This is a genomic window from Methanolobus chelungpuianus (genome assembly GCF_024500045.1).
Lineage (GTDB): Archaea > Halobacteriota > Methanosarcinia > Methanosarcinales > Methanosarcinaceae > Methanolobus > Methanolobus chelungpuianus.
On the sequence record NZ_JTEO01000006.1, the window covers coordinates 57672 to 173014 of the forward strand.

At 45.4% G+C, this 115343-nt stretch carries 112 protein-coding genes, 1 tRNA gene and 1 pseudogene (1 of these 114 only partly in view); 65 read left to right on the forward strand and 49 right to left on the reverse strand.

The features are described 5' to 3' along the window. The first annotated feature begins 38 nt into the window (after nt 1–38). From PV02_RS10550 to PV02_RS10580, 7 genes are all read left to right on the forward strand, one after another. Nucleotides 39–1499 (forward strand): alkaline phosphatase family protein, encoded by a 1461-nt coding sequence (locus tag PV02_RS10550; RefSeq protein WP_256623378.1) that lies wholly within the window; start codon nt 39–41, stop codon nt 1497–1499. Between the two features lie 315 nt (nt 1500–1814). Next, entirely contained in the window at nt 1815–2036 is a 222-nt protein-coding gene (locus tag PV02_RS10555; protein ID WP_256623379.1) for a sulfurtransferase TusA family protein, read from the forward strand. Between the two features lie 12 nt (nt 2037–2048). Further along, nucleotides 2049–2468 carry a DsrE/DsrF/DrsH-like family protein gene (locus PV02_RS10560; RefSeq protein WP_256623380.1) on the forward strand — a complete coding sequence of 140 codons (420 nt, stop codon included), beginning with the start codon at nt 2049–2051 and terminating at the stop codon, nt 2466–2468. A 35-nt stretch (nt 2469–2503) separates the two neighbouring features. Then, nucleotides 2504–3676 carry a cysteine desulfurase family protein gene (locus tag PV02_RS10565; protein ID WP_256623381.1) on the forward strand — a complete coding sequence of 391 codons (1173 nt, stop codon included), beginning with the start codon at nt 2504–2506 and terminating at the stop codon, nt 3674–3676. A 59-nt stretch (nt 3677–3735) separates the two neighbouring features. After that, complete coding sequence (locus PV02_RS10570; protein ID WP_256623382.1) at nt 3736–4371, forward strand: iron-sulfur cluster assembly scaffold protein; 636 nt, start codon at nt 3736–3738, stop codon at nt 4369–4371. Between the two features lie 233 nt (nt 4372–4604). Beyond that, the gene (locus tag PV02_RS10575; RefSeq protein ID WP_256623383.1) at nt 4605–4802 is read left to right on the forward strand and encodes a DUF2683 family protein; all 198 of its coding nucleotides are present in this window, start codon (nt 4605–4607) and stop codon (nt 4800–4802) included. Then, nucleotides 4799–5062: a type II toxin-antitoxin system RelE family toxin gene (locus PV02_RS10580; protein WP_256623384.1), complete on the forward strand. Its 264-nt coding sequence runs from the start codon at nt 4799–4801 to the stop codon at nt 5060–5062. The genes PV02_RS10575 and PV02_RS10580 overlap by 4 nt, the downstream gene beginning before the upstream one ends. Nucleotides 5063–5284: 222 nt before the next feature. On the opposite strand, the gene PV02_RS10585 is transcribed toward PV02_RS10580, so the two are convergent. Together PV02_RS10585 and PV02_RS10590 are read right to left on the reverse strand one after the other, a co-directional pair. After that, complete coding sequence (locus tag PV02_RS10585; RefSeq protein ID WP_256623385.1) at nt 5285–7411, reverse strand: catalase; 2127 nt, start codon at nt 7409–7411, stop codon at nt 5285–5287. Nucleotides 7412–7775: 364 nt separating this feature from the next. Next, complete coding sequence (locus PV02_RS10590; RefSeq protein ID WP_256623386.1) at nt 7776–10298, reverse strand: U32 family peptidase; 2523 nt, start codon at nt 10296–10298, stop codon at nt 7776–7778. A 242-nt stretch (nt 10299–10540) separates the two neighbouring features. On the opposite strand from PV02_RS10590, the gene PV02_RS10595 reads away from it, so the two are divergent. The 5 genes from PV02_RS10595 (at nt 10541) to mtaA (ending at nt 14105) form a co-directional block, all read left to right on the forward strand. After that, nucleotides 10541–10744, forward strand: coding sequence for a hypothetical protein (locus PV02_RS10595; RefSeq protein ID WP_256623387.1), 204 nt, complete (start codon nt 10541–10543; stop codon nt 10742–10744). 90 nt (nt 10745–10834) lie between these two features. Beyond that, a complete protein-coding gene (locus PV02_RS10600) occupies nt 10835–11152 on the forward strand; it encodes a cobalamin B12-binding domain-containing protein (protein ID WP_256623388.1) in 318 nt (105 codons plus the stop codon). Between the two features lie 133 nt (nt 11153–11285). Beyond that, nucleotides 11286–12344 (forward strand): DUF7544 domain-containing protein, encoded by a 1059-nt coding sequence (locus PV02_RS10605; RefSeq protein ID WP_256623389.1) that lies wholly within the window; start codon nt 11286–11288, stop codon nt 12342–12344. A 59-nt stretch (nt 12345–12403) separates the two neighbouring features. Then, nucleotides 12404–12994 (forward strand): Maf family nucleotide pyrophosphatase, encoded by a 591-nt coding sequence (locus PV02_RS10610; protein WP_256623390.1) that lies wholly within the window; start codon nt 12404–12406, stop codon nt 12992–12994. Between the two features lie 73 nt (nt 12995–13067). Next, nucleotides 13068–14105, forward strand: a complete 1038-nt coding sequence (gene mtaA / locus PV02_RS10615; RefSeq protein ID WP_256623391.1) for a methylcobamide:CoM methyltransferase MtaA — start codon at nt 13068–13070, stop codon at nt 14103–14105. A gap of 60 nt (nt 14106–14165) precedes the next feature. Here the strand turns inward: mtaA and PV02_RS10620 are convergent, their stop codons facing one another. Continuing rightward, the gene (locus tag PV02_RS10620) at nt 14166–14468 is read right to left on the reverse strand and encodes a carboxymuconolactone decarboxylase family protein (protein WP_256623392.1); all 303 of its coding nucleotides are present in this window, start codon (nt 14466–14468) and stop codon (nt 14166–14168) included. 58 nt (nt 14469–14526) lie between these two features. Then, the gene (locus PV02_RS10625; protein ID WP_256623393.1) at nt 14527–14976 is read right to left on the reverse strand and encodes a potassium channel family protein; all 450 of its coding nucleotides are present in this window, start codon (nt 14974–14976) and stop codon (nt 14527–14529) included. A gap of 187 nt (nt 14977–15163) precedes the next feature. Here PV02_RS10625 and PV02_RS10630 point away from each other — a divergent pair, with 187 nt between their 5' ends. The 4 genes from PV02_RS10630 to PV02_RS10645 all read left to right on the forward strand — a co-directional run bounded on the left by PV02_RS10630 (nt 15164) and on the right by PV02_RS10645 (nt 19240). Further along, entirely contained in the window at nt 15164–15562 is a 399-nt protein-coding gene (locus PV02_RS10630; RefSeq protein WP_256623394.1) for a DUF5658 family protein, read from the forward strand. 151 nt (nt 15563–15713) lie between these two features. Further along, nucleotides 15714–17069 carry a dicarboxylate/amino acid:cation symporter gene (locus PV02_RS10635; RefSeq protein ID WP_256623395.1) on the forward strand — a complete coding sequence of 452 codons (1356 nt, stop codon included), beginning with the start codon at nt 15714–15716 and terminating at the stop codon, nt 17067–17069. Nucleotides 17070–17525: 456 nt separating this feature from the next. After that, on the forward strand, nt 17526–18398 hold the full coding sequence (hisG, locus tag PV02_RS10640; protein WP_256623396.1) for an ATP phosphoribosyltransferase: 873 nt from the start codon (nt 17526–17528) through the stop codon (nt 18396–18398). 173 nt (nt 18399–18571) lie between these two features. After that, entirely contained in the window at nt 18572–19240 is a 669-nt protein-coding gene (locus tag PV02_RS10645; protein ID WP_256623397.1) for a LysE family transporter, read from the forward strand. Nucleotides 19241–19527: 287 nt separating this feature from the next. Here the strand turns inward: PV02_RS10645 and thrC are convergent, their stop codons facing one another. After that, the gene (thrC, locus tag PV02_RS10650) at nt 19528–20871 is read right to left on the reverse strand and encodes a threonine synthase (RefSeq protein WP_256623398.1); all 1344 of its coding nucleotides are present in this window, start codon (nt 20869–20871) and stop codon (nt 19528–19530) included. Between the two features lie 179 nt (nt 20872–21050). Then, complete coding sequence (locus PV02_RS10655) at nt 21051–21797, reverse strand: endonuclease NucS domain-containing protein (RefSeq protein WP_256623399.1); 747 nt, start codon at nt 21795–21797, stop codon at nt 21051–21053. A gap of 544 nt (nt 21798–22341) precedes the next feature. Between PV02_RS10655 and PV02_RS10660 the strand changes: the two genes are divergently transcribed. Then, nucleotides 22342–23514 (forward strand): type III PLP-dependent enzyme, encoded by a 1173-nt coding sequence (locus PV02_RS10660; RefSeq protein ID WP_256623400.1) that lies wholly within the window; start codon nt 22342–22344, stop codon nt 23512–23514. A 51-nt stretch (nt 23515–23565) separates the two neighbouring features. On the opposite strand, the gene PV02_RS10665 is transcribed toward PV02_RS10660, so the two are convergent. Beyond that, nucleotides 23566–24936 carry an MBL fold metallo-hydrolase gene (locus PV02_RS10665; RefSeq protein ID WP_256623401.1) on the reverse strand — a complete coding sequence of 457 codons (1371 nt, stop codon included), beginning with the start codon at nt 24934–24936 and terminating at the stop codon, nt 23566–23568. A gap of 637 nt (nt 24937–25573) precedes the next feature. On the opposite strand from PV02_RS10665, the gene PV02_RS10670 reads away from it, so the two are divergent. Together PV02_RS10670 and PV02_RS10675 are read left to right on the forward strand one after the other, a co-directional pair. After that, nucleotides 25574–26278, forward strand: coding sequence for a helix-turn-helix transcriptional regulator (locus tag PV02_RS10670; RefSeq protein WP_256623402.1), 705 nt, complete (start codon nt 25574–25576; stop codon nt 26276–26278). A gap of 333 nt (nt 26279–26611) precedes the next feature. Then, nucleotides 26612–28051, forward strand: coding sequence for a ribulose-bisphosphate carboxylase (locus PV02_RS10675; RefSeq protein WP_256623403.1), 1440 nt, complete (start codon nt 26612–26614; stop codon nt 28049–28051). 92 nt (nt 28052–28143) lie between these two features. Here PV02_RS10675 and PV02_RS10680 read toward each other — a convergent pair whose 3' ends face one another. Further along, nucleotides 28144–28884, reverse strand: coding sequence for an endonuclease NucS domain-containing protein (locus PV02_RS10680; RefSeq protein ID WP_256623404.1), 741 nt, complete (start codon nt 28882–28884; stop codon nt 28144–28146). 525 nt (nt 28885–29409) lie between these two features. Here PV02_RS10680 and PV02_RS10685 point away from each other — a divergent pair. From PV02_RS10685 to PV02_RS10700, 4 genes are all read left to right on the forward strand, one after another. Further along, the gene (locus PV02_RS10685) at nt 29410–30150 is read left to right on the forward strand and encodes an AzlC family ABC transporter permease (RefSeq protein ID WP_256623405.1); all 741 of its coding nucleotides are present in this window, start codon (nt 29410–29412) and stop codon (nt 30148–30150) included. Next, complete coding sequence (locus PV02_RS10690) at nt 30147–30473, forward strand: branched-chain amino acid transporter permease (protein WP_256623406.1); 327 nt, start codon at nt 30147–30149, stop codon at nt 30471–30473. The genes PV02_RS10685 and PV02_RS10690 overlap by 4 nt, the downstream gene beginning before the upstream one ends. Nucleotides 30474–30545: 72 nt before the next feature. Further along, nucleotides 30546–31352: a helix-turn-helix transcriptional regulator gene (locus PV02_RS10695; protein WP_256623407.1), complete on the forward strand. Its 807-nt coding sequence runs from the start codon at nt 30546–30548 to the stop codon at nt 31350–31352. Between the two features lie 537 nt (nt 31353–31889). Further along, on the forward strand, nt 31890–32360 hold the full coding sequence (locus tag PV02_RS10700) for a metal-binding protein (protein ID WP_256623408.1): 471 nt from the start codon (nt 31890–31892) through the stop codon (nt 32358–32360). A 42-nt stretch (nt 32361–32402) separates the two neighbouring features. Here PV02_RS10700 and PV02_RS10705 read toward each other — a convergent pair whose 3' ends face one another. Both PV02_RS10705 and PV02_RS10710 read right to left on the reverse strand, forming a co-directional pair. Next, on the reverse strand, nt 32403–33188 hold the full coding sequence (locus PV02_RS10705) for a helix-turn-helix transcriptional regulator (RefSeq protein ID WP_256623409.1): 786 nt from the start codon (nt 33186–33188) through the stop codon (nt 32403–32405). A gap of 165 nt (nt 33189–33353) precedes the next feature. After that, nucleotides 33354–34181, reverse strand: coding sequence for a helix-turn-helix transcriptional regulator (locus PV02_RS10710; RefSeq protein ID WP_256623410.1), 828 nt, complete (start codon nt 34179–34181; stop codon nt 33354–33356). A gap of 517 nt (nt 34182–34698) precedes the next feature. Between PV02_RS10710 and PV02_RS10715 the strand changes: the two genes are divergently transcribed. The 6 genes from PV02_RS10715 to PV02_RS13305 all read left to right on the forward strand — a co-directional run bounded on the left by PV02_RS10715 (nt 34699) and on the right by PV02_RS13305 (nt 42905). Then, entirely contained in the window at nt 34699–35118 is a 420-nt protein-coding gene (locus PV02_RS10715) for a MarR family winged helix-turn-helix transcriptional regulator (RefSeq protein ID WP_256623411.1), read from the forward strand. 66 nt (nt 35119–35184) lie between these two features. After that, nucleotides 35185–37563: an endopeptidase La gene (lon, locus tag PV02_RS10720; RefSeq protein WP_256623412.1), complete on the forward strand. Its 2379-nt coding sequence runs from the start codon at nt 35185–35187 to the stop codon at nt 37561–37563. 148 nt (nt 37564–37711) lie between these two features. Further along, nucleotides 37712–39205, forward strand: coding sequence for an MFS transporter (locus PV02_RS10725; protein WP_256623413.1), 1494 nt, complete (start codon nt 37712–37714; stop codon nt 39203–39205). Nucleotides 39206–39844: 639 nt separating this feature from the next. Next, the gene (locus PV02_RS10730) at nt 39845–40630 is read left to right on the forward strand and encodes a helix-turn-helix transcriptional regulator (protein ID WP_256623414.1); all 786 of its coding nucleotides are present in this window, start codon (nt 39845–39847) and stop codon (nt 40628–40630) included. A gap of 255 nt (nt 40631–40885) precedes the next feature. Continuing rightward, nucleotides 40886–41671 (forward strand): helix-turn-helix transcriptional regulator, encoded by a 786-nt coding sequence (locus tag PV02_RS10735; RefSeq protein WP_483869625.1) that lies wholly within the window; start codon nt 40886–40888, stop codon nt 41669–41671. Between the two features lie 415 nt (nt 41672–42086). Then, nucleotides 42087–42905, forward strand: coding sequence for a helix-turn-helix transcriptional regulator (locus PV02_RS13305; protein WP_256623416.1), 819 nt, complete (start codon nt 42087–42089; stop codon nt 42903–42905). A 31-nt stretch (nt 42906–42936) separates the two neighbouring features. Here the strand turns inward: PV02_RS13305 and PV02_RS10745 are convergent, their stop codons facing one another. Together PV02_RS10745 and PV02_RS10750 are read right to left on the reverse strand one after the other, a co-directional pair. After that, entirely contained in the window at nt 42937–43593 is a 657-nt protein-coding gene (locus PV02_RS10745) for a YggS family pyridoxal phosphate-dependent enzyme (RefSeq protein ID WP_256623417.1), read from the reverse strand. 152 nt (nt 43594–43745) lie between these two features. After that, entirely contained in the window at nt 43746–44339 is a 594-nt protein-coding gene (locus PV02_RS10750; RefSeq protein WP_256623418.1) for a methyltransferase family protein, read from the reverse strand. A 194-nt stretch (nt 44340–44533) separates the two neighbouring features. Between PV02_RS10750 and PV02_RS10755 the strand changes: the two genes are divergently transcribed. From PV02_RS10755 to PV02_RS10770, 4 genes are all read left to right on the forward strand, one after another. Beyond that, nucleotides 44534–44683: a hypothetical protein gene (locus tag PV02_RS10755; RefSeq protein WP_256623419.1), complete on the forward strand. Its 150-nt coding sequence runs from the start codon at nt 44534–44536 to the stop codon at nt 44681–44683. 214 nt (nt 44684–44897) lie between these two features. Next, entirely contained in the window at nt 44898–45329 is a 432-nt protein-coding gene (locus PV02_RS10760) for a VOC family protein (RefSeq protein WP_256623420.1), read from the forward strand. A gap of 397 nt (nt 45330–45726) precedes the next feature. Beyond that, nucleotides 45727–46509 carry a helix-turn-helix transcriptional regulator gene (locus PV02_RS10765; protein ID WP_256623421.1) on the forward strand — a complete coding sequence of 261 codons (783 nt, stop codon included), beginning with the start codon at nt 45727–45729 and terminating at the stop codon, nt 46507–46509. 122 nt (nt 46510–46631) lie between these two features. Beyond that, entirely contained in the window at nt 46632–47129 is a 498-nt protein-coding gene (locus tag PV02_RS10770) for a PGF-CTERM sorting domain-containing protein (RefSeq protein ID WP_256623422.1), read from the forward strand. A 68-nt stretch (nt 47130–47197) separates the two neighbouring features. Here the strand turns inward: PV02_RS10770 and PV02_RS10775 are convergent, their stop codons facing one another. The 4 genes from PV02_RS10775 to PV02_RS10790 all read right to left on the reverse strand — a co-directional run bounded on the left by PV02_RS10775 (nt 47198) and on the right by PV02_RS10790 (nt 49453). Then, nucleotides 47198–47806: a hypothetical protein gene (locus tag PV02_RS10775; protein WP_256623423.1), complete on the reverse strand. Its 609-nt coding sequence runs from the start codon at nt 47804–47806 to the stop codon at nt 47198–47200. A 91-nt stretch (nt 47807–47897) separates the two neighbouring features. Next, nucleotides 47898–48032 (reverse strand): hypothetical protein, encoded by a 135-nt coding sequence (locus tag PV02_RS10780; RefSeq protein WP_256623424.1) that lies wholly within the window; start codon nt 48030–48032, stop codon nt 47898–47900. 257 nt (nt 48033–48289) lie between these two features. After that, nucleotides 48290–49000 (reverse strand): hypothetical protein, encoded by a 711-nt coding sequence (locus PV02_RS10785; protein WP_256623425.1) that lies wholly within the window; start codon nt 48998–49000, stop codon nt 48290–48292. Nucleotides 49001–49084: 84 nt separating this feature from the next. Beyond that, nucleotides 49085–49453 carry a pyrimidine dimer DNA glycosylase/endonuclease V gene (locus PV02_RS10790; protein WP_256623426.1) on the reverse strand — a complete coding sequence of 123 codons (369 nt, stop codon included), beginning with the start codon at nt 49451–49453 and terminating at the stop codon, nt 49085–49087. Between the two features lie 193 nt (nt 49454–49646). Here PV02_RS10790 and PV02_RS10795 point away from each other — a divergent pair, with 193 nt between their 5' ends. The 3 genes from PV02_RS10795 (at nt 49647) to PV02_RS10805 (ending at nt 51447) form a co-directional block, all read left to right on the forward strand. Further along, nucleotides 49647–50048 carry a RidA family protein gene (locus tag PV02_RS10795; protein ID WP_256623427.1) on the forward strand — a complete coding sequence of 134 codons (402 nt, stop codon included), beginning with the start codon at nt 49647–49649 and terminating at the stop codon, nt 50046–50048. Between the two features lie 118 nt (nt 50049–50166). Further along, nucleotides 50167–50895, forward strand: a complete 729-nt coding sequence (locus PV02_RS10800) for a DUF72 domain-containing protein (RefSeq protein WP_256623428.1) — start codon at nt 50167–50169, stop codon at nt 50893–50895. Nucleotides 50896–51186: 291 nt separating this feature from the next. Then, nucleotides 51187–51447, forward strand: a complete 261-nt coding sequence (locus tag PV02_RS10805) for a hypothetical protein (RefSeq protein WP_256623429.1) — start codon at nt 51187–51189, stop codon at nt 51445–51447. Between the two features lie 68 nt (nt 51448–51515). Here PV02_RS10805 and PV02_RS10810 read toward each other — a convergent pair whose 3' ends face one another. Then, the gene (locus tag PV02_RS10810) at nt 51516–52319 is read right to left on the reverse strand and encodes a helix-turn-helix transcriptional regulator (protein WP_256623430.1); all 804 of its coding nucleotides are present in this window, start codon (nt 52317–52319) and stop codon (nt 51516–51518) included. Between the two features lie 518 nt (nt 52320–52837). Here PV02_RS10810 and PV02_RS10815 point away from each other — a divergent pair. The 3 genes from PV02_RS10815 (at nt 52838) to PV02_RS10825 (ending at nt 55502) form a co-directional block, all read left to right on the forward strand. Continuing rightward, nucleotides 52838–53962 carry a serine hydrolase domain-containing protein gene (locus PV02_RS10815; protein WP_256623431.1) on the forward strand — a complete coding sequence of 375 codons (1125 nt, stop codon included), beginning with the start codon at nt 52838–52840 and terminating at the stop codon, nt 53960–53962. A gap of 242 nt (nt 53963–54204) precedes the next feature. Further along, complete coding sequence (locus PV02_RS10820; RefSeq protein WP_256623432.1) at nt 54205–54990, forward strand: helix-turn-helix transcriptional regulator; 786 nt, start codon at nt 54205–54207, stop codon at nt 54988–54990. Between the two features lie 122 nt (nt 54991–55112). Beyond that, nucleotides 55113–55502, forward strand: coding sequence for a DUF6326 family protein (locus PV02_RS10825; protein WP_256623433.1), 390 nt, complete (start codon nt 55113–55115; stop codon nt 55500–55502). 129 nt (nt 55503–55631) lie between these two features. Here PV02_RS10825 and PV02_RS10830 read toward each other — a convergent pair whose 3' ends face one another. Further along, the gene (locus tag PV02_RS10830; RefSeq protein ID WP_256623434.1) at nt 55632–55766 is read right to left on the reverse strand and encodes a hypothetical protein; all 135 of its coding nucleotides are present in this window, start codon (nt 55764–55766) and stop codon (nt 55632–55634) included. Between the two features lie 306 nt (nt 55767–56072). Between PV02_RS10830 and PV02_RS10835 the strand changes: the two genes are divergently transcribed. After that, the gene (locus tag PV02_RS10835; protein ID WP_256623435.1) at nt 56073–56402 is read left to right on the forward strand and encodes a GYD domain-containing protein; all 330 of its coding nucleotides are present in this window, start codon (nt 56073–56075) and stop codon (nt 56400–56402) included. Nucleotides 56403–56754: 352 nt separating this feature from the next. Then, on the forward strand, nt 56755–57540 hold the full coding sequence (locus PV02_RS10840) for a helix-turn-helix transcriptional regulator (RefSeq protein ID WP_256623436.1): 786 nt from the start codon (nt 56755–56757) through the stop codon (nt 57538–57540). Nucleotides 57541–58081: 541 nt separating this feature from the next. On the opposite strand, the gene PV02_RS10845 is transcribed toward PV02_RS10840, so the two are convergent. From PV02_RS10845 to PV02_RS10870, 6 genes are all read right to left on the reverse strand, one after another. Continuing rightward, nucleotides 58082–58741 (reverse strand): DUF2238 domain-containing protein, encoded by a 660-nt coding sequence (locus PV02_RS10845; RefSeq protein WP_256623437.1) that lies wholly within the window; start codon nt 58739–58741, stop codon nt 58082–58084. Between the two features lie 28 nt (nt 58742–58769). Then, nucleotides 58770–59150 (reverse strand): hypothetical protein, encoded by a 381-nt coding sequence (locus tag PV02_RS10850; RefSeq protein ID WP_256623438.1) that lies wholly within the window; start codon nt 59148–59150, stop codon nt 58770–58772. A 345-nt stretch (nt 59151–59495) separates the two neighbouring features. Then, nucleotides 59496–60500, reverse strand: coding sequence for a glycoside hydrolase family 16 protein (locus tag PV02_RS10855; protein WP_256623439.1), 1005 nt, complete (start codon nt 60498–60500; stop codon nt 59496–59498). Nucleotides 60501–60547: 47 nt separating this feature from the next. Further along, nucleotides 60548–61744 carry a glycosyltransferase family 2 protein gene (locus PV02_RS10860; protein WP_342765641.1) on the reverse strand — a complete coding sequence of 399 codons (1197 nt, stop codon included), beginning with the start codon at nt 61742–61744 and terminating at the stop codon, nt 60548–60550. Between the two features lie 2 nt (nt 61745–61746). Then, on the reverse strand, nt 61747–62241 hold the full coding sequence (locus PV02_RS10865) for an archaeosortase/exosortase family protein (protein ID WP_256623440.1): 495 nt from the start codon (nt 62239–62241) through the stop codon (nt 61747–61749). A gap of 7 nt (nt 62242–62248) precedes the next feature. Further along, nucleotides 62249–62647: a hypothetical protein gene (locus tag PV02_RS10870; RefSeq protein WP_256623441.1), complete on the reverse strand. Its 399-nt coding sequence runs from the start codon at nt 62645–62647 to the stop codon at nt 62249–62251. A 613-nt stretch (nt 62648–63260) separates the two neighbouring features. Here PV02_RS10870 and PV02_RS10875 point away from each other — a divergent pair. Next, the gene (locus PV02_RS10875; protein WP_256623442.1) at nt 63261–63944 is read left to right on the forward strand and encodes a DUF5661 family protein; all 684 of its coding nucleotides are present in this window, start codon (nt 63261–63263) and stop codon (nt 63942–63944) included. Between the two features lie 132 nt (nt 63945–64076). After that, complete coding sequence (cas1, locus tag PV02_RS10880; protein ID WP_256623443.1) at nt 64077–64724, forward strand: CRISPR-associated endonuclease Cas1; 648 nt, start codon at nt 64077–64079, stop codon at nt 64722–64724. A 10-nt stretch (nt 64725–64734) separates the two neighbouring features. Here cas1 (PV02_RS10880) and PV02_RS10885 read toward each other — a convergent pair whose 3' ends face one another. Further along, nucleotides 64735–65331 carry a hypothetical protein gene (locus PV02_RS10885; protein WP_256623444.1) on the reverse strand — a complete coding sequence of 199 codons (597 nt, stop codon included), beginning with the start codon at nt 65329–65331 and terminating at the stop codon, nt 64735–64737. A gap of 16 nt (nt 65332–65347) precedes the next feature. Next, the gene (locus tag PV02_RS10890) at nt 65348–66055 is read right to left on the reverse strand and encodes a hypothetical protein (protein ID WP_256623445.1); all 708 of its coding nucleotides are present in this window, start codon (nt 66053–66055) and stop codon (nt 65348–65350) included. A gap of 421 nt (nt 66056–66476) precedes the next feature. On the opposite strand from PV02_RS10890, the gene PV02_RS10895 reads away from it, so the two are divergent. Further along, the gene (locus tag PV02_RS10895; RefSeq protein ID WP_256623446.1) at nt 66477–67295 is read left to right on the forward strand and encodes a hypothetical protein; all 819 of its coding nucleotides are present in this window, start codon (nt 66477–66479) and stop codon (nt 67293–67295) included. Nucleotides 67296–67503: 208 nt separating this feature from the next. On the opposite strand, the gene PV02_RS10900 is transcribed toward PV02_RS10895, so the two are convergent. From PV02_RS10900 to PV02_RS10920, 5 genes are all read right to left on the reverse strand, one after another. Further along, nucleotides 67504–68367 carry a hypothetical protein gene (locus tag PV02_RS10900; RefSeq protein ID WP_256623447.1) on the reverse strand — a complete coding sequence of 288 codons (864 nt, stop codon included), beginning with the start codon at nt 68365–68367 and terminating at the stop codon, nt 67504–67506. Between the two features lie 259 nt (nt 68368–68626). Further along, nucleotides 68627–71323 (reverse strand): DNA polymerase, encoded by a 2697-nt coding sequence (locus tag PV02_RS10905; protein WP_256623448.1) that lies wholly within the window; start codon nt 71321–71323, stop codon nt 68627–68629. Next, nucleotides 71320–71670 (reverse strand): hypothetical protein, encoded by a 351-nt coding sequence (locus PV02_RS10910; protein WP_256623449.1) that lies wholly within the window; start codon nt 71668–71670, stop codon nt 71320–71322. Before PV02_RS10910 ends, PV02_RS10905 begins: the two co-directional genes overlap by 4 nt. Nucleotides 71671–71695: 25 nt before the next feature. Next, entirely contained in the window at nt 71696–72340 is a 645-nt protein-coding gene (locus PV02_RS10915) for a ubiquitin-like domain-containing protein (protein WP_256623450.1), read from the reverse strand. Continuing rightward, nucleotides 72337–72477, reverse strand: coding sequence for a hypothetical protein (locus tag PV02_RS10920; RefSeq protein WP_256623451.1), 141 nt, complete (start codon nt 72475–72477; stop codon nt 72337–72339). Before PV02_RS10920 ends, PV02_RS10915 begins: the two co-directional genes overlap by 4 nt. 182 nt (nt 72478–72659) lie before the next feature. Here PV02_RS10920 and PV02_RS10925 point away from each other — a divergent pair, with 182 nt between their 5' ends. Together PV02_RS10925 and cas1 (PV02_RS10930) are read left to right on the forward strand one after the other, a co-directional pair. After that, entirely contained in the window at nt 72660–73532 is an 873-nt protein-coding gene (locus PV02_RS10925; protein ID WP_256623452.1) for a hypothetical protein, read from the forward strand. Further along, a complete protein-coding gene (gene cas1, locus PV02_RS10930) occupies nt 73529–74743 on the forward strand; it encodes a CRISPR-associated endonuclease Cas1 (protein WP_256623453.1) in 1215 nt (404 codons plus the stop codon). The genes PV02_RS10925 and cas1 (PV02_RS10930) overlap by 4 nt, the downstream gene beginning before the upstream one ends. Before the next feature lie 127 nt (nt 74744–74870). Here cas1 (PV02_RS10930) and PV02_RS10935 read toward each other — a convergent pair whose 3' ends face one another. The 3 genes from PV02_RS10935 to PV02_RS10945 are packed head-to-tail and all read right to left on the reverse strand — an operon-like array spanning nt 74871 to nt 80432. Next, nucleotides 74871–76349: a restriction endonuclease subunit S gene (locus PV02_RS10935; RefSeq protein ID WP_256623454.1), complete on the reverse strand. Its 1479-nt coding sequence runs from the start codon at nt 76347–76349 to the stop codon at nt 74871–74873. Then, entirely contained in the window at nt 76333–77757 is a 1425-nt protein-coding gene (locus tag PV02_RS10940) for a class I SAM-dependent DNA methyltransferase (protein WP_256623455.1), read from the reverse strand. Before PV02_RS10940 ends, PV02_RS10935 begins: the two co-directional genes overlap by 17 nt. Then, on the reverse strand, nt 77754–80432 hold the full coding sequence (locus tag PV02_RS10945) for a type I restriction endonuclease subunit R (RefSeq protein ID WP_256623456.1): 2679 nt from the start codon (nt 80430–80432) through the stop codon (nt 77754–77756). Before PV02_RS10945 ends, PV02_RS10940 begins: the two co-directional genes overlap by 4 nt. Nucleotides 80433–80599: 167 nt before the next feature. Here PV02_RS10945 and PV02_RS10950 point away from each other — a divergent pair, with 167 nt between their 5' ends. Further along, a complete protein-coding gene (locus PV02_RS10950; protein ID WP_256623457.1) occupies nt 80600–81448 on the forward strand; it encodes a hypothetical protein in 849 nt (282 codons plus the stop codon). Beyond that, nucleotides 81441–81944 carry a hypothetical protein gene (locus PV02_RS10955; RefSeq protein ID WP_256623458.1) on the forward strand — a complete coding sequence of 168 codons (504 nt, stop codon included), beginning with the start codon at nt 81441–81443 and terminating at the stop codon, nt 81942–81944. The genes PV02_RS10950 and PV02_RS10955 overlap by 8 nt, the downstream gene beginning before the upstream one ends. A gap of 83 nt (nt 81945–82027) precedes the next feature. Here the strand turns inward: PV02_RS10955 and PV02_RS10960 are convergent. Next, nucleotides 82028–82111: transfer RNA gene (locus PV02_RS10960), tRNA-Leu, on the reverse strand. Between the two features lie 83 nt (nt 82112–82194). Between PV02_RS10960 and PV02_RS10965 the strand changes: the two genes are divergently transcribed. Continuing rightward, a complete protein-coding gene (locus tag PV02_RS10965) occupies nt 82195–82989 on the forward strand; it encodes an MBL fold metallo-hydrolase (protein WP_256623459.1) in 795 nt (264 codons plus the stop codon). A gap of 144 nt (nt 82990–83133) precedes the next feature. Here the strand turns inward: PV02_RS10965 and PV02_RS10970 are convergent, their stop codons facing one another. Then, the gene (locus tag PV02_RS10970; RefSeq protein ID WP_256623460.1) at nt 83134–83676 is read right to left on the reverse strand and encodes a DJ-1/PfpI/YhbO family deglycase/protease; all 543 of its coding nucleotides are present in this window, start codon (nt 83674–83676) and stop codon (nt 83134–83136) included. A gap of 263 nt (nt 83677–83939) precedes the next feature. On the opposite strand from PV02_RS10970, the gene PV02_RS10975 reads away from it, so the two are divergent. The 3 genes from PV02_RS10975 to PV02_RS10985 all read left to right on the forward strand — a co-directional run bounded on the left by PV02_RS10975 (nt 83940) and on the right by PV02_RS10985 (nt 86628). Next, complete coding sequence (locus tag PV02_RS10975; protein ID WP_256623461.1) at nt 83940–85184, forward strand: hypothetical protein; 1245 nt, start codon at nt 83940–83942, stop codon at nt 85182–85184. A 522-nt stretch (nt 85185–85706) separates the two neighbouring features. Further along, a complete protein-coding gene (locus tag PV02_RS10980; protein ID WP_256623462.1) occupies nt 85707–86270 on the forward strand; it encodes a toll/interleukin-1 receptor domain-containing protein in 564 nt (187 codons plus the stop codon). 73 nt (nt 86271–86343) lie between these two features. Further along, nucleotides 86344–86628, forward strand: coding sequence for a winged helix-turn-helix domain-containing protein (locus tag PV02_RS10985; protein ID WP_256623463.1), 285 nt, complete (start codon nt 86344–86346; stop codon nt 86626–86628). Between the two features lie 3 nt (nt 86629–86631). Here the strand turns inward: PV02_RS10985 and PV02_RS13310 are convergent, their stop codons facing one another. Then, the gene (locus PV02_RS13310; protein ID WP_256623464.1) at nt 86632–87177 is read right to left on the reverse strand and encodes an LbetaH domain-containing protein; all 546 of its coding nucleotides are present in this window, start codon (nt 87175–87177) and stop codon (nt 86632–86634) included. A gap of 322 nt (nt 87178–87499) precedes the next feature. Between PV02_RS13310 and msrA the strand changes: the two genes are divergently transcribed. Both msrA and PV02_RS11000 read left to right on the forward strand, forming a co-directional pair. Continuing rightward, nucleotides 87500–88105 (forward strand): peptide-methionine (S)-S-oxide reductase MsrA, encoded by a 606-nt coding sequence (gene msrA / locus PV02_RS10995; RefSeq protein WP_342765642.1) that lies wholly within the window; start codon nt 87500–87502, stop codon nt 88103–88105. Between the two features lie 176 nt (nt 88106–88281). Next, a complete protein-coding gene (locus PV02_RS11000; protein WP_256623465.1) occupies nt 88282–88470 on the forward strand; it encodes a hypothetical protein in 189 nt (62 codons plus the stop codon). A 68-nt stretch (nt 88471–88538) separates the two neighbouring features. Here the strand turns inward: PV02_RS11000 and PV02_RS11005 are convergent, their stop codons facing one another. The 3 genes from PV02_RS11005 to PV02_RS11015 all read right to left on the reverse strand — a co-directional run bounded on the left by PV02_RS11005 (nt 88539) and on the right by PV02_RS11015 (nt 93399). Continuing rightward, nucleotides 88539–90350: a KUP/HAK/KT family potassium transporter gene (locus PV02_RS11005; protein ID WP_256623466.1), complete on the reverse strand. Its 1812-nt coding sequence runs from the start codon at nt 90348–90350 to the stop codon at nt 88539–88541. Nucleotides 90351–90729: 379 nt separating this feature from the next. Then, nucleotides 90730–91887 carry a PAS domain-containing sensor histidine kinase gene (locus tag PV02_RS11010; protein WP_256623467.1) on the reverse strand — a complete coding sequence of 386 codons (1158 nt, stop codon included), beginning with the start codon at nt 91885–91887 and terminating at the stop codon, nt 90730–90732. Nucleotides 91888–92118: 231 nt separating this feature from the next. Then, complete coding sequence (locus tag PV02_RS11015) at nt 92119–93399, reverse strand: gluzincin family metallopeptidase (protein WP_256623468.1); 1281 nt, start codon at nt 93397–93399, stop codon at nt 92119–92121. A gap of 255 nt (nt 93400–93654) precedes the next feature. Between PV02_RS11015 and PV02_RS11020 the strand changes: the two genes are divergently transcribed. Together PV02_RS11020 and PV02_RS11025 are read left to right on the forward strand one after the other, a co-directional pair. After that, on the forward strand, nt 93655–94956 hold the full coding sequence (locus tag PV02_RS11020; RefSeq protein ID WP_256623469.1) for a phenylacetate--CoA ligase family protein: 1302 nt from the start codon (nt 93655–93657) through the stop codon (nt 94954–94956). 38 nt (nt 94957–94994) lie between these two features. Continuing rightward, nucleotides 94995–95843, forward strand: coding sequence for a methanogenesis marker 8 protein (locus PV02_RS11025; protein ID WP_256623470.1), 849 nt, complete (start codon nt 94995–94997; stop codon nt 95841–95843). Nucleotides 95844–95877: 34 nt separating this feature from the next. On the opposite strand, the gene PV02_RS11030 is transcribed toward PV02_RS11025, so the two are convergent. Further along, on the reverse strand, nt 95878–96282 hold the full coding sequence (locus tag PV02_RS11030) for a PaaI family thioesterase (protein ID WP_256623471.1): 405 nt from the start codon (nt 96280–96282) through the stop codon (nt 95878–95880). Nucleotides 96283–97400: 1118 nt separating this feature from the next. Here PV02_RS11030 and PV02_RS11035 point away from each other — a divergent pair. After that, nucleotides 97401–98171: a hypothetical protein gene (locus PV02_RS11035; RefSeq protein WP_256623472.1), complete on the forward strand. Its 771-nt coding sequence runs from the start codon at nt 97401–97403 to the stop codon at nt 98169–98171. A gap of 97 nt (nt 98172–98268) precedes the next feature. On the opposite strand, the gene PV02_RS11040 is transcribed toward PV02_RS11035, so the two are convergent. From PV02_RS11040 to PV02_RS11055, 4 genes are all read right to left on the reverse strand, one after another. Continuing rightward, nucleotides 98269–98709: a pyridoxamine 5'-phosphate oxidase family protein gene (locus PV02_RS11040; RefSeq protein WP_256623473.1), complete on the reverse strand. Its 441-nt coding sequence runs from the start codon at nt 98707–98709 to the stop codon at nt 98269–98271. Between the two features lie 56 nt (nt 98710–98765). Continuing rightward, nucleotides 98766–99647, reverse strand: coding sequence for a YihY/virulence factor BrkB family protein (locus tag PV02_RS11045; protein ID WP_256623474.1), 882 nt, complete (start codon nt 99645–99647; stop codon nt 98766–98768). A gap of 141 nt (nt 99648–99788) precedes the next feature. Then, nucleotides 99789–100205: a Mov34/MPN/PAD-1 family protein gene (locus tag PV02_RS11050; RefSeq protein ID WP_256623475.1), complete on the reverse strand. Its 417-nt coding sequence runs from the start codon at nt 100203–100205 to the stop codon at nt 99789–99791. Between the two features lie 81 nt (nt 100206–100286). After that, a complete protein-coding gene (locus tag PV02_RS11055) occupies nt 100287–101738 on the reverse strand; it encodes a TIGR00297 family protein (RefSeq protein ID WP_256623476.1) in 1452 nt (483 codons plus the stop codon). A 337-nt stretch (nt 101739–102075) separates the two neighbouring features. Between PV02_RS11055 and PV02_RS11060 the strand changes: the two genes are divergently transcribed. From PV02_RS11060 to PV02_RS11085, 6 genes are all read left to right on the forward strand, one after another. Beyond that, nucleotides 102076–102630, forward strand: a complete 555-nt coding sequence (locus PV02_RS11060; RefSeq protein ID WP_256623477.1) for a helix-turn-helix domain-containing protein — start codon at nt 102076–102078, stop codon at nt 102628–102630. Between the two features lie 12 nt (nt 102631–102642). Next, nucleotides 102643–104316, forward strand: a complete 1674-nt coding sequence (locus PV02_RS11065; protein WP_256623478.1) for an AMP-binding protein — start codon at nt 102643–102645, stop codon at nt 104314–104316. Nucleotides 104317–104442: 126 nt separating this feature from the next. Beyond that, nucleotides 104443–104688: a 4Fe-4S dicluster domain-containing protein gene (locus tag PV02_RS11070; protein ID WP_256623479.1), complete on the forward strand. Its 246-nt coding sequence runs from the start codon at nt 104443–104445 to the stop codon at nt 104686–104688. Between the two features lie 15 nt (nt 104689–104703). Then, nucleotides 104704–105765: a 3-methyl-2-oxobutanoate dehydrogenase subunit VorB gene (locus PV02_RS11075; protein ID WP_256623480.1), complete on the forward strand. Its 1062-nt coding sequence runs from the start codon at nt 104704–104706 to the stop codon at nt 105763–105765. A 2-nt stretch (nt 105766–105767) separates the two neighbouring features. Next, nucleotides 105768–107213: a 2-oxoacid:acceptor oxidoreductase family protein gene (locus tag PV02_RS11080; protein ID WP_256623481.1), complete on the forward strand. Its 1446-nt coding sequence runs from the start codon at nt 105768–105770 to the stop codon at nt 107211–107213. A gap of 96 nt (nt 107214–107309) precedes the next feature. Beyond that, nucleotides 107310–107705, forward strand: a complete 396-nt coding sequence (locus tag PV02_RS11085) for a thioredoxin family protein (RefSeq protein WP_256623482.1) — start codon at nt 107310–107312, stop codon at nt 107703–107705. A 41-nt stretch (nt 107706–107746) separates the two neighbouring features. Here PV02_RS11085 and PV02_RS11090 read toward each other — a convergent pair whose 3' ends face one another. Continuing rightward, nucleotides 107747–108298: a LemA family protein gene (locus tag PV02_RS11090; protein ID WP_256623483.1), complete on the reverse strand. Its 552-nt coding sequence runs from the start codon at nt 108296–108298 to the stop codon at nt 107747–107749. 46 nt (nt 108299–108344) lie between these two features. Continuing rightward, the gene (locus PV02_RS11095; protein ID WP_256623484.1) at nt 108345–110195 is read right to left on the reverse strand and encodes a DUF2207 domain-containing protein; all 1851 of its coding nucleotides are present in this window, start codon (nt 110193–110195) and stop codon (nt 108345–108347) included. Between the two features lie 149 nt (nt 110196–110344). Here PV02_RS11095 and nudC point away from each other — a divergent pair, with 149 nt between their 5' ends. Beyond that, complete coding sequence (nudC, locus tag PV02_RS11100) at nt 110345–111199, forward strand: NAD(+) diphosphatase (protein ID WP_256623485.1); 855 nt, start codon at nt 110345–110347, stop codon at nt 111197–111199. Between the two features lie 250 nt (nt 111200–111449). Continuing rightward, a pseudogene (locus PV02_RS13360) lies at nt 111450–111782 on the forward strand (DUF2341 domain-containing protein); the annotation flags it as partial. Between the two features lie 1543 nt (nt 111783–113325). Here PV02_RS13360 and PV02_RS11110 read toward each other — a convergent pair. Then, nucleotides 113326–114966: an AMP-binding protein gene (locus tag PV02_RS11110; RefSeq protein WP_256623487.1), complete on the reverse strand. Its 1641-nt coding sequence runs from the start codon at nt 114964–114966 to the stop codon at nt 113326–113328. Between the two features lie 21 nt (nt 114967–114987). Beyond that, nucleotides 114988–115343: the 3' portion of an acyl-CoA thioesterase gene (locus tag PV02_RS11115; RefSeq protein WP_256623488.1), read on the reverse strand. It continues 64 nt past the right edge of the window; 356 of the gene's 420 nt are visible here — the last part of the coding sequence; its start codon lies beyond the right edge, outside the window — the gene reads right to left on this strand; it ends in the stop codon at nt 114988–114990.

Sequence of the window (115343 nt, forward strand, 5' to 3'; positions counted from 1 at the left end):
TAGAAACTTTATTATAGGGATTCTTCCTCACAGGAAACATGCAAAAAAATGAGAGAGAACTTACATCCCTTACATCCTTATACTTCAGGCTTCTGATGGCAATTGTCTTCCTGCCGTTCTTTTTCCAGCTGGCGGCAGCTGCAACAGACATCCTTGAAGTGAGTTCAGTGGACGTCCCGCAAGGGGCAGTCATCCTGATAGTTGACGGCCTTAGTTCATCATATCTCTATCCCGAGCTGGTCCCCTACTCGCTGGATGGCAGAGTGCTTCCGAAAGTCAAGTCAGACAATCTCTCGTTTATCATGGAGCAGAGCTGCAGGGTGCTCGATGTGCGGGCTCCCCAGACATATACAGAAGCGGGTCATTCGGTCCTTGTCACAGGGTACACAAAAGCACTTTCAGACTCGGTTAGCGGTTCCGGCACTACCATATATGATATAGCCCACGAATACGGATACTACACGTTTGCTGTCATGCAGAAAGGCGATTCTTCGGCTATCTGCTCCAAGCAGGACGTGATCATACACGATGCCACCAATTCTATAAACGAGCCTGAGATGCTGGTCATTACAAATATCCGCGACTCGGGGCAGAAACAGATCCCACTGAAAGTTGCCGCTCTCATGCAGGACAGCCTGCCGTCGCTTAATGAGCATCTGAGTGGATTTCCTGAAGGATCACAGCAGCGTTATGACATATATGATAACTGGGCGATCGACACTGCAATGGATGTGATGGACCATATGCAGGCCAATTATCCAGAGCAGCATTATCTGTTGACTGTAAATGTAGGAGGAGTCGATTCTGCGGGTCACTACAAAAAAGATAAGGGATACATAGATTCTATCGAAGGCATTGATGCCGCATGTATGGACCTGTACCGGAAGTGCGAAGAGAATAATCTTGCCTTCATCTTCGTATCCGATCATGGGATGGCTTTCCCGAGCCCGGATTCGCGGGGCGGGCATCAGGCTGCCAAGTATTCAGGCACCAATGAAGCACAGAAGGTGCCCTTTGTGATCTCTGCAAGTGGTATTAAAGACGGCGTTATTGAAGGCAGCTATGGGCAGGAGGATATTGCGCCGACAATACTTGAAGTGCTCTACCTGCCGGATGAGCTCCGCCTTTCTGACGGGAAGGCTATTCCTTTCAGGGACCACACGGTGCTGAAAGTATCCGTGCCCCAGAAAGGGAGGCTGGAACTGATCAGCAACGGAGAGACTGCTTATGAGACCATGGCCAACGACGATATATTGCTAAGAGGAGTCGCAACAGGTTCCAGTTATATCATACGCTATACTTCAGAGGATGGCGCCATTAAGTATCTGGAAAAAGAGTTCTTCCTTGAAGGGAGCCAGCACATCGATCTAAGGACCCCTCAGGATGCTTCCAAAAGCGATTTATTTCTTCGCAACCCACGTTACATTATAGGCAGCCTCCTGATAATAGCTGTCAATATTACAGGCTTGCTGCTGATCAGGAAGATAATGAAAGAATAGTTTTGCCTGTGGGCAGGCAAGGTTTCCGCGATGACCGGAGAACACAGCACATCCGAAAGCAGCCGTAAATAAGGTTTCACAGGGCTGCATTTGCTGGTTTGTGCTTCCGGAGAGTGGAGTGCTACAACGTCTCCTGGCTGCACGGTTAAATAGTGTAAAGAATATAGTAATAGATATCAGTGATATTTACTGTGTATCTGCCTGCTCAGGAAGACGCCCATCAGGGTAAAAAATATATTATTGCAGGTAGTAGTAGGAGTTAACGGCGTTAACTCGCTGTTGAGTCATACTAATTGGATCGTAGGGGACCAGAATATGGCAAAGGTGGAAATCGACGTAAGGGGTCAGACATGTCCTGTCCCGCTTGTAGAGTGTCGAAAAGCACTCAGAAAGGCATCGCCAGGTGATGAGGTAGTAGTCATGGGGACACATCCGGCTTCCAAGAAAGAGATACCGATGGCCTGCCAGGCCATGGGACTTGAGGTTCTTGATATAGAGGAAAAAGACAACGAATGGAAGATCCGGATAAAAAGGTAGGCGGCGCCAAAAATGACAGGAAAGGCAGTTATCGTGGTCCATAGTGGTGACCTGGACAAGATATACAGCGCACTAATCATCGGCAACGGAGCCCTGTCCATGGGGATGGAGGCTTCCCTTTACTTTACTTTCTGGGGACTGCAGCGTCTTAAGAAAGGCGGTCTGGACAAAGGACCCCTATCTAAGATGCACATGCTGGGGCTTGGCAGGTGGATGGTTGGCAAAAGGATGAAAAAAGCCAATGTAGCACCGCTTGAGAAGCTCATGGAGGATTACAAGGAGCTCGGTGGCAGGATTATCGCCTGCGAGATGACGATGGAAATAATGGGTATCAAACCCGATGAGCTGCGCAGGGACTGGATAGATGAGTACGGAGCCGTGGGTACTTACATCCACGAGGCAAAAGATGCCAGTATCACACTTTTCATTTAAAGTTCTCATTAAATTCTATCAGATATGGAGGTTAAATGTTAGATAAGACAGTTTATCTTGATAATGCTGCCAGTACACGCCTTGATGAAAGGGTGCTGGAAGCCATGAAGCCATACTACTTTGATACGTATGCTGTGGCTACTTCCGAATTTGGGTATTCCATGGGTATCGATGCCAAGGAAGGGCTTGAGAATGCACGTGCAGGTATTGCTTCATCACTGGGCGCATCCCCTGAGGAGATCGTGTTCACTTCCGGTGAAACGGAATCAAGCAACATGGCCATAAAGGGCGTTGTTTCTGCGCTCATGAAGAAGAAAGGCAACCACATAATAGTCTCGAAGATCGAGGATTTCCCGGTGCTCAACACCGCGAGAGCCCTGGAAAAACAGGGCTGCAGGGCTGACTACATCAGTGTGAGCCCTGAAGGTATCCTCAATCTTGAGGAGCTGGAGAATGCCATTACCGGGAATACGGCGCTGGTTTCCATCCAGCACGCCAACCAGGAGATAGGAACACTTCAGGATATTAAGGCAATTGCGGAGATATGTAAAGAAAAGGATGTGCTTCTTCACACAGACGCCACGCACAGTTTCACCAGGGTGCCTCTGGATGTGAGCAAGATACCTGTAGACCTTGTGACAATGTCCGCACACACCATCCATGGGCCAAGGGGTGTCGGTGCTCTATATATCCGGGAGGGCACGCCGATAAACAAGTGGATGGATGGCGGCTTCCAGGAATCCAACCGTCGTGCCGGGCTTGAGAACATCCCCGGAGCAGTCGGATTTGCAAAGGCCGTGGAACTGGTAACCCCGGAGGAGAACAGGTTCCTTGCATCGCTGAGGGACCACACGATCAGGAGAGCTGAGGAAGAGGTGCCGCATGTGACCCTCAACGGCAGCAGGACCCAGCGTGTTCCCCAGAATGCTAATATAACCTTCCATTATGTGGAGGGCGAGTCCATGACCCTTCACCTGGACATGAGAGGCTTTGCGGTGAGCACAGGCTCGGCCTGCTTCAGCCGCTCCCTTGAGGCAAGCCATGTGATCATGGGAATAGGAGGAGACCATGAGAGGGCACACGGTTCCCTGCGTTTCAGCTTTGGCAGGTACAACAGTATGGAAGACGTGGACGGGATAATCGATGCCGTCAAGGAGATTGTGTCACAGCTGAGGGCCATAAGCCCGCTTTATGATAAGAATAAGTGAGTAACGTATCTGTTAAAGGAAGCACTAAAAGAATATCAGATCAATATCGAGGTGACAGAATGAAATTCCCGTACAGTGAGAAGGTTCTTGAACATTTCCGCAATCCCAGGAATGTAGGAAAAATGGAGAATCCGGACGGCAAGGGCATGGAAGGCAGCCCGGCCTGTGGAGACATGGTTGCCGTTTACCTGCAGGTAAATCCGGATACGAAGGTCATAGAAGATGTCAAGTTCGAATCCTACGGATGCGCATCCAACATTGCCACAGCTTCTATAATAACCGAGCTGGCCAAAGGCAAGACTATAGATGAGGCAAAAAAGATCACCTGGAAAGAAGCAACCGAAGAGCTCGGAGGCCTCCCACCGGTGAAAGCCCACTGTTCTGTACTGGCTGTTGAGGGCCTGAGGTCGGCAATACGTGACTACGAAGAAAAGCACGGACTTGTGAGCGCACAGGAGCCCACCACCGAGGCTGTGGTCAGGAGCCGTCTCAAGCATGTCATGAATCCTATGGCAGGGCTGGATATCGTGAGGACTGAACTGGTGACGAAAATAGATGTTAATGACGGAAATGTCAGGATACTGCTTGACCTGCCATCCAATCACCAGTTCGCAGCAGCTATCAGGGAGGATATACTTGAAAAGATAGAATCCCTCTGGGATGTCAAGGAAGTAAAGGTTGTCTTTACTGAATAAAGGCACCTTTCAAAGCGGGAATGGTCAGAGATACATGACCACTCCTATTTTTGAAATGTTGAAATTGAGAGCCATATTCCGATCACGGTCATTTTCATTATGTTTCAATCCTTGTTATAGTGGATCTTGCTTTGGAATACAGGCTTCAGGATCACCGACTCCGGCAGGCTTGCGGTTATTTGAAATTACTCAGTTTCAGAACTCTTATATACTTATAATTCAAAGTGTCAATTATGAGGAGCGTCCATACTTCAATCCGCAGGCTTGGTAATAAAAAGATAGCTGGAGCCAATAAAGAGTCCTATCCTCCAGAAGAATGTTTCGATCAGGAGTTCATCAAAGAAGTAGAGCGAAGTATACAAGACGTTAAAGGCGGAAAAGGCACCAAGTACGATTCACTTGAAGACTTGTTTGCCAGCTACGAAAAATGACGTATCGGATAGTCACATCACCTAATTTTGAGAAAGAAACAAAGATCCTCTTCAAGAAGGATCCTGCTCTTTTCAACCGTTTTAAGAAAGCTGCTACAAGTATCCGTGAGAACCCCGAGTGCGGGAAACCTTTACGTAATGTTCTCAAAGGATATCGCAGGGTTCATGTTGGCCATTTCGTTCTGATCTATGAGATAGATGACGCCAACAGCATAATAACTCTTGTAAGCTTTAATCATCATGATAAAGCGTACGAGTGAGTTAAGTTCATCCTGCTAGCTTTCTGAGAACATCCACCCTCTCACCTTAAGGGCAATACCTGATAATGATGCATAGACATCATGCTGTCATGTCCCTGACGCAGGCACGCTACATGCAGATAAGATCCTGAAGGCGCTCTGCAAAAAGTATTCAGCAGGAGACCTTTTCAAAAACCGGAAGAAACGCCAAAAAAGTAATGCAGGGGTTGCCCCCTCCATATATCACGCCGGGACTTCCATCTTCTTCTCACGGTCCCAGTGCCGGTGCTGTGCTATGGCTTCGATGAAGACCTTATTGAACTTACCGTTACTTCCTGGGTTGCGCACCGTCACAACGCCCTTATCTGATACGATCTCTGTGCCGTCCTTCGCAAGATTCACTTCCTTGATACTGGAAGATATGAGCAGGTCCACACCTTCAGCAGTGGCCCCTATGGGCTTGCAGTGCCTGAAAGCCTCGTTGATGAAGTGAATGGCATCACCGTGCATCTTCAGGGTGTCGACGCTCTCGTGTCCTCCGGGGACATAGACAGCGTCGTACACAACGGACGTTGCAACTTCGTAGTTCTTGTCAACCTCCATCTCCTTTCCATCGGAACTTTTCAGCATCCCTCTGAACTTGGAGATGACATCCGCCTGGGCACCGGCACCCACCAGCACCTTCCTGAGGCTCTCCACTTCCTGATGACTGTATCCATCAGCCGCGAGAATAGCGACCTTCCTGCTGACAATGGAATCCTTGCGTGTGTGCTCGCTCAGCTCCTGGCTGAGGTTCCTGGATTTTCTGGTCACCGGGGAACCGCCCTTCCTCTTTGGCGCGTCAGCACCCGCACCTTTTGCTATCTCGATGGCAAGGTCACCGTCCACATTATTGAAAAGGTCCACCACGGCCTGCCTGATGGCGGGATCCTTGACTTTGCCAACCTCGAAGTGGAAGGCTTTTATGATATGCATCTTCTCGGGCTCTGTCATGCTGTTCCAGAACAGTTTCGCCTGGCTGAAGAAATCCCTGAATTTCTCGCTCCTGGCACGGATCTTGCGGCCATCAACCTTCTCCGTGTAATGCACGTAAGCTCCCTCTTCAGCAGAAGCAGGTCTTGGCAGTCCATCAGCCACAGTATTGGGGAAATAGCTTCCTTTGCCTTTGTTGATGGTCATACGGTGATAGCCTTCACGCTGGTAGTTACTGATGGGTGCAAGCGGCCGGTTGATGGGTATCTCATGGAAGTTCGGACCTCCCAGGCGTATCATCTGCGTGTCCAGGTAGGAGAACAGTCTGCCCTGCAGGAGGGGGTCGTTTGAGAAATCAATGCCCGGAACAACATTGGCCGGACAGAAAGCAACCTGCTCCGTCTCGGCGAAAAAATTGTCCGGGTTGCGGTTGAGCGTCATCTTCCCTATCCACTTTACCGGCACATCCTCCTCGGGCCATACTTTTGTCGGGTCCAGGATATCAAAGTCGAAGTTGAACTCATCCTTCTCCTCGATCATCTGCACGCCGAACTCAAATTCAGGATAGTGTCCCATCTCAATTGCTTCCCAGAGATCACGCCTGTTGAAATCCGGGTCCTTCCCGGCTATCTTCTGTGTCTCGTCCCATACAAGCGAGTGGATGCCAAGCATAGGCCTCCAGTGGAACTTGACGAACCTGCCCTTACCCTGTGCATTTACGAAACGGAATGTATTGACCCCGAATCCCTGCATCATCCTGTAACTTCTAGGCAGGGCGCGGTCAGAGAGCACCCACATGATCATATGCGCATTCTCTGGATGCTGTGCCACGAAATCCCAGAATGTGTCGTGTGCTGCCGAAGCCTGAGGAATCTGGTTGTCCTGCTCGGGCTTGATGGCATGGACAAGATCCGGGAACTTCATTGCATCCTGGATGAAGAAGACCGGGATATTGTTGCCCACCAGATCGTAATTTCCCTCCTCGGTATAGAACTTCGTCGCAAAGCCACGCACATCCCTTACAGTATCAGCCGAACCCCTGAAACCGACAACGGTGGAGAACCTGACGAACACAGGCGTCTTCTTGTCCGGGTCCTGCAGGAACTTTGCTGAGGTGTACTCAGCAAGAGGCTCATACACCTGGAAGAAACCATGTGCGCCGGACCCTCTTGCATGGACGATCCTCTCAGGTATCCTCTCATGATCAAAATGGGTCAGTCTTTCCCGGAATTGGAAATCTTCCAGCAGCGTCGGACCTCTTTCTCCCGCCTTGAGAGAAATGTCAACATTATCTGCCCTTACTCCCTGGTTCGTTGTCACGAACTCGTGTTCCTTATCCTCTCTGAACTGTTCAAGCTGCTCGTTTTTACGATTCTCGTCCACTCGCCTCTTACTCATGAAATGATCCCCCTCTGCTTCATACAGGCTACATCCGGGCGCCCATGTTACCACCTATGATGGAATATGACACATAGCCGCTTTTGGTAGCACTAGGAAAAAGGCAGGCATGTAACTCTGATCATGCATCAGGTCACTTTAGCCTAAATAGAACACTTTAGTCCCAAAGGCATTGTCTGCTTATATAGGTACTATCCTTTAACTATAGTCCAAGCTACTTTCTGCCACCCATTCCCCTTTAAAGGTAAGGTTCATTATTACTTGAATGTTTTTATATGTCTTAGGGCAGATATTTAAAAGGCTCAGCTTCATCAATGCAAGAAGTATGGGAGCGCAGATGGAAAAACAAAAGAGGCCGCCTGATCTACAGCACGCCCTCGAAATAGTGGCCCTGCGTGATATTCTCATCCTTCCGGAGAGGCCTGCTTCTTTTCCCTTCAAGGGCGCTCCTGTAGGCTCGTATGGTCTCACGTACTTCTTTTTTGCTGTTCATGGACAGGTCCAGCCGCAGTACGTCCACACCGCTATCCCTGAACTCTTCCAGATGCTCCCTCATGTCAAGCACCTTTGAGTGATATACCAGGGTGCGGTTTCCCAGGCGCATGACAGGGAATGCATCGCCCCTGTTATCCTCCAGTGCCACCTTGCTGTCCATGTTAAGGAGCTTGCTGTCAATAAGTGGCTTCAGAAGGTCGTTCTCTGTAATAAGCAGAAGCTCCCGGCCATAAGCAAGCACTTCCAGCTGCTTTTGCCCCTTCCCGTCATCGAGGGCTTTGGAAAGTTCCCTGATCTCTTCCATGTTAAGCTCGGTGGACAGCGTGACCCGGCGAGCCCCATATCCAAAATAGGCTCCGGCAGTGACAGCATTGAACACATTCAACTCCCTCTGTGCCACGAAGGGCAGCCCCATCCGGGATGCAACCCTAACGGTACCGGCATTGGAACAGGCTGCCATGAACCCTGCGTTCCTTATGTCTTCCATTCCTTTCCTCACGCTCTCAAGCTCGTGGTCAAAGGCTACCTGGGGAGTCACAAAGACGATCTCTGTTCCCTTGGACCTGAGTTCGCCCAGCTGAAGGCTGTTCACGGTATTTGTCAGCTCGCTGAAGCATTCCATGGGAAGGTAAATGATATCAGCACCTGCGTGTGCTGCAATGAACAGTGATTCGGGGCTGCTGACATCAACACTGAGAAGAAGCTTTTTCCTGGCCCGGGAAACGGTTTCCTCATGTGCCGGGGTATTCGCTGTTCCTGCCACTTCAGGAGCCAGTATTCCTGAAAGAGGCTTCTTCATCTCTTTTTTATATGAACGGAGCACAGCCCGCTGGAGAAGGGATGCAGCCTGACGTCTTGCATTATTAAGGACCCCGACGGGTATGAATATGTCCCCTTCAGCGATCACTTCCACTGAGCCTGCATGATAAGGGGTTTCCCCGAGCTTTTCCATTGTCGCCGATATCTGCTCTGTGGTTGTTGGGGAACTTTTCGCCTCCGGGACAATGAACCCGTCAGTAAAGGATATGCAGCCCCTGGCTTCCTCCATCTCTATCCTGAGATTCTCTCCCAGACGTGCAAAGACCCTGAGAGTGGCAGGAACTGTCTTAGGCTTCTTTTTCTGGAGAGCATCGATAAGCTTACTGTCGGTTGAAAGGAAAACCTCATCCTGCACTCGCACAGCCTTGCCGGTCTTGGGACTGATCTCAAGGATGACATCATCCCCTTTTGATGCCTTCTCAACTTTCTCTCCGGCTGATATTATTCTATCCACCCTGCAGCCGAGCATTCTCATACTGGTGAGTATCCCGATGCCGTCCTTATCGTTGATATCCTGCAGTAGTTTTATCCTCAGGCCTGCATGGTGCTTTGAACGGGAGATCTCTTTCACTTTACCAAGGAGCAGACCGTAGCTTGAGCTGTATTTCTGGTGCGTGACATCCCTTTCGCCCGAGACGAAACCTCTGGTAAATCCCCTGTAGAACAGTTTTGCAAGGTCTGTTTCATAGGCTTCTATTTCCTCAGGGTCCAGGTTCCTGCCCGTGCTGCATATACTCTCCACTGCAGCCTTATAGGCTTGGGAGCTTGCGGTCACATACTCGGGTTTTTTCATACGCCCCTCTATCTTCAGGCTTCTTACCCCTGTCTTTACTATGCGGTCAAGTTCCGGAAGGGTGCACAGTTCGGCGCAGCTGATGGGATATTCACCAAACAGCCCCTTATCTGCCTCCTTCCCGTCAATGGTCAGGTGATACTGCCTGCGGCAGGGCTGCGTGCAGGCTCCCCTGTTGGCACTGCGGTCGCTGAGGAAACTGCTAAAAAGGCATCTTCCTGAATATGAATAGCAAAGGGCACCGTGGACAAAGAGCTCGATCTCGATATTGCTCCTGTCAACTATGTCCTTCACCTGTTCTACGGTGAGCTCCCTTGATACTATGACCCGTGAAGCGCCTGCCTCTTCAGCAAAGTCAACGCCTTCAAGATTATGTATGGTCATCTGCGTGCTTACATGCAGCGGGAGTTCGGGATAGGCCCTGCTGAGCATTCTCATAAGGCCCAGGTCTTCAAGTATTATGGCGTCAATGCCCCATGAGTATGCCTTGTCTACCACATCGAGGGCAGCCTGAAGTTCCTTCTGCTTGATGGGGATATTCAGTGCCAGGAATACTTTGATACCTCTTGAGTGGGCCAGGTCGATTGCTTCCTCCAGTTTGTCCAGGCTGAAATTCCTTGCTCCCTTTCTCGCATTGAAGTCCTCCACTCCCAGGTAAACTGCATCTGCTGCTCCTTTTATTGCACCAAGCAAAGCTTCCGCGTCGCCCACAGGGGCAAGTATCTCAGGCGGCTGGCAGTGTTTATGCTTATGTCCGTAGTTACTCTGATCACTGGTCATTTAGTATCGTCAATGTTGTCTCAGGTCAATGTGTTCGGGCGTTCCGTGATATATTCTGATGTTCTGATACTACAATATAGATATGATTTAAATCAGTTTCTCAGGAAACCCCCTGATATCACTGTGGAACTCCAGGTGCTTCTTGCGCGTATTTCCTGGGACGACACGGATAAATAAGATGATCTATCTCTTTAATTTGAGAGAAAAGTAAAACCTGTGAAGGTTCAGGAAGGGGTGCCAGTTTGTCAGGGATAAGCAGAGTGACTTTTCAGATAGTGTTCTTTGTCCTGTTCTCACTTGCATATGTACTCCTGGTCAATATATATTTCATGCAGAGGGGATCCGGTAACTGGGTCTTTGTCCCTGGAACCCTGCTGGTCGGCCTTGTTGGATACTGGATAGCCGGTTATCTTTATAAGCGCTACTTTATGGGAGTATATAAATAATAGCTTCAAAATTTAATTTCCCGTACCGAAAGAAATATATATGTACCAATATTATGAGATTTGATATATAATATAAAGGTTGTTTTAACAATGCAAACTGCACAACTGACCGGCCAGGACATTATCAATATGGCAAAGCATGCCGTATTAAGCCTTGACAAGAGAGAAGCTGAATGTGCTGCAAGAAAGGCACTGGAAGCAGGCCTTGATCCTGTAATGTTCATCGAAAAGGGTTTCGTGGCCGGGATGAAGGAAATAGGAGACATGTTCGAGGAAGATAAGATCACCCTGACGCAGATATTTGCAGCCTCAAAGATTATGGACGCCGGTATGAACATCCTCAAACCTTGGATGGACAGCCCCGAGCACAAGTTCTGTCTTTTCGGCAATATAGCCATGAACGTTTGACAGGTTTGGATCCGATGAGTTCGGATTCCCTGTCGATCCGGTAAGTTCAGGCATTGTGCCCGCACTCCGGGTCTTCCTTTTTTACAGGAAAGACATAACAAAATATTTAAAGTAGAGCCCTGTATTATCTTTTATGAGTTGGTATGTCTTAGATGCGCTGGACAGGGCTATTGAAAGGACGCGAAAATGTCTTTTCGAGCCTTTTGACTTCTGGAAATGGATGAGGCTCGCTGTTATCGTATTACTTCTCGGTGGTCTTGGATCCAGCGGAGGGAACGGCAGCAATTACTCATATGGTGAGTCGGACATGGGTCCATTCTCAGACGTACCGGCAGGAATAGCAGGTCCCCTTCAGGGCATTTATAATATGTACTCTGCTAATGCCTTTGAGATAATTGCAGGTCTCATCCTGTTCTTCATAGTTATCATACTCCTGTTCTCCTACATTTCAAGCGTAATGGAGTTCGTCTTTGTTGAGTCCCTCGTCAAGAATGAGGTACGTTTCCGGGAATACTCCCGCAGGTATCTTGGCAAGGGATTCGGCCTTTTCCTTTTCCGCTTGATACTGGGTCTGCTCATGCTGGCCATTATTGCAGCCATTGTTATGTCCTTCCTCTATCCTGCCATGGCTGGTTCTGCAGATGTGTCAAATATCCCTGATTCAAGCATAGTTGCATTTGTGCTGGTGCTGCTTGCCGTTATCCTTGTGCTGGCACTTATCATTGGCCTAGTGAACTCGCTCATAGGCCTGTCAATACCGGTTGCCCTGTACACGAACAACAATATCTTCCGAGCCTTTTCCATGGTACTGAGGAAGTTCAGGCAGGACGCGGGACAGATCGTTCTGTACTGGATCGGAAGGATGATCCTGGGTATTGCAGCAGCCATTGTAGTGGGAATACTGGCACTGATAGTCATCGTTGCGGCCTTGCTTATCGTGCTGGTGGTGGACGGGCTGGTCTACCTCACGATCACAAGCCTTCTGCCGGGTTCTATGCTGGTGTGGATAGTCCTGGCGCCTCTGATCCTTGTCCAGTTCATTCTCTTCATACTGGCGCTGGCATTTATCAGTGTGCCTGCCCAGGTATTCCTCAGGTATCACCTGATCACTTTCCTGCAGGCATGGTATCCTGAGATAGCGATACCTGTCTTTGACGGACTGGCGGGTACCGGCAAGGAGGATGTATTGTGATCATGCTCTGGTGAGCGCTGATTCATCAGGGCTATATCCCTGGTCTGCAGAGTAAGTACATGAAAAAAGTGATACTTGCCTCGGCATCCCCGCGAAGACGGGAATTGCTGGAACAGCTTATAGGGGACAGATTTGAGATATGCGCCAGCTCTTACGGGGAGGAACCCCTGGAAGGCCTCAGTCCGGAGGAGCTTGCTCTTCATCATTCCCGTGAGAAGGCCAGGGACATAGCATCCAGAAGCCAGGAATCACTCATCATATCAGCTGATACATTTGTTGTCTGTAAAGGCGAAATACTGGGCAAGCCCTCATCTGAGGATAATGCAAGAGAGACCCTCGGGAAGATAAGCGGTCAGGTGATTGAGGTTATCACCGGGGTCACGCTGCTGGATACCGGCAGCGGCATGGAGATAAGTGAACATGAGGTCACCAGGGTATTCATCAAAAGCCTGAGCGAGCAAGAGATAGATTCCTACGTCAGGACCGGAGAGCCCTTCGGCAAGGCAGGCTCATTCGCGATCCAGGGGAAGGGGGCGCTGTTTGTGGAGAGAATCGAAGGCGACTATCCCAATGTGGTCGGGCTGCCTCTTTTCAGGTTGGGGAGAATGCTGGAGAAGACCCACACGGATGATATCCTCTGGAAGCTGTAGTGATTATCGCAAGCTTAAAATAGCTATCTGGAAACATAGTTTAGAACATCTTGGAAAACAGGAGGATGGCAAATTGGGCGACATGACATTGAAAGAGCGCTTCGTGCGCTCCGTTAAAGGGGAAGAAGTGGACAAAGTGCCTGTATGCTCGGTCACTCAGACCGGCACCGTTGACCTTATGGAGCTGTCCGGAGCCAGCTGGCCAAAGGCAAACTATGATCCTGGGCAGATGGCCACACTTGCCATTGCAGGCCATGAGATAGCAGGCCTTGAAGCTGTACGTTATCCATTCTGCACGACCGTAATTGCAGAGACTCTGGGATGCGTAATTGAGGAGGGTTCCTTTGATACGCAGCCCTACCAGCTGGATTTCCCATGCAAGAAGAAAGAGGATGCAGGCAAGATCAGCATCCCTGAGAAACTTCTCGAAAGCAGGAGGATCAATACTATGCTTGAGGCTACCGACATCATAAGGCAGAAGATCGGTGACGACATACCGCTGGTAGCCGGGATGATTGGCCCTGCAGCCACAGCTTTCTATCTTGCGGGTGCGAACAATTACCTGAGGTGGTGTATTACGGACCCCGATGAACTAATGGAACTGATGAGGATTGGGGAATCCGTATGTGCCGAATATGCAAACGCCCTGTATGAGCGAGGCGCAGATGCGGTAATCATCATCGATTCCGAGGCAGGCCCTGACATTTTCCCTCCTCCGATGTTCGAATCCATGATACTTCCTGTCTATAAGTCCCTCACAGCTAAATTAAAGGGGCTGAAGCTGCTTCACATGTGCGGGGACGCCACGGCTATCCTGGAGCCTATCGCAGAGTCCGGCTTCCAGGGCGTCAGTATAGAAGAGAAGGTCGATGTGGCCTATGCCAGCCAGCTGATCGGCGACAGGGTATGCCTGATAGGTAATGTTTCCCCTTCAGAGACACTCCTGCACAAGTCCCGGGAAGTCATCAGAAGGGAAGCAAAACAGTGTATAGACGACGGCATTGGTATCCTTGCCCCCGGCTGCGGCATCGCCCCCAGGACACCTCTTGAGCACCTGAAGGCTTTTGTAGCTGCCAGGGATGAGTACTATCAGGAGAAAGGACTTCTTTAGAAACTTCGTTAGAAGCTACTCCTGGTTCCGCGGTCTTATCAGGAAGGCTTTTGCCTTCTTTCACTCTTTACTCTCATCTTCCGCGAAGATATCGTTGTAGATGTCGGTCCAGTGGAGCGTGGAGCCTGCCGATATGAACATAGCAACAGCGATTGCCTCTGCAAGTTCATCCTTTGTAGCCCCGCCGGCCATAGCCCTCTGCGAGTGGATCTCTGTGCAGCGTTCACATTTGAGCAGCACGGAAGCAGCCACCGCAATAAGTTCCTTTGTTCTTGCATCAAGAGCGCCGTCCTTGAAAATAGTGCCGCGCATCTGTACAAAAGATGCAGCCGTATCAGGTAGTCTGTCTATCAGGAATTGCATATTGTTTCCTCATCCTATCAATTGAGAAGAACACATAAAAAGTTATACAGGGTAATGTTCATTCTTCAGTATCGCTTTTTTTTACCTGCCCGTTAATCCGCTCTTGCCTGATCTCTTCATTGTCGTGAGGATCGCTGTCACGGGAGCGAGACCAGAATGCCAGTCCCGCATCACCTGCTGCCCGCTGGTGCTGTCGTTTTTGCAGATATTCTCCGGTTGCGGTAACAAACCCCACAAGCACACCCAGTCCCATGAACACGTACATGATGGTGAATAATTTACCGATGTCCGTGGAGGGGCTGAGATCGCCATAGCCGATCGTGGTCAGCGTGATGACCGAAAAGTACAGGGAGTCAAGCCATCCCCAGCCTTCTATATTGTGATAGACGACGGTCCCCAGCGCAAGAATGATGCCCACAAGGATGAAAAGCTGCCTGAATTCCTGCTCTTTGAGCATCTGGAAGAGCGCCCGTACAAAGACCACAAAAGCCAGAATGAAAGGGATCATGTATGATTCTCCTGTTTCAAATGTCCTGTTCTAGATGATGTAATATCTGGCAGTCCTGAATATATAATGGATTACCCGATGACCGGGCAGGATACTGAGAATTGATCCTTAACATTGTTTCTCAGGTTTTAATCAGTCCAGGATCTAAATATCAATGGGAAAAAGTGGAACAGTTGTGGGGTAATCCATGGGTCTTGAGACTGCTTACTGTAAAGTATGTCCTATGCATGCAAAGATAGGTATCAGGGATTTTTTCTATGAGACCAGGTACATTTTCCTGTTCTATGTAATAGGCGACATAGCAACAACCGTCTTTGCTCTTGAGAGCGAGCTTGGCTACGAGGCAAATTCCATCATCTCAGGTTTCCTTGCCAATTATGGATACGCTAGCCTTGTACTGATCAAACTGCTATTTCTTTTTATATGCTTCCTGGACTACGTTTACCTTAAGAAATGCAACTACCTTTCCACATGGAATGCCACAAGACACTGCGTGTCTCTTCTCGGGATACTGCTGGTTGTAAACAACATTCTGGTCATCGGTGGCGCAGGCAGTCCGCTGGACAGGCTATTAGATGGATACTAATGTGGCCCTTTGCCTTTGGTTCTAAATATCCTTTTAATAAAAGATGAACAGCGCTTTCCTTCCCACCCTGACACGATGTAAGTGCTGAAATATACGTTATTCCTGCAACTGTACCAAAAATGCCTTTAAAGATGAGATAGAATTTCCGGGTATGGCAGGTAAAAATGTAGCATCAGACCCTGTTTCCCTTATTCATCCCCGCTCACTGAAGAATCTTAGCTATCACCTGCAGTCCCTTGTCAGGGGCAGGCTGTGGCTGAAGATACTGATAGGGATGATGCTTGGCATTATCACCGGACTGGCACTTGGCCCATCTGCAGGGCTTGTGGATACGCAGCTTTCATACATTATTGGTGAATGGCTGGCACTCCCCGGATACATTTTCCTTGCATTGCTGCAGATGATAGTCATCCCTCTGGTGTTCGCTTCTATTATCCGTGGAATAGCCGCAGGCGAGGATATGCAGCAGTTGAAGCAGGTGGGCCTGCGGACAGTTGCCTATTTCATCGCGACCACTGTGTTCGCCATACTGGTAGGGCTTGGCCTGGCACTGCTCATAAGCCCGGGCAGTTACATAAGCAGTGAGATGGTCCAGCAGACATTGGGCACAGGAGCCCCCGCAGCCGTGAACAGTACAGCGGGCGCACAAGGAAGTGCGCCGGCGGGCTTGGATGTCGCCAGCGTCCCGGCTATGATCACTACTATACTCCCTACAAATCCCCTGGGTGCGCTTGCCACGGGACAGATGCTGCAGGAGGTAAGCATGACCATCGTGCGCTGGAGCATGCTTCTCGCGCCTCTTGCGGTGTTTGGCCTGATATGCAAGTTCACTATCAACCTTGGCATTGATGCCCTGCTGGGCATGCTGGTGTATGTAGGTACGGTGCTGCTGGGGCTTCTTGTACTTCTGGCAGCCTATATGCTGATAGTGTTTGCCGTTTCTGGAAAAGGCCCTCTCGGATTCATGAGTTCCATAAGGGATGTGCTGCTGCTTGCCTTCTCGACTTCCAGCTCTGCTGCAGTGATGCCTCTCTCCATCAAGACCGCCGAGGAAAAAGTGGGTGTGAGACCATCCATTTCCCAGTTCGTCATTCCCCTGGGCGCCACCATCAACATGAACGGCACGGCGCTGTACCAGAGCGTGGCAACGGTCTTCCTGGCCCAGGTCTTCGGGGTCGAGCTTGGCTTCTGGGCATTGGTGCTTCTTATGATAACCGTTGTAGGAGCGTCCATTGGTACTCCATCGACCCCCGGTGTGGGTATCGTCATCCTTGCCATGATCCTTGGCAGCGTAGGCGTGCCAACAGCAGGGATAGCACTTATTATCGGAGTGGACAGGATACTGGATATGAGCCGTACCGCTGTTAATGTCACAGGCGATATAGTCACATGTGTTGTCATGGACAAGTGGGTGGGCGGTAAAAAGTCAGCAAGGCAGGAGCTTGCCGAAGCGGAAAAGGACGAAAGGCAGAGGAGAGAGCTGGGTGAAGATGTGATAGTTAATTAACAGGCCCCCATCAATTTCAACGCCTTGAAAATTAAGGCAGCCGTTTTTGATTAATTAACGGTTGTGTTAAGTAGGATGAAGATCTACTATTAATTACAGCTCCATTTCAAATGGGGCTGCCGGGACATAGGGTTCTGCCAGGAACTGAAAGGCAGGATCCTATCTCGTTAGTGAAAGGCAGGGTTGATCCGAAGATCAACAGAGGAAGCAGGCATTAGTTAAGTCTTCCACTGCCTTTCACAAGTGCTTCCTGAATAATAGAGACAAGAATTGGATTTTTAAACGATTACACTTGACAGCATAAAATCTATTTGTTTTATCATAGTAAGAATGCCAGCGCTCTACAAGGTATGTCTCTGTAGAGAACTCTCGCAGCGGTTAGTGTTTAACACCCCTTAAATACCATAATATCCCTTATGGTATATCCACAAGATCATAAATAAGCGAGATGTAAAAATGATAAGCATAGCTCTTCCCAAAGGCAGTTTAGAGGAACAGACCTTCCTTTTGTTCAAGCAGGCGGACCTTGAGATAAAAAAGACTGACAGGGACTACAATCCAACCATCAGCGACCCGAGGATCGGCAAGATAAAGATCCTCCGGCCTCAGGAGATCCCCGGTTATGTATCTGAGGGTTACTTTGACCTGGGCATCTCAGGCCTGGACTGGGTCAGGGAGTCGAATGCCGATATCGTGGAAGTGGCGGACCTGCCCTACAGCAAGCAGGGAGCCGGTAATGTTAAGATCGTCATCGCCGTGCCTAAGGACAGCGACATCCAGAGCGCAAGGGACGTGAAGCCAGGCAGCAGGGTGGCTTCCGAATACCCGAACATGACAAAGAAGTTCTTCGAGGACCGCGGCGTCCCCGTGGATGTGCACTTCTCCTACGGAGCCACCGAGGCCAAGGTCCCTGACCTTATGGACGTCGTGGTGGACCTCACAGAGACCGGTTCCACGCTCAGGAAGAACGGCCTCAAGATCGTGGATATCATCATGGAGTCCTCCTCCAAGCTCATCGCCAACAGGAAGAGCTGGGAAGATCCGGTGAAAAGGAAGGAGATAGAAGAGATCAGGACCCTGCTGCTCTCTGTGATAGAGGCAAGGGGTAAAGTGCTCCTGGACATGAACGTACCCGCAGATAAGCTGGATATTGTTATCGAGGCCCTGCCTTCCATGAAGCGCCCCACAGTGTCCCAGCTCTACAAGTCCGACTACTATGCCGTGGAGACCGTCGTCAACAAGAGCGAGGTCAACCTGCTCATACCCAGACTCAAGGAGCTGGGAGCAGAGGACATCCTTGAGATGGATATCTCAAAGATCGTTTACTGAAAGCTGTACGCAGAGGGGGTCCCGGTTGAACCCTTCTGCTTAATTTCATCAGTAGGGTAATATATAATTCTATATCCCTCTTCTAATTTTAATGATGCTGTTTACTTGTCACATTATTTACTTAGAATGATTTTTTTATATATAACTGCCTTCTATATAGGCATTGATTTTGCATGGTTACGGAAATGCTGGTCCTGGCCCAGGCGTTCATTCTGGGATTCACTATAGGTGTATCCGCTGCGCTTGTTCCTGGTCCCATGATGCTTGCAACGGTCAGTATATCCTTCAGGAAGGGATGGAAGACAGGCTTGTATGTCTTCAGCGGCCATTCCATTGTGGAGACCGCTATAGTCCTGGTCATCATCATGGGTGCAGCATCTTTTGTCGTTAAGGATATGCTGTCCCACATCGCCATAATAGGCGGCCTTGCAATGGCCCTTTTCGGGCTGATCATCATCAGGAAAGCAAAAGAGGCGCTGACAATGGACATTAATGATGCGGCCGGTAAGCTCAACATATCCGGCGGTCCTGTTTCGGCAGGCATCCTTACATCAGCCCTGAACCCCACTTTCCTCTTCTGGTGGCTCACAGCGGGCAGCGCCATTGTCATGCAGCAGTATCTTGCAGGCGTGTTCGCGGTAATTGCTTTCATAATCGGCCACTGGCTTGCAGATCTCGGGTTCCTTGTATCCGTATCCTCAACATTCTCCAGAGGTAAGGAATTCCTGTCGCGCCGCACACACCAGAAGCTGCTTTATGTATGCGGTGGCTTCCTGGCAGCGATCGGTTTCTTCTTTATCATCAGCCATAACAACGTTGCTGCAATGATGTCAATGATATAAGAGGGTATCAGATAAGATTCCCTATAAAAGAACTGCTCTCTTTTCCATTCCGACTGATGCTTTTTCGCAATCTCTCCTGACACACGGATCTACGCGGATGGATACGGATTTAAGGGACATTGGATTTAGAAACCCATGCCACGTCAGATCCGTGCAAATCAGTGTTAATCCGCGTCTGAAAAATAAACCTGGAAAAATCCATTATTTACAGACAGGCAGAGCAAACATAAGAATAAAAGGGAGGCAGCCTTACAGCACAAAAAGGGCTACGCTCCGGCCCTTATAGATTAACCCAGCTTTTTCTGGAGATAGGCCTTGAACTGCCCGTAGTCGGTGCTCAGGTGTTCCATATGCTCCGGCCTGGACTCTATGTCCTTCAGGTGCTGTGGTGGCTCAGGTTCGACACCTATCACCGATCTGACCTCTGCCGGAAACTTGGCGGGGTCTGCGGTCTCAAGGGTCACAGCAAGGGTGCTGTCCTTTGTGGCCTTCCTGTATTCCATCAGGCCCTTTATGCCTACGGCACCATGGGGTTCTATCAGGATATTGTGCTCCTCATAGAATTCCTTTATAGTGGCTTTTGTATCCACATCTGTTACAGGGATCGAATATATGTCCTGCTTCAGTTTTTCCATATCAGGGGCCTTGTGGATGTAGCCTTTTTCGTCCATCTGCCCGCCGTACATGCTTATCAGCCTTGCCAGATTGCTTGGGTGACCCACGTTCATGGCATTGGACAGGCAGTTCTTGGAAGGCTCGATCTTGCTGTAGCTGCCTGTATCAAGGAATATCGGCACTTCATCGTTCTCGTTGACCGAGGCCACGATCTTCTTCACAGGCAGTCCCATGTTCTTTGCAAGCACGCAGCCCATCATGTTCCCGAAGTTACCGGAGGGTATGGAGAACACTATCTCTTCAGGGTAATTCTTCAGCTTCAGGTATGCATAGAAATAATAGATCGACTGGGGCACCAGGCGTCCTATGTTGATTGAATTTGCCGAGGACAGATTCATGTGCTTCAGGTCCTCGTCCGCAAAAGCCTGCTTGACCATTGCCTGGCAGTCATCGAACTTACCTTCGATCGAGAGGGCACTTATGTTCTTGCCCAGGGTTGTCATCTGCTTGCGCTGGCGGTCGGATACCTCGGTCCGCGGGAAGAGTACGATAACGTCTATATTGTCCAGCCCGTAAAAAGCGTCTGCCACAGCACTTCCCGTGTCTCCCGAGGTCGCTGTGAGTATCCTGAGCTTCCTGTTCTCCTTCTTGAGATAGTACTGCATCAGTCTTGCCATCATGCGGGCGGCGAAGTCCTTGAAAGAGGATGTAGGGCCGCGGTCAAGGCGCATGATGTACGTGGACCCGTCAACTCTCTCCAGAGGGACTTCGTAGTTGTAGGCGTCGTATGTGATTGCCCTCAGGGACGCCTCATCGACCTCACCGGCCAGTATCTTTCTCAGTAGCCTGAATGCGATCTCGGGATAGGGCTCACCTTTCATGGACGTGAGTTCCTCTTTCGAGAACATGGGAAGCTGCTTTGGCATGTACAGGCCTTTGTCAGGTGCAAGGCCGGTTATCAGGGCGGTTTCGAAGGAAACTTCCTCTGCCTTGAGATTGGTGCTGTAGAGTCTCATTGTTATCAGGGCTCGATAAGGGTCTTTGAAGTAATTGCAAGTATCTGGAAGCTCAATGGCCTGCTTTCAGATGTTCTTTACCTTTTTTGTATCAGAATCATGGTTCACATTTATGAGCTTTTCCATCATTTTCTGCAAGCCGTTGAGGGCATTTGTCCGGCTGTCGTCTTCTTCTGATGTCAGGCCTTTCTCTCCAAGGCAAGCGTGTACACTTCTATACCGGCTCCCTTGCATGCATTCAGCCTGCTTTCCGCTATCCTTGCACACACGATCCCAGGCCTGATCCGGTCTGCAGGAACGTCATATTCCTGTGCATAGGGTATCCTGAACCTCTGGACCTGCCCTATGGCATTGTCCCTGGCCTCGATCTCAATTTCCACAAGCAGGTGATCTCCGCGTTCATCGGTGAAGACAGCATCTATCCTGCCTCCGCTGACCTCGATCTCAGTATCCATGAATTTCAGTCCCGGTTCTATCATTCCAGGAAAGGTCGAGATCATCCTGGAGATATCCTGCTCGGAGACGGACTCCTGTCCAATGGCCTCGCTGAGCTCGCTGGCTCTCAGGAGACTGTTCAGGTGAGACGCTATCTCCATCCTTTTCTTGTTCATCTCATGCGGATATACATCCTTCAGCCTCCCGTCCTCCAGCCGGAGCAGTATGACGTGCTTGCTCACTTTCTTGTTGCGCGAAATGGGAAGAGCCCCGCCTCCCTTGCTCACAACCCCGATACTGTTCCTGCGGCTGACCAGCCTGATGGCTTCGGCAAGTTCCTCCCTTTCCGTATCTTCAAGCATGGCAAGATCTATGATCTCATAACGGACCCCATGCTTTTCCCCGATGCCTTCAAGCAAAGCCTTGTATGAGCCAACACTGACCGCATCGGTCTCCTCGGTAATGTACAGTCTGTATTCCAGCAAGAACATCCTTCCCCTGCACAGCCACGATGCTCAGGCAGCGCGCATGGTCTATTGCAGTATAACTTCTATTGCAGGACATGAGCGCTGATCTGATTTAAGCACTCACATCCGGGATTATTTTTCTGACAGTCTCCTGACGCAAATTTGTTTGAAAAGTGTCTGTTCCCTTAAAGTTTCCTCAGGGCCGGTTTGAAAGGTGAAAGCCTTCAGAATGGCAGAAATAGTTCTAGGAAAAAGCAGGTCCTTTTTAGGGTTAAAAGAAGGTTAATCGAACTCTTTAATCGATAAAGCAGTTTTAAATGAATATTATGGCTTTTCAAACCTTATTATATCCCTGTCCTTCTCAGGAATTAGTTTTAAATACTCGAAATGCAATTTAGACAAATTCACTCATGTGTTATCAAAATAATGGGTTAAAAGGTCTTAGAAATCCATTTAAGTCCGTTGATGTCCGTGTTAACAAAATGTACGGCTATGAAGCCTTCAAAACCAAGCCGGACCGTTCAAGTGCTAAAGTCATGAGCAGCCCCACAGGCAGAAAGGAGTAGATATGAGAAAAGAGATGTATGAGTTTCCTCTGGCAGATTTCATTTCCGAGAAAGATTTCAAGCAGATCAAAAAATTCTCCCAGGATAAGGAAACCCCCTTTTTGATAATAGATCTGAAAAAGATCGAGAAAATGTACGATCAGATCATTGAGAACATGCCCTTTGCCAAAGTCCATTATGCAGTCAAGGCAAATCCCATGGATGAGGTCGTTGTTGCCCTGAAGAACAAAGGCTCTAATTTTGATGCGGCAACGGTATATGAGATAGACCAGCTCCTCAGGCTCGGCGTGGAACCTGAACGCATCAGCTACGGCAACACCATCAAGAAAGAAAAGGATATCGCCTATGCCTATGAAAAAGGTATAAGGCTTTTTGTCACTGACTCAGAGAACGATCTGAAGAAACTGGCAAAACAAGCACCCGGAGTAAGGGTCTTCTTCCGTGTGCTCACAGAGAGCGACGGAGCAGACTGGCCTCTCTCGCGCAAGTTCGGGGCTCATCCTGACGTGATATACAAACTCATCCTCAAGGCCAGGAAACTTGGACTGGTGCCTTACGGACTCTCTTTCCATGTAGGTTCCCAGCAGCGTGACATCGGCCAGTGGGACAGCGCCATTTCCATGTGCAAGTATCTTTTTGATGCAGCTGCTGAGAAGGGTATCGAGCTGAAGATGATCAACCTGGGCGGCGGTTTCCCTGCCAAGTACATAGCTCCTGCCCAGGAACTTGAGACCTATGCCCATGAGATCATCCGCTTCCTGCACGAGGATTTCGGCGACGAGCTGCCGGAGATCATCATCGAGCCGGGCAGGTCACTGACAGCAGATGCAGGAGTCATAGTGACCGAGGTCGTCATGATCTCACAGAAGGCCAGGTACAACCAGTACAGCTGGGTGTATCTTGATATAGGCAAGTTCGGCGGCCTTATAGAGACCCTTGAGGAGTCTATCAAGTACCCTATCTACTGCGAAAAGAAAGGCTATGCAGAAGAAGTTATCCTTGCGGGCCCGACCTGCGACAGCATGGATATCCTTTACGAACATCATAAATATGCTTTCCCGCATACTCTCAAGGAAGGCAACCGCCTCTATATTTTCACCACGGGCGCATATACGCAAAGTTACAGCTCTGTGGCTTTCAACGGCTTCCCGCCACTGAAAGCCTATATTATCTGAAGGGCATTATCCTGCCCTTCGAAGCTTTTTCCATGACCCTGCCAGCCCCGATCATTTCACTACTTCATATCCTGCGCTCTTCCATGCGCTCATGCTGCCCAGGACATTGAAAACCTTCTTATAACCATTCATTTTCAGTATGGACGCAGCGATATTGGAGCGCCGTCCCGAGCCGCAGTAGACGACTACCTGGCAGTCCTTCGGTATCTTATCCAGGTTCTCTTCCACATGTCCCACGTACATGTGTCTTGCACCTTCGATGTGCCCGCTTTCCCACTCCTCGTCGCCCCTGACATCAAGAATGAACAGTTCCTCATTCTCATCCAGTTTGCTTTTCAGGTCATGGACCGACAGGAGATTAAAACCTTCCACAGGCAGGGCTTCGATGTACCAGGCTGCAATACCGCCGCTCAGGAAACCTTTGATGTTGTCGTATCCCAGGCGCACAAGGTACCTGACAGCAGTTTCCAGGTGAGCCTGATCTTCCAGCACCAGAAGGATAGGGGTATCATACGGGAGCACCCATCCTGCAAAGGAAGGCAGGCCCCCCAGCCATATACTATAGGTATCCCTGATATGCGCCCCGCCGAAGGAGTGAGGGAGGCGGGTATCCACGACCATGGCCCCTTTTTCCATCTCTTCCCTGAATTCCCGGGGGAGAAGAAGCTCCGGGCTTGGCAGGCCGCTCATGAGAGGCGGGCCTTGCAGGTTATATTTCTCCATCTGCCTGAAGTAGGGAGGGAACTCAAGACGCTCCCGGAGCTTGTACCTGATGAATTTCTCCTTATCTGTATACCTGAGCGCAGGGTTCTGGATGCGCTCAAGTCCCAGGGTACTGTGTTCCCGTGACCCTATCGCACCGCCGCACATTGACCCGGCACCATGCGCGGGACAGAGTATTACCTCATCACCCAGCGGGAGTATCCTGTTGAATATGCTGTCGTAGAGCTTAGCTGCCATTCCAGGCGCTTCTTCAGGACCATAGAGGTCTGTCCTCCCCGCATCGCCAATGAAAAGAGCATCCCCTGTGAAGACCATTACAGGCTCCTCGCCGGCCTCAAGGTCGGCTAGCACATAGGACATACTCTCATAAGTGTGGCCCGGAGTGTGCATCGCCCTCAGCCCCAGGGAAGCAAACCGTATTTCCTGCCCGTCATCCACATACTCGCCGTATTTGAAATCCACACCCCTGCCATGGTATATCCTTGCACCTGTCATTCGCTGCAGTTCAAGGGACCCGATCACATAGTCCTCATTGCGGTGTGTCTCAAGGATATATTTTATCTTCATGCCTTCGTTCCTGGCAAGGTCGGCATATATACTGCAATCCCTTCTGGGATCGATAACAACTGCTTCAGTTCCCGAACCAATGAAATAGGACAGATGGGAAAGCCCCTCTGACTTGATACGCTTGAATAACACATGGATACCCCCGATCCAATCTGATCTTGTATGGTAGTATACGATGACATATTTCATATCTTTTTCTTTTCAGGCCATCTGAAATTTTGACAGAGTTGTAAGAAAAGGTCCTGTTTAAAAATGACCTGCTGCACCATCTTCAATTGAGGAGGGAAATTAAGCAAGGTCCAGGTTATATAAAAAAAGCAACTACCAGGTATTGCGGGCTGTGGGGAAATGAACCGCAAATCGGGAGTGGAGTAGCAGAGAGATGTTGGGGAACATCCCGGATCCGTTAAGGAGAGAGGCGCCTTAAAGCATGGTGGTTTGTCCGCGCCTCATACTACCTTGAACTTTTACCTGTTGTTCTTTTCATACTAATGTAAGTGTTCCTGTAGAAGGGACCTGTTTACCCTGAATCTGTTACCCATACTATTTTTGAGGCAGCCATTATACATGTTCCTGTTCTGCGTAATATGCTTTAAGTATCAGTATCTCTAATAATAAATCAGGTACATACTGCATGTGGGGAACCACGCCAGATATGAGTTATTGGTGAGCAGGGGGGTCACTGATAAAGAAATCATTACTTGATGTCATATTTGCATCCGGGAAGAGAAAAAACACACTGTTACTGCTGCGTGAGGGGTCTCAGGAAATGAAAGTACTCCTCCAGTCCATGGATACCACAAGACAGGCACTGCTTCCTCAATTGAAGATCCTGGAAGAGAATTATCTTATAACCCGTTACGGAGATACATATGAACTGACCCCCATCTCAAAGCTCATTGTCAATGAGATGGCTCCTTTTGTAGAGACATTGAAAGTACTGGACTCCAATATGGATTTCTGGGGAGAGCGTGACCTTCGTTTTATCCCTCCTGAGCTTCTGGACAGGATCAGGGAACTTGACCCTTATCAGATAAATGAGCCTGCCATATCCAATATACATGAGCTTAACAGGGATTTCACGGAGACATCGGCGTCCTCAAAGTGTATGTGTGCTGTAACCAATATATTCCACCCTAACTTCATGGAGCTTTTTGCACTCTGGACCGGGAATAAAGTAAAGATAACAATGGTTATCTCGGAGGATCTTTACAACAAACTCAAAACACAGAACCGGGATGATTTTCAGCAACTCCTGGACAACGAATACATCCGTTTCAAGCTCTATAGCAAGCCCTTCGACTTTGTTTATTTTGCACTGAACGACCGCTGCCTGCTAATAACGATGCTGAGAAAGGATGGCTGGTACGACAACAAGGAACTGATCTCTTTCAGCAGAAGTGCAATTAACTGGGGAAGGAATCTCCTTGAATACTATGAGCACAGTTCCACTCCAATCACCAGTATTGATTGACACGCAGGGTACTTTCTGAGATTAACGGGTTTGTTCGTAACACGACGATTGAAAATTCAATGACATTGAAATAGATGCTCAAGTAGATAATTAAGATGAGTTTAGGTTAAATAAAAAAAGTGCCTACTACTGATTGCGGGTTAGGGAAATAACTCGCGGGTTCGTTAAAAGACTCATCCGGGTATTGGGGAATCCTCGGATCTGCAAGGACGGAGGCACCTTAAAGCGTGGTGGTTTCCAGGTGCCTCACCTTTCCTTGGATAATATCTTTCTACACTGCCTTGTTTTGATGATTCCAAAAACTCAAATAGTTTGCAAACTCATATTCTGTTTATGAGCCTGACTGAAGAGCAACTGTTACAATCACTGAATCCAAAGCAGCAGGGTTATGTTAACCTTAAGCTTGAGAACCCTGCCAATGGAGAATATCTGCTTGGTGTCTTCCACATGGTCCCTGAAGGAAGGCTGAACATACTGCAGACAGCAGCTGAAGTTGCGGCTGAATCATCCACAGGTACCAATTTCAGGGTAAATACTGAGACTCCTTTCTCAAAGGTAATGAATGCCCTTGTGTACAAACTTGATCTGGAAAAGGATCTGGTATGGATAGCTTATCCCTGGAGGCTTTTTGACAGGGGAGGCAACATTCAGAACATCCTGACCTACATAGTGGGGAACATCCTTGGTATCAAGGAGATCAAGGCCCTCAAGCTGCTTGATGTGTGGTTCCCTCCGTCGATGCTGGAGCAGTACGATGGTCCCAGCTATACGCTGGATGATATGCGCAAGTACCTGGGTGTGTATGGCAGGCCTATCCTCGGAACAATCATAAAACCAAAGATGGGGCTTACTTCTGCTGAGTATGCGGAAGTCTGCTACGATTTCTGGGTTGGCGGCGGTGATTTTGTCAAGAATGACGAGCCACAGGCAAACCAGGATTTCTGTCCCTATGACAAGATGGTTAAGCATGTCAAGGAAGCCATGGACAAGGCTGTGAAAGAGACCGGCAAGAAGAAGGTCCACTCTTTCAATGTCTCGGCAGCAGATTTTGACACCATGATAGGGAGATGCGAGATGATCATAAATGCAGGATTCGAGCCAGGCAGCTATGCGTTCCTCATAGACGGGATAACTGCCGGCTGGATGGCTGTACAGACCCTCAGAAGAAGGTATCCGGGTGTCTTCATCCACTTCCACAGGGCAGGCCACGGAGCTTTCACAAGACCCGAGAACCCAATAGGCTTCTCTGTGCTGGTGTTGTCCAAGTTCGCACGCCTTGCCGGCACTTCGGGCATACACACGGGTACTGCAGGTGTCGGGAAAATGAAAGGTACGCCTGAGGAAGACGTGGTTGCAGCACACGGGATACTCTACCTGAGATCCAAAGGGCACTTCTTTGAGCAGTCCTGGACAAAGATACCGGATATGGACAGGGACATCGAGGAACTTGTGAGTAAGGACAAAGCACATGGCGTCATCCTGGAGGACGACAGCTGGAGAGCCGTCAGGAAGTGCTGTCCCATCGTCTCCGGAGGGCTCAACCCCATCAGGCTGAAACCCTTTATAGATGTCATGGGCAACGTTGATTTCATTACCACAATGGGCTCTGGAGTGCATGCCCATCCCGGCGGAACGCGGGTGGGAGCAATGTCCCTTGTACAGGCATGTGAGGCGTATCTGAAAGGTATCGACATCAATGAGTATGCCAAAGACCACAAGGAACTTGCACAGGCGATAGATTACTTCTCCAGGGCATCAAAAGATGCCATGTGATTCAAAATAGTTCAAATAACCCAGATTACATTCTGGGTTATTTGCATTCAGCCTGCAATCTGTCTTTTTTAGTGCTAATTAGTGTTATAGATTCAGGCTTTCTTGACTAAACAGAGAGTATAGACCTCAATACTTGCGCCTTTGCATGCATTCAGCCTGCTCTCCGGTATCTTGGCGCAGACAAAGCCCAACCGTATCTGGTTCTGAGGGATTCCATATTTTTCAGAATATGTAATAAACCTCTGCACTTGTCCAATAGCATTATCACCTACCTCGATCTCTATTTCGATGAGCAGGTGTCTTCCATTATTATCCTTGAAGACAGCATCGATCCTTCCTCCCTCAACTTCTACTTCCGTGTCCAGAAACTGCAGGCCCGGCTCAATAAGTTCAGGAAATGTCGATATCATCCTGGAAATATCTGCTTCTGTAATGCTCTGTGAGTCGAAGGCGGTATTGACATCGTCAATTAAAAGCATCTTTTCAAGGTAAGGCAGGATATCGATCCTCTTCTGGTTCTTCACATGAGGGTATACTCCAATTAGTTTATTATCATCATAAACCAGCAGGGTACATATCTTTCCAAGTGAATTGGTATTGCGCGATATTGGAAGCGGTCCCTTCCCTTGGCTCTTGACTGCAATTCCCTGCGCAGCACTCACATGGCGGATACTGTTGGTCAGATGCTGCCTTTCATCGTCTCCAAGAAAGCTGATATCAAGGATATCATAACTTACTGAGTGCTTATCTCTTATGTGTTCAAGCAATGAAGTACATTTGTCTATTTCCTGCTGATCGCTGTCATTCCTTATACAAAGCATATAGTTTCTCATATATATCTCTCCTTATACTTTTCTTTATATCTTGACAGTCGATAGTCTTTATAAGGGAAGAGCTTTTACGACAGGCATAACAACTCTACAGTAACAACTATAGAGTAGTCCTATTTGGAAAAGACAGCAAAAAACAATTATAGCTATAATTAGCAGAACATGTTGTTTAACAAAATCACAGGCCAATATTTATGCTTGACAGGTTCAGATACTAGTTCCGAAACTTCAAACACAATTAGTAAACTGTGACCTTCTTTTACAATATGCACTGATAATTATAGCTACAAATATTGTTTGATATATTTTCTGAACTCTCTTACTATTAACTTTCGACTGCTGAAAGTTAGTATGTAGTTTCACTATATATTACTATTGCTATGATAAAATAATAGATATCTTCAAAATAAGTATTGTCTAATGAGGTAAATCATAAATAGGATTAACTCCTTTTCTGCACTTTCTTTCCCTCAAAGGGGAGAAAATGATCTGCCTGGCATCAACTGTAAGACCGATAAGGTGTACTTCATGACCCATGAGAGTGAAAAACTCCTCTTTAGCGCCTTCAAGACCACACTTCCTGTTCTCTTTGGCTATATCCCTCTGGGAATGGCTTTCGGATTACTGCTGGCAGGAGCCGGATATCACTGGATATATGCTCTTGTGATGAGCATTTTCATCTATACGGGGGCGGGACAGTTCATAGCCGTAGCGCTGCTGGCAGCAGGTGCACAACTCATGGAATTTATCACCGTCACTCTCCTGATAAACCTGCGTCATTCCTTTTACGGGCTCTCCCTGCTCGATAAGTTCTCAGGGGTCGGGAAGGTCAAGCCTTATCTCATGTTCGCACTCACCGATGAGACTTACGCTCTGCTCACCACCACCACTGTTCCGGAAGGAGCGTCAAAGGCAAGGTTCTACTTCTATATCTCGGCACTTGACCACCTTTACTGGATAGCAGGCTCCGTCCTGGGTGCTGTGCTGGGTTCCATGCTAAGGCTTAACCTGGAGGGCCTCACCTTTGTCCTGGCTGCTCTGTTCGTAGTGCTGACTATCGAGCAGTACTATGCTTCGAGAGCGCGCTTTCCTTTCGTTGCTGCGATTAGCGCCGGAGTGCTGTCCCTCCTGCTTTTCAGCCCGGATAACATGCTGTTACTCTCCATTGTGATCGGGACTTTCATCCTGATAATGTACGAGAGAACGATAAAGGGTAAGAACAGTGAGCCCTCATCCAGTGATAGTGCCCCGAGGGAGGAACTGCTATGACCGACACAGCCTACATGCTTGTCGTTATCGCAGCCGTGGCACTTGCAACCTTTGCCACAAGAGCCCTGCCGTTTATCTTTTTCAGCAGGAGGGAGCCTCCTCAGCTTCTGTCCACCATCGAGAAGAACCTTCCGCCAATGATACTCCTCCTGCTGGTCATCTACTGCCTGAAGGACGTGCAATGGCTCGAGCCACCCTACGGGGTCCCGGAGATATTCACGATAGCAGTAGTGTCTGCCCTGCACATATGGAGGCGTAATGCCATGCTTAGCATCTTTGCAGGGACAGGGCTGTATATGCTGCTGGTGCAGCTAATATTTTAAGTATCAGCAGGCACATAGAATCAATTTGGTACCAAAAAGGGATAGTTTGGTTCAACGGGAGCGGGGGAGTGTATGAAATCAATACTTGAGTTGATATTCTCATCTGAGAAAAGAAAGAAGATGCTTTTACTTTTGCAGGGAGGACCCAGGGAAATGACAGAACTCATGGAAGCACTGGATACGACCAGGCAGGTCTTGCTTCCCCAGGCTAAGATCCTCGCTGAAAAACACCTTATCCGAAGGACCGATGACAGTTACGAACTGACGACCCTTGGAAGACTTGTTGTTGATGATATGCTGCCTTTGATCGGAACTGCCAGCCTGCTGGACAACGGATGCGACTATATGGGCACTCACTATCTGGATTTCATCCCTCCTTACCTTCTGAAAAGGCTGCGTGAACTGGAGTCATGCAGACTGATCGAAGTCCCTTTGGCCCAGTTGTTCGATATAGATGAGCGTTTCTTTGAGGAGGCTAAAAGGACTAAGTTCCTGTACATGGTCACTGCGTTTATGTTTCCTACCTTCGGGAAGATATTCTCCGAACTGGCGGCAGATGATGTGGAGATCTCGGTCATCGTTTCAAAGGACCTTTATGAAAAGCTACTGCACGATAACCGAGAAGAACTTCAGGACCTGCTGGAAAACAGGAACATTTCTTTTTACTCGTATCCTGAGAACTTTGACTTCGTGTCTTTCTCACTGACCGATCATAGTATCCTGCTGAGATTATTAACGCAGGAGGGCAACTACGACAACAAGAAAATAATGTTCTCCAGTGACAGTGCACGCGAATGGGGCAGGGAGTTCTTTGAGCATTATAAAACAGACTCAAAAGAGATGAGCATGGAGAAAATTCCCGACCGGACAAATGATTAGATAAACAATTCAAAAAAGGCTGCCAAGAAAAAAATGTCGAAGGTTTCCCTTCTTTGAATGCAAACCGGTTCTAGCTTACACATTGTTACTTCTTTTTTGTTCCGCTGGAAGGATACGTGTGGTAAAGTACATCCTCATTAGAAGACTTGACCTCAGGTTTCTTGGATCCTCCCTTTCTCTGCTCCTTTACTACCATATATCTCACCTCCTAAGTGGCAAGAAATGCTGGTATTCATTTCTGCTTTTGCATTAACATGCAATATACCGGACACCGCTTGTTGATAGCTGTCGGTAGATAATATATACATATTCAAATATATAAATTTAATTTTAACAAAAAGACTAATGATACGTAAATCTTTAATCGATTAATTAGAACCACTATGATCCTATCTGGACAGAGGCTGCTCTTGTTGGCATGGCAATAAACCTAAAAGAACAAACTGTTCCGGGAGTCAGAAGTACGGGGACAAGAAGACTATTATACCTCTTCACATCATTTCTTACCTGAATACATATTGAGGGGACTGATAGATAATGCCGGACGGAAAAACGCATGAAGTCATCAATGCTGCAGTACTGATGGCCTCAATAGGAGGCCTGTATTACTTTTCAGCAGGATACGGAAATGCTGTGATTGCCACATACCTTGATACCTACACGATACTTACCTTTGCCGCAGCGTATATATTCGCAACGCTTTTCCTTAGCCCTGACCTTGACATTGACAGCAAGCCCTACAGGAGATGGAGGATGCTCAGGGTACTATGGTGGCCCTATAAAACAATATTCAAACACAGGGGCCTTTCCCATAATCCTGTCATCGGGCCCGTTTCCATAGTGCTGAACCTTGCATTGATAGTGGTTCCGCTGCTCCTGCTTGCAGGCGTTAGTCTGCAGAGCCTGCCTTCAGGCTCCGTTATAGCAGCCATAGCGGGTATTGTGCTGTCGATAGAGGTTCACATTATCTCTGATAATGTCATCTCAAGGATGAAGAGTGCTTTTTAATAAGAGGGAGGTCCAGTTCTTCTTTTTTGATTCTTACAGAAGCTATAGTTTTGTTATTGGTACGGAATCCTTCATGTAATGATCAAAAAGGTCTCTGGCCCACTGGTGTGCCCTGGGAGTACAGCAGGCCAGCTGCTTGTTGCAGAACGTGTTGTCCCTTGAGAAGAGCCTTAAGACAAAGCAGCTGTCATTAATGGCCAGGGACAGCAGCTTCATTTCTTTTTCATGGAGACAACATCTCATCTTACCACCTGTAATAAACCTCTCGGTCACTTCATGCAATTCCTCTTTGAGTTTTTTCAGCACATCCTTGCTGACTATGATGTATACATCTATATTTCTCTGTAAGAACTGATCGATGATTGAAGGGAGACTGGGGTGCATAAAATTGAATATGAAGTATAGGGAACTGCTCCTATATGCCATTTCGAGGAAGTCCCTGTTGACCTCATATGTGTCCACAAGACTGGGTTCTGTTACCGTGCACTCCCTGATATCGCCAATACGGTCCAGCAGGTGAGGCGGGATAAAACCAAGATCGTGGGTGCCCCAGTAATCCAGATTCACTCCCATAACTTCAGCTTTATCGATCAGAGGGATTATCTCAGCGACCAATAGCTCTCCGATCGCTGTCAGTTCATAAGAGTCGTTCCTGTGAGTAACAAGATGATGCTCTTCAAGCACTTTTGCCTGCGGGAGCAATGCCTGCCTGGTGGTATCAAGAGAGCTGAGAATATCTCCCATTTCCATCTTTCCTTCCCGCAGTAGCAAGAGCATATCCTTCCTTTTCTCGGAAGCGAATATCACATCTACCAGCATTTTCCTCATTTACGGCAAGTCCCCTCAGGCAAGTTTGATCCCATTTCACCCACACCCATGATTATATGAGAAACGACATTTAGGCAAAACGAAATGCTGCTATTTATACTTAATGGGAACAGAATATGTCATTATTCATGAGAGTAACTGATGCTTGCTGCCAGATGGCATTGGTCATATATCAGTTATCCGTGCCGCTCCCTTCAGATAATGTTCAAACAGTTCCCTTGCCCAGCCTACTGCTTCCTGATCGAAGGATATGAGATGTTTGAAATCATACCGTCCTGTGTCTGTCAGCGGACTCATCCTCATGTAGAGGTCATTATAGGCAAAGGACATGAACTTCATCTCCTCCCCGTATACCCAAAGCTGGAAGAACTCACTTCCTATCATGCTATCAAGCACTTCACCTACATTGGTTCTGCTCTTTTCCACCATGTCCTCAGAGGCGATGACACGCACACTTATTCCCGCCCGGATGAGATCAGCAAACAGCCCAATGAATTGAGGATGATAGAATATAGTGGCTATATTAAGTGATTTCGACTTTATGGAAGTTTCATAGAAATCTTTCATGAGGTCGTGCAGGTCTATAACAGAAGGATTCACTATCGTGCTGTTCCTTATCTCACCGATCCTTTCCAGAAGACGGGGCGGGATAAAATTCAGGTCATGAGTTCCCCAGTAATCAGTATCGATCTCAAGTGCCTTGACGGTACCCAGAAGGTAAGGCATTCTCTCAACCACCAGATGCCCGATAGTTGTCAGTTCGTAAGAATCATCTGTCCGGCCGACAAGCTGATGCTCCTCCAAAATCCTTATCTGCGGGAGCAAAGCCTGCCTTGTCGTCTTCATAGAATCAAGCAGTACTTCAGTTCTTTGCGGACCATCCTGCAGCAACAGAAGGACATTCTTCCTTTTATCTGATGCAAATATCACGTCAAGTAAAGGCTTTCTCATGTAAGGTGCTTCCTGTAGCGCAGCAATCTCCTTTAACCCCATAATAAGTATGTAAGTGGTAGTATTTATAAAAGCCCATTAATGTAAAGCAAGCACAGCTTTTATTTTAAGAACAGGGCTGAAATTGTAACGGCGCTGAAACTTCGCTTTCAGATTAAACATAACGCCGTTCGTAAGATTAAGAGGGATTTAGGTTAAATAAAAAACAACTACCAGGTATTGCGGGTCGTGGGGAAATAAACCGCAAATCGGGAGTGGAGTAGCAGAGAGATGCTGGGGAACATCCCGGATTCGTCAGGAAGGAGGAGCCTTAAAGCGTGGTGGTTTCCGGGCGCCTCACCTTACCTTCAGATTTTACTCTTTTCATGCTAAACTGTAGCATTCCTATATAGACTAATCCTGTTGTCTAGGTCTTATCCTTTTAACCTTAAGCTCAATTCCCGGCAATTACCTGGAAAGCATACTATTCCGAGATTTCCATGCCGGTTTCTGGTGATACCTGACAGGTGCCGAAAGGCTTATAATTAGGTAAAGACTAACTAATGGTCCGGATGAAAATATGATGGATAAAAAAGAGCATTTATTGGCGGTCTTTGAGAGACTGCTCAGTATCAGGAATGAATGCTCTTGTGAGATCCTGTCTTCATGCGGGCTTCCGGATATTACCGTGAAGCAGATAGGATACCTGAAAGTCATAGACGAACATGGGAAAGTGACATTCAGCAGCCTTGCAAAGATCACCCAAAACTCAAAGCCTACCATTTCGGAGATGGTAAACAGATTCGTTCAGATGGAATGTGTGTACAGGGAAAGATCCCCCAATGACGGCAGGATATTCTATATTCGCCTGACAGAGAAAGGGCAGATGATAGCCCGTTCAGATGAGAGTGCCTTGCTGAGGCTTATTGAAAGGATGACGGATTCGCTGGATGAGAGAGAAATGAATACCCTGGTGCGTATATTAAGGAAAGTGGAATGAGTTTTATTTTCCACTGATAGTTAGGTCAAGTATAACTAAGCAATTGTAACAATTAAGTGAGTGATAATGTATTTCCAACTGACTAAAGAAAACAGAGAGGGTCTTGTGATCCCTCTCTTTGAGATGGTCGTTTACCCGGGAAGCCAGACAAAGTTCCTGGCTGACAGGAACACCGGGGAAATAATGCTGAAGGAGATGGAAGATAACAGTTCTGCCTATGCAGTAGGACTGACCCTGAAAAAGGGTGCGAAGCTCCCGGACCTGTCAGAGGACAGCCTGTATAAGACAGGGAACCTGCTTGAGATCAAATCGGTCCAGGCTGCAGATGAGGGATATGTGATCGTGGCGAAGTCTGTCCAGAGAATAAAGGCTGCTTCCATATACCAGAAGGAAGGACTGCTCTATGCAACATACAGGCCTGTCCCGGATATTGATGACCTTGATGAGGATTTCAGGGAAAAGCTGATGGCTGACGTGAAAAAGACAGTTCATGAGATAGGTGACCGCTTCCAGGGAGCCGGCCAGTTCACGAGGCTGGTAGAGAAAATGGATTCCATTGACCAGATAATGGGATTCGTAATGCCCTACATGCCAATCGAGCTGGAGGAAAAGCAGGATCTGCTGGAGACTGTCTCTGCCCGCGAGCGTTACCTGACATTCCTCTATGTCCTGACGAACCAGAAAGAGAACATCAACCTGCAGATCGAGGTGGCAAAGAAGGTGGCAGACAAGGTGAGCAAATCCAACAGGGAAGCCATGCTGCGTGAGCAGCTCAAGGTGATACAGGAGGAACTTAACGGAGCCGACGACCCTGTCTCAGGCGAGGGAGGATACAGGGAGAGGATCGAGAGTTCCACAATGCCTGACGAGGTAAAGAAGAAGGCATTCTCCGAACTGAAGAAACTCGAAACTGGAGGACCTCATAACCCCGAGGGTTCAGTCATAAGGAACTACCTGGACCTTCTGCTTGACCTTCCGTGGACAGTGCAAGAGAAAAAGAGCATTGACATTACAGAGGCCCGTCGCGTTCTCGAGAGCAACCACAACGGCCTTGAAAAGGTTAAGGAGAGGATCATCCAGCATCTTGCAGTGATGAAGCTCAGGCACGAGAAACAGGGTTCGATCCTGCTCTTCGCAGGGCCGCCTGGAACAGGTAAGACAAGCCTCGGTAAGAGCATTGCGGATGCCCTTGGCAGGGAATATGTCCGCGTGAGCCTCGGAGGAGTAAGGGATGAAGCTGAGATCAGGGGCCACAGGCGCACCTACGTGGGAGCCCTCCCCGGAAGGATCATACAGGGCATGAGGAAGGCAGGCACCAAAAACCCGGTGTTCATCCTGGACGAGATCGACAAGCTCTCAGCCTCCTACTCGGGAGATCCGGCAAGCGCCCTCCTGGAAGTACTGGACCCGGAGCAGAACAGCAGCTTCTCGGACCATTACCTGGAAGTTCCCTATGACCTCTCAGAGGTGCTCTTCATAGCGACTGCCAACTCCCTGGCAAGCATACCGGCACCGCTCCTTGACAGGATGGAGATGATAGAGATCTCGGGCTACACGAAGAACGAGAAACTTTCCATTGCAAGGGACCACATACTGCCTGCTATACTGGAAGACCACGGCCTTGATGGGGATAAGCTGAGGATCGAGGACGATGCCCTGAAGGCCATCATCGATAAGTACACCAGGGAAGCGGGAGTGCGCGGACTGAAGAAGCAGCTTGCAAGAACTGCAAGGTTCGTATCCGAGAAGATAGTTTCAGGAAAGGCCGAGCTCCCCTGTGTGGTAAAGGCAGACATGCTCAAGGATATCCTCGGTAAAGAAATGATCCGGCAGGAAGAGGCCCGGAAAGAGAACGTGCCCGGAGTGGTTACAGGACTCGCATGGACTCCCTTCGGAGGGGATATCCTCTTCATAGAGGGGACATTCATGCCAGGGACCGGTAAGCTCACGCTTACAGGCCAGCTTGGCGACGTCATGAAAGAATCGGCACATATCTCCCTGAGCCTTGTCAGGTCCAGGCTTTCAGGTACATCCAGCAGCTTCGACTTTGCCGCAAGCGATATCCACGTGCATGTGCCATCCGGTGCGACTCCCAAGGACGGACCTTCGGCAGGTGTGACCCTCTTCACGGCCCTGACCTCCATGATCACGGGCAAGGCGGTCGATCCCAGGCTTGCCATGACCGGCGAGATAACACTCAGCGGCGCAGTAATGCCCGTGGGAGGCATAAAGGAGAAGGTGCTGGCTGCACACAGGGCTGGCATAAGGAAGGTCATCCTGCCCAGGGAGAACGAAAGGGACCTGGAGGATGTGCCTGAGGATGTCAGGAACGAGCTTAAGTTCGTAACTGTGGAGACCATCGAGGAGGTCCTGAAAGAGGCCCTGGGTATAGACATGCCCAGGACCCTTGTGTCCTATGCGGGGAACAGCTACGTCCATGCATGATCGCCTGGAGCAGATCCTTTTACGGTCCTGACAGGCCGTAGAAGATCTCTTCCTGTTTTTTCCCCATTTCTGTTATAAAGGGCTTGACTGTATGTTTTTTATATGTTGATGCTACAGTAAATACTAGTTTTGCCGGTCAGTGATGCATATGGTAGGGAAAGCACCCAGTCAGGAGGGGAGTACAGGTCGTTCTGTGAAAGATACTGAAATACCTTCGCAGGAACCCGGCATATGCCAGACTGCTGATACCGTTATCACTAAAACGCAGAAGCAGCTTGTGCTTTTGATAGCGATACTGGCTGGTTTCATCACTCCTTTTGACGGCTCCGCAGTTAATATCGCCCTGCCGACCATCGGCGCGGAGTTCCATATGGACGCGATCGCTCTTTCCTGGGTAGCCACCGCGTACCTGCTCTCATCCGCAGTGTTCCTTGTGCCCTTCGGGAAGATCGCCGATATCTACGGGAGGAAAAAGGTCTTCCTTTATGGTATAACAGTCTTCAGCCTTGCATCCCTGGCAATGGTAATGGTGCCCTCAACGGAAATGCTCATCGGGGTCCGGGTTGTCCAGGGGCTGGGAAGTGCCATGATCTTCGGGACAGGAGTTGCGATCCTTACTTCAGTTTTCCCTCCGGGTGAAAGAGGAGCGGCCCTTGGCATTTATATCACTGCGGTCTATGTCGGACTATCCAGCGGGCCCTTCCTGGGTGGTATAATGACCCAGCAGCTTGGATGGAGGAGCATATTCCTTGTGAATGTCCCCATCGGTATTGCAGCTATCCTGCTCATTCTCTGGAAGCTCAGAGGTGAGTGGGCCGAGTGCCGGGGGGAGAGATTTGACCTGGCAGGCTCTGTCATCTACGGCCTCTCAGTGGTTGCGGTCATGTACGGTTTCTCACTGCTCCCGGACATGCAGGGCTTTTCACTTATAGCGGCAGGGATTATCGGACTTATCATCTTTGCCCTTTATGAGTTGAGAGTGCCTTTCCCTGTCCTGGACATGAGGCTCCTGACAGGGAACAGGGTGTTCGCTCTCTCGAACCTTTCCGCGCTCATCAACTACAGTGCTACCTTCGCGGTGGCTTTTCTCCTTAGCCTGGACCTGCAGTACACCAAGGGTTTCACTCCGCAGGATGCGGGTTTTATTCTCATAGTCCAGCCGGTCGTTCAGGCTATCCTTTCCCCGGTTGCAGGCCGCCTGTCTGACAGGGTAGAGCCACGCTTTATTGCTTCTGCCGGGATGGCCTTTACAGCGGCAGGGCTCTTCATGCTTACCTTCGTTACGGAAACGACGTCTATCTATTACATCATACTCGCACTCCTGGTACTTGGGACGGGCTTCGGCCTTTTCTCATCTCCCAACACAAACGTTATCATGAGCTCAGTGGACAAGAAGTTCTATGGCGTTGCATCGGGCATGAACGGAACAATGCGACTTCTCGGGCAGATGCTCTCAATGGGTATCGCAATGATGATACTTGCCATTGTCACGGGTCCTGTAGTAATAACGCCTGAATACTACCCTCAGTTCATTGCAAGCATGCGTTATGCTTTCAGCCTCTTCACAATATTCTGTATAGTGGGGATCTTTGCTTCACTTGCCAGGGGAAAAGTTGAGAGGGCGGCTCCTGCAAAAAGGTAGATGCAACCGGCATATACGTTAATGGAGAAGCCTTTACCTGATGTCATATTCGCATCCGGGAAAAGAAAAGAGAAGTTATTTGAATATTTTTAAGGGATTCAATCACATTATCTGAGCCGGATTCCCGCCGGGTGCGTCAGAGCTAGGTAAAATGATGGTAAATGCTCAACTCGCTGTTTGAAATTTCAATGCCGTTAAAAGAACATTTCTTTTGTGAAAATCGTTCATGGGATCATCTTCAATAGAGGAAGGAAATTAATCAAGGTTCAGGTTAAATAAAAAAAGCAACTATCAGGTATTGCGGGTCGTGGGGAAATGGACCGCAAATCGGGAGTGGAATGATAGAGATGTTGGGGAACATCTCGGATTCGTTAAGGAGAGAGGTGCCTTAAAGCGTGGTGGTTTCAGGGCGCCTCATCTTACCTTCAGATTTTACTCTTTTCATGCCAGATTGTAGCATTCCTATAAAAACTAACCTCGTTTTCCACTGTTCATTCAGTTCGGTAAGGAATAGTTGTGGCTCGTACAATCAATGTATAAAACATTTTAAGTACAAGTATGTCAATAGCGAAGTAAAGAAACTCTTTCCGGATTATGTGAGTCCGGACTGCATTTTAAGCCTGAGTCCATGGGATGCCTATGAAGAAGCCGCTGCTTGATGTCATATTTGCTTCAGAGAAGAGAATGAATATGATGCTAATGCTACAGGATGGTCCCAGGCCGATGGAAGAAATACTTGAGCAACTGGAAGTGGCAAGACCGGCTCTGCTTCCCCAGGTAAGGATCCTGGAGGAGCACTATCTGGTTAAGGGTTCAAATGACATCTATGAACTGACCCCCCTGGGAAAAATGGTCATTGACAAAATGACGCCTCTCATGGGAACAATTGAGGTTTTTCAGGATGATACGGAATACTGGGGCACTCATCACCTTGGCTTCATCCCACCCCATCTTTTTGAACGTATCCGGGAGATCGGGAAATGCCAGGAGGTGAACCTGACACTCACGGAGTCATACCAGCTTAACCAGGAAGTGGTCCGGACAACTTTCATGTCCAAGGCTTTCCATGTAATAACTTCTTTTTTTCATCCGAACTATCCCAGGGTGTTTCCTGAAATGAACCGGGAAGGTGTCAGCTTACATATCATTACTACTCCGGGAGTAATTGAAACAATGCGTACCTACCACGCAGACGTATTTGGCGAGCTCCTCAAAAGTGAATCGTTCCATCTTTATACCTATCCTGAGGAAATGGGTATCCAGGTAGTTGCATATAACGACTATTACCTTCTGCTGCGCCTGCTGACCAACGAAAAGTATGTCGATATCAATCACATGCTCTGCTCAAATCCGGGTGCTCTCCAGTGGGGAAAGGAACTCTTCGATCATTATATGAAAGGCTCGCAGCCCGTTACGAAACTATAAGGATGCAGGATGCAAAAAGTGCCTCTATCCTTAAAGGATCATAAATATCCCAATATTCCCTCAGAGTTTGTTTTTAAGTATGCGAACAATTTATCTTTGGTTTAAAACTGATATTTCAATGAGACCATAATTTCATATCAAGCCTTAAAGTAACAAGAGCAGTGGCTATATAATATTAGTTCTTTTAAATGTCCTGACTGTATATTTGGTCTTCAGCAATCCTAGATTGAATACATCTGACAGGATATGGTATGTATGAAAAAATCCTTACTTGATCTCTTATTCAAGTCAGAGAGGAGAAAAAATATACTCCTTCTTCTGCAGGATAGCCCCATGGACATGGAAGCTCTCCTAAGATCCATTAATTCCCCGCGGCAGTCACTGCTTCCCCAGCTGCGCTTACTTGAGACTCACTACCTGATAGCACAATCGGACGATGCCTATGAGCTGACATCGGTAGGCAGACTGCTTATGGAAAGGATGAAACCTTTGCTGGGCATTGTGGATACGCTTGATTGCGATATCAACTACTGGGGAAAGCATAAACTGGACTTCATTCCTCCGCACCTGCTGAGCCGCATGCGCGACCTTGGCATCTGCAAAGTGATAACACCCTGCCTGGTGAACCTTTACGACATCAATGAGGAGTTCTTTGAGAAATGCAAAACTTCAAAGTCCCTGACAATAGCGGTTACATTCCTCTATCCAAATTTTCCCGAAATATATAATGCGTGGATAGACAGAGGGGTGCAGGTGACAGTTATTGTAAGTAAAGGGCTCTTTGAGATAATTAGGTCAAACTATGCCGATGAATTCAGAAAACTCCTTTCCGGTGGGAAACTTCACCTTCTTGTGTATAATGATGTAATGGATTTCGTCTCCTTTGGCCACAATGACCATTGCGCATTTTTCAGGCTTTTCCTGAATACAGGAGAGTACGACAACAACCAGCTGATGTGCTGCAGTCCAGGTGCGGTGGAATGGGCCAGGGAGCTCTGTGAACACTACAGGAAGAATTCCACTCCTGTAAATGACGTTTAAGCGGGTATCACTTTTCTTTCAACCGATTGCCTGATGGTAACTGAAATGGATATTAGAAAGAACATGGATATGAGATATGGGCAGGAGACTCTTCAAATGATCAACTCAGAACTGGAAAAATACCTCTAGTGCTTTTTCTGCTGATCCTTTATGTTGATATCCTCTTTTTCATCCTGATTCATTTTAATTGTTCTCTACTTCACAAGGATCATCCCGCTCAGCTTATTTGCTGCTCTCTGGAAGAAACAGGCGGGTGTTCACTTTCTAAAGACTGCCGCTATCTGTGCATTATGGCAACAATTGGTCCGATTAAACCCAACAATTTTAAATATGAACATTTCATTTAGCCTAAATGTTGCGTTTTAGATTTGTCAGATGATCTTATCATTATCAGTTTGAGCAGGAGGGGTCGTTAGTGAAAAAATCATTGGTTGATGTAGTTTTCATGTCCGAGAAGAGAAAACTGGTGCTTTTGCTATTGAAAGACGGCGCCAGGGATATGGAAGACCTTCTTTTTGCTCTTGATACCAGCAGAGTGGCACTGCTTCCCCAGATAAGGATACTTGAGGAGCATCACCTTGTGTCTCACTACAGGGACACTTACGATCTGACAAAGATAGGAAAGCTCGTGGTCGATGAGATGTGCCCGTTACTGGATACTATCGACGTTCTCAATGAAGAGATATCTTACTGGGGCACCCGCAGTCTTGATTTCATCCCTCCTCACCTCTTGAACAGGATAAATGAACTTGGGAAAAGCAAGATCATTAGCCCTTCTCCTGCAGATATGTATGATGTTCATGATGATTTCCATGAGATGGCTAAAAATTCATCAGATGTGTTTTCAGTTACTTCGTTCCTGTACTCACATTTCCCCGAACTGTTCGATGAAATAACCTCCTGTGATACGCATATGCATGTCATCGTTCCCCGGGAGCTGTTCGATAAACTAAGAATGAACGACTCCATTGGTCTTGAAAGGATACTCAGTAATAACAAGGTCGATCTTTTTGTCCATCCTGGCAGTTTCAGGTTCCTGTCTTTCGGATACAATGACAATAATGCAATACTGTCCCCGCTTAACGACAGTGGCGATTTTGATAACAGGCATATGCTCTGTACAGATTCCCATGCACTTCAGTGGGTAAAAGACCTTTATGAGCATTATGTGAAAGATGCAGTAGCAGTGACCCTAATGGATGTAAGGCCTACGTTACAGGCTGATGTTAACTGAAATTCGCAGGATTGGAACAACCCGGGACCGTTCAGTACTCCCTGTCCCCGAAAATAGAAGAGCCAAGCCTCACCATGGTAGCTCCTTCCTCGATGGCAACCCTGTAATCCCCGGACATTCCCATTGACAGCTCCCTGATATCGATGTTACCTGCATTCCCATATGTGTCTCTGATATTCCCGAAAAGCGTTTTCATTCTCCTGAAATATGGCCTGGTCTCTTCAGCCGGTACAAAAGGAGCCATGCACATGAGTCCTTCCACCCTGACGTGACGGAGTGAACGGACCTCTGCCAGCACTTGCCCAAGCTCCCCCTCTGCAAAACCGAATTTCTGTGACTCCTCGCTGATGTTGACCTGGAGGAGTAACTTCTGCACTTTACCGAGAGACCCGGCTTTCCTGTCAATGTCCTGCAGCAGTTTCAGGGAATCCGCAGACTGGATCACATCAAAGAGCTGAACAGCCTTTCGGACCTTATTGGTCTGCAAATGGCCAATGAGGTGCCTCTCAGAGGGCAGAAGCTCTTCAAGCTTGCGCTCTAATTCCTGGACCCTGTTCTCTCCTATGATCGTAGCCCCGGCCCTGATGGCCTCGTTTATCATTGCAGGCTCCACTGTCTTGGTAACGCAGACAAGCTTTACGGTTCCAAGCTCCCGGAGGAGATCCTTTACTGTATCATGGACTGACATACGTGCTCCAAACAGTTCCTGCCAGATGCGCCTTCTGACTTATCACAAACGATGGCCACATAAAGTAATGCAAATGACAAGATATAAAAAGCTTGTTTTTCCGTGCATCCTGCTTAACAGGCTGCCAGACTGAAGGCCATCAGTACATACTATCATTCCTTATGCCGGGGGATTATCCTGTGTACGCGTTTCTGGTACTCCCTGTACTCATCCCCGAACTGTGCCACCAGCCGGCTTTCCCAGTGCAGTGACCCCATATACAGGTATATGGTCGTCAGAAGGTAGATGATGAGCAGGTTGACAGTCATGAAAGGTGTGAGCCACATTATGACCAGCCCGGAGAGCAGGAAGGGATCCCTTACCCAGCGATAGACTCCCCGGATATCAAGATGGCCTGCTTCAGCTGTCCCGGGTCCGGATAGCTGTGAGCTTACCCTGAACCTGTGGGGAGCATCCCGGAAGGCCCTGGGGGCCACTATGGCAGCGGCCAGCTGTCCGCCGACCATCAGCCATCGCCATGGAGAAGGTACTATGTAGAGGAAAGGCCCCGGGTTCTTATAAAGGACATATGCAAGCGGCAATATCGTCAGCACTGCCATGACACTGAACGCAGGCATATACAGTGTATCCACCCGGGGTCCCAGGCGTCGTCTGAGGAAGCGCTTGAAGCGCAGGCTTGCCACGATACTGTGGAGTGCTGCAAATGCGAACAGGCAAAGGACAAGGATAAGTATGGACGAAACCAATAACGTGATCTCCTGATTTTTATCTGGAGGAAGTTGTATTTAGGGGTTTTGAGCAGGATGCATGGAATGATCAGGCAATGCAGAACATATATCTATTCCGATGCTGCAGATGATGTTCCTCTTCCACTGCAGGACAGGGCTTTTGTCTATGCCGTAATGCCCAGGAAAACCACAGAAGGCCGAGAAGCATTTTTGTGAGTGAAGCTAGGAAGCTGGGATATGATGAGTTCTGCGGATGGCTGGATATCATCCCCCAGACAACAGGAAAATTACCTTTTCTTAAGACCATTTTAAAGCACAGTAAAAAGATAAGTAATTCCAGGGTAGAGATAATTGATAACTGAGGACATGCATGTTCAATCGAGCAATACGAGAAATTCAATCGGATTGTTCTTGATCACTCAATTTCGGGCACATGATTCCTTATCTCAAGACTGACGTCCCCCGCTGCTGTTTGACAGATGTGGCTTGTCCGGTAAACAGTTTTTGAACAGGAGAGAACCTATTTAAGGGAGTAGGTCACATTGCTAATGTATCTTAAAGACGGGAGTGAACAGGATGTCCGTAGAGGCATACATAAATTTTAACGGGAATTGTAGTGAAGCTGTTGAATTCTATACTGAGGTCTTTGGAACTGAAGAGCCTGAGATTATGTACTTCAAAGATGCACCTGAGGACATGGGCTTTCCCCTGACAGAAGAGAACAGGGACCTGGTATTGCATACCTCCCTGGAAATAGAAGGAAGCACCGTGATGTTCTCTGATGTTCCGCCAGGCATGTCCCTTATCGTAGGCAACAATATTGGTCTTGTGATTAGCAGCAACGACATGAGCAGGATAAGATCCATGTTCAGTAAGCTCAAGCCTGCAGGCACTGTAGTCATGGATCTGCAGGAAACCTTCTGGAGTAAACTGTATGGTGCCGTGACAGACAAGTTCGGTGTCACCTGGCAGTTCAATCATTACAGTGAAGAAGCCGGCCTGTTTTGAAGCCCTTACAGGCAGGACATGTATATATCTGTCCTGTTTCAGGCCCTCCAGAAAAGAAATGCAGAGTGTGGCAATTGAGAGGAACGAATCCAGGGGCAGGAATTCAGTTCAACGGTTTTTACAAAGCATGACTAACTTGTACTTAGCATTTGTGCTTTCGCCCTGATAGGAATTATCTTCCGGGAGGTCAGTAAGCTAACAAGGTTTATCTTGAAGCACGCTGTTTTTACGGAAAGGATACCTGATGACGGGTCTAAGCCAGAGTCATTACGTGTACTTTGTACCAGAATATTTTTTAATGTCCACTGTCCATTTCAGTGTACTATTTATAGTACAGTGCAAGTCCCTATATTGTCCGGCAGATTAGCATACGATACTGGGGTAGGATGTGCGGCAAATGAAAAATGGCTTGCTTGATGTGGTGTTTGCTTCAGAGAAGAGAAAAAATGTCCTTTTATTGCTGAAGGATGGAAAAAAGAGCATGGAGACCTTCCTTGAAGTCCTGGATACAACGAGACAGGCTTTGCTTCCCCAGATAAAGATACTGGAAGAACATCACCTGTTATCTCATCATGACCACTGCTATGAATTGACCCCCATTGGAAAACTGCTTATAGAGGACATGTCACTTTTAGTCAGTACAATCGGGGTCTTTGACCAAGCGGAGGAATACTGGGGGACTCACAATATTGATTTCATTCCTCCCCATCTTTTGAAAAGACTGAGGGACCTGAAAGAGTACAGGATAATAAGTCCATCTGTCACAGAATTGTACTCGATTCACAAAAGCTTCCACCGGGATAAAACCACACAATCAATATATAAGGTCACCAATTTCCTTTATCCCGATCACAAGGCCATATTCACCGAGCTGATAGATGCTAATGTCACTTTTTATTACATTGTATCCAAAGAGCTGCTAGGGAAGATAAGAGCCCAGCATGCAGAGGATTTCAGGAACTATATCCTATCCGGTCATTTTAACCTATATGTCTGCAACAGGGACATAGATTTCCTTTTCTTTACATTTGATGATTACCACATTATCATTAACCTGTTCAGTAAAGATGGCCGTGTTGACAGTAAATATGTACTCTGCAGTACCCGGGATGCTCTGGAATGGGGAAAAGAACTTTATGAGCACTATCTGAAGGAATCTGCTCCAGTAAGAGATATCTGACTATTTTTATCAAGACCAGCAAGCTATCTATTTCCCGTTCATCTCCTAGAAAGGGCAAATAACAATGTTTATAAAGACATAGCAGATAACCACTTATTTAGTTTACTGAGTGGGAGGTAAATATGAACAAGGATCTAATTGCAGCAGTTCTATTAGTGATGATAGTGTTGCTTGTCTTACCTATTGCAACAGCACGACCTGCATATCTGGAAGCTTACAGGCAACAATATGACATAGAAGGCACAAGACTTGACGCATGTCTTAACTGTCACCTTGATCCAAACGGCGGAGGCCCCAGGAACCTTTACGGCCTGGCATATGCAGAAAGTGGCAGGGACTTTGGATCAATTGAAGCAGTCGATTCTGACGGGGATGGTTTTACCAATCTGGAGGAGATCAATGCCCTGACCTTCCCTGGAGATCCTGCCGATCACCCCCGGGTAACATCGGATAATTCCCCGGAGGCAGAGGCAAACATAACTGACCCTGCGGACAGCCCGGAGCAGGAAACCAGCGAAGAAACGGGAAGTGACCCCGCCCCGGAGCAACAGTCTCCAGCATTCGGTGCTCTTCTTGCGATGGCAGGACTATTGTCGGCTGTTTACTTAGTGAGAAGATGAACAGGAGTTCACCCGGACGCAAGAGCAAGACGAGTCCGGGATTGCATACCCGGAGAAAGTGCGTATCTTCAGGCTTCTCCGGGAAACATGTCCTCAAGGTAGCTTGCAAGCACCTGCTGGACATTGGTATCCCGGGCTGGCATTTTTCCACACTCTTCAGAACGCATGATGTACTTTGGGAACACATAGGCCCAGCCGCCGGTCCCGTCCATGATCGCCCGGAGCCTGCTTCCGGGGGCCATTAAGGCGAACTGGAGCTGGGACAGGCCGGACACGCTTTCCGGGACCATGAGGACAGTGGAACCCCTGAAGAAGTGGTAGAGGAGTCCTTCCCTTATTGAGGGGTCATAAGCAACAGTGGCTTTTGGATCCATCGATGTGCTGGCCTCGATGCTCTCAAGGAGAGTGTCGTAGAGCCTGCATTTCCTGCTAAAAGGAGGAACGAACTGTATAGAGCCGGAGTTTCCGGAGTACGACAAAGAACCTGAATTCTCGGCAACCGTAGCGCATATGTCGGATTCGGTGATGCCAAATACTTCCGTATCTGCCCGGATACCGGCCACAGGGATCACGAAAGTGAGGGGCTTTTCGCTGATCCTGGACGACGGATCGCTTTCAGTGAAAGCATAAATTGTTGCTTCGATCAGGGCATGTTTAAGGGCTGCGGGCAAATTCATCAGAAAGATCCTCACGGTCTTGGATTTGTTTAAATAGTGAGATCATGCCCGATATCCTTGACCGGTCCCAAGGCCTGTAAAAAGCACACTATCATTCTGTACCGGATGCATGATCACCCGGAATTGCCTGTGAGCTGCCAGCCTTTTTTGCGTATCCCAGTCTGAATCCATGTAATACGGGAGGCAGTGGCGAGGAAGTGAACACTCTTTCTTCTTTTTGAGGCATTGAAGTTTCTCCTTTCATATCGGTTAATTTTAGATGTTGCTGCCATTTATAAAGGTAAAAGGCAACCTAATACTGATGTTTTAATATATATTATTTGTGACTAATTCCTAAAAGAAGTATAAGGAAAACATTCATGGGGAAGAAGCTTCTTTGCAATCCACCTGAAAGGTCTTGTCCTGTTACGGAAATACAGGCTCCCTGAAAACCCGTTAAAAAGAGAAAGCAATAAATGAGAGGCAGTCTGTGGCAAATGAAGCTTATTTAAATGTACCTATGAGCGACCTTATCGCCCGGATGAACTTTGCGGCATAGCCTGCAGGCTCCTCGTTTTTCCCAGGGCGGTCATCGGCAGTGCTGTCATCAGTGCGATTATCGCTTATGTTATCTGTTATGTCGTCTGGCATGGCTGTAATGCCAGTTGTATTGCCGGAAAGGTTTTCAGATAACACAAAAGCAGTGCGGTCTTCATATCCTGCAATACCGTTTGTAAGATTTTCCTGAGCCTCATATGTATAATCAAAGAACTCATTACGGTTGTCCTTTAATATCGTATATACCCTTATAACGCCCGCTTCATCCGGGATGAAATGGAAGTATGTTTCACCTTCCCATTGTCTGGAGAAAATGCCCGGGAAGTCCTTGTAGTAGGGTACTGTCATGGGCCCGTCCACGATCGGTATCTCATATGTGATGTCCACCTGCGCTTCATGTATCAGAAGCCTGTTGTCGTCGATCATGTAATTGGTCATATGGGGCTGGACACTAAAACGCGGCGACGGAGAGAGAATGACCATCCCCCACCCTGGATTGTGCCTTGAGTAGTTCACTGCATGGTCCACGCACACCCAGTCGTCTTTATTTTCCTTCAGCAAATCCCAGCTGTTCCTGTAGGAGTCGTAATCAATACCGTTCTCACCAGAACTTGCACCAGCTGGCATTATCAGCAGAAGCAGTGATATTAGGACCATTGTTCTTATAGTAATACACTTCCGGACATACAATTTACACTTAATGCGTACATATAAAATTTTAATATATAAAAATTGGTGCGTTCACTTTTCCCCTGATCCCCAGGGTCCATAAACATTCATTCTTTGAGCACATTCGCTGCATCTTGCCAGCAGGTCACGTATGCTACGCTCAACGTTCACATGGCCTGAATGCTCATTCCCGGCCGAGTACTCTTCAACAATCCGGGCATCTTCCTCAGATACATCGGATCTGTGGTGATATCCCCGGTTTTGCATTTCCCGTGCGAGTTCATTGTGGCGCTTGACTATCCTTTCCGGCTCGACCAGGCCATTAGCCAGATAACCTGCTATCGATCTGTTTTCAAGTATCGCGTTAATGAACATGTGCATTTCCAGGTGTTCCCCAAGTAAATGCTTCCGGCACAATAATTTTGGATCTACATTCCACATTCTCAACATTTATCCCCTTTCAGTAAAGAAGCAAAAAGCCTTTTGTACTCTTTATTCCATATTCAATCCTTCCTTCAAAAACATATAGTTATCACCTGTTATTCCAAGGATCATTCAGAATCAGGGACCGCTAGGGATTCTTGTGATAAGAGATAGTTCAATCTTTAAATACCTGTAAAAATAAGCTATGTGTATGGCTGAAATAAATTACATAAATCCCTCCGATATGGCAGCACCACAGGGATACTCGCATGCTATATCCGTCACCGGAAACCGCACTACATTATACATCGGCGGACAGAATGCTGTAGATGGGAAAGGCCGTCTTGTAGGTAAGGACAACCTTAAGGAGCAGACTGGACAGGTACTGGATAATATAGAAAAGATACTCAGGGATGCAGGCGCAAATATAGAGAGCATTGTTAAATTCAATATCTATCTTCTTCAAGGGCAGAATCCTCAGGAGGGATTCCTGGCTTTCCAAAGTAAATGGGGTTACCTCCGGCACTCTCCGGTTATCACCGTTCTGTTCGTTGCCGGGCTTGGCAATCCGGACTGGCTTGTTGAGATCGACGCAATTGCAGTAATCCCATGAGATTCCCCATTAACTGCTTGGAGGAGAGGGCAATCGGCACTGTTTGAAGCGGATCTGCGTCCGGTTTCCGAACGAGAGCGTAAAGGTAAGTATAGGGACACAGCATAATTATAACCGGATGAAGAAATACCATATAGGTACCTCGGGATGGGATTACAGGCACTGGAGAGGCAGGTTTTATCCGGAGCATATAAGGAAGAAGGATTGGTTCGACTACTATTGCAAGCATTTTGACACCGTGGAGATAAACTACTCATTCTATCACTGGCCAAAGCGAGACACCATTAAAAAATGGTATGAGCGGGCACCGGCTGAATTTAAGTATACCCTGAAGGCTCCCCGGACTATCACCCACATTAAACGCTTCAAGGACCCTGAAGGAGATCTTGATGAGTTCTACAGCCTGACAGCCGGCCTTGGGGACAAGACGGGCTGCTTTCTATTTCAGGCTCCCCCGTCATTTGAGTGTAATGAAAGGAACCTGGAGAGAATTGGCATTTTCCTTGACCATCCGGACCGGAGAAGTAAAAACGTAGTGGAATTCCGTCACAGCTCGTGGTGGGATGAAAGGGTTTACAGGATGTTTGAAGAAAAGGGTGCTGTATTCTGTACCGTGGCAGGCCTGAGCATGCCGGATGATGTAGTAGTGACCGGAGATACTGCATATTTTCGTTTTCATGGCCAGAACTACTCAACAGTTTATACGGAAGATGAGATCGCCGCTTATGCTCAACAGATGGAAGATCTCAACTGCAGATTTGTCTTCGCATATTTTAACAATGATCTCAACGCATATGCCACGCACAACGCAGCCGGTCTGGAAAAAGCACTGCAGAACATCGGCTGATTGATCTTTACGTTGCTTGGAAATGGATAAGGCCGCAGGTGGTCACCTGGCCTGAGAAGACGTAAACCGGGGGAGCAATGGTTAGCAGTTGGGATAAAAGCTGATGCCAAACGCAGATGACATTTTATATTGAAAGAGTATAGTGCATCGATACTTCTAGGAAATGGTTTGAAGGGACGAATCACCTCCCCTTATGAATGCATATGTTAAAAGCAAAGAAAAGCAAGATATGGTCCAGAGGTACTTCAACGGTACTTTAATGGTGAACCATGAGATACAGGAGCGAGCAAAATGAGTGAATACGAATTGAGCGACATTGAAAGAAAGACTCTGGATAACTGGATACTGCTAAACATACTTCCGCAGAAAGGTCCAAATAAGAACTACACCAGTTATGCACTTAAGGTCTTGTTCGAACAGGCACCAGAGGGCTTCTTCATCACAAATAAGCAGTTTAAGGAAGCAATGGTCAGGTGTAATTTCGTACCTGTAAATAAGAACAAATTGAACTGGGATTTCCGGGTCTCACTGAAATCTCCAGGCCCGAAATGATCTGAATGAAATTCCGGGATAGCAGATATATGGCTTATTAAAGGATATTGAAAGCATAAGACGTATTGTCAAAAAGAGGAATCCATTGATTCTTCAGTTACCTGTATAGATCCTTTCAGGTAATGATCGAATAACTCTTTTCCCCAGTTGACGGCATTCGGTCCCTCCAGGATCAGCTGCTTACCGTCATATTCACCACTTACTGTCAGTAATCTAAGAAGCAGGGAGTTATCATTCGATGAAAAACTGATAAGCTTCATTGGCTTGTTATATACAAAGACCCTGATCTTATCATTAGTTATCAGCTGCTTTAGATCAGCATGATTCTCTGCTCTGGTCTTCCGGAAGAGCCCGTAGGAAAGGATAAGCTGGATGTCCACTCCGTGCTCGACCAGGTCGAGATAAATATCCTTGAACTGGGGATGCAAGAGCGTGGTAACTGTATGGAGGGACATTGATCTGTAAGCGTCATTAATATATTTCCTGTTGAGCTCGAATAGCTCAGTAACGCAAGGTTCTACGATGGCACAGCTTCTTATTTCATTAATTCTCCTTAAGAGACCAGCCGGAATGAAATCAAGCCTGTGCGTTCCCCAGTAGTCAATATCAGTGTCAAGGATATTAACTGTGTCCAGTACAGGCGTCATCCCGTCAACTATGAGGTTTCCAATAGGTGTCAGCTCATAAGTGTCCTTTTCGTGAGAAACAAGATGATGCTCTTCAAGCACCCTTATCTGAGGAAGTAAAGCAGTCCTCGGTGTATCCAGAGAACTGAGAAGAAAAGCCATTTCCCGGGGCCTCTCGCGTAAAAGCAGAAGAGTGCCTTTTCTTTTCTCTGATGCAAATACTATATCAAGTATCTGTTTTTTCATTTGCTTTCCATCCTCTTAAGCCGTTACAATCTGATATGGCATTAAGAATAATATATGCTTGTTAGTGCTTATACCTAATCAATAGAATGTTATGACTCCTTTAAATTTGGCCCGGTTCACCTTATGAAAACCTATATATTATACATTTCCACTACATAAAAAATTCAAGGTGAATAAGCCTTTGTTTTGACAAAAAAACCAACCCGGATATTACCTTTCAAATAACTTCGAATTGACATTCTTTCCAGAGTATTGAAGATTCCTACGTAGTTAAGAGAGAAATCTTTCAAGAGAAAAAAACATTTAAAGAATAAAATAGATAGAGGTGGCAATAACACCCACGATAACAAGGTATGGTAATTCCATTATACTGATAAGCAATATAAGTAAATATCATTGTCTTGTGTGTTCACATTTATTCAGGCATTCATATGGGACCAACTGACCAGAACGAGCCATACAGAGCTAATATTGCTCATGAAGGTATAGCAGAGAAACTGCAGGAGGTACTGAATAGTATGGCTAAGGTGCGAGATGTCAATCATGCTGTTCTTGCAGTTGAGAGCATCGATGGATCCTTTCGCTGGTCTGGTGCAATAGGAATAGCGCATCCCGATGGAACACCCATGAGGACAAACACACCTTTCTGGATAGCCAGTGTCACTAAGCTCTATATAGCATCAGCAGTGCTTAAACTTCATGAGCAGGGACACCTTAGTATCTATGAGAAAATGACATCATATTTGCCCCGAAATTTAACAGAAGGGCTTAATAGAACAAAAGATGGTGTGGATCACAGCGATAAGATAACCCTGCTGCATTTGTTAAGCCACTCTTCAGGTATTCCCGATTATCTTGAGATCCATCAAAAAGGCGAGAAACTCCTGTGGAACAGCATTCTTGAAGATGGTGACCGCTCATGGTCTATCGAAGACAGCATACAACTTGTCAGGAATGTGAACCATCCTCTCTTCAGGCCCCAGCCAATGGATGTGAAAGGAAGGAAGTCCCGCTATTCTGACACAAACTTCCAGCTGCTTATTGCTATAATTGAGAATGTTACCGGAAAACCTGTTCACCATGTTTTTGAAGAGATGTTCTGCAGGCCACTGAATCTGAAAAGGACCTATTTTCCCTCAGCATCAGCTTACAAAAGATTTCCTATAGCTGCTAGTATCTGGTACAAAGACCAGAGCCTGGATCTTCCATATGCCCTTGAATCTGCCCGGGATCTGATCAGCACAGCAGATGAACTTATAATTTTTATGAGAGCACTTATCAGGGGAGATTTCTTTGACGATCCAGGCACTACTGAGCTGATGCAGAGTGACTGGAACAGGTTTGGCTTAATGCTCAGCCCCGTAGCTCCCGGATGGCCCATTGAGTATGGTCTGGGGATAATGCGCTTTAAAGTCCCTCCGCCATTTTCTTTCTTCCGGTCATTCCCGGAACTTCGTGGACACACAGGGGTTTCCAGCGCATGGTTATTCTACTGTCCGGAGATAGACATGATAATAACAGGCACTGTAAGCCAGCTCAGCGCGGTAGCTGTACCATTTAAACTTGTTCCAAAAATAGCAGGCCTTCTTTCCAGGGAGCTCAGGACCGGGAATTATTCAGATAATGCCTTTTTTCCTAAATAATCTGTCCGTCCAGAACTTTTCCATGGGGAAAGGGTAAATAAAGTATAATCTCCAGAAGTTCTTGGTTTACAGATAATAGAAATAACGGTTTGCGGGCTCGATACTCTTTGTGATTAATTTTAGAGGGTATATGGTTCATGAACATTTCTACGGAGTCTGACTTTGTATTATTTATAAGCATTCAAATTAAATTAGTATAACTAGGAGTAACCATACAAATAATACTGTGAGGGATGTGCGGTATGAAGAAACCGTTACTTGATGTGCTGTTTGCTTCAGAGAAGAGAAAACAGGTGATCTTGCTGTTAAGGGATGGAGCAAAGGAAATGCAAGATCTCCTGAGTATTCTGAACACAACAAGAAATGCACTGCTTTCACAAATAAGAATGCTTGAAGAACACTACCTGGTATCACACTCTCAGGACACATATGAATTGACAACCCTGGGAAAAATGGTTGCCGATCAAATCGCTCCTTTGGTTGGCACTGTTGAGACTTTCGGTTCTGATGTTGAGTACTGGGGAACACATAAAATTGATTTTCTCTCCCCGGACCTATCAGGATCGATTACTGCAATGAAGGACTGTGATATAGTGAGCCCTTCAGTCACAGAGATGTACGAGATCCACAAGTCATTTCAAAGGAACAGCAAACTGCCTACCTTCATATATGTGGTTACTCCGTTTCTTTACCCTAACTACCAGGAGTCGTTTTCTGAGATGCTTGGAAACGGTGTTAATTTATATTTCATTATTCCCCGGGAAGTGCTTGACAAGATAAAAACCTCTCATCGTGCAGATTTTGAAGAATTCATGAAGAGTAAGCATTTGCATCTTTTTATGTACAATAGGAAAATGGATTTCTTATTCTTGGTAGTTGATGATTTCCATCTGTTGATGGGCCTGTTTAAGAAGAACGGGGATTATGATAACAGATACCTCCTATGCAGTGGCATCAATGCCGTGAACTGGGGGAAAGCCTTTTTTGAATATTGTCTGGAGGATTCTACTCCTATAGCTGAAATCTGACGATCTCAAACTTTTCGGAGTGAGGAACATCACATAAACCAAATACCAGAATAACACAATAATAAATTAATGAATAGCATCAGATAAATTCACTTTAACATATCCTAAAGGAGGTGTAGGTTTTGGAAGATTGGAAGATAAGGACCTCAGTACTCTGGCTGCTTGCATCTATTGCCTTTTTAGCCCATCAGATAATAGTTCTTATGGAACCTGGGGTTATAGCACAATTAATGGCGGGAGAAGCGGAAGGGCAGAGAATAAGCCCTGGCATGATACTATTCTTTTCAATCCTGATCCTGGTTCCAATGGTTATGGCTTTCCTGTCCCTTACCCTGAAAGACCCGCTGAACCGGCGGTTAAACATCCTCGTGGGCGCGGTCTTTGCTCTCCTGTGGTCCTTCAGCGTAATTGAAGCTATGCAGTCTGCATACTGGGGAGGAGCACTAATAACGCTCTCAGCGGTCGTGGCTTCGGCACTCATCGTCCGGTATGCACGGAAGCATCGCATGTAAGTGGATAATAAAAGCAGGTCCATTATTCTTTTTTCCAAGGGGCTCTTAATAAGGCTCCGTTTTCCTGTTAACTGTAGCCCAGGAGCAGATATTACAATAAAATGAAAAAAGGGCTTTAGGTTGAGAAAATCAGGTCACGGCATCAACTAGAGAACCTTCCGGGAATATTTCCCGGAATACGAAACCAACAAGCTGACCTGCGAAAAGTACTATCAGAGGATATGCAAATGCAGCATTAGCAGCAAGATCATAAGCCCATGTCAAAGGTAGGTCTCTCTTAGCCAGGTCACTTTGATCATATCTGCAGAAAATCCCTGATGGAATGTTATGTTGTACGCGGTCATTACAAGTGCCATAAAGCAAACATACATGTATATGTATCAAAAAAATTTGGCATCTTCTTATAATACGAGTTAGTAAACGAATCAACGATAAATTTAACGCCTGTTATCCCTGCTTGCAATTAAACTCATTTCTATGACCCCCCTCCGGTACTTCAAATTTAGCAGATAGGTATAAGTGGTATCACTTCGAATGTTAAATTGAGGTAATCAAGTGGGAGGGAAACAAATGCCAGATTATTTACTCCAAATATCATTTACGCCTGAGGCAGTAGCAACATTAGTAACAAATCCTCAAAATCGTGAAGAAGTAGCATCTTCCTTAATTGAAAGCCTTGGAGGGAAACTTAAGGGTTACTGGTTAGCACTTGGTGATTATGATGTGGTAGAAATCGCATCACTGCCTGATAATGTGAGCGAATTAGCTCTCTCAATGGCTGTCATGGGCGGAGGTGCTGTAAGGGTGTTCAAGACTACCCCGTTGCTATCGGTAAATGAGGGCATTGAAGCCATGAAGAAAGCATCGGGATTGGGATATAAACCACCGGCAAAAAGTTAAGGCTAATCACTTTTTTGATTAGATATGAGTCGGTTCTTGGATACGTCATATGGACTATGAAGAGATATTCAAATGCAGGCCAATATTGAAAAAAACATGCAGCTTTTATCTATATCTCTTTTTGTTTGAAGAAGGGTACCAGACTGATAAGCCATTCACAATTATTTACTTAAGGGAGAGGCGAGATATATGAAAGGATGCCGGCCATTGTTTAAAATGAACGGTGCTGGAACTTCGGATTATTTATAAGTACTCAGATTAAATCAGTATAAATAACAGTGGGCACACAATTTAACACTGTGGAAGTGAGAGGTTAAATGAAATTTAGATTTGTCAGAGAGGAACATATCCTATGAAAAAGCCTCTACTTGATGTCATCTTTATGTCAGATAAGAGAAAGAGTACTCTTCTGCTGTTACAAGATGGGGCAAGAGAGATGGAGGATTTGCTCACATCATTAAAAACAAACCGACAATCATTGCTTCCTCAAATAAGGGTACTTGAAGAGCATAATCTTGTTTCTCACGAAAAGGACGTTTATGAACTGACACCTATAGGCAAGTCAATTGTCGATAAGATGGCCCCTCTCGTTCACACTACAGAGGCGCTTGATGTTGATATTGATTATTGGGGAACCCATGATATCAGTTTCATTCCACCTGGTCTCTTAGAGAGAATGGATGAGCTTACACCATGTGCTATCATGAGCCCGTCTACTGAGAAGATATATGAGGCTCATTATGAATTCAATCAAATGACAAAACAGCAAAAATTCCAGTTCTCGATCACCAGTTTCTTCTATCCGAACTTTCCAGTGATATTCGAAGAATTGTTATCCAGCGGCGTAGAGATGCATGTAATCGTTTCTCAGAGCCTGTTTGACAAATTAAAAGCTGATAGTTACGAAGATATACATAAAATAATAAGCCATAAGCTAACCAAGTTCTATGTATATCCGAAGAAAATGAATTTTCTGGCCTTCGTGTTCAATGAGGCCAGTGTTATGATAAGTCCCCTGAAGAGCACCGGAGAGTTTGACAACAGGCATGTTCTTTGCAAAAGCCCGGGTGCTGTCCGGTGGGCAAAAGAGTTTTCTGAACATTACTTAAAAATGTCAGTACAAATAACTGAGATTTGACCTGGTCCGAAAATACCAATCTTTTAATTTCATTATCTTACGTATCTTCAAGCCCTTTTAAAAGGAACTTTGCTTCTGAAAGGATCCACTCTCAAAGAATCCAATCGTCAAGCCTATTTCGGATTTTGGCGGTATAATGATGACTGCCACCAAAGAGGGGAGGATATAGGGAAGTAATTCCTGACGCGGTATTTCTAAATTACGCAGAGCCAGGACCAATCCGGAGAAACGCACCTCGCTCCCTGCATTTTCTTATCTTTCCCCTTCACCGCCTCACACGATCTCCCACGTCCTTTTGATGAACAGGCAGGCAATTAAGGATGCCCTTAACGGTGCCTGTAAGTTTCTTCACCTGGAAGAAAGTTATTCGCTCGACAGGTTTTCAAATAACTGTGCCTCTAAAACGCGGAATGAAGCAGGGATCAGGCCAGGGATTTACCTGGTTGCGACCGACCCGGAACTAAAGAGGAGTATGGATATGAAGTATGGACAGGAAGAAGTACAAAAGTGAAAGCAGACCTGGAAAAATATGTCTGATCAATCATGCATTGAATCCTTCTACAGCATTATCGATGCTCTTCTTTAGCTTCTTTTGCTTCTCTACGAACTGTTTTACTAAATTATCCCTTGGATACCTAAGATAAAACAATCCTGTAAGAGAGATGATCAATGCTCCGACTGTATCGGCAACAAGGTCTGCCATTGTGTCTGTCAGGCTTGAGAGCTGTAATTCTGTTCCAAATAAGTAGTCGACAGTGAATTCAGTTATTTCCCATAAGGTTCCGATTGCCACAGAAAAAGCAAATGCAAAGATCGCTACCATACCGGGACTGAGTCTGGCGGATTGAGGCCTGTGCTTAGTCAGTTCAAGGACAAGCAAGAAACCGATGGAGCCAACAACGAGGCCTAAAAGGAGATGTACAAAGAGGTCCCACCACCAGTATTTTTCAAAATAGCCTATAAGGCTCCCTAATATTGCAGACATGTAAAGGTAGATAACTATCTGCGTTACGATAAAATCAGGGTAATCTACAGATATCCTTCTGTTGAGAACACTAGGCAGAAAAATCAGTAGTAGAGTAAGCACAGAGAGGATCAGACTAAACCAATTTCCCTGAATAAGGAAAACGATCTGGACCAGAACCACAAGAAGTATTGTTATCGAGAATAAAGTTATCTTTATCCGATTTTCGAAATCCACACATATCATCCCCAACCATTCTTATAATCTAAAATATAGATCGGGTAGTATTTAAGATTTTGATCAACCAAGCCTCTTTATCCCCAGAGTCTGCAAAAGTTGTGTAACCAGATAGTATGAATCCTCCGTCTATTGTCTGCTGAACGGAATAAGCCCGGTCATAATCTATATCACCGAACGTCTTGTTCCATTGTTCGTCTCCTGTTTCACTGGTTTTGATCAACCAGGCATCCCATTCGCCTTCACCAAAAGAATTTGTATGACCTGCGAGTACATATCCACCATCTGATGTTTCCTGGACAGAATTGAAAATATTAGAATTTCCTGGACCGCCAAAAGTTATGTTCCATTCTTCTGCTGGTGCCTCTATAGCAATGGCAGTTCCCACAGTCATTAATAGCAAAGCCATTCAAAACTTGTCAGTATATTTTGTTCAACTCTCATTTTCGTACCACCTAACATTAACAGTTTCATCCAAGTCTATAGAGATCACTTTCATAAGGCAGGACATGCCAAGAATCATCGCATTCAAAAAAAGAGGTAGTGAGGCCTTGCCAACCTTAACAGACAGATACGAAATTATAGTAACAACTCAGATTTCCAAATATATTAACATTATCAATTAATTTTATGTATTTGTTTAAGTATATCTTCTAAATATATCAATACTAATCCCATTAACAGCGCTAAATAATAAGCAAGTTCAGGAGATAAGTGGACCGATAATAAACTGAGTTTTGAAACAAGTTCGTTGTTAATGTCTGATCCAGTCCACGAGAAGGTATTGGTCGGATGTTGCTGCCGTGCCCGATAGCCAATTTGGATACCATGCGTTTACCAGAAGGTGCATGGAGTTCGTGGTCGTTTCATCTGTCCATCTCTGCATCAGCTGGCCGTCGACATAGAAGCTCAGGTTCCCCGGGTAGAAATCGAATCTGTATTCGTGGAAACCAGCCGTTGGATCAAAACCCAGACTCTCAGTAGCAATGTGCTGTTTTCTTCCATCTACGTAAGTAGTGAACGATATATTGCCGTCAGGCTCATTGTATATCTCAATATCGATTTCATTATGATAATCCGGGTCCATGTACAAGAAGAAGCCTGTGATAGAAGAGGGTGCATTTGGAAGCTTCATCATTATGCGGTATGTGCCATACTGATAGACATCCGCAGATTGGATCTCTCCGCCACTGAGCGTACCTGCAGTAAGTTTGATCCTCAGGTTACCATTACTGACATTAATGTTAGCTGGCTGGAAATCTGTTCTCTCTAACTTGAAAGATGATTTCGACCAGCGATCCGTGTCAAAGGATTCAAAATCATCAACGAAATTAAAAGTCTCAAATGCACTTTTCTGCTCAGTACGCGCCAGCTCAGTAGCGCTTGCATCTTCAGGCTTATTCTTCCATACAGCCATTACTACATTGTAACTGCCTGTCGTCAGTAACGAGTCTGACGGCACGTACCATGTCATGTTTTGTGTGCCTGATACCTCTCCGGGGGTCAGTGTAACCGACCGAGAGGGTATATTGTGCCATTTTCCGGCACCATCCTGAACGCTGTATCCTACCCAGAAAGTCCAATTCTCAGTACCGGTATTCTTGAAACTGAGAGAAGATACAACCGCATCTCCCGGATAGTAGGTGCCGGATGCCGGATTAAAGGATGTTATATCTGCGCTTACTGAAGAGGTATATACTGATATAATAAGTAAAAATAAAACAATGACAACTGCCACTAAAGCAATCTTTTTCTTCATCTGTTTGTGTTCCTTCTTTTTGACCGCATTACTTATTTCCAATTCATTTATAAATCAGGAAGATCGAGTTCGTTCTTGCCCAACCTGTTTATCTTGTTCCACGAGGTCTTTTTCCCCCTTATGTAATCTATAAAAGCATTTAAGGTGACGAGACAGATTATTTGCCTGTACAGTACAATATGGAATGGCCAGTAAAAGTACAGTCTTTTATCTTCATGGTCTATCAGAATAGTGTACATGATCAGTATATTCTGCATAACCAGCATTGTAGATAGTAAGGTTAACAGGTAAGGAGAATTGCCATAAAAGGCCACTCTTATCACCAGATACAAGAATATGAACAGGAGAGCAATATTCATAAAAAGCGTATATACTGTAAAAGGCAGGCCCACTATTCCTAGTTCTTTGCCAGATTTGTAGCTGAATAAGATGTTCTTATACTTATTTACTATCTCAAAAGTGCCATAAGTCCATCTATACCTTTGCTTGTAAAAGTCCTTATAACTTTCAGGTGCCTCTGTGTACGCAATTGCTTCCCCGGTATACTCGATCTTGTACCCTCGTTTACTGATAGCCATAGTTATGTCCATGTCCTCCACAACTGTGTCCAGTGAATAGCCCCCTACTTCCAAAACCACATCTTTTCTAAATGCTCCAATGGCACCCGGTATCACCGGAACGCAGTTTAAGTTTGTGAACATCCTCCGATGTAAGTTCAATCCGATAATATATTCAAGCGCCTGATTTTTTAAGAGAACTTTTTTTCTGTTCACCACTTTCACATTACCAGCGACAGCGGCAGTTTTAGGATCTGAGAATGGTTTCAATAATTTTGACAGAGTATCACTTAAAAATATTGAATCGGCGTCTACACAAACCAAAATACTACCTTTGGAATGCTTGGTCCCAAAATTCAAAGCACTGGCTTTTCCACCATTTGGTTTTGTCAATACCACTACATTCTTGTAACGGAGGAAAGATCTTGCGACCTCAAGTGTCCTATCTTTACTGCCGTCATCAACTATTATGATCTCATATTTATCATAGGTCTGGGATACCATACTTTCTACACAATTGCTTAAAGTAAGCTCTTCGTTATAACAGGGTATAATGATTGAAACAAAAGCATCACCATCATATTTCCCATAAAATGAATTCGTATAGTGCCGTACAGAGCAGATGAGATACATAATCGTCTCAAAAGTGAATATATAAGCAAAAGCAATTAGTGCCAGACTCGCCATATTTACAAACCCCTCTTTAACTTAATGTATCCAAAAGTGCTAAGGAACAAGAGTAGTGTCACTATTGTGAAGATCACCAGGATCACCTGCCCCACAGTATCGTGAAATAAGGTCATCAGATGTATGTCTTCTGTGTAGGTCCCTAAGCTGATTCCTATGATGATCCTTGCAATATTTGCAAGATAGATCAGTGGTAATAGCAGAAGGGACAAAAGCCTGTGTTTTAATCTGATATCCGGCAGTACGAACATTGTCAATAAAAAAATTGAAATGAACATGAGGCCTGTACATTCAAAGGATATAAGAATTGGGACTATATATTCATCCATTTTCAGGAATAATATGTTTCCTGAAGTGGCTGGGACTATTCCTATAATGTAAGCTAGCAAAGTTGCTACGTATAGGTTAGTTAATTCGGACAGGGCAGCATTTTCAAAGTACGTAAGAGCGATAAAACTGAGTATTATCAGGACTGTGAGCCTTCTGGATATGTTCATGGAGCCTCTATATAATCCTTTTTGAAATGTAATATGCTATGCACACGAACGCCACAACAACCAGAAAGTTTACCGGCATTGAGATCAGATAATTTTTATCGCTGCCGAAAGTATTTTGATCAGATGTGGAGACCTTATGTTTTTGTGTATTAACCAGTCGATTCACTATCTCTTCGGAGGAGTACCAGGATTGCTCCACATACCAAAAAGTACCATTGGCGCCTTCTGCTACCGGCATGCCGTAATACTCTGACAGATTTTTGTCTATTTGAGTACCACTTGGAGGATTGACAGTAAGATCAATAGCCTGAGCCGACTCATTTGCAGTTTTGGAAGTTACCGGAGTTACAGTAACAAGTACTACAAAGAATGCTATCAAGCAAGTGCATAGAGTTCTCTCTGTCAACTAATTCCACCACCCCGCTGGAAACCAACTGTTTGAAGCTTGGTTTACTTACTCCCAATGGCACCTTTTAAACATGCAACTATTTAGTCTTTTGCGTCAGCAGAAACTTTCTTCTTTGGCACACAACTTTCATCAAGAAGTATGTTTTCTATAAATCTTAGGCAAGTAATTAAGTAAGCATGAATAGCAAACAATTCTAACAAACTTTTGTTGCAAAAGGCATTCAGAAAAAGCTAATCAAAGTTAAAATGCTTGGAATCGCGATTGATCCTGAAGAAAATAACCTTGTCAAGTACTCATTGAGCATTGAGAAAAGAACCTTGTTGACTTCTGCAAGCCGGAATACGCTATTGGAAGGGTCTCAAGGCTGAGAAATCGTTTATTCTGAACTCTTTTGTCGGAAAGATATATCGGCCCTTACTGTAGGAAATGAATAAACGGAAACCTTTCTTAAGCCGCTTAAAATAAACATATGCAGATTCTGGCTTATGAAGGAGTATTCTAGATTGATATTTCCAAAATACCATATATGATTAAGCAAGATAATATATGTTTCTCTATAGCACGAAAATGCTCTAATAACCATTTGGGAAAGTAAACATGGGGAATCAGAATGAAGTTAGCAATGAAGATATGCTGTTCATTAATAGCTCTGGTAATGGCATCACCCACTATTTCTTTTGCTAGTGAGTACGAAGACTGGAAGACATCTAACAGCGTCACTGCCGAAGACGCTTTTAAGATTGGTGAAAAGCTTGGCATAACATGGGAACCCACGGGGGACGGGAACTATATAGCGATTGACAAAGGATTTGATCTCGAACAGTTCACAGAGGGCATGAATGTCGAACTGGAGCATGGAAAGCGATATAAGGTTACTAGCGTGACCTATGACAATCAACTCAAGACCGGCAAGGTTGCTCTCGCCCATCTGAATGAGTTCCCGGATTATTATACAAGGCTTGAAGCGATGGAAGTGGAAGCACACGAAGAATGGGAAGCCGGGAACCTGCAACTACCTGTCGTGACCGACCCCGCCATGGATACTGTGAAGACGTTCACCACTGAAGAAGCACAGGCAATAGGCGAACAACTGGGTATCACATGGGACAAGTTTGATGTCGAGCAGTTCAGGGCAGGGATGGATATAGAACTTGAACACGGCAGCGTGGATAAAGTAACCGATGTCACACATAATGATCCACTGCTGACTGGTAAAATAGCTCTGGGTCACCTGGTTGAATTCCCGGACTACTACACCAGACTTTACGAAATGGAGGAAGAGGCCGAAGCTTAATGAGAGGATATAGAGGGAATAACTCCCTCTTTTTTAGTCTTATGCTATCTTATTAAGCACCCTAGAATCTACTAAGAGCTTAATAGATAAGGAAAACGGTATTCTTTTGATGAATATTAGCTATATTTGCTTGTGGAAAATCTAACTTCTGTTGATCCAGAGTTAATCAATAAATTCCTTGTCATGTTGAATTATGGCTATGCACTCCTTGAAGCTGAGTGTATGAGAGCCATTAATGCTGTTGGAATGGATGTTCATGTAGGCTTTTTGCATGAGATGGCAACAGGTAAGAACAGTTTAGCCTATGATTTCCAAGAGCCTTTCAGATTCCTTGTTGATCTGGCAGTAATCAATCTTATTGAAACAGATAGGATGGAGAAGAAGGACTTCATCAGGACTGATAATTATGCACTCAGGGTTAGACCAAGTGGTGCTAAGAAACTTACAGAAGAGTTCCAGACTTGGATGAATAAAAGTGTAACTTATCAAGACAAATCAATGATGTGGAGCTATGTTCTTTTACTCAAAACAAGAGAGCTGGCTCAGTTCCTCAATGGCAAAACGAAGAAGATTGATTTTGCGACTCCTTCATATACTATTGAAAGGCAGGATACTGATGAGATCAGGAAGAAGATTCTTGCTATCAGCTATACAGAATGGAAAGATATGGGATTCTCAAAGGGTACTCTCCATTACATGAAGCAAAATGCAAAAGGGGATAAACCGTTTACAATGAACAAGCATGTAAGGGAAAGATTGGAAATGTGGGAAGAAAGCTGATAAGATATTTTTATCTAAATGTTCTTTTGACAGAATTCAGAATCTTTGATATTCCTTTATTCTTGGATTTTGGTTTTGTTTGTGGTATTCCTTTTTGTTTAGGTTCTGGTTCATGCCCGATTTTTTTAATTGGTTCAGCTATTCCCTTTTTATTCCCACAATAAATGCATTCTATTTCGAAGTAGTCAAAGTATTCATCGCTTCTAATTAAACTTTTCAGATATTTATGACTGCATTCTTTTTTTAATTTTTCTTCAGATTTTTGTTCACACCCCTTGCAAATGTTCGTTAAGACAAAACTATTTTTGTCTTTATAGTATGATTTAATACATTCTGGACAAAATGCACCGCCACAAGTTGAACAAATTAATGAATTTTGTCTTTCAACAACTACTTCGATAATTTCATCAATTACTAAACCTCTCTCAATTTTGGACCTTGTTTGTTTTTCTGTTACTAACTTAATCTCTATCTCTTTTTTACAATAATCACATAGCAAACTAGATTTTTGAATTATGTTTGATACATTTTGTGTGTACTGTATCTTAGCACCATAATTTCTGTTTGTGTTATCTCTATTAGTGTAATCTCTATCAGCCAAACCCATTCCTAAACCTCCCTAATTATCTCATATATACAAAAACCCCATGTCTTCTGAAAGAACGATACTCACTAAACGTACCCAAAAGCATTAAACAAATACCAGCTATCCAAAAGATGTTAGAACTTGTAGCGTCACTAAATGCCATAGCAAAAGTTCCACTACTAAACAGTATAAATCCAAAGAACAACAATGCAAGCCCTATTAATCGCAAACCCCAACAATACAAGTCATTTTCTAAATTGAATGAATCTACAATTTTTGCTATAAGCCAGGTAGAAGCTAAAACAACATAAAGAAGAATAAAGAATATGAGAGAATCAAACATTCCTCCAATCACTGAATTATATATTATATGATTTGAAAAAACGACAATTGATGCTGCAAACAAAATCTGCTCAGTAAATTTTTTGTTTTTTTGAATTATACGATAATTCATAAGCCAATAATTATAGCCTGTCCAAATTACGATTAATATTAATATTGTAGTAACAACTTGTGTTGTATCTGAAAAATTAAAACTGTTTTGGAAATCTGTTAAAAAGTAAACAAGCTGATTTTTTAAAGATTGATCTGTTGAAAAGCCGGCATCATTGCCTGAATTTAAAAAAATAATCGCCAATATGCACAATATAGGGATAATTTTAAAGTAATTACGATATTTAGGATTATTTACATATCTTGATAGCTTGTATTTTAACTTGATTTTGCCACTTTTTCCATGTTTCATATAATAAGTAATTAAAAGAGTTATGTATAAATGTTTTGTTATAATCCTAAACAGAATTAATTTAAGATAAGAGTTCGGTTTTTTATGCTTTTGAGATTAACAGAACAGTAATAATTAAAGTTAACAGTTCCGTTTTTTGCTGTTAACTATAACCCAAAAACCATATGCGGGGATATATACAACGCTAAAAAAGTGTACGCTATTTTTTTAAAGTCTTTTATCTTAGATGTAATAAAAATAGAGTGATAAAAAAGTTAATATATTTGACCTATTTTAAACAAAGGCATGTTATTTTTGATGTTTCTAAAGTTAAAGTTTGATTTTGACGAGTATTTACATTGCTTTTGGTGATTTTATGACATTTGATAGTACTAAATATACAGGGTTACCACACGGGTATCTAGATTATCACTATATACTTATGCATTTTGAAGAAGAAGACATTGCTAAAAAAGCTAGCAAAATTCAATCTTTATTCTCTAAACAAACAAAAAAATGGACAGATCAACTCAATTCTGAATGGATTGCAAGGAATTACTTATCTGCCAAGTTCATTCTTTCAACAAACTTATTAGCTAGCTCACTAGATTATTCTATTGACCGAAATTTACAAACTGTTGTACCTTATCTATCATATTATTCAATTCTTACTGCTAGTAGATCTTATCTTATGACTTTGCCAAATGTCAGTTGGAATGATGGTTCTATTCTTACATATACACATGACAAAACAATAAAAATAGTTTCAGATTCATTACGTACTATTAATAAGGAAATAGCAGATGATTTTCAAGAAAAGGTTTACTATTTAAAGGCTATTAGAGAACTATTTTCATACAAGTTTCCTTCAACCGGAATCGATTGCGTAACAAACAAATCAATGATTGGTTTGAATGATACTTTAAATTATTGTGGTCTTTTGTGTGAATTAGCTCAGCTAAACAGTGAATTTTTAGAAGCTTCATTTAACAAAAATGCAGAAAAAAGACGATTCCCAATTATTGAAGAAATCTTTTGGGGAATAATGCAATATGAAGATAGACCTTCACAAATTTCTTTTGTAGATGACTTTGATTGGGAGCGAATTGCACAATGGACAAGGACTGAAAGACCTGTTAATCTAACTCTTTCAATGCGGGAAGGTTGGATTGATGATTTTTTTGCATCCTGGGAAGAAGGTTCTCATTCTGATAATGACGACTTTATTCCAAACCCAAGAATTGTGTTTTCAGTTCCTTAAATAAGCCATATATTCATTTAAACTGTTATATTAAAAAGAAATTGTGAATAAATTCACTTATGCAACTGTTCTAATTTGGTTTGTATCAAATCAAAAATTCAATTTTTACGTTGATACAAATCGTGTTATTTCTATAAGGTACTAATAATCTTTATTTAACTAAAATCCGTATGCGGATATTTTATGGAATTAATTCTAAACAGATAGTTTAGCTTTTATTCGAGAATTCAACCGATTGATTAGTATTGTCAAAAGTATTTAGCAAATAACTGCTAGCTAAAATAGTATTTGAATCTAAATCAGAACTAATATTGCTGGCTTGGTCATTAAGAGATGAAAGGCTATTGTTAATTGCACCGAGTTTTGTATCTATATTGCCTAGTTGTTGTTCATAATTTGTTTCAAGTATAAGGTATGTGTTAAATATCGTTAAGAGAATTACTAATACAGTCATAGCGGCTGTTAATTTGAAATGAAATGCATTTTGCTTTGATCCCTCATCTAATTGTTTTTTTATATTTATTGATGCTTTGATGATTCCTGCATCGGCAGGTTCACAAAAATTATACAACTTAGGTGATAGAAGGCCATGTTCATAATCCAAACGTTCCTGCTTTTCGCAAATACCTCTTATATTTCCAAGATCAAGGCAATCATAATAACTAGAGCATCTTCTAACTTCATAGAGTTCATATTCTTCAATTGTCTCTTCATGTTTGTCAGAAAACTCTTTAAGGCATGAGTCTGAGCAAAAATTATCACATTCAATTAGCTTATCTTCCAAGTGGTTTCCAACTTGTACTTCTTCATATTTTCTCAAAGAAAAAAACATGTAGTTATTGATATTTTTATTGCATATTTCACAAACATCTATAGACTCAGCATTGCCACTGTTGTCTGAATCGTTTATTTGTGCGATTGTCTTTTTTACGGACTTTTGTCTACCCTGAAATAAAGAAGTATGAGATGGAAGCATCATTTTATTTAGATCGCTTAGAGTTGAACCAATGTTTAGAGAAGACAATATTTTTTCGTTCTCTCCAAAAAGTTCCCCTATGGTTTTTTTCGACATTATTCTTTTATCTTCTAATTAACTATATTTCCTTTTCTGCACTATACATCCCTAATTGACCATTTAACTAAAATCTGCATGCGGGCATTCTTCAGGATTATAATCCCATCTACAGTTTTCAAAATGCTCGCAGCCTTCACATATGCTTTCTAAAAATTCTAGTGTTTCACCCATTTACAATCACTTCACTTTTTTCTTAGTATTGCTTAACATTGTCTTACTTAAATTATATATTTTTCTAATAAGGAAAGATGGAAAATTAATAGTAAATTGCTTTTAGCACCTTCTTCATCTCCTTGGTATTCATATTAAAGTCACCTTCTCTTACCCTATCCTTCAATTGCTTTAATGAACTCCTGTGTTTAATCCCAATTTTTCTGGCCTCATCAGGAGTTAAATTGTCTACAAATTCCCTCACTTCTTCTATGTTCGGATAGATCTCAACATGAATGCCTTCTAACTCCTGCATCTCAATCTTATTGGCTTCCTTGCCTACATACACGCATCCTGTGGGCTTTAGATTTCTTCTTTGTAGAACACCAATATCACCTTCAAATTTGGCTTCTGGATGGTTTATGTAGCTAAGAAACACGTCAGCTAACGGCTTCCAGAGGTGTCTCCCCTGACAAATATCTCCTGTATAAGAGTCTATACATTTTTTCTCGACTACTACCTGAGGGTTTTTGTTAAAAGGAGCAATGGGTTTTATGCTCTCTCCTTTCTCATTGACTGTTGCACCACTTCCAACAAGCATGAAATTGAAAGGTTTGATTTGTTCAGAAAATTCCTTGCCTTCGTTCATTTTCTTGAAGCGTAGCAGAATATTTCCAGTTGATACAGTAAGGTTGGAGATAACTGCATAATAGTCGTAAGTCTCCAATACATCAATTAACTCTTCAGGATGGAAATGAACTTTGAGAATGTCATCCCAAAATCTTTTGTGCCAATGTTCCCCTTCCTTCAATTCAAGACTAAACGGATTTGTGATATGTCCTAAACCATGTAGCTTATAGAAGAGTTTCTTACCTTCTGGAATGACTATTTTGTTTCCTTCTCTTCTAAACAAACAGTACCTTTTGGAACTGATACCATAGAACCAGATATCTTCCATCCCATCCTCTATTTCCAGAATTGGCTTATCAAAGTCATAAGGGTTAAGTGAATCAAAGAGGTGGCTCAATTCCTCTGCAAGATATGGAGGAACAAAAATTGAATCTGTATCCATATATGCATGAACTTCCCCTTTATCCATTACATACCTTTCAGCAATAGCAATTAACAAACGTGATCCTGCTGTAATGCATGCACCGATAATTGGATTGAAAAACGCTGCTGTTTCTTCAAATATCCCTTTTGTCTCATAATCAATATTGCTATATGCAGTCAAATCTTCCTCATCTTTTGGATGCATTTCAATGTAAATACCGTATGTAGTTGCATTATTAAGAATTTTAACTGCCTTTTGCTGTGCATCAAGAACATCATATTCATGTGAGTCTCTAGGAAGTGATTTCATTTTTTGTTTAATCTCTTGCCTGCGTTCAACAAGGACTTTGATAAGATTATCTTCTTTTGGATTTACATGAACTCCATAGACCTCTGTTTCCTTGAGATCCTCCTGAATGCCTTCTGGAATAAACCTCATAGCTCTCTTTATCTTCGGAGATTTGCCTGTAAACAACTTTGAGGCTAAAACATCGGGTAGGAAGTAAAACAGTCTTTTATCCCATGTTATTTTATTAACTCCAATATTGAAGGTCGCATCCTTTTCACTATATTTTGATCTAACTGGAAAAATATCTTCTTCAGGCTCAATTTCAACAAGGACAACTAAGTCCTTCCATATATCAGGATTTAGTGCATCTTCTAAAGTGAATGACTCTATCAATCTACGAACATTTTCTGTATCATCTGTGTGGTGAACACTTTTTGCGACAACAAATTTCCACATATCAAGAAGTAGTGTTACAGTTGGGTACATACTGAAAAAGTCTAGCACTGTAACCTTTGTAGGTGTTTTTCTCATCCTGCACTCACATCTTCCTCCATAGTATCCACTCATTATTTTTCCAAGAACCTCTGGAGGAAAATCAGGATTTTGATCCATGAAAGGTGTGATATTGCATTGTTTGAGGGCTTGTTTTCCAAGAGAAGCAGCAGAGTAGACATCAGTCATTGAAATATTTAACTGGTATCTTTCATATTCCTGCCTTACTTTTTTGAATACCTCATAAGTGGATTTTACATCTGTAATGTTGTAAGCAATATATTTTGGAGTTATCACACCGTGCTTCTTTGTTTTTTGCTTCTTTATTGGTGTATCAAATATCTCACATGCCTTTTCAAGAGTAAGAGATTTGCTATCTGTCAAAATGCATGCTAGATTACAGATATCCAGAAAATGACCTTTGAACGTTCTCTCCTTCCTGTACTTACCCTTCGCTCTTGTAAACTCGACATTGTATGATCTCCCTGTAAGATGTTTTATGCGTATTCTAGGGTATGTTGTATCCTCAGTAAGCAAAAAAGAAAAACCATCTTTGCCTGAGTACCTTCCATGACCATAATCAAGAATGATTCTTGAGAGATCAAAATTGAGATTAAAACCAATACAGAGAGCTTTTCTTTCATAGACTTCCAGATAAAAGAGCTTGATAAACTCTTCAAGAGAAAACAAGCGTATATTATGCTTTTCAGAGAATTTTTCTAGTATCTTGTATTCTTTCTCTGAAACATGTCTCTCATCCCAGAAGAGGCCACCATAATGAAAAACATCATTCTCATGTACATCAAAGTAACCAAATTTTAAGTTAAGATATTCATCAGCCGTTGTTTCTGTATCAAAAGTAAGAACTCTGGTAAATTCAGGAACTTCCTTCTCATATCTAAAATTAGTCTTCTTTTTCTCTTTAGTTTCTTTTTTCGTAGGGTATATTCGCAAAGCTACTTTATTCATTCAATCGCCTCACATCTTTGTTTTAAAAGATCAATTTCAACTTCATCCATACGTTTTCTTAATGCTGCATGTGAAAGCAAAATGTAGTTTAGTCTCTTCTCTAGAGGTAATTTGCTTGACCTAAACTTGGGTGGCAGTTCATTCTGAAAATGTGTTACAGCAGCATGACAGTTCAGACACAGAACCCTTGTTTCATTCGAAAAGGCTCTTGTAGAAATATGGTGATTTTCGTAGATTTTCAGTGCATAAGGGTTGGTTTCTCCACAAATTTCACAGATACCATTTTTAACAAGCTGTTCATCCTTAGCTTGCTGTTTTATCTGTAAAATGAAATCTTCGTTGGACAAGCCTAACCCTCAATTATCAAAAAGTTCAGATTCTGTTGTCGTATACTGGCAATGATTCAGAATCCTCTATCTGTTCCTTAAGCTCGTATAACTTGTCAAGATCAGTCTCAAGTGGATATTCTTTACCATCTACTCCCTTTATCCTGACATCTTTGAAAGGTTCAAGTAGAGTTTTATCTGTTTTATTCAGAGCAATCCTGACAACATTCAGATATCTGCTGATAAGAGATCCATCCCTTGAGCTATTGACTACAACACTGATTCTTTTACCATTCGAGAAAATCCATCTATTCCTTTCAATGCTGTCTGTTTTTGTGGCAACCCACTTGCCACTCTTTTTAAAAACAGCATTACCAAGGTGTCTGAGAGCATCCTTTACACTGATTCCTTGCTCCTTTGCAGCTAAAGTGAAGTTCTTTCCTTTCCTTAGATTGCTTAATGCCAGAAGAGCTCTAGCTCTCATGTCGGCCTCTTCAGGAGAAAGCATAGCATACGCTTTCAGAGCTGGAGATACATCCGATACCCTCATTTTACGGAGAGTGCTAAGTGTAGCTGAAGGATCAAGCTTGTGTTTCCTGATGATCTCTTTTGCATACCTGGTATCTCTTGGAATAGCTTTGAGCCATTCACCGTAGGTCCTATACTCCTTAGAGAATCTTGGCCTGCTCATCTCTCTTCCTCCCAGAGCTTCATTAAGGCAATTCTTACAACCTCAGCCTGGGAACATCCAAAGAAGTCTGACATCAATTCCAGTTTCTCCCTGTAATAGGGAGCCAGTGTTATTGTTAATCTGTTTACTGGTGGCATTTTTCTCACCAACAACTGAAATTACCGCATGATTTATATTCAAATGTGACATCATATTTGACATATAAAAAACCAGAATTTGCTATGCAACTATTCTAGTTTGAGAACTATAATCTGATACTTGATAACTATTTAACAACTATTTGTCTAAGCTACATGTATAAGAAAGTGACAGTGTTTGTATGAGCAAAAATGAAAATGACAAAACTCTCATTGAAGAATTAAAGGAATACGTCTCTAGTTACGGAATTGTAAAGAAAGAAGACATTGTAAACAAATATGAAAAAGCTCACTCGCGCGGCTACAGTAAAGAAACCATTGGCAGAAGATTAGATGATTTGGTAAGTGCAGGAATCATAGAGAAACTGTCTGCTAAACAAGTCAAGAAATATGGGATCAATGCAACAGATAATCGTGAAAAGTACTTTATGCTAAAGGAGAATACGGAAATAAAAAAGCATATTGATTCTGTTTTTAAGCTCTTTGAAGATGGCGATTGTGAAGATAAACTGGCTGCTTTAGGGGAAATGGATACTTATAAGAATTATTACATTTTAGAACCGCTGCAATTAGATATTCTGGTTAAAAGCCTTAGTGAAAACGACATTGAATTGTCATATCAGCTAATAGTAGTTATTTATCACTATATTGTGGATAAAAATATCCAACCAAGCGACATCAACTTACTACTTACAAAGCTGAGATTACTTTTGAAAAATATACAACCTCTGTCTCAACAACGTCCTGTTCTTAGAGGGAATATTATTGCTTTACTTTGCATGTACGATGATGAAGCTGTAGTTGAACAACTTATTGAAGATGCCAAGACAATGGAAAACTTTGCAGATGTAAAGGATGAATATGATAAACTATATGCTTCGAGCTTAATCGAGAAGAATAGAACTAAGCTCTTTAATCTTGAAATTGAGTTGAGAAAAAAAGGTAAGCACAAAAATGCTAAAGTTCTTTCTCAAATAAGGCATCAGGCAAGAAAAGGTATAGATATATCGGTGCTTGATGGCAATGTTAATACTCCGGGGGCTGATCTTAAATGAGATTTTTACTGTTGAATGGGAATGGCATCGATATTCGTGTAAATAACGCTAAACTACATGTCAGGGATGGAAGATTCTCGACAACTGAAATTCCCGAAGAATATGTTTACTCTCCAAAGAGAATGGACATTGATAGCATTATCATCTATGGTCAGAACGGAAATCTCACGCTTGATGCTATAAGATGGCTGATAAAACATAATGTTCAGATTTCAATACTCAACTGGGACGGTAAATTATTGACTACAATGCTTCCACCTGAGAGCACTAATGTCAAGACAAAGTTTGCTCAATATCATGCTTTTGAGGATGAGCAAGCAAGAGTCAAAATCGCAAAGAACTTCATTGAAGCTAAGTTTGATAAAACTCTTGTAGTACTTGATTACCTAAAACAACGCTATCCTGAAATCGAGTATGATTTAGCAGAGGACTTTGAGAAACTAGAGAAAGCCAAGACCATCAAGGAAATAATGGGTGTTGAGGGCGGTGTTGCCTACAAATACTGGAACGAGTTCTCAAAAGCCATTCCTGATAAATACGATTTTGAATCGAGGATTGATTCGAGCCGGAGAGCCACAGGCGCAGGGGACGTGGTAAACGCTATGCTTAACTATGGCTATGCTTTGCTAGAGGCAGAGGGCCTAAGGGCCATTAACGCTGTGGGCCTAGATCCTCATGTAGGTTTTCTGCATGAAATGACAACTAGCAAGAATAGTTTGGCTTACGACCTGCAAGAACCTTTCAGGTTCTTAGTAGATCTCGCTGTTTTGAGTCTCATAGAACAAGATCGTATGGAGAAGAAAGATTTCATTAGAACTGAAAGTTACTCCTTGCGCCTGAGACCCACTGGTGCAAAGAAACTAACTGAAGAAATCAACCTGTGGTTTAACAAGAGAGTTAATCATCAAGGCAATATGACAATGTGGAGTTATGTCATGTTCTTGAAAACTAGGGAATTGGCTCAGTATTTGGTTGGTAAGCGACAGGAGACAGATTTTGTAGAGCCACAATATGAGACAAAGAGACAGGATACAAGCGACATAAGACAGAAGATTCTCAGTATTTCTTATTCCGATTGGAAAAAGCTAGGTTTTTCAAAAGGAACATTGCATTATATGAAACAAAATGCAAAGGCAGATACTCCTTTTACTCTTAATGCTCATAATAAAGAACGTTTGGATAAGTGGGAGAAACTTGTTGCAAATAGCTAACTTTGATGGAGACATGTAGTCTCCTTTTGTCTCTTCGTGCGATATCTAGGAGACAATTCCAAGAGATATGAGAGACAAATGCAAGCGACAGACAAGAGACAGACACAGAAGACAACTAAGAGACAGATTATTTTTTCTGTTTCTTAATGCTCGCTCCCTCAACTTTAATCCTCTCCAACAGCATTTCAGCAGACTCATAATCCCTGTCTTCCTGTCTGGCAAGCTCTGCCTCAGTAGGCACAAGTTCTCCTGAAAAAGCCTTTGCAAGAATAGATTGCCTGAGTTGATCTGTTTTTTCTTTTGCTGCTATAACTTTTGATTCAATGGAATCGGCAAAAGCAAAGAGTGCACTTACCCTAAAAATAATTTCCTTTTGTTCAGCAAGAGGTGGAAAAGGAAGAGGCATGGAAGCTAACTGTTGTTGATTAATAGAAGCCATATTGACTGTTTGCTGTGCATTCAAATTGAAATACCCTTGTGCATAAACTTGAAACCAATAACCAATGTATTCGCTTAAGATATATTGCTTAAAGACTCTTAACCGAATGTTTTTACTTTCGTAGATGCAAGCTTCAATACCATTCGGAATAGGTGCAGCTTTACCAACTAATTCTCTGCTGTTTACTCGATTCACAAGGATATCTCCTGGCTCAAGAAGATATTCAGCTATTTCTTCTGAAGATAAATTCATCCTTTTGATGTTTTTCCAAACTATTGCTCCATTATCAATATTATACATTCTCAGACACGCAATTCCATCGTCTGAGTAAAATTCCTGTGGCTTGTAAATACCATTTTTCATTGATTCAGATATTAAGTCTATACAAGTCCAACACCAATTAGTTGGTAATTCGTAAGGGACATCACAAATTGCATCTTTTGTTTGCTTTTTCTTTGAAAGTTTGCTTTTATCCGTAGTGATATATTCTAAGATCGTTTTTGCGCTTTCAATGTCGGAATTATGTAATCTCCAATCTTCCGTCAGCCTCCCATCACAAGCAGCCATTAGAACAGCCTGCCTGAAAGCCTTCATGATTTCCGGCACTTTGTCAAGCCTCTCGTTTGTCGCATCTAGACGGGCGAACAGTGCCTCGATTGCTGCGACTATGCGGTGTTGTTCGGGGAGGGGAGGGAGAGGTACAGGATAACTGGATAAACTCTTTGCAGATAAATTAGGTTGAGCAGTACCGTTGTCAAAAGTCTTGATTAACTTTTTCCCAAAAGGGCTAGTTAAAAAATAGTACATGTAGGAATTAATTGTTGCTTCGTTAAGTCTGAGAATTACTAATGAAGATGCAATCGCCCCATTTTTCATACCCGAGAACACTGCACATTTACCTAGTGTTCCTCTCAAGCAATAAATGATGTCCCCTTCAATGAGTTTTCCACTGTTAAGTAAATTATATCTTTCATCACTTATGAAGTTCAAATTTTCAGTTGATACTTTACCATTAAAGAGGTTTCCAGCATTAATGAAAGGTATTCCTGAGTCAACATAATGTCTGTTTGATGGATAGTTTTTGCCTCTATCGCCATTAATCAGAATTCCAAGATTCTTTACTTCTGTCCAAATCCACCCTTCCAGCAGTTCACTCTTCTGTTGCATAACCGTTCCCCATTAGGTCCAGAATTGCATTCAACTCACTAACTGCTGCTTCAAGTTCATCTATTGCTTCAGCAGCAAGTTCTTCAGGCCCAAGTAAATCATCAGTATCTCCTAAGGAATCGTCCCTTAGCCATTTGAGAGAATCAATTTTGTAATTCCTCTCTTTAAGTTCAGAAATGTGGAACTTGTGCCAGCGATTATCCTGTGAGTCTTTTTCCTCACGTTTTGCCCTGCCGTTAGGATCATCACCAAAGCATCTCTCAAACTCTTGAAAATGTTCTTTGGTAAGTGGACGATCTTTCTTTGTGATTTTAGGAACATTTGTACGGCAATCATATACCCAGGTATGCTCTGTGGGAATGCCTTTGGTGAAGAATATCACATTTGTTTTAGTTCCGGGGGAATATGGTGTAAAAGTACCATCAGGCAATCTCAAGACAGTATGTAAGTCACAGTCTTCACAGAGCACCTTGAAAACCTCTCCTGCCTGATCTGCAAAAAGCACGTTATCTGGTACTACGATAGCTGCTCTGCCACCGGGCTTCAAGATGGTCATGACATGTTCAATGAAATTCAGTTGCTTGTTGGATGTTTCAACAACAAAATCTTCACGTCCGGGAGACTGGTTTGCACCTTTGGTTCCAAACGGAGGATTGGTAAGCACCACATCAAACCTTTTAGAATCCGGTATCTCATAGATAGAGTCACCAAGTTTGATCTCAGGTTCAATCCCATGCAAATACAGGTTCATGAGAGCTAACCTGCGTGGACGCTCCACAAGCTCTTGTCCGTGATATGTACTGTAACGGATGCGTTTAGCAAGGTCACGGTCCACTGCACCTCCTGCGGTGATCTCCTTAAGCCACTCATAGGCAGATACAAGAAAGCCACCTGTACCACATGCAGGGTCCATTATAGCAAACTCCCTGCTGGCGCGTGGGTCTGGCTTCATACACCTTACTATCATCTGGATAACTATACGTGGAGTGAAATACTGCCCTGCACCCTTTTTACCTTCACTGGCAGCCTTTTCCAGTAGTCCTTCAAAAGCCATTGCCTTTACATCGATGTCAAGACCTGTCCACTCGGTTTCATCAATGAGTGTAATCATCTTTTTAAGGCTTACAGGGTTGTGGAAACGGGAGAGAGCACCTGCAAAGATATCACCAAGAAGACCGTCCTGCTTACCAAGAGTCCTCAATGCATCACTATAATGCTCTGTAAGTTCTATGCCAGACTGCTCTTTCAGGGATTGCCATCCACAAGCTTCAGGCATTTCAATGCCTCTCTCATCAGCCATTTTCAGAAACAGCAGGTAAGTGATTTGCTCAATATAATCGCCGTAATCAATGCCTTCATGCCTTAAAGTATGGCAAAAACCCCATAGTTTTTGTACAATATCGCTCATGCTGCAACTGCCCTGTTAAATTCTGTTATTAAGGTTACAAGCTGGCCTTCAAAGATCCGGTTGGCCTTATTCCATCCGCCATAATCGGCAAACACCGGAATATAATCGAAGTCCTCTTTATCGATAGAGAGGTTTGCAATCAGATGTGACTTGATGCGTTCCAGCCATAAAAGCTGATCTGTTGTAAAGCTTTTCCCCATCGTAACCTTGGAAAAAGCATTGCTTACACGCTCTTCTGCTGTTAGCAAAGCTTCTTCCTCAGAGGCAGCATGTTTTATCATTGAGATAATGTCTACAAGAGCCTTACTGTATTTGATTTGATGTGCTCTTTGAAGATTTTCAACTGTAAATCTTTGCTGAGAAGATTCCAGTTTTTTCTTTAATTCTTCAAGTGCATCTGTACTCCATTCTTGTGGCCTGTCAAGAAGAATACCAATTGCAGCTATCTTTTCAGGATTCTCCTTTACGAAATTAGAAAACAATTCAAGATAATCATCTGGCCTGTACTCGTTACCTGAAGCATCTCTCACTATCCAAGTAGAAGAAACAGAGTCCCTTTCTCCATAATCCACATAGAATGTCTTCTTTGGTCTCGGATAGTTCTCAAGCAGATTCAAAAAGTCCTTATTCCTCAGGACTTCCATAGTTCCGGTAAAGTCCTCTTCAAGCCTTCTTTCAAGAGAAATTGCAAAACTCTTGAGATCTCCTTTCTCGATGAAAGCACTGAACATATCACGCGCTTCCCCACTCATCTCCTTGTCTATCCTGTTGAGACGCTTTGTAAGAATACGAGTATTATATTTCCTGTCCCGGTTATTCCAGATGTCTTCAATTACCTTGCTAATTGGCTTAACTTCTTTTTGTGGAGGTTCTGCTGTCACTCCTGTAACTGATTTGAAATAATCAATGAGAGTCCCTCCAAAACAATCAAAGACTACAAAGTGAGATTTATCAGGATAGTGCTCGCCCTTTCTAGTTCCTCTCCCCATCATTTGTTCAAATAGGATTCTTGATTTAACATATCTCAAGAAAACAATATATTCAAGATCTGGAACATCAACTCCGGTTGAGAGAAGATCAACAGTCACAGCAATTCCAGGCATTTTTCTATTCCTGAATTCCCTTATTCTCTGCAAAGGACGGTCTACCTTACCTGTAATCTTCTGAACAAAAGAATCTCCTTTTCCAAAAACATCTCTTGCAAGATCAACGATTTGATCAGCATGAGAAGTAAAAGCTATATCATTCACAGCAAAAATCAGAGTCTTAGGAAAACGTCCATATCTCTTTTCATGTTCATCTGCATAGCGTTTAATCTCTTCAAGGATCTTCCTGTTTGAATCAATAGATGTTATTTCTCGTTCTATTTTCTCCGCTGAAAACTCCCTTTCATCCTCAAGCATGTCAATATCACGAAGTCCGGTTTCAGGGTCTATAACCTCAACAGCCTCTCCTTCATGAAGAAAAATACCGTTCATGCGAACACCGGATTCCAGGGCTACAATATCATAATCTACTAGATAACCATCCCTGACAGCCTGCTCATAACCATACTTGTAAACAATCTCCTTGAAATATGCAGACGTGTGAGCGGCAGGAGTAGCTGTAAGTCCTACTTTTATAGCATCAAAATGGTCAAGGGTCTTTCTCCAAGTAGAAATTTCCTGTGCAGAGTAACCCCTATGACATTCATCAGCAATAATTAAGTCAAAAGCATGTATGGGAATATTTAACTGACTTGCATCTTCATCTTCAGTCTCATCACAACAGGAGAACGCAGATGTTTTCCCAAACAGGTTTATTGTCATTCTCTGGATAGTAGAAACATATACAAAGCTGTGTTCCGGTTTAGGGTCAGTCAGGTAAGATTCAGGCATTGCATTTACATCAAAAGTTTCATCCTCTCCAAGGTCACCACGCTGAAAACGCTGGCTATAAACTTCATAGGTCTTATCGAACTTTAAACCCTGTTCAGTTTCAAAAGATGAAAAAGCCCTAACAGCCTGTGCAGCAAGAGCCCTTCGATCTACTAAGAACAAAACCCTTTTAGCGACACCTGCTTTCATTAATCGATAGATGAGATTTACAACAGTGAATGTTTTCCCCGTTCCTGTTGCCATCGCAAGCATCATTGTTCTTTTCTTGTTGGCAATAGCCTTCCCAACAGAATCACACGCTTCACATTGGTATGGTCTCATGTATTGATTATCTGGAATGGAAAAGAAGCTAGTTATTGTCTCATCATTATCAATGTTTAGTCTTTCAAGCAAAGCTTCGGGTGTATGGAAACCTGATACTTTTCTAGAGCGATTCAGAGGATTACGAACATCATGATACAATATTTCTGTACCGTTTGTTGAATACAAAAACGGAACTTTAAACCCATCAAAATTAAACCCACTATTAGACACTCCTTTTGAGTATCTTTCTGCCTGTGTGAGGACATTTTGTGGTCCTAAAGTGACTTTCTTGGCTTCAATGATTCCAAGTATCTTCCCGTCCACACACAATGCATAATCAGCAGGACCATTAGAAGTGGGATATTCCCCAATTGCACATTTATTGTACTCTGATAGTACCTTTGTGTAATCATAGAGTGCAACCTTCCAACCTTCTGTAACCAGCAAAGGATCAATGAGCTTTTTCCTTGTCTGCTTTTCGGTAAGAGTTTGCATTTGAATTCCTCGATAGTGAGAGCAACTAAACTTCAGAACATATTCTATTTAAACATATAAATAGGTTCATAGTGAAACATTACACCAAAGCAAGACGTTAATTGAAAACATGCACACATAGTTAATAAATTATATATAGAGTTCTTAGCATTCTTAAATAGGTAACAATGACTAGAACGATTCAAGTAAGCCTTGGGAGAATCACCCATAAATCATTTGGGAAAGAAGATCCTTTTGGAGTTATATTAAGAGGTCTTAAAGGAAAAAACATCGTATCTACAAAATCGTTTTTGTATCATTTAAAAAATGTGTTTGCATATTCCAAATCTGACTTTAAAGTAATTTATGGGGAATTATATAAATCAAAGTTATCATCTAAACATCAAGTCTTAGATAAGACAAATCTAACCTATGGCCCAGAGATAATTGATGAGTTCTTTTCTGTAAGTCAATTTGTTATATTTAGAGACTTATCAATCGTTTTTACAAGTAGTTCGAAATTGCGAGATGATAACTTTATTGAAATGATTGAAATTTTGTATGGTCTTAACTCCGAGGAGTTATTTTCTCAAATTGAGGTTCATTATCGAAAAGAAGATTTTGATATTTTCAAAAAGATTGAATCGTTTTCTAGGATGATTGAAGTTGAATTGATCAACATCAGAAAATCAAATCCTACCCCACGACCAACATTTGAAAAAATAGAAGCGTTTTTAAGTCGAGAAAGAACCGATGTCTTAAATGCCAAATTTAAATCTGAAACATCAGATGGATTAGCAAGAGATCTGGAAAGTCATATAATGAGCGGAATTTCTATTTCAGATAGTGGCTATGGAGATAGCATAATAACTGGACAGAAACAAAATGGTGACTTTGAAACAATAAGGTTAAAAGACAAAGTAATAAGAAAAAGAATCCAATATCTTCCTCTTGAAGAAAAAGAACAGTTCATTAATTTGATAATTGAAATGTTTGGAAAATATGTTTCCTCAGAGGATGATTTGATTCATGATTAAAAATATTGTCAAATATAGAAAAAGCATCTTTGAAGATGTGGGCTTATACCTTTCAATATTCATTCCTCTTATTATTTTCTATTTGCTAAAGCCTTGGGAAATGAATATAGTTTTAGATAAAGGCAATGTTTTTAATACATCTGTTGCAATAATCGCACTCTCAATAGGTTTTTGTTATCAAGCTTTTAATTACTTAAACGATTTAGATACAAATGATTTGTTTTATAAAAAACTTTTAAAAACTGAAATTTTCGATGAAATTCACTTTTTATTTACATATAGCATTTATGTTAGTGCCTTAAACATTATAACCTTAGTAATATTCACTATTTTTGTATGGTTCGGAATTACTAATGATTTTTACCTCGTAATCATAGGTTTGGTTCCATCAATTTTCACATTCTATACACTATCAGAGTTTATTAATTTTTATAGAAGTGGTGTTGGGCTAAAAAAGTACAAACTGGAATTTGATAAAATTCAATCACTTGAATGAATTTTATTATTATATTTAGTTATTTATTCCTTCAAATTTTGAGCGTACACTTTTTTAGCGTTGTATATATCCCAAAAACCATATGCGAGGGGAGGGATTTGAACCCTCGAAATCCTTCGATACCGGATCTTAAGTCCGGCGCCTTTGACCAGCTGGGCAACCCTCGCAGTGAGAAGAACAGAGTTACTTGCCTTTCGGAATTGTAAGCCACTAATAAGTGTTAAGTTATATAATCCTTATTCTAGTAAATATGAAGATCACATTTCTTGGAACAGGTGTCGGGATTCCGCAGATTGGGAGGGTGCAGTCAGGGCTTATCATGGAGATCGGCGACAGGCCGGTACTGTTCGATTGCGGCTGCGGGGTCCTGGGGAGGATCGTGGAGGCGGGATACGATCATACGGACATCGATACGGTCGTGCTGACGCACCTGCATTTAGATCATGCGGGGGATGTGATCGCGCTGCTCAAGGCCAGGTGGCTCTCGGGCGCGGCGGATGCGGTGCATATCTACGGGCCGGAGGGGACCAGGGACTGGTTTGGGAAGGCCATCGAACCCTATGATTATCTCAAGGGCAGGTTCGAAGTGGAGATAACCGAACTCAGCGGCGGTGAAGCGTTCTCTCCCGAGAGCCCTGGTGCGGAGGATGTTGGAAGCTGCACTACTGCGTGTGACTGTGTCATCACCTGTACGCCCACGGTGCACAGCGTCCCCTCGCTGGCCTACCGGGTGGAGAATGAAGGCCGGGCAGTAGTCTATACCGGCGATACCGAACCCTCGGAAATGCTCTTCAGGTTCGCGGACGGTGCGGACGCGCTAATACACGAATGCTCTTTCCCTGTGGGTTTTGAGATCACCAACCATACAACACCCGACATGCTCACCCGTCTGATGCAAGAGCAGGCCCTCAATGTGAAACACCTGTATCTCACGCATCTTTACCTGCAGATGCAGGGGCATGAAGCTGAGGCTGTACAGCACATAAAGGAACACTTCAGGGGCGATGTCACGATAGCCGCAGATCTTATGAAAATAAAGTTATAGGCAGCCGGCCTGTGGCCCGGCCTGCCAGTCCTTCTGGATAAAGTGAATGTAGCAGGAGTCGCCCTGTCCAGACGACCATACTCACGGACTCAGGCATGCATCAGCGCCGATGGCGGGATGAGAGCCTAACTCCCTTTTATCTGTTCAGAACCTTTCCAGAGCCTCAAGGACAGCCTCGCCGAATTTTTCAGCAGCGTCCGGTCCGCAGGCAGTCACCACGTTGTCATCAGCGATGACATCCTCTTCCTCATAGGAAGCTCCGCCTTTCTCCAGTTCCTTTATGCATGCAGCGTCCTTGAACACGGTGGCTTTCCTGTCCTCGAGCACGCCTGCCCTGGCAAGCACGACCGGTGAGATGCATATGGCAGCAACTACTTTCTCGTGGTCGAAGGCATCCTTCACAAGCTTCTGGAGCTTCTTATTGGACCAGAGGAACTCCCGGGAACCGCCGCCACCTGCGATCACCACCGCATCGAACTCCGCGATATTGACATTATCTATGGTGGCATCAGGCCTTACCTTACCTCCAAGGGCGCCCACTGCCTCATCGGTACTGTTGCTGGCAACTGTAACATCCATTCCTGCATCCTCGAAGATCTCCCTGGGTTCAAAGAACTCCTCATCTCTGAAATTTTTCTGTGCTATGATCATCAGTACTTTCTTATCTGCTAGGTCAGATCCTGCCATATTATCACTCTTAAATGTATTATGAACGGGGCTGTTGTTACTTCCGCAACCGGCTGTTCCTACCTCCACTTTATGCAACAGCAGCCGTCATTATTGTCATTGTCTGATAGTTTTATTTTCAGGTACTTATACTTGACTGCCTCTTCCTGAGGCATAAAGCACCGGTCCCGGACTTATCCGATACGATAAAAATCTAACGGCAGGAGGAGATCATCCTTCCGCAAAAAAGATATCGTAGCAGGCCCACAGGTTCAAGTAACGTTATGAAACTGGATGAAAGGATATACGGCTCACAGCTGGCCACCATAGAAAGGGAACTTCTCTTCAAACGTGAGAACACCGGCTTTGTGAGGTTTGACGGAAACAGCCGGCGTATTTTCTATCTTGATCCTTCGCCTTTTTTGCGCTCGAACAAGAACGAGGTCTTCTACCTGACCTGCGGGAAGGCACCTGTCAGGAACAGCCTTGTGGAAGTACATGTCACAGACTCGGAGGTGATCCACAGCGGAGGCAAGGGCGGGTTCAGCAAAACTATGGTGAAGTTCGTGGACAGCTGGGAAAGCATTGCTCCCGCCTCCATATCTAAGGCCAGGGGCCTGCTGGACTTTGAAGAGGTCATCGACTGGTTCAGGACGCCTTATGTAGGAGACAAAGGTGTGCTTGACTGTATCGGTATGGGCAGCGCCCTGTATATATCCTCCGCTCCTCCCTACAGAAGGCATGTGGGAGGCATCAATGCAGCCGTGCTCGGGAAACAGAAAAGCTGGAACGGATACACCGGATCGATGAACACGATCATTCCTGCTGATTTCAGGAGAGCATCTTCTGATTACTATTACAGGATCTCGGAGCAGGACAGGTATATAGGGCCGGAAGGTAAGAAAGAGCTAAGCCTGTCCTGTCTTAACCCGACACTGACACCTATGCAGCTGCCTATCATACTGGATGTAGAGGATGTGAAGGGCAGAAGCAGGATCAATGAATATTGCAAAGAGGACTATCCTGTGCTGGGTGCACATATCATAGACTCATTACTTGTGAATCCTTCCATACCCGGGACGCTTGAACCCTATATCGCTGAGAAGACCTATGAACTCAAGAACGACCTCATGGACATGGGCGGTCTTCCGTACAACCAGGACCTGGGCTCGGCAATTTCCCTTATGGGCCTGGCCTATGCAAGACTGCAGCACAAGACCGGGTGTTCAAAAGAGGACATAAAGGAGGTCTTTGAGTTCTGGACGGATATGACCCATAATGCCAGCAGGGAGTTGTCAACCCCTGCATCACTTACCGAGCTCTACAGCCTCAGGAGGGATGAGAGCACCCTTTACAAGGACCTCTGCAGTGCCTTTGGGACTGATGTTGATGTGCCTCTGCCGGAAGCAAAAAAGGCAACAGCACTGAGTGAACCTGCATTCGGGGATGCCCTTCTGAAACTCAACCTTAAAGGGTATGTGCTCCTGATGGATAATTCCATGATCATCCGTATCCTGTGTAAGGTGTGATAATGAATTTCTACTATATTCAGATCTGATAAAATGGGGAAAATGTAGGGAAAACATAGGAAAAACAGAGTTTTTCCGTGTGTATCACAAATGAAATTACGATGTCGTTAAAAGAAATGTCCTCCTCTGAAAATAAAGCACAACACCATCTTCACCTTCAACACCGGATTCAGTAAGGTTTGGGTTATATAAAAGCAGGGCCTAGTAGTAGTGCGGGTCGTGGGGAAATGAACCGCAAATCGGGAGTGGAGTAGTAGAGAGATGTTGGGGAACATCTCGGATTCGTCAGGAAGGAGGCACCCTAAAGCGTGGTGGTTTCCGGGTGCCTCATCTTTCCTTGAACTGTTATCGCTTACCTTTCAATCTGAACTGTTCTATTCCTATAAAGACAAATCCCATTGTCCGTTGTTTCCTTTCTTGTCCTTGCATGTCACGAAAGCCAATCCCTTTGCATTGTGCTGTTTTGGCTTTGCATAAGTCGTGAAGCTATTATATGAAGAAAGGCATCTCTTAATCTCTGCCATGATCAACAGGATATACATCTCCTATGCTGACAACGATGAGCCTCTTGCGCAGGAAATGGCGCAGGCGCTGTGGGCTGTGAACCTTGAGAGCTCTTCTTCCATGTACAGTAAGATCCTGCATATATCCATGTCGCAGCGCATCCGTTTTGGTATCAGCCATTCAGACTGCGTGGTAGTCATTCTCACGAAGGAGGGAACCCTGTCTCCGCGCGTCAACCAGGAATTGGGCCTTGCTGCTGCCAATGGGGACAATCTCATAATCGTCCTTGCAGAAGATGGTGTAGAGCTTCCGATCATGGTGCAGCACCTGACACCTGTAATCTTCACAGAGGACACCTTTACGGATGCTCTGGGATACCTCATCTATACACTGAGAAATCTTACCACATTCGAGTGGCTCAGGATAAAATGCCCTCACTGCGGTGAGGAAATGACCCAGTACATGACGCCGCAGGAAGAAGTGGACAGGTCCCTTATGGCAGGGACCGGGCTGAACACCATGTGCAATTATTGTGAAAGAGAACTTTTTCTTGATCCCAGGACATTCAAACCTGTACTCTGACACAGAAAACTGGCATAGTGATAAATATTATACCATAGATAATTAAGTTGTCTCGATTTGTGATGGGAATAATATGGAAGATTCAATAGACGAATTTCTCGGATGGATATTAAGCGTTGACCGCCGTGTGATCCTGATGGATTATCTCAAACAGCACACAATAGCCAAAGCATCAGATATTGCTCATGAGACGAACCGTTCCACTCAGAACATCAGCCGTGCCCTTAAGGAATTTGAGGATAAAGGGCTCATCCGCTGCGTGACTCCCGAAAAGACCACATGGAAAAGATATACTCTTACAGCTGAGGGCAGGAAAGTCACTGAAAAATGGGAGGTAAACACCTCCGGTCTTTTTTAAAGATTACGCTTCCATAGCCAGGTTCTTGTAGCCGTTGACAAGGCTTACATTAGCCTTTATCACAGACTGCTTGAACTTTTCAAGCTCCGGGCTCAGCCCTTCAAGAGAATCAACGGATTCCTGCACCGTCAGGCTCATTCCATCAGGGATGACCTTGCCCGGGGGGATGGTGACCTTGCGTACGGTTGCATTGTGGAGCACGATCGAATCCGAGCCCAGGATACAATCGAACACAACGGATCCGAACCCCACGAAGCAGCCCTCTCCAAGGATACAGGGTCCGTGCACTATACATCCGTGAGCAAGGGATGTGTTACTGTTTATTACCACATCTGAGTTGGACAGGGAATGGATGATAACATTGTCCTGTACGTTACAGTTGTCGCCAATACTGACAGATGAACCCGGCTCATCCGCCCTGATGATGGCATTGTGAGCTATATACACATTATCCCCTATAGTGACATTTCCTACTATGATGGCGGTTTCGGAAACCCATGCTTTTTCGCTTATCTGCGGGACCTGGTTCTGGGGGTTCGGGTATAGCACTTAGTTCACCTTCTTTTGATTATTTTATATGCAGGGCACGCAGCCTGCCTCTGCAAGCTTTTGTATGATCTGGTTTGACACTCGTACACCAATACCAGATGTCATGCTGTAGCTTGTAGGTCCAATCCTGCGTGAGTATAATATGAGAGATTATGACAATTTATTTAAACCTGTTGATTCGAACTTCTTCCAGGAGGAATGTAGAAAGGACCTTATTCAGGACTGCTGGCCAGGGCATACCGTACTGGCTGAAAGGCCACAGAAATGTTTATTGCAGGTCAGACCAACAATTAACATCAATTCACTTTGGGTTGATGTATACATGCACACAAAGCGTAACTATCAGCTTTCAACGATATCCGATACTCTTATGAAACAGGATGCTGAGACTCCGTACCTCGAAGATTCAGACAGGGGTGAGCAGAACCTGCACAACCAGATATTGGCCGGTGATTATGAGGTGGCAACCTTTGGAGCAGGAAGTTTCTGGCGGGCCGAAGCAATATTCCGCCAGGTTGCAGGTGTTCTCGGTACGGCCGTAGGTTACATAGGAGGTACTGTAGAGTTCCCCACATACCAACAGGTCAGCACCGGCAAAACAGGCCATGTGGAAGCCGTACAGGTTGTTTTCGACCCTGAGATCGTTTCCTATGAAAAGCTCCTGGAACTCTTCTGGGAGCTGCATAACCCAACTGCGCCGAAGGGTGATAATGAGAAACTGTCCAGCCAGTACAGATCCATGATATTCTACCACAATGAAAAACAGCGGAGGATAGCCGCCGAATCAAAGAGGCACCAGCAGGATTCCGGCTATTTCAAAAGGGACATTATTACTGAAATTGCTCCTGCAACCCGCTTTTACAGAGCCAACGAATACTACCAGCAATATTTTGAAAAAGCAGATTTTGGCGGGAAGCTAATAAAATAGACCTCCCAACGATCTTTTCCATGCATGTGCAGCCCGTCTTCCGCAAGAGCTGCTTATTCAGGTAAAACATTTTCTGCATACTGATTCCTTTTTACATGTTTGTCATTATATAATATTGGAGCCTGGATAGGCGCCTTTTACTTTAATGTAACTGCGCGGACCTTCCGGACGGAAACATGCAGGATGAGGCAAAGTCAGAAAGTTACCAGAGCAAGGTTAACAAAGGCGGCGTCCCCAGCGAGGATGTCGTGGGCAGGGCAAAGAACGAGCTGGCCCGCAAGGACCGGGCAGAGAAAATAAATCATGCCAGGCAGGAAATGGCGCAGGGAATGCAGAAGAGCATGTCCGGCTTGAAGACACACTGAACAGTGATGAGAGGTTTAGCCCTCATTAAATTTCACTTTTACCTGCTTTTTGATCCTCTACTCAGGGATCACATCTCAAACCTTGTGATCACACCGTGCAGTTTATCAGGCGGGATCCTGTAGAACTGTACAAAGGAGGGGGATAGTTTTTTGATGAGTGAGAATACTTTCCACACAGGGTTGCCGGTTATGATGTCTTCCACACCATAGAACATTGTCTTTTCGTAGATACCTGCATCCTGCAATATCTGAGCCACATCAATGACTTCCATGTATCCTGTGCTTATCTCAAACACCCGCAGTCCTTCTGCAAGATCCTGCTTAAATGAGCTGGATACTCCGAATGGATCCTCTCGTATTCTTATAGTGACAATGATATTGTCCTCATAAATAATGCCGTCTTCAAACATCGTATGCGCTATGTACTGGGGAATTATCCTGACATCCCTTGCAAAGAAAAGGGCTGCTCCTTTTATTTTGTTTGCAGAGGCATATACCTTGATATAGTGATCCAGGAAATAGTTAATCTGTACAGGCCTTAAAGACTGATATAGTTTCTTTTGCCCGGCAGTGTATATCATTATCATGCTGAATGCAATGAACGCAATGAAAAGAGACCAGTATCCACCATGCGGTATCTTATAGCTGTTTGAAATAAAGAATACTGTGGCCACAATCGTTACAAATACTGAAAGAACTGATTTGAAAATATGATCCCTCAAATAGAAGATCAGTATCATCATGACACCTGTTATGACCATGCTTCCGGTGACGGTCAGCCCATAGGCAGCAGCAAGCTTGCTGGACTCTTTGAACTCATATATGGCAAACAGCACTGCAACCAGCAGCAGCCAGTTAACTACACTTATGTAGATCTGCGATTTCAGCAAGTTGGAAGTGTAATCTATCTTCAGCATCGGAGATATTCTGGTAACTATTCCCTGATAGACCACCGAGAACATGCCGCTGATCATGGCCTGTGAAGCAATGATGGTTGCTAATATGCTCAGGAGCAGGAACGGGACATACAAGATCGGAGCCTGCTGGTGTATCATCTCAAAAAGTATGTTGCTGGACTCAGGATACCTGAGAAGGAAGGCTCCCTGGCCGAAATAGTTCAATACCAGTGCAACAAAGACAATTCTCCATGCCCTGATTATAGGCTCCCTTCCAAGATGGCCCATGTCCGCATACAGAGCCTCGCCGCCTGTTGCACAGAGTATTACCTCGGAAAGCACAAAAAAACCTGCAAGACCGTTATCCCAGAGGAACTCAAGAGCATAGTACGGATTAACGGCCTTTAGAACCGAGGGTATATAATATATCGAAGCAATGCCCGAAATAGCAAGGGATGAGAACCATATTATCATTAGAGGCCCGAAAACCCATGCAATTTTCTCAGTCCCCTTTTTCTGGATGGAGAAAAGAGCTATGGCAATGATCCCTGCCATTAACATAAGAGTCTCCTGTGGAGTATCAGCAAATCCCGGAATGATGCGTATTCCCTCAACAGCACTCAATATGCTTATGGCAGGAGTTATCACACCATCACCAACAAGAAAAGAGATGCCTATATAGGAAAGTATTGTGATGAACGTGATCTTCCTGCCTGACTTCAGTAGTGGGACCAGTTGTTCTTTCAGAACGATCGTCCCGCCCTCACCTTTCTTACCAAGGCTCATGGCAAGCCACGCATACTCTACTGTCACGAGCGTTATCAGTGTCCAGAAAATAAGGGAGAGGACACCTATCACATGAAGATATGTCGGCGGTGTGAGCAGAAATATGACCGTAAGAGTATATATCGGACTGGTGCCGATGTCCCCAAAAACAAGTCCCATCGAGTTAACTATGCCTTTGATATCATTCCTGCGGTACATGCATGCAACCTCAGCGGACATACACACTTATATAATGCAAAGAGTGCCTTTTCATACATTCAGCTCCTAAATATATCTTACGTATGATTGCACATTCTACCCGTCTACGCATCTTAGAAATTATTATAAACTCCAAACAGTAGTTGTTGTCGATGATACAAATAGTAGCCGCATGTTTATTCCAGAAACAACGTACCTGTACAAAAGCCGTGCAGCTGCAAGACTCCAAAGTAAGATCCATCATAACACGGATTGAAACATCTTTTTTTCTTGAAGACGACAGGGAGATGAAACTCTCCTTGAGGGGTTTGCCGTGGTTTTCACAGGAAGACCTTAAAACTTATTGTATAAAGATCAAATAGGCTTACAGCAGCCTATTCTATGCCTTCCCCACCACCACCCAGAAAATACTGCCCCTGCCTTCGGGATTATCCTCCACGCCATACATGCCGCCGTGAAGCTCTATTATCCTTTTTACTATTGCCAGGCCCAGGCCGGTACCTCTGATGCCTTTCTTGTCTGCGCGCTGGAAGCGGTTGAAAATGTAGGGTTTGTCAGTATCCTGAATGCCGTGACCGTAATCCTTAACCGTTATTTTCCATGCGTCATTGGCGTCAAGGAAATCCACAATTATCCTGCTTCCCTGAGGGCTGTATTTTATTGCATTGGAGAGCAGGTTTGCAAAGACTTCTTCGAGGATGGGGTTGGCCATGGCGATACACATCATTTCAGTGTCTATCTCTATACTATGGCCCTTCTCTTCTATATCAGACCTGAAGTTCTCCACGGCCGAGCAAAAGAGCTGCACTATGTCCATCCTGTCAAAAACGATCTCATCGATCTTCTGCAGTTTACTCAGCTTGGTTGCTGAATCAAGCAGCCCTATGAGCTTCTTGGTGTTCTCATGTATCCTTCTGAGGGCAAAGGCTGTGTTATCATCGTGGTGATGTCGTTGCAGCTCTTCAGTGAACCCCAGAACTATACCTGCAGGGGTAAGCAGGTCATGACGGATGATATCCGTGAAAAGTTCCTTCAGGTCATTGGATTCTCTCAGGTCCTCAATACAGCGTCGAAGTTCAATCTCCGCCTTTTTCCTGCCTGTGATATCCCGTGCAACGCAGAGTAATGCCTCATAGCCTCCATAAGAGATCATTTTGGCACTTATTTCCACGGCCATCTCAGAACCGTTCTTCCTTGTCAGGCCAGTCTCAAAAACAGTCTTTTCATTCCTTGCCATCTGCTCTGCCATGGACAGCAGTTTAGGATCGCTCCCTTCCATCAGATCCTCGGCCTGCATATCAAGCAGTTCATCCTCGCTATATCCGAGGTGGCTGATCGCAGCCCTGTTGACATAAATAATTCTTCCTGAGGTCGCGATGATGAATATCTGGTCTTCCATACTGTCAAATATCAGTTTGAGCCTTCTATCCGGCCCTTCATTGAACCCGGTTTCCACATTGCCATCTGCCATCATACCAAGGATCGAATTATGCAGCTCCAGCGCCTTGATATGCTTCTGCTCACATTCGTTTTGCATGATCCTGCACTCCCGTTGTATCACACTATCTTGGACTATATGCACTTCCACTATAAACTCCCCTTGAGTAATACACCCTTAAGATTGATAAATATAACCGATGCACTAATATATGTGCTTTTTATAAATATTACATAATATTGATATCAAAAGCACATATATGTACTTTATTAATGTCACTGAAATAAGTTATGGCCTTTGAGTAAAATAATAAGAATAGGCTTAAAAAGTTTAATAGATATATGACCTTATACCTTGAAGGTCACTGCCGGAGGAAACACTTAGTATGCTCAGGAACATCTCTTCATTTACCTCCGCAGAGGAAGCCGCGAACTCGATATTACTGTCCTTCATGTTCTCAAGGCCTATGCCCTCGTATAGTTCATAGCTGAGTGCGAACGCCTTCTTATAGCCGAAATCCACTTTCATCCCTGTGGATGCATCTATATTTTCAGGTATGTCCCATCCCGACAGAGGAAAATCGTAGTCGTCCTTCAGTGACTCGTACTTCTGCAGGAAACGGTCCTTTCTGTCAGCTGCACTTGCGGGGTCGGTCTCATTCAGCACTATATATGTATACAGGTCAGCGTATCCCTCATCCATCCATAACTGGTCGAAGTTGCAGGCGCGCGTCCAGTAGTGAGCCAGTTCGTGGATCAGTATCTCACTGCTTGAGGTATGCAGCATCCATATGCCTTCTCGTCCTTTGTTGAACCCTCCATATCCGCCAGTCTCATTAATATTGGCCTGTGTGATGGTGATGTCATAGGATGCCGGATATGGTATTCCCCAGGTTTCCTCGAGGATTGGCAGGCTCGTCAGTGCAGTATCAAGCATTTCCTGCGCCCATTCTTCTTCACCATCCCAGTATCTTATATTCACTGTTACATTCCGCTCCTGCAGGCGGACCACATCGCTGAGGACAAGGTAATCCGTGTGCCTGACAGCATTGACAAGGCAGGACCTGCCCCAGTCCGTGCCTCTCCGGAAAGTGTAGACACTGGCATATTGTTCCTCTTCGAGCTCATAATCATCCCTTGCCAGGTGTGTATCAAAACCTGATGGGACTTCCACTCTTACATGCGTGCTGTCTCCGTTTTCCATTATGTAGAAGACTGCAGTATTCTTGTTAATGGGCAAGTCGTACTCGATATAGAATACATAGTTATCACCATACCATACCCTGTTATTGAACAGGAAGGTATGATAAGATCCCTGCTCATTACGGACCCCTAATACTTTCTCATCATCATATGCCTTCACGTTTACAGCATCCGAAGGCAGGTAATGGTTAAATGTAGAGTAGTACCCGCGTTTGTATTTTGTATTTGTATCAGTATTGGAGAACAGGATCTGCTTTGTGACGTGTACCATCCCACCATCGGGGATAACGATATAATCAGAAGTGATCTCGGCTGTTATACCATTATCTCCAGCTACTGTGAATGGTATGCCGACTAAGAAAACAGTCAGCATGATCAACACGCACTTCTGTTTAAAAAGCAGTTTCATTTCTTATTCTCACCGGCAAGGGAGAGACTTAATGGAGGCTTTTTTATATATTATGGCAATGGAAAAAAATCTGTGAACATAATTCAGGCAAGTATGCTCATAAAAAGACTTATTTTGGACTTAATTTATAATATTATGTATAAGTATATATGAAAGATGCCCGCAGGACAACCATACCTGTACTATAGCACCCGATGCCGATAGCAAATAATTTAAACAGGGAGTTCTATGTGAGGAGGAAGCGGAGATATTCTCATGAGATACTGGCAGCCCAAATACGAAACAATGAAAAGGGATGAACTTGCAGCATTGCAATCAAAACGTTTGAAAAAGACGGCTGCATCTGTTTATGAAAATGTGCCGTTTTACAGGGAAAAGTTCAGGCAGCTGGGTATAAAGCCGGATGACATCAGATCGACAGCTGACATCAGCAAACTGCCCACTACAAGAAAGACAGACCTTCGTGATAACTATCCATTCGGCCTCTTTGCCGTCCCCAGGAAAGACATAGTCCGCATCCATGCGTCCTCAGGTACCAGCGGCAAAGCTACTGTGGTCGGATACACAAGAAATGACCTTGAGACATGGTCGGATCTCATGGCAAGGAATTTCACCATGGTTGGCCTGGACGAGAACGACGTGTTCCAGAACGCCGTCAACTACGGGCTGTTCACAGGAGGCCTGGGCTTCCACTATGGCATCGAGAAGATAGGCGCAATGGCCGTGCCGAGCGGTACCGGTAACACGGCCCGGCAGCTTGAGATGATGATAGATTTTGGCGTTACTGCACTGCACTGTACTCCTTCCTATGCCCTTTACCTGGCGGAAACGGCACGCGAGATGGACCTTGTGGACCAGTTGTCCCTGCGTGTCGGCTGCTTCGGAGCCGAACCATGGTCCTCCAATACCCGCAAGCAGCTGGAGAGCAGCCTGAACATCAAAGCCTATGACTCCTATGGACTCTCCGAGCTCATGGGACCTGGAGTGGCCTTTGAATGCCAGGAACAGGACGGTCTGCACCTGTGGTGTGATCATTTCCTAGTGGAAGTCCTCGATGAGGAAGGCGAACAGGTAGCCGAGGGAGAGAAAGGGGAACTTGTCCTCACATCCCTTACCAAGGAGGCCCTGCCAATCATCAGATACAGGACAGGGGATATTACAAGGCTGCTTGAGAGCGAATGCTCCTGCGGACGCACCACTACCCGCATATCCAGGCTGCTGGGAAGGGCCGACGATATGCTCATTGTAAGGGGCATCAACGTCTTCCCTTCACAGATAGAGAACATCATTGCCAAGGTGCCCGAGGTCACTGAGCACTTCCAGGTCATCCTGGACAGGAACCAGAAGATGCTGGACGAGCTTACGGTGAGGGTCGAACTCGAGGAGGGTGCATTCACAGGTGAGCTTAAGGACCTGGCAGCCGTAAAGAGACATGTGGAGAACGAGCTCAAGAGCGTGCTTAACATCAGGACAGCCGTGGAGCTTGTTGAAAAAGGTACCATACCACGTTGTGAAGGAAAATCAAAGAAGGTTATCGACAGAAGGAACGCACTTTAAGGTTATTGTTGCTTATATTGAAGGAACTGGTGGATAAAATGTCTCATGTGATGGAAATATTGGGAAAGGCCCGGGTCGTTGTGAAGGATGGAAAGGTTGTCGAGGTAGGCGAGCCTCAGATAGGATGGTGCCCCATTTTCGAAAAAGCAAGAGGTATCAAAGCGATCACAAAAGAAGAGGTCAGAAAGAACATGGAATTCCGCATCCGGGATTTCGGGCTCTTCACTGACAAAAGGAAGCTTGAGATGGATGTATTTGTTGGCTTCGGCGCCTCCGAGGTCATGATGACAGGCCTCAACAAAGGGCTGCTCGACACCACGGTCACGGTCTGCGATGGAGCAGGCACTGTCATAACGAACAACCCTTCCCTTGTACAGGGCATGGGCGCCCGGATATCGGGTCTTGTTGAGACCGAGCCAATTGAATCTACCATTAACGGTATTGCTGACAGGGGAGGTATTGTCCTTGATCCTTCCGGAGCCAGAATAGACCCGGTGGGTGGAGTCAGAAGAGCCGCAGAACTGGGCTACAGGAAAATAGCCGTTACGATAGTGTTCCCGGAGACTGCAAAGGAACTGCGTCAGCTGGAGCAGGAAATGGGCCTTGACCTTACTATCATAGGCGCCCATGTCACGGGTATTGATAAGGAGTTCGCCACTGAGCTTGCGAAGTATCTCGATATTGTGACCACCTGCGCTTCAAAGCATATCAGGGAGATAGTCAAACCTCTTGCCCAGGTGGGGACGGCAGTGCCCTTGTTTGCCATCACCCAGAAAGGAAAGGAACTGCTTCTTGAAAGGGCAAAAGAGGTGGAATCACCCATTCTTATCAATACCATGCCCCTACCTGCACTGCCTGAGGACAAGCAGCCCAGGGAGCTTGTCTGAGATAGTAATAAGTATCCCGGCTGCCAGGCCGGGCCTATTCAGGAAACCTGAGAGCATCCTTCTTTCGGTAGGCCATCCCGGTGAAGATCGCGATGGTATCTCCTTTTTCGTTCCTGACATCCACGGTATACGTTGATATCTTAGGGTTTATCGAAGTCTCCTTTGCCTCTGCATAGAGATAACCTTCACCGACAGCCATGACAAAAGAGATATCTGCATTTATAGCAACTGCAACATTCCCATGAGAATTGGAAGCGGCTGCAAAGGTCATATCGGCAAGCGTGAATATCGCTCCACCGTGCACGGTACCAAGCACGTTGAGGTGCCTTTTCTCGATCTTCATCTCTGCCTTTGCATAGCCGGGAGAGACTTCGGTCAAATGCATTCCTGAGTGTGTGGCAAAATTTTCCTGTTCGAAATACGCATACATCTTTTCCATATATTATCTGAGAGTCTTTATAGAAGCTATAGGCTTATAAGTTTCTCTGCAAGTGTACAAAATAACTCATAATCCCGGTTTACAGGAGAATAGCAATGATTAATAATGATAGATTCAGAAAAGCTTAAATATCTGATACGCCTTTACGATCACGATCAAACATGATAAAATACCAGACCGGGCATAGATCAAATGGCTTTGCGGTACGATATTTCTTTGCCGGTCATGTTCCCGTCCACTACTATTGGACCGCCGGGAACACTAAGAATTAACCAAGTACCATAAAAAAGGGTTTAATAAGTGGGAGATTTTCCAACAAAAGAACAAATGGCCTGCCACCCATTTGTTCTTTTGGTTCCTCCTGTGACAGAGGAATATATACTATTAGATATAATATGAAGCTGATCCGAAAAATACATGAAGAGGGCGGCAGTAAGGGGTTACTGTACTCTTCCGGGGCATATTACAAAAGCAGGAGCTTTGGGGGCCGGAAGCCACCGGAATATATTTCAGCAGTTGGAACAACATACTGAGAATCGTCGCTTTTGCCTTTTGCGGTTATATTGCATTCGTGCTTATCCTTAGAACCACAGGTCGGCGGACCCTCTCAATATTGAACGCATTCGACTTTAGTGGCCTAGTTTTGCCTCAATTCTTCTTGCGGGCAATATTGAACTCATAAAAGGCATAGTGGCCTTTGCAATGCCCGGTACCTGCGATTTGCTGTAACCTGGATAACAGCACGGTCCGACAGCATAAAGAAAGCGGTCAAGAACGAAACCGGATTGCTATACCTACAGGGTAGAGTACCTGAAAAAGGACTGATTAAAAATCAAGCCACCCGCAGAGCGAGTGGATATAGACAGGATAATAATAGATATATCGCGAAACCTCTGTGTTTTTCATATATTGTTCAATTTTTAAATGAGTTTAAGTCATTTGGCTGCTGATCCAGTATCTTTAAAAGAGAGAGGAGAACAACCTAATGCAAATGAGTCCCATATTTGGGGACCTTAATTATAAATAGAAATACGAAATTTAGAATGAACATTATATAGCAACTGATTTATAATAATAAGGATCATATAGTCTGTATATACAGTTCTTTTGGAGATCGAATGAAACTCGATGGATGGGATTTTTCAAAAAAGGACAAGAATGGAAAGGTTTATTGTTCTAAGGAAATACCTCCTGAAAGCAGAAGTGAGGCTATGGGGGAATTGACCTCCAGGCAACGGACCAGGATTCCAAAACTGACAGGCAGGAAAATAATCATTCTTTTTGCGATCCTGATTGTAACATCAATGGCAGGGTTTTCTGGAGATTATAACACACAGTCAAATTATCCTGTTAGAAATATGATAGGTCCTTCGCATACTATAGATCCGGTTAAGGCATCCGGTGAACCGGTAACATTGATTAACAATGAATCTTCAACAGATCCTACCTGGAATGAATTGATATCTTTTCTAAAAACAGATGGTACAGACAGAATACTATACCAGGATGAGACGTACGTAAGCTTTGACTTTGCAGAGAGGCTTCACAACAATGCTGAAAAAGAAGGCATTCGTGCAGCTTTTGTAGTTGTAGACTTCTATGACAATAATGAAGTACATGCCTTAAATGCGTTTGAGACAACTGATAAAGGGCTAACGTATGTTGATTGTACAGGTTCGGTCGTGAAATTGCAGGAACTGGACAGTTTTGATAAGATTGCCTATGTTCAAAAAGGAAAGAAATACGGCCTCATCTCAATATATTACACCGACAGTCCGGAGTACAGCTTTTATGAGTCAAAGAAAAGCAATCTGCGTCCCAGAGGACTTTATGAGAATAAGGGTTATGTATATAACATCAACATCTATTGGGATTCAATTTTAAGCTGATTTATGCCATCCCCAACATGGACCAAATGAAAAATGGTAAATGCTTAAATAAAAAATATCCATTCGCCTGAACGAGTGGATACAGATCTGCAAACAATTAGTAGGTCACGAAATCCCTGTGATTGAAGCCCCTGGAATAGTCCAGGTAATATGCTTCCTCGGGCTGAACCTTGAAAAAGACATTATCCGGGTTGGAAGGCATATCAGCCATGAAAGGATACTTCTCGGCCATCATCCTGAAAGCCCTGCTGGTCTCCTCCCTGTCCGTGACAAGGGATGCCTTGCCCTGCATCTGGACCCCTGTTATCCGTGATACCTGCACATTGTCCTCATCCACAGTATAGGCCACTTTGGGATTATCCATCATGTCCGCCACTTTATGAGTGTTCTTATCAGTCACAAAATAGACTGTCGCACCGTCAGAAGCAAAGGCCATGGTATGTACCATCGGTCTTCCTTTCCTGTCAGCTGTCCCCAGGTTCAGCCACTGGTGGCTGGAAAGATAATCAGCGATCTTCTGTTTGATTTCTTCTGTCATTTAAACACCCCGGCCTGTTGGCCCTACTTTATATTACGGACTGCCACGCCTTAAATTTAATCGTTGGCAAATCTTCTTATCTGCTCTCTCCTTTGACCGGTTTCGTATTCCTCATACACTTTTGTGAATTCCACCATCACTGTCACAATGATGGCAGAGAGATAAATCCATAGAAAGATAGCAAGTACGGAACCTATGCTGCCATACATGCCTGTTGGGTCCGTGTATCTCAGATACAGGCTGAAGATATATTTCCCTAATGATATGAGAGTTACTGTGAGAACGGATCCTACCACGACATATTTGTAATCCATCTTGGTATCCGGAAGCACTCTGTAAATGTAGATAAAAAGCAGTACAAGGATCAGGAAACTGGCCGCAGTACTTGTATACTGTATGGCCCAGGAAGGTATCGGGAGCACTGTATCCAGTTGTTGCGATACACTGAAGAAGACAATCTCAAAGACTGTCGTTAACGCGACCAGCACTACAAATATGAACACGGCCAAAAAAGAGGATATCCTTTTTTCGACCAGTTCCTCAAACCAGCTGCCGCTTTCGTAAGAAATCTTCCACATACGGTTGATGGTCTTCTCAAGCTGCAGGAAGAGATTGCCTGAGGTCCAGAGGAATAATGCAAAACTCACCAGCAGTCCAGCAGTAATAGTACTGGTATCCGGTATCTGTTGAAAAAGAGTGTCCAGTGCGCTTTGAGTTGCTTCGGTAGAGACAGATGATACATAGTCCCTGATGGATTGCTGGACAGCCTGCCCTCTTAAAAAGAAACTGCTCACTGACAGCAGGAACAATAGCAACGCCGGCAGGCTCATCAACACTATGAAAGAGAGTGCAGCACTATCTGTGATACCGTCATCTGCATTCCATCTATCTATCGTACCGGTTACAATATCCTTTATCTTGCCTGCCATGTCCCCCATAACTTGCCCCCTTAAACAAACCATATTTAAATCTGCACTGATGGGATATACTTCTTTTCAAGTATTCATTAACATAGGACAAGATAATTATTGACTGCTTGTGCCAGAAAGATCAGTTAGGAGGCATCACACTGGCCCGACCTACAATAGATCCTCTCCGAACTCATCCTCAAGCTCAATATCCAGCACCTCAAGACTTATAGGCTGCCCGCTGCCGTCATAGCATTTCCAGTTGTTCCTGCCATACGGGTGTCCTACGATGATGTGATGCGTGCCTGTCTTGCTGAACATGTGCAAATCGGCCTGTGAAGGTCTCACCACAGAACTGGGGTGACTGTGTACGGAGCCTACTGCCGAGATGTTTGGCATCATGAAGAGCTTCAGGACAGCGCTGCTTTCACTGGACTCCGTTCCCGGGAGAAGAAGCACATCAGTGATGATACCATCCTTTGCCTCCAGCAGCCCCGCAAACTCTTCGGGATAGCTTGACTTGCTTGCCTCAAGTATGAAATCAAGGGTATCGCGGGCAATGCCTCTGACCTCGACCTTCTTTTTCATACAGGATGATTGTTGCTATACGTTATAACTTTTCTGAAGCGAGGGTCGGTTGCCCCAGCACCGGCCCTTAGCTTACACTTCTCAGACCAGCAGCAGGTAAAGAATGCCCGAGATGAATGCACCGGCAAAGGTTGCAACCAGATTGACACCACTATTGGAGAGCATACCCCTGTGCTGGAGGGTCGCACCCAGCAGGCTGTCGACATTGGTTCCCAGGAAACCGCCTGCAGTTGTGATGAATATCACCGTGAGGGCGCCGTCCACCCTGCCAAAGAGCACAGGCAGGACACCGATAACCATTGCCCCCAGGAGGGCTGCCACTTCGCCAAGTACTGAAACGGCTCCGTCCACTCCTGCCCTGACAGGCTTGAGAGTAGTGATCATTATAGGCTGGGAGCGTGCGGTCGTGCCGATCTCGCTGGCAAGGGTATCACCGGTTGCAGTTGCAACCGTCCCCAGGTATGCGAAGATGATGAGCTCCGAATACTGTGGATAGATGCCATAGAGTATCGCCAGCACAAGGGCTGCCATACTGTTACTGAACACATTCTCATAGCTGCGCACCCCGTCCTTAGACTGGGCAATGCCTATGGATTCTTTGTACGTGTACTTGTACTTGGTAAAAGCACCGCCCAGGATAAAAAAGGTAAGGAGGAGGATGAACCAGAATATATCGCTGAATACAATGATAAGAACACCAAGCAAAGAAGCGCTGAAGAGCGCCGAAAGGTCTGCTATCCTTGCCCTGTAGGCGAGATATCCAAGCACAAGAGAGAACATGAGCGCCATGAACATTTCCGAGGGCGGGACCGAATAGCCGAAAGCATGGAACAGCCACATGGCCATACCGGCACCCAGGGGGACAGAGATATTATCATCCACCTTCGAGGGTATGGATTCAAAAAGGGCACCTGTAATGGAACCTATCACAGCCAGGAAGAATATCATATTCACCATTTCCCTGCTGACGCCCAAGGTTCCCCATCCTGCGATCCAGAAACCTGCCACAAAAGCTGATACGATGCCAATCCCGAGCATCACTATGCTGGATGGGAGAAGATGCTGGTCTCCGCCGCCATTAATCCGCCGTGCGGCACCGTTAAGATGAATCCGGGTCCGGTGGCGGATGAATGTGGCTGCACTGCTTCCGAAGGTCGAGATGGCAATTGCACCGCCTATGACATAGAGAGGGAAATCAAGCGGAGTGAACTGCAGCATCTGGCTTATCAGGAGCATGGTAAACACTGAGACTGCCAGGTTCCTTGCGCTTCTCACGCCATCGTTCATATCTGTAAGCTCTTCCCTGGACCCGGGCTCAGGCTTACGGTAAAGGAACTTTGCAATAACAGGGTACTCAGGAAAGTATGCCAGGACAATGATTATCAGGAAACTCAGGAGTAAGAGCGTTGACACATCAAGGAAGGGAAAGGCAAATACAAGCATACCGAACGCGGCGTGAAGTATCTGCCGCCGGTATTCATGTTCCATTTTTTCCAGGCGCTCGATAACGGAATGCATACGGATCTTTTGCATACTGGTCTTTTGATTATTGTAGTGAATACGGATAGTTAATCAATATATAAAGCAGTGATGATTACTTACGGATGTTCAGCATATCGGAATTCTTCTATATGTATATATATTTTTATGTATAAACAAACCCGTAAAGCAGGGAACAATCACTGCATCACTTCCGCTAACAGATGAATATATTCAAATAATAGGAAATCTTAAGGAAACCGTTATCAAAGGATAGCGCATCTGCAGGACTTGCTTTAAGTCCCGCCGTCAACTGCACAGCAGGCTGAAGAAAATACCCATCTGCTGATGCGGCAGGCTCTCATTTCTCAAATTCTCGAAGTGATGTAATATGCAGGAAAAAATTAAGGAAATTGCATCCCGTGTCAGGGAGCTCCGTGAGATTTGCGGCATCTCGGCAGATGAGATGGCTGCACGTCTTGGTATATCTGCTGCGATCTACAGAAAGTACGAAAATGCCGAGGAGGATTTTCCGGCAAGCATCCTTTTCGAGATCGCACAGCATCTTAACGTGGATATGACCGTACTGCTTACCGGGGAAGACCCCAAGATGCATGTATTCACGGTCACCCGGAAAGATAAAGGCGTCAGCATCCAGAGGCGCAAGGATTACAAGTATCAGAGCCTTGCCTCGAATTTTGTGCACAAGAAGGCAGAACCGCTTGTTGTCAAGGTCGACCCAAAACCGGAAGATACAAGACCTTCAATGAACTCCCACCCGGGACAGGAGTTCGATTTTGTGCTTGAAGGGACCCTTAAGGTAATTATCCACAACAATGAGATAATCCTTGAAGAGGGAGATTCCATATTCTTTGATTCGGATTATGCACACGGGATGCAGGCTGTGGGGGGAAAGCCCGCAAAGTTCCTTGCAGTCATTCTATAAAACGGAGGTATCATGTCTTCACTACTGGAAAAGTACGTCTCGCGCAGCGAGTTCGGTTCGTATGAGGATTTCAAGGAGAATTTCAGGATAGTCATCCCTGATAACTTCAACTTTGCATACGACGTCGTTGATGTCTACGCAAGGGAGCAGCCTGACAAGAGGGCTCTTATCTGGTGCGATGACAACGGTGATGAAAAGATATTCTCTTTCGGGGACCTTGCCCGCTACAGCAACAGGACAGCCAATGTCCTCAAAAGGTATGGCATCCGCAAAGGCGACAGTGTGATGCTCATGCTCAAGAGCAGGTATGAGTTCTGGTTCTTCCTGCTGGCGCTGCACAGGATCGGGGCCATTGCAGTCCCTGCAACCCACATGCTGACTAAGAAGGACATTGTCTACAGGACAGAACGCGCGAATATCAGGATGGTTGTCGCCGCCCCTGACACCGGGATACTGGATTGCGTTGACGATGCCTGTAAGGAGGTCGGCGATACCCTCAGTACCAGGATAGCAATCGGCCTTACGAGGGATGGCTGGGTATCCTTTGAAAAGGAACTTGAAGCGGCTTCCGCAGACTTTGCACGTCCCACGGGCGAGGAAGCCACCAGCAACGATGACATACTGCTGAACTATTTCTCATCGGGCACAACCGGCTTCCCCAAGATGGTGCAGCATAACTTCACATATCCTCTGGCACACATCATAACCGCCAGGTATTGGCAGAACGTAACGGACGGAGGACTGCACTACACGGTGGCAGATTCCGGCTGGGCTAAATGCGTGTGGGGCAAGATATACGGCCAGTGGATAGCTGGAAGTGCTGTCTTCGTGTACGACTATGACAGGTTCACCGCCGAGAGGATGCTGGAGAACACCGTGAAATACGGAGTGACGACCTTCTGCGCGCCACCCACCATTTATCGTTTCCTCATCAGAGAGGACCTGAGCAAGTACGACCTCAGCTGTCTTGATTACTGTGTGACCGCAGGAGAGCCTCTAAACCCCGAGGTTTACCAGAAGTTCCTCGAGATCACTGGGCTCAGGCTCATGGAAGGTTTCGGGCAGACGGAGACCATAGTCACCCTTGCAACATATCCCTGGATCGAGCCTAAACCAGGTTCCATGGGCAAGCCTTCCCCGGAATATTCCATCGAGCTGCTCAATGCCGAAGGGAAACCCTGTGAGGCTGGCGAGGAAGGAGAGATCGTCATTGATACAAGCTTCGGGAAGCCGCCAGGAATATTCACGGGATATGGCGCCGATCCCGAGAGGACCAGGGATGTCTGGCATGATGGCTATTACCATACAGGCGATATGGCGTGGAAGGACGAGGACGGATATTTCTGGTTCGTCGGAAGGGCTGACGATATCATCAAGACCTCAGGTTACAGGGTAGGACCATTCGAAGTTGAGAGTGCCCTGATAGAGCACCCTGCAGTACTGGAATGTGCCATCACGGGTGTCCCCGATCCGATAAGGGGCCAGGTAATCAAGGCAACCATTGTGCTCACAAGGGACTATACCGCAAGCGAGGAGCTGAAGAAAGAACTGCAGGACCATGTGAAGAGAGTTACTGCACCCTATAAGTATCCCCGCGTGATCGAGTTCGTGAAAGAGCTGCCAAAGACCATAAGCGGTAAGATAAGGCGCGTGGAAATACGCGACCATGACAAAGGGAATGCATAACAGGCACCTATACATATTTCCGCTGCCTCATCCGGACAAAACGGACAGGGATCCTCCATGCATAAGGTTTATGTACTTCCGGTCCGGGTGAATAGCATTTTCACATCCATATGAGGTAATATAATCATGTCAGATAATACATCAAAAAAGGAAGCCTATCCGGTGGTCAATATACTGGAGTGCAAGGCCTGCGGGCGCTGCGTTGTGGCATGTCCCAAAGGTGTCCTGCGGATGAGCGAGGGGCTCAATGAAAGAGGCTATCATTACATAGAGTATGCAGGCCAGGGATGCACAGGCTGTGCGAACTGCTACTACACATGCCCCGAACCACTGGCGATAGAGATCCACATTCCTCTAAAGGTCAGTGAATGAACAGAGGTAATTAAAATGGCAACACAATTGGTCAAAGGCAACACAGCAGCTGTCATCGGTGCACTCTATGCAGGCTGTGACTGCTATTTCGGTTATCCCATAACACCTGCAAGCGAGATCCTGCAGGAAGCTTCGAAGTATTTCCCACAGGTGGGAAGGAAGTTCGTACAGGCAGAATCCGAGGAGGCTGCCATCAATATGGTCTACGGTGCGGCATCAGCCGGTCACAGGGTAATGACAGCATCCTCCGGTCCGGGACTTAGCCTGAAGCAGGAAGGCATCTCCTACCTTGCCGGCTCCGAACTGCCCTGTGTCATAATTGACATCATGAGAGCAGGCCCGGGACTTGGTAATATAGGCCCCGAGCAGAGCGACTACAGTCAGGTAGTCAAGGGCGGCGGCCATGGCAACTACAGGAACATAGTGCTGGCCCCCAACTCCGTACAGGAGATGTGCGACCTGGTCATCAAGGGGTTCGACCTGGCATTCAGGTACAGGAACCCGGTATGCATCCTTGCGGACGGTGTGCTGGGGCAGATGGTGGAATCCATCCAGTTCCCCGAGAAAGCCATTGAACCGCAGATCGATACAACCTGGGCTGTCAACGGCACCGCAGCCACAAGAAAGAACCTTGTGACCTCCATCTTCCTGGACTTTGACCTGCTTGAGGAATTCAATTACAAGCTCCAGGAAAAATATGCGGTTATCAGGGAGAATGAGGTTGATTATGAAGAATACATGACCTCGGATGCGTCCATAATCCTGGTATCATATGGCATCAGCAGCCGCATATGCAGGTCTGCTGTGGACCAGGCAAGAAAGGAAGGCATCAGGGCCGGTCTCTTCAGGCCAAGGACACTCTTCCCCTTCCCGGAGAAAGAGCTCAGGGCCATAGCGGATTCAAGGGGATGCACGTTCGTGTCCGTGGAGATGAGCAATGGCCAGATGCAGGAAGATGTCAGGCTTGCCATCGGATGCACAAGGCCCGTCGAGCTTGTGAACCGTATGGGAGGGAACCTTGTTACCCTTGACCAGGTAATGGAGAGGATAAGGGAAATATCCTCAAGGGAGGTGTAATTATGGCTTCAGCAATTGAAGGCTGTACCGGGAAGATCATTGGAAGGCCCGGGGGTCTCTATGCAGAATTCCCGCGTAAGGGCGGGGCCGCTCCCACGGCAACTCACTACTGTCCGGGCTGCGGACATGGGATCATCCATAAGCTCATAGGAGAGGCACTCTCTGACCTTGGTATACAGGACCGTACCGTCATGATAAGTCCCGTGGGATGCGCTGTTTTCGCATATTACTACTTTGACTGCGGCAATCTCCAGGTGGCACACGGCAGGGCACCCGCTGTGGGCACAGGTGTCTCCAGGGCTGAGGATAATGCTGTTGTCATCGCTTACCAGGGAGACGGCGACCTTGCTTCCATCGGCCTTAACGAGACCATGCAGGCTGCCAACAGGGGCGAGAAGATGGCTATTTTCTTCGTGAACAACACCGTTTACGGGATGACAGGCGGCCAGATGGCTCCAACCACCCTTATAGGTGAAAAGACCATCACCTGCCCTGAAGGAAGGGATCCCAGGTTCGCAGGATATCCTCTGCACATGTGCGAGATCCTCAGTAACCTTAAGGCTCCGGTATTCATCGAAAGGGTCTCTATCTCGGATATATCCCACATAAGGAAAGCACGCAAGGCTGTCAGGAAAGCCCTCGAGATCCAGCGTGACGGCAAGGGCTATGCTTTCGTGGAGATACTGTCCACATGCCCAACCAACCTCAGACAGGATTCCGAGCAGAGCACCCGCTTTGTCAATGAGGAGATGGAAAAGGAATTCCCACTGGGCAACTTCAGGGACCTCTCAGACGCAACACAACCACTTCTCAGGGGAGAGAGCGACTTCAGCAAAGAGGCTATTGACCGGCTCTTCAACCTTGAGACCGAATCATCGCCGGATGCCGTGCATGACCCCACTTTCAGGGAGGTTCATGTGAAGGCCGCAGGTTTCGGAGGACAGGGTGTGTTGAGCATGGGACTTACCCTTGCGCATGCAGGCTGTAATGCACAGCGCTTTGTCTCATGGTATCCTTCCTACGGCCCCGAGCAGAGAGGAGGCACTTCCAACTGCTCTATTGTCGTTTCAGGTGAATCCATAGGCTCACCAGTCGTCTATGTTCCCGATGTGCTTGTGGCGATGAACCGCCCCTCGCTGGAAAAGTTCGCAGGGGATGTCAAACAGGGAGGTATCATACTGTATGATTCGACCATAGGTGAATGTGACATTCCCGCAGGAGTAAGAGGCATAGCTGTGCCTGCAGTGAAGATCGCAGGCGAGGCAGGCTCCGAAAAAGCCGCAAACACCGTGATGCTGGGCGTGATGCTCTCCCTCGGAGCGACCGGTCTCTCGGAGGAGAACTTCAGGGCAGCAATAGCCGAGACATTTTCGGACAAGCCAAAGCTCATCTCCCTGAACCATAAAGTGCTCGAGGCTGCTGCCGGCTGGGCAAAAGAAAACCTGTGAGAACATATCAGGCTGAGATACTGCCTGACCTCTTTTTTCCTTTTTTGGAGAACTATTTATACATGCAGCGCCCAATTTAAATTGGGAGCGGTAGAAATGGTTATTGATGACGCGGTTATTGAGGCAACCGACGCGGACTGGGATGAGATGCTCGGGAACCAGGAAAAGCCCATGGTAGTAATGTTCTACCTGCCGGAGTGCGATTATTGCAGGGAGATAGAGCCATATTTCAGGGAATACGCCAGTGAATTCAGGAAGTCAGCTGCGTTTGTGATGATGAACGGGATACTGTCAGCCAGGACAGCCATGAGATATAGAGTGAGAGGGGTTCCCACTTTCAAGTTCTTCTGCAGTGGCAAGCCAATAAAAGAGGAAGTTGGACTGATATATCCCTCTATCCTGAGAAAATCAATCGAGGACCTTATCGGGCACGGGAATGAGTGCGTGCTCCATACGACGCCACTGCCGGACGAAGTCTCACCTTATGAGTGAACAGGCTCCTGTCAGATATCACCAGGATGCATCACCGGTCTTCAGAACCTGACCGGCGGAACCTTGTACTCCTCAGGCGGTATCCGGAAGAGCTCCCTTTTATGGAAACCCGTGATACCTGCGATGATATTGGTGGGGACTGACTGTATGGTCGTATTGTAGTTCATCACCGTATCGTTATAGAACTGCCTTGAATATGTTATCCGGTCCTCGGTATCTGCAAGGTCCTTCTGAAGTTGTATGAAATTCTGGTTTGCCTGCAGTTGGGGATAGGCTTCGGCTACTGCGAACAGTGACCTCAGCGTTGATGTGAGCATATTGGATGCATCCGCAGCTTCGTTGGCACCCTTTGCCTCCATCACCGCAGCCCTGGCCTTTGTGACGTTCTCGAATACAGCCCTTTCATGCTGTGCATAACCCCTGACAGTCTCCACCAGGTTAGGGATAAGGTCGTTGCGCCTCTTTAACTGCACCTCTATCTGGGCCCAGGCATTCTCAACACGATTCCTCAATTTCACAAGATTATTGTACACTGCAACAAGAACTATACCAATGGCCACTACTGCCACTACAACAAGTATTTCCAGTACCATCAGAACGCCTCCTCTTCAACTCTGCCAGGATATGTACCCGTTATAATCATCTTGCTCCTCCTCCGCCACCACCGAAGCCACCACCTGCACCGCCTACCCCGCTTCCACCACTGGAAGAGCTGCCGGGGGAGGATGCCTGGTAGGCACTCCTGAACCCTGAAATGATCACCATGTTGTGATGCACAGGATAGAAATGGCTGCCTGCAAGCTGCTCAGTGGGGACAACAAGGGACATGTTATCAAGCGCTTTTTCCGCCACACCCAGTGCAACTGCATAGACCATGTAATGGTCCCAGATCCTTAAGGATTCGGGAGGATGTTCCCTGAGTGCGGAGAAATCAGTCAGGTATTTCCTGAAATTATCCCAGCGCTTATGGAAAAGCCTGCCTTCGGGAGTCCACTGTCCCAGGGTCCTTTCGCTCAGGTTGACAAAAACTATCATTATGACCGCAACAACGGCAGCCGCAATGACAAGCAGGATCGCACTGGATACTACAGGGAACTGCTCCGGAGGGAACAGGGAAACTGCCAGCCAGATGCCAAGAAAGGCCAGTATGATGACCCCAATACTGAAATAGGTCATGTAGGAGTTTCCATTTGACAGGAAAAGCTTGTCTGTCCTTGCGTGTTTTGTAACCTTGCCGTTCCACTTGTTCAGGAAATAATAGAACCCGGTACCTTTTCCAAGTTCCTTTTTCAGGTCGCTCCAGAGTATCCTGCCTTCCGATGCATGTGAACTCAGCAGATCGAACACATCCTTCTCGTAGTTCAGGAGCTGAAACCTGTCAGCAGCTTCATTGATCTCTATAAGTACGTCCTCTTTCTCACGCGATATCAATCCAAGGTGCTTCTTTGTGGACTTCGTGTCCTTCAGGCGGAGATATTTCCTGTCCACAAGATCCATGACAGTAGCAGTGAAACCCTCAATATTCGGGACACCGATCCTGCCCCTCATTATGGCATTGACCACGGCAGGCTTCGAGTCTGTTGGAAGTTCCCGCTCATACAGGCCATAATAATCTATGTCAGGCTCTCTTCCATACTTATGGTACACATAGAAGGGGAACAGCAGGGTGAGTAATAGGAAGAGGGCTGCCACATAGAAAAGAAGTCCTGCGATCATGGCCTTTCTTTCGTATGCCTTTTCAACGGCAAGTATCCCATCAAGGCCATCCTGATCCTGCAGGGATACTAAAGCAGGGTCAGGGGAGTCTATCCTGGGAAATACCACCCTTATCTCATACCAGCTGCCGGAGGGAATCTCATCGGCCTCGACGATGATGGTAGTTATGTTGCCTGCTGAACCTGCTGCGGCATAGGTCCCTGTTGTGTACTGGTCGGGACAGATCCAGTATTGGATGTTTTCCTCCCCGTATGATGCCGGCAGTGTGATACTTGCCGTGAAACCGTTCAGGTCCTTATCCCATTCATCACCCCAGAGCTGGTAATGCAGTTCCGAGACATCATTGTAGACCTTGACCCCGCGGTAATAATCGTAGGAAACGACAAAGCTTATCTGCCCGGGCGTGGGCTGGGGCAGTGAACCCACAAGCTCGTAGCCGCCGGAAACAGGCACGACACGGAAATCACACTGACCTCCTGTACAGTAACCGCTCATGTTCTCCACGGAGCCTCCGGGCGGCGGGTATACTGTCCTGTAAACCTCGCGGAAGGTTCCGTCAAAAGAGTAGGTGATGGTCTCCTCGACATGGGTTATTCCATCATGCCCCACTGTTATATTGGCTGTTGCCTGGTCCAGACTATAATCCCTTGCTGAAGCTTGCGATACAAGCAGAAGGAGGGACGCAACGAGCAGCAGAGACAATAAAGCGCAGCGCTGGAAGGATAAGTAAGGATAATACCTCTTAAGACGCACTTCATTCCTGTAAACGAACATGTTGCACAAGGCTGGCACGACTCCTTAATTATATATGCACCGCTCTTTTTAAGGCTTTATCTATAAGTAAGGAGTATAATTGAACCGAACCGGCTATGCCGGAAGAACAGGCAAATTAAATAAGGAAATATCCCATATCCATTTTGCGCATGAGACCATATTGCAAGTTACCTGAGCTTAACTTCCTTCCCCTGCTGGACCCTCCCGAGAAAACGCACATAACACCTGCCTATTGTTTCGCCTTTAAGGAGAGAAGGATCCTGCTCATCTGCGAAAATGACGGCTGCAGACTGCCTACCATGGAAGAGTTCAAATCCCTTGGAGCCGGGGCCCTAAGAGAGCAGTATATGGGAGAATACGGCAACACTTCGTGTTTTGTAATGGAGGTGGACGGCGTGGCCCTGAATCAGGAATCTGTCAGGTTCGAGGAGCTCCGGAAGCTGTACGATGTACTGGGTGAGCAGCTGGCAGCCCTTGCAGGCAGGGCTATCCAGTTACTTGAATGGGACATGAGGACTGCCTTCTGCGGTCGTTGTGGTTCAGGGACGTTCCGTCGCCAGCAGGAACGGGCCAAGGAATGCCCCGGGTGCGGAACGCTCTTTTTCCCAAAGATATCTCCTGCCGTCATTGTGCTGATAGAGAAGGAGAACGAAGCACTTCTGGCAAGATCTCCCGGTTTCCCTTCCGGCCTCTATGGACTTATAGCCGGTTTTGTAGAGCCAGGCGAATCCGTTGAGGAGGCGGTGGTCAGGGAAGTGATGGAGGAAGTAGGCGTATCCATAAGAGACCTTGAATATTTCGGCAGTCAGCCCTGGCCTTATCCTGATTCCCTTATGATCGGTTTCACTGCAAAATATGCAGGTGGTGAGATACGCATGGATGCAAAGGAAATAGAGGATGCCCGCTGGTTCAGGCACCACGAAATCCCCGCAGTGCCGAGCACAAGCAGCATCTCAGGGCAGCTCATAACATATTTTATTGAGAGGCATGCTCATCCGGAATAAGCTGTCACCAGGCAAAAGGATAATGTACATAAGAACAAAAGTACTTATTATACTTATTAATGCTCAATATATTTTTTAAGCATCTTAGATTAGATTGATAGACCAGACTGATAGATAAGATATAGTCATGAAGGTGAATGGCTTGAAAATCCGGTTATTGCAAGTTAGCTTGATAGTTCTGTTGTTCATTATTGGAGTACAGACATGTTCCGCCTTAACCTATTCCGGCGGTGGCGAATGGGAACACTCAATGGAGATTAGGATAAAAGAAAATTCTGGACAGGAACTTAGAAATTATCAGATCCCTGTTGTCCTAGACAGTTCCAATTTCGACTTTTCCCTGGCCCAGGGCTCCGGACAGGACATACGTTTCACTGCAGGCGACAGGCAGTTGCAGCACTGGGTGGAGGAATGGAGCACTCAGTCAGAAAGGGCAACAATATGGGTAAAGATACCCTCAATAGCTTCAGGTGGAACTGCCAGGATCACGATGCACTATGGCAATCCGCTTGCAACCGACATAAGCTCAGGAGCTTCCACTTTCGATTTCTTTGATGACTTCAGTGGCAACAATCTTGCCTTTGGAAACTGGGAACAGTTTACCACAGGTGGCGGTCAGCTTACTGTCACTTCTGGTGCTGCCAGGCTTATAGCTCCAAACTATCATCCTGCAGACATTTCCAGTGTCAAGACCACCAGGGATTTCCCGATTAACTCGATATTCGTTGTGAAGAGAAAGAAAGTTACCACAGGAACGGACCCCCGTGGTCCTGTGATCGTTCAGGGATTTGTGGACTCACGCAATGAGGACAGGAGCAAACTGCTTGTCAGTACCGAACTCCAGAGAGAAACAAAGGTCAACTGGGTTTTGAAGAACAGCACTTCCAGCGTGGGGGATACCTCAAAGGACCTGACCGACCTTAATGTAGCTGAAGACACATGGTATACAACCGGTGTCGCCTGGTATCTCGAGGATGAACTGGGGAAAGTAGCATTCTTTAAGAATGGGGTAAGGGACAGCAAGATGGACCTTACCACTACCGAGAAAACCAACAACCTGAATATTATAAATGTAAAGGCTTACCTTTTAGTAAGAAGCTATCCTGACGTTTCGGATAATACCGGCTATGCAGCCTTTGAACATGCTTACGTTCGCAAGTTTGTTTCTGACGAGCCTACCGTTACGATCGGAAAAGTTACCGGAGCCTCTGTACAGGAAAATACAACTGATATCCCGGAGCCCGCGAAGATCAATGTCACTGTCCCGGGAGGCATTTTCAATGCGGTCCGCGTCTTTGATACCGCAACATACGATGCATCTGCTCTTGGAGAGCTTAAGGCCAGCGGTTTTAATATGATCCTGGTAAGGACAACTCCGGAGAACATATGGAGCCTTGAGAGATTTGTAAAGGCAGCTCACGAGAACGGCATCCAGGTCTATGCGATGATCATCAGGGATGGAGGAAGCTCCGAGAACATGATAAATACCGCACAGCAGATCGCCGACTATAACAGCAAGTCCCTTGCACGCTTTGACGGAATAAACATTGCACTCAACCCATGCAGTGAAGATCCCGATGAAGCATGCGAAGATAACCTTGCCTTGCTTGAAGGCCTGCGTGCAAGTTCCGGTAGCATGCCTGTTGCCGTCGATGTGCCTGTTTCCTACGACAGGTCAGAACTGCAGGAAGTCTCGGGTAATGTAGAGTTCTTCATTCTCCTGACATACGATGAGCAGGGTAATTACATGAACAGTACTGCAACAATAGTCGATTCCATTTCAGCAAAAATGGGAGAGATCCGGGGTGCAGGAGAGAATGCCCTGATAGGTATCGCTGTCGGCGAGGAGTACATGACAGATGCGGAAGTGAAGGACCTCATTGAAGGGTTACAGGACTATTATTCCCAGGACACGGCTTTCATGGGCACTTCAATAGTGGTCTATGAAGACTACCAGGAATACTCCCCGGTAACATCGGCGACAGACGGGAACAGCCCGGCAATACCGGCCTTCACAGCCCTGACAGGCATTACTATGCTGCTGGCTGTTGCGTATATACTGAGAAAGAGATAAAACACAATGGATGATGTGGTCAGCACATCATCCTACCTTTACTTTAATTAGTTCAGTTCTTCTTTTTGAGCAGTTCAACAGCCAGGTCCTTGAGCTTGAACTTCTGGACCTTGCCGCTTGCCGTCAGCGGGTATTCGTCTACAAAGAAGACATGTTTGGGCACCTTGTAGCGTGCTATCCTGGATAAAGCGTGGTCTCTTACATCCTCTTCCGTAAGGTTGGCACCGGCATCAGGAATAATGAAGGCCCCTACTATCTCCCCGTACTTCTCATCCGGAATGCCGACAACCTGGGCGCTCTTCACACCCGGCATGGTGAAAAGGAATTCCTCTATCTCCCTCGGGTAAACGTTCTCACCGCCCCTGATGATCATGTCCTTTATGCGTCCTGTGATACGATAGTAGCCATTCTCGTCACAGGTACCCAGGTCTCCGCTGTGCAGCCAGCCGTTTGAGTCAATTGCCCTCTTTGTCTCTTCAGGCATCTTGTAATAGCCTTTCATGACATTATAACCACGACAGCATATCTCACCTATTGTGTTCGGAGGAAGAGGTTCATAGGTCTCAGGGTCCAGCACTGCAGCTTCCACGCCCGGGAATACACGTCCGACAGTTTCCACACGCAGCTCTATCGGGTCATCGGTCGTGGTCTGGGTAATTCCGGGAGATGCTTCCGTCAGGCCATAGACAATGGTAATTTCCCTGCAGTTCATCTCATTTATGACCCTTTTCATGGAATCTATTGGACAGGTGGAACCGGCCATTATGCCCGTACGCAGGGAAGAAAGATCGAACATTTTGAACATGGGGTGGGTATATTCGGCAATGAACATTGTCGGAACTCCGTACAAAGCCGTACACTTCTCTTTCTGGACAGCCGCCAGCACCATGAGAGGGTCATAGATTTCCAGCATCACAAGCGTTGATCCGTGGGTGAGGACAGCCATTACACCCAGCACGATGCCGAAGCAGTGGAACAGGGGCACAGGAAGGCACAGGCGGTCATTGCAGGTAAATTTCTGCCTGTTCCCGATGGAAAGCCCGTTGTTCAGGATATTGCTATGTGTCAGCATAACACCTTTGGGGAAGCCTGTGGTACCTGATGTGTACTGCATGTTGATGACGTCATTGCAGTTAAGCGTCGCCTTGGTGCTCTCGAGCTTCTCATCGCTGCTATGCTGCCCCAGCAACAGGAGCTCGGGGGTATTGTACATCCCGCGATGTTTTTCCTGGCCTATGAAAATAACGCTCTTCAAATGAGGGAATCTTTTGCTTTTCAGGCTGCCACGGCTCTGCGTCTTCAGTTCCGGGACCAGTTCATACATAATATCAATGTAGTTCACATCCCTGAAACCGTCTATGATAGCGATGGCTTTCAGGTCGGCCTGATCGACGACATAATCTACTTCATGTATCTTGTATGCGGTATTGACTGTAACGAGGACGGCACCTATCTTTGAGGTCGCGAACATGAAAGTCAGCCAGTCTGGCACATTCTTTGCCCATATACCTACGTGGTCGCCCTTGCCTATACCAATCTCCAGCAGGCCTCTGGCCAGCATGTCAACACGTTCATTGAACTGCCTGTAAGTGAACCTGAGATCCCTGTCAGGATAGATGATGAATTCCCTGTCAGGATCTTCCCTGACGTTCTTCTCAAGTACCTCGCCGAGGGTGTCAGTTATAAGCTCCATGATATCCGGCTCCTTCCGATCTTACTTCTTTCCACTGCTTTCCGCATCTATAAGGTGTTCTTCAAGCGCTCCCCTGATAGTTTCCGGGATAGGCACGGACTTCTTGTTGATGAAGTCGTAATGCACTATGACCACAAGTCCTCTGGCACATAGTTTTCCGTTCTGCCATGCTTCGTGTCCGATGGTGAAGGAAGAGTTGCCTATCCTTGCGATATAGGTATTGATGTCCACATCGAATCCATAATTTATCTCGCCTACATAGTCATATTCAGACCTTGCCAGGATGAGCTTCCACTTCTCAAAGCTCAGGTCAAGGTCAGGCGTGAAGAGCCTGAACACCGGGTTGCGTGCCTGCTCGAACCATATGGCGATGGAGA

Bases quoted from the DNA above. Each gene is read 5' to 3' on its own strand.
- PV02_RS10550 (WP_256623378.1), top strand. From the start codon at position 39: ATGCAAAAAAATGAGAGAGAACTTACATCCCTTACATCCTTATACTTC.
- PV02_RS10555 (WP_256623379.1), top strand. From the start codon at position 1,815: ATGGCAAAGGTGGAAATCGACGTAAGGGGTCAGACATGTCCTGTCCCG.
- PV02_RS10560 (WP_256623380.1), top strand. From the start codon at position 2,049: ATGACAGGAAAGGCAGTTATCGTGGTCCATAGTGGTGACCTGGACAAG.
- PV02_RS10565 (WP_256623381.1), top strand. From the start codon at position 2,504: ATGTTAGATAAGACAGTTTATCTTGATAATGCTGCCAGTACACGCCTT.
- PV02_RS10570 (WP_256623382.1), top strand. From the start codon at position 3,736: ATGAAATTCCCGTACAGTGAGAAGGTTCTTGAACATTTCCGCAATCCC.
- PV02_RS10575 (WP_256623383.1), top strand. From the start codon at position 4,605: ATGAGGAGCGTCCATACTTCAATCCGCAGGCTTGGTAATAAAAAGATA.
- PV02_RS10580 (WP_256623384.1), top strand. From the start codon at position 4,799: ATGACGTATCGGATAGTCACATCACCTAATTTTGAGAAAGAAACAAAG.
- PV02_RS10585 (WP_256623385.1), bottom strand. From the start codon at position 7,411: ATGAGTAAGAGGCGAGTGGACGAGAATCGTAAAAACGAGCAGCTTGAA.
- PV02_RS10590 (WP_256623386.1), bottom strand. From the start codon at position 10,298: ATGACCAGTGATCAGAGTAACTACGGACATAAGCATAAACACTGCCAG.
- PV02_RS10600 (WP_256623388.1), top strand. From the start codon at position 10,835: ATGCAAACTGCACAACTGACCGGCCAGGACATTATCAATATGGCAAAG.
- PV02_RS10605 (WP_256623389.1), top strand. From the start codon at position 11,286: ATGAGTTGGTATGTCTTAGATGCGCTGGACAGGGCTATTGAAAGGACG.
- PV02_RS10610 (WP_256623390.1), top strand. From the start codon at position 12,404: ATGAAAAAAGTGATACTTGCCTCGGCATCCCCGCGAAGACGGGAATTG.
- PV02_RS10620 (WP_256623392.1), bottom strand. From the start codon at position 14,468: ATGCAATTCCTGATAGACAGACTACCTGATACGGCTGCATCTTTTGTA.
- PV02_RS10625 (WP_256623393.1), bottom strand. From the start codon at position 14,976: ATGATCCCTTTCATTCTGGCTTTTGTGGTCTTTGTACGGGCGCTCTTC.
- PV02_RS10630 (WP_256623394.1), top strand. From the start codon at position 15,164: ATGGGTCTTGAGACTGCTTACTGTAAAGTATGTCCTATGCATGCAAAG.
- PV02_RS10635 (WP_256623395.1), top strand. From the start codon at position 15,714: ATGGCAGGTAAAAATGTAGCATCAGACCCTGTTTCCCTTATTCATCCC.
- hisG (WP_256623396.1), top strand. From the start codon at position 17,526: ATGATAAGCATAGCTCTTCCCAAAGGCAGTTTAGAGGAACAGACCTTC.
- PV02_RS10645 (WP_256623397.1), top strand. From the start codon at position 18,572: ATGGTTACGGAAATGCTGGTCCTGGCCCAGGCGTTCATTCTGGGATTC.
- thrC (WP_256623398.1), bottom strand. From the start codon at position 20,871: ATGAGACTCTACAGCACCAATCTCAAGGCAGAGGAAGTTTCCTTCGAA.
- PV02_RS10655 (WP_256623399.1), bottom strand. From the start codon at position 21,797: ATGTTCTTGCTGGAATACAGACTGTACATTACCGAGGAGACCGATGCG.
- PV02_RS10660 (WP_256623400.1), top strand. From the start codon at position 22,342: ATGAGAAAAGAGATGTATGAGTTTCCTCTGGCAGATTTCATTTCCGAG.
- PV02_RS10670 (WP_256623402.1), top strand. From the start codon at position 25,574: ATGAAAGTACTCCTCCAGTCCATGGATACCACAAGACAGGCACTGCTT.
- PV02_RS10675 (WP_256623403.1), top strand. From the start codon at position 26,612: ATGAGCCTGACTGAAGAGCAACTGTTACAATCACTGAATCCAAAGCAG.
- PV02_RS10680 (WP_256623404.1), bottom strand. From the start codon at position 28,884: ATGAGAAACTATATGCTTTGTATAAGGAATGACAGCGATCAGCAGGAA.
- PV02_RS10685 (WP_256623405.1), top strand. From the start codon at position 29,410: ATGACCCATGAGAGTGAAAAACTCCTCTTTAGCGCCTTCAAGACCACA.
- PV02_RS10690 (WP_256623406.1), top strand. From the start codon at position 30,147: ATGACCGACACAGCCTACATGCTTGTCGTTATCGCAGCCGTGGCACTT.
- PV02_RS10695 (WP_256623407.1), top strand. From the start codon at position 30,546: ATGAAATCAATACTTGAGTTGATATTCTCATCTGAGAAAAGAAAGAAG.
- PV02_RS10700 (WP_256623408.1), top strand. From the start codon at position 31,890: ATGCCGGACGGAAAAACGCATGAAGTCATCAATGCTGCAGTACTGATG.
- PV02_RS10705 (WP_256623409.1), bottom strand. From the start codon at position 33,188: ATGAGGAAAATGCTGGTAGATGTGATATTCGCTTCCGAGAAAAGGAAG.
- PV02_RS10710 (WP_256623410.1), bottom strand. From the start codon at position 34,181: ATGGGGTTAAAGGAGATTGCTGCGCTACAGGAAGCACCTTACATGAGA.
- PV02_RS10715 (WP_256623411.1), top strand. From the start codon at position 34,699: ATGATGGATAAAAAAGAGCATTTATTGGCGGTCTTTGAGAGACTGCTC.
- lon (WP_256623412.1), top strand. From the start codon at position 35,185: ATGTATTTCCAACTGACTAAAGAAAACAGAGAGGGTCTTGTGATCCCT.
- PV02_RS10725 (WP_256623413.1), top strand. From the start codon at position 37,712: ATGGTAGGGAAAGCACCCAGTCAGGAGGGGAGTACAGGTCGTTCTGTG.
- PV02_RS10730 (WP_256623414.1), top strand. From the start codon at position 39,845: ATGAAGAAGCCGCTGCTTGATGTCATATTTGCTTCAGAGAAGAGAATG.
- PV02_RS10735 (WP_483869625.1), top strand. From the start codon at position 40,886: ATGAAAAAATCCTTACTTGATCTCTTATTCAAGTCAGAGAGGAGAAAA.
- PV02_RS10745 (WP_256623417.1), bottom strand. From the start codon at position 43,593: ATGTCAGTCCATGATACAGTAAAGGATCTCCTCCGGGAGCTTGGAACC.
- PV02_RS10760 (WP_256623420.1), top strand. From the start codon at position 44,898: ATGTCCGTAGAGGCATACATAAATTTTAACGGGAATTGTAGTGAAGCT.
- PV02_RS10765 (WP_256623421.1), top strand. From the start codon at position 45,727: ATGAAAAATGGCTTGCTTGATGTGGTGTTTGCTTCAGAGAAGAGAAAA.
- PV02_RS10770 (WP_256623422.1), top strand. From the start codon at position 46,632: ATGAACAAGGATCTAATTGCAGCAGTTCTATTAGTGATGATAGTGTTG.
- PV02_RS10775 (WP_256623423.1), bottom strand. From the start codon at position 47,806: ATGAATTTGCCCGCAGCCCTTAAACATGCCCTGATCGAAGCAACAATT.
- PV02_RS10780 (WP_256623424.1), bottom strand. From the start codon at position 48,032: ATGCCTCAAAAAGAAGAAAGAGTGTTCACTTCCTCGCCACTGCCTCCC.
- PV02_RS10785 (WP_256623425.1), bottom strand. From the start codon at position 49,000: ATGGTCCTAATATCACTGCTTCTGCTGATAATGCCAGCTGGTGCAAGT.
- PV02_RS10790 (WP_256623426.1), bottom strand. From the start codon at position 49,453: ATGTGGAATGTAGATCCAAAATTATTGTGCCGGAAGCATTTACTTGGG.
- PV02_RS10795 (WP_256623427.1), top strand. From the start codon at position 49,647: ATGGCTGAAATAAATTACATAAATCCCTCCGATATGGCAGCACCACAG.
- PV02_RS10800 (WP_256623428.1), top strand. From the start codon at position 50,167: ATGAAGAAATACCATATAGGTACCTCGGGATGGGATTACAGGCACTGG.
- PV02_RS10805 (WP_256623429.1), top strand. From the start codon at position 51,187: ATGAGTGAATACGAATTGAGCGACATTGAAAGAAAGACTCTGGATAAC.
- PV02_RS10810 (WP_256623430.1), bottom strand. From the start codon at position 52,319: ATGAAAAAACAGATACTTGATATAGTATTTGCATCAGAGAAAAGAAAA.
- PV02_RS10815 (WP_256623431.1), top strand. From the start codon at position 52,838: ATGGCTAAGGTGCGAGATGTCAATCATGCTGTTCTTGCAGTTGAGAGC.
- PV02_RS10820 (WP_256623432.1), top strand. From the start codon at position 54,205: ATGAAGAAACCGTTACTTGATGTGCTGTTTGCTTCAGAGAAGAGAAAA.
- PV02_RS10835 (WP_256623435.1), top strand. From the start codon at position 56,073: ATGCCAGATTATTTACTCCAAATATCATTTACGCCTGAGGCAGTAGCA.
- PV02_RS10840 (WP_256623436.1), top strand. From the start codon at position 56,755: ATGAAAAAGCCTCTACTTGATGTCATCTTTATGTCAGATAAGAGAAAG.
- PV02_RS10850 (WP_256623438.1), bottom strand. From the start codon at position 59,150: ATGGCTTTGCTATTAATGACTGTGGGAACTGCCATTGCTATAGAGGCA.
- PV02_RS10855 (WP_256623439.1), bottom strand. From the start codon at position 60,500: ATGAAGAAAAAGATTGCTTTAGTGGCAGTTGTCATTGTTTTATTTTTA.
- PV02_RS10860 (WP_342765641.1), bottom strand. From the start codon at position 61,744: ATGGCGAGTCTGGCACTAATTGCTTTTGCTTATATATTCACTTTTGAG.
- PV02_RS10865 (WP_256623440.1), bottom strand. From the start codon at position 62,241: ATGAACATATCCAGAAGGCTCACAGTCCTGATAATACTCAGTTTTATC.
- PV02_RS10875 (WP_256623442.1), top strand. From the start codon at position 63,261: ATGAAGTTAGCAATGAAGATATGCTGTTCATTAATAGCTCTGGTAATG.
- PV02_RS10885 (WP_256623444.1), bottom strand. From the start codon at position 65,331: ATGGGTTTGGCTGATAGAGATTACACTAATAGAGATAACACAAACAGA.
- PV02_RS10890 (WP_256623445.1), bottom strand. From the start codon at position 66,055: ATGAAACATGGAAAAAGTGGCAAAATCAAGTTAAAATACAAGCTATCA.
- PV02_RS10895 (WP_256623446.1), top strand. From the start codon at position 66,477: ATGCATTTTGAAGAAGAAGACATTGCTAAAAAAGCTAGCAAAATTCAA.
- PV02_RS10900 (WP_256623447.1), bottom strand. From the start codon at position 68,367: ATGTCGAAAAAAACCATAGGGGAACTTTTTGGAGAGAACGAAAAAATA.
- PV02_RS10905 (WP_256623448.1), bottom strand. From the start codon at position 71,323: ATGAATAAAGTAGCTTTGCGAATATACCCTACGAAAAAAGAAACTAAA.
- PV02_RS10915 (WP_256623450.1), bottom strand. From the start codon at position 72,340: ATGAGCAGGCCAAGATTCTCTAAGGAGTATAGGACCTACGGTGAATGG.
- PV02_RS10920 (WP_256623451.1), bottom strand. From the start codon at position 72,477: ATGCCACCAGTAAACAGATTAACAATAACACTGGCTCCCTATTACAGG.
- PV02_RS10925 (WP_256623452.1), top strand. From the start codon at position 72,660: ATGAGCAAAAATGAAAATGACAAAACTCTCATTGAAGAATTAAAGGAA.
- cas1 (WP_256623453.1), top strand. From the start codon at position 73,529: ATGAGATTTTTACTGTTGAATGGGAATGGCATCGATATTCGTGTAAAT.
- PV02_RS10935 (WP_256623454.1), bottom strand. From the start codon at position 76,349: ATGCAACAGAAGAGTGAACTGCTGGAAGGGTGGATTTGGACAGAAGTA.
- PV02_RS10940 (WP_256623455.1), bottom strand. From the start codon at position 77,757: ATGAGCGATATTGTACAAAAACTATGGGGTTTTTGCCATACTTTAAGG.
- PV02_RS10945 (WP_256623456.1), bottom strand. From the start codon at position 80,432: ATGCAAACTCTTACCGAAAAGCAGACAAGGAAAAAGCTCATTGATCCT.
- PV02_RS10950 (WP_256623457.1), top strand. From the start codon at position 80,600: ATGACTAGAACGATTCAAGTAAGCCTTGGGAGAATCACCCATAAATCA.
- PV02_RS10955 (WP_256623458.1), top strand. From the start codon at position 81,441: ATGATTAAAAATATTGTCAAATATAGAAAAAGCATCTTTGAAGATGTG.
- PV02_RS10965 (WP_256623459.1), top strand. From the start codon at position 82,195: ATGAAGATCACATTTCTTGGAACAGGTGTCGGGATTCCGCAGATTGGG.
- PV02_RS10970 (WP_256623460.1), bottom strand. From the start codon at position 83,676: ATGGCAGGATCTGACCTAGCAGATAAGAAAGTACTGATGATCATAGCA.
- PV02_RS10975 (WP_256623461.1), top strand. From the start codon at position 83,940: ATGAAACTGGATGAAAGGATATACGGCTCACAGCTGGCCACCATAGAA.
- PV02_RS10980 (WP_256623462.1), top strand. From the start codon at position 85,707: ATGATCAACAGGATATACATCTCCTATGCTGACAACGATGAGCCTCTT.
- PV02_RS10985 (WP_256623463.1), top strand. From the start codon at position 86,344: ATGGAAGATTCAATAGACGAATTTCTCGGATGGATATTAAGCGTTGAC.
- msrA (WP_342765642.1), top strand. From the start codon at position 87,500: ATGCACACAAAGCGTAACTATCAGCTTTCAACGATATCCGATACTCTT.
- PV02_RS11000 (WP_256623465.1), top strand. From the start codon at position 88,282: ATGCAGGATGAGGCAAAGTCAGAAAGTTACCAGAGCAAGGTTAACAAA.
- PV02_RS11005 (WP_256623466.1), bottom strand. From the start codon at position 90,350: ATGTACCGCAGGAATGATATCAAAGGCATAGTTAACTCGATGGGACTT.
- PV02_RS11010 (WP_256623467.1), bottom strand. From the start codon at position 91,887: ATGCAAAACGAATGTGAGCAGAAGCATATCAAGGCGCTGGAGCTGCAT.
- PV02_RS11015 (WP_256623468.1), bottom strand. From the start codon at position 93,399: ATGAAACTGCTTTTTAAACAGAAGTGCGTGTTGATCATGCTGACTGTT.
- PV02_RS11020 (WP_256623469.1), top strand. From the start codon at position 93,655: ATGAGATACTGGCAGCCCAAATACGAAACAATGAAAAGGGATGAACTT.
- PV02_RS11025 (WP_256623470.1), top strand. From the start codon at position 94,995: ATGTCTCATGTGATGGAAATATTGGGAAAGGCCCGGGTCGTTGTGAAG.
- PV02_RS11030 (WP_256623471.1), bottom strand. From the start codon at position 96,282: ATGGAAAAGATGTATGCGTATTTCGAACAGGAAAATTTTGCCACACAC.
- PV02_RS11035 (WP_256623472.1), top strand. From the start codon at position 97,401: ATGAAACTCGATGGATGGGATTTTTCAAAAAAGGACAAGAATGGAAAG.
- PV02_RS11040 (WP_256623473.1), bottom strand. From the start codon at position 98,709: ATGACAGAAGAAATCAAACAGAAGATCGCTGATTATCTTTCCAGCCAC.
- PV02_RS11045 (WP_256623474.1), bottom strand. From the start codon at position 99,647: ATGGGGGACATGGCAGGCAAGATAAAGGATATTGTAACCGGTACGATA.
- PV02_RS11050 (WP_256623475.1), bottom strand. From the start codon at position 100,205: ATGAAAAAGAAGGTCGAGGTCAGAGGCATTGCCCGCGATACCCTTGAT.
- PV02_RS11055 (WP_256623476.1), bottom strand. From the start codon at position 101,738: ATGCAAAAGATCCGTATGCATTCCGTTATCGAGCGCCTGGAAAAAATG.
- PV02_RS11060 (WP_256623477.1), top strand. From the start codon at position 102,076: ATGCAGGAAAAAATTAAGGAAATTGCATCCCGTGTCAGGGAGCTCCGT.
- PV02_RS11065 (WP_256623478.1), top strand. From the start codon at position 102,643: ATGTCTTCACTACTGGAAAAGTACGTCTCGCGCAGCGAGTTCGGTTCG.
- PV02_RS11070 (WP_256623479.1), top strand. From the start codon at position 104,443: ATGTCAGATAATACATCAAAAAAGGAAGCCTATCCGGTGGTCAATATA.
- PV02_RS11075 (WP_256623480.1), top strand. From the start codon at position 104,704: ATGGCAACACAATTGGTCAAAGGCAACACAGCAGCTGTCATCGGTGCA.
- PV02_RS11080 (WP_256623481.1), top strand. From the start codon at position 105,768: ATGGCTTCAGCAATTGAAGGCTGTACCGGGAAGATCATTGGAAGGCCC.
- PV02_RS11085 (WP_256623482.1), top strand. From the start codon at position 107,310: ATGGTTATTGATGACGCGGTTATTGAGGCAACCGACGCGGACTGGGAT.
- PV02_RS11090 (WP_256623483.1), bottom strand. From the start codon at position 108,298: ATGGTACTGGAAATACTTGTTGTAGTGGCAGTAGTGGCCATTGGTATA.
- PV02_RS11095 (WP_256623484.1), bottom strand. From the start codon at position 110,195: ATGTTCGTTTACAGGAATGAAGTGCGTCTTAAGAGGTATTATCCTTAC.
- nudC (WP_256623485.1), top strand. From the start codon at position 110,345: ATGAGACCATATTGCAAGTTACCTGAGCTTAACTTCCTTCCCCTGCTG.
- PV02_RS11110 (WP_256623487.1), bottom strand. From the start codon at position 114,966: ATGGAGCTTATAACTGACACCCTCGGCGAGGTACTTGAGAAGAACGTC.